We start from the raw sequence: 115,343 nt of genomic DNA on the forward strand, positions 1-115,343 counted from the left end.
CAGTAATAAATTTAAACATGATAATATTACAGGAAAAAAATGTCCTGTCTGTGGAAAGTATATGCTTGAAGTTAAAGGCAAACAGGGAAGAATGTTAGTATGTCAGGATAGGGAGTGTGGCCATAGAGAAAATTTAGCCAGATTGACCAATGCCAGGTGCCCCGAGTGTCATAAAAAGCTTGAACTTAAGGGAGAGGGAGAAAAACGAATTTATGTATGTTCACACTGCAGCTTTAGGGAAAAATTTTCTTCATTTAATAAAAGATTTAAAGAAAATGAGGGTAAGTTAAATAAAAAAGAAGTGTCAAAATATATGAAAAAAATGAATGGAGAAAATAAGGCCAATATAAATTCATCATTAGCCGAAGCATTAGCTAATATAAAGTTCAAGTAAACATTTAAATTTGAAAAATTATAAGCAAGAGGTGTTACTTATGAAAAATTTTGTTTTTAAAAATGCTACAGAAATAATTTTCGGTAAGAACTCTGAAAGATTTATAGGTAGTAAGGTAAAAAAATATGCGGATAAAATACTATTCTGTTACGGAGGAGGAAGTATAAAAAAATCTGGACTTTATGACAGGGTAGTTGACTCATTAAAAGAAAATGAAGTAGAGTTTATAGAACTTTCAGGCATTAAACCTAACCCAAGATTAGAGCCAGTTAGAGAAGGAATAAAATTGTGCAGGGAAAATAATATAAAATTTGTGTTATCTGTAGGGGGAGGAAGTGCAGCAGATACGGCGAAAGCCATTGCAGTAGGAGTACCTTATGAGGGAGACGTATGGGATTTTTTTATAGGAAAAGCAAAGGTTAAAGAAGCTCTTCCTATAGGAGTAATAATAACACTTCCTGCCACAGGGACAGAATCCAGTAATAATTCTGTTATTATGAATGAAGAAGGATGGCTTAAAAAGGGTATTGCTACAGGATATATTAGACCGACTTTCTCAATTATGAATCCAGAACTTACCTTTACATTACCTGCCTACCAAACTGCTTGTGGTGCTGCTGATATTATGGCACATATAATGGAGAGATATTTTACTAATATAAAAAATGTAGATCTTACAGATAGACTTTGTGAAGCTGCAATGAAAACTATTATAAACAATGTTGAAATAGTACTTAAAGACCCTGAAAATTATGATGCCAGAGCAGAAATCATGTGGACTGGTACCATAGCTCATAATGACCTATTAAGTACCGGTAGAATAGGTGACTGGGCTTCTCACCAAATTGAACATGAATTAAGTGGACAGAATGATATTGCCCATGGAGCAGGTCTTGCTATTATATTTCCAGCATGGATGAAATATGTGTATACACATGATATTAATAGATTTGTTCAGTTTGCTGTGAGAGTATGGAATGTAGAGTTAGCTTACACCTCTTATGAAGATATAGCATTGGAAGGTATAAAGAAAACAAAAGAGTTCTTCCAGAAAATTGGATTACCTGTAACATTAAAAGAAGGAAATATAGATGAGAGTAAAATTGAAGAAATGGCAGATAAGTGTACAAATAATGGAACACAAAGAGTTGGACAGTTTGTAAAGTTAAATAAAGAGGATGTTATAAATATACTAAATTTAGCCAAATAGCATATAGTAAAAATATAAAAGCACAAAAACTAAATATAAATTTCTTAGTTTTTGTGCTTCATAGTGATTATACTTTACTATAACTACTTACTTTAAATTTATAAGGTGACAAATGTTCATTTTTAAAAAATACTTTGCTAAAATAAGCAGCATCTACATAGCCTACTTCTAAAGCTATTTGTGTTATGGATTTATCTGTATTTATCAATAACTTTTTTGCTTTTTCAAGTCTCAATTTTGTAATATATTGGGTGAATGTAATACCCATTTTTTGCTTGAAATATCTGCTTAAATATTGAGGGTTCAAATGAACATAATTAGCTACTGAATTAAGATTTATCTTGCGGTTAAAATTATTGTCTATATATTTTAAAATAATTTTTATAGTATCTTCATATATATTTTTGGCATTTATATCAGTCATTTTTAAGTTATCATGTTTTTCTGTAGTCTCGATAGATTGTATAACTTTGTTTAGAGCAATTTTTAAGTCATTGGTTCTTACAGGTTTTATCATATAGTTAACCACACCGTATTTTATAGCTTCCTGGGCATAATCAAATTTTTCATAAGCTGTTAAAATAATGGTTTTTACGTTGGGTAGAAATTGTATTATTTCCTTTTGAGCTTCCAAACCATTTTTCTCTGGCATCTTTATATCCATGAGAATTATATCTGGCTTGTAGATTTTAGCATTGAGTACCACCTCATGTCCATTTTTGCAATCTTTCTTTATATCAATATTATAAAAATCTCTCTGTAAGATTATTCTTAAAGCTTTTCTCTCTAAAGGTTCATCATCTGCTATAAGAAGTTTATACATAGTTAATTTTCCTCCTTAACTACTTAAAGTATGGTACGAATATTTGGAATTTACTATATTCTACAATTATCTAAGGTGCCATAATTCTAGGAAGATGTATGTCCACTTTTGTGCCCCAGTTAGGTTTACTTTTTATTTTTAGACCATAGTTATTTCCAAAATAATTACACAGTCTATCATTAGTATTCCTTATACCTATTCCAAATTGTTCTGGTATATTATCTGAATTATTAAGTAAATTCAGTATGCTGGAATTAATTCCCCTGCCATTATCAAATACTTCAATTATAATATCTTTTGAAGGTGTTAAACTGCCTTTAATAGAAACTTCACCCCCCTCTGACTTCTCTTCTAAACCGTGTATCAATGCATTCTCCACTATAGGTTGAATAGTCATAGAGGGAATTCTACATTCAAGAATTTTTTCATCTACTTCAATATGGTATTTAATTCTATCACTGTATCTTAAAGCCTGAATATATAAATATCTTTCTATATACTCCATTTCGGTTTTTAATTTAGGAAATTCTTCGGAATTTCGCAGACTATATCTTAAAATATCAGAAAGAGTATATATCAAATCTTCTGTTTTAGGAGCATTTTCTATTAAAGCTATTCTAGCTATGGTATTTAAAGTATTAAATAAAAAGTGAGGGTTAGTTTGGGCTTGTATAGTTTGTAATTTCATCTTTTTAGCTTGCTGCTCCAATTTTATTTTTTCTTCACTTTCTTTTAACAGCTTTTTCTGAGTTATTTTATGCATTCCAATTTCTGCTATATAATTTGCGAGAAAATTATAAAACTCCACACAGTTATGAAGGTAATCGCTTTCAACTAGCTGAATAGAGTTAGTTACTTCTTCTAGTCTTTTTATAGGTATTTTATAATCTTTAGATAGTTTTTTTAAATTAATGGAATCTTTTGTCTGTTGATCCTTTATTAACACTTGTCCACCTAAAACTGCACCTAAATAATAATCATCTACAATAATAGGGGTTGCTGAATCCATAAGACCAGTATGACATGTATATACTTTAGGATTCTTATCTTTCATAGCTAAGAACCCAGCTTGAGAATGACACAATTTACAATTTTTATTTCCTTCTGGAAAAGAACCCATAAGGGAACAAAAAGGAGTAAAATTGGTTTCTTTACAGACAGGAATACCATTAGTATCTACTATAATTGTAGGAAATTTAACTAACTTTGTCAATCTATTCTGTATTTCCTGTATATTTTCTACATCAATGATATCTTTTAAATCAATGCTTTGTAATGAACTCATCTTATGCTTTTTCCCTCCTACATTTTTAGTGTTGTATATATTCCAAAATTTTGGTATAATTAATTTGTCATAAAATAATTATTTGGTTTGATATTTACTTTTTTATATCAAAAAAATACAATAATTATATATATATATAATACAAAAGTCAGTCGAATTTGTCAAAAATTTTTTATGGATTTAGTAATAAAATTTAGACAAAATAAAAAATAAAACTAAATAATAAAAAAATAAAAATTATGGAGGTACTATTTTATGGGACAGGAAGCATTAGGAATGATCGAAACAAAAGGACTAGTGGGAGCTATTGAAGCTGCTGACTCAATGGTAAAGGCAGCAAATGTTGCACTTATCGGATATGAGAAAATAGGTTCAGGACTTGTAACCGTTATGGTAAGAGGAGACGTAGGAGCAGTAAAGGCAGCAACAGATGCAGGAGCTGCTTCAGCTAAGAGAGTAGGAGAAGTTATATCAGTACACGTTATTCCAAGACCTCATACGGATGTAGAAAAAATATTGCCTAACATTGGCTAATTAAAGCTTTAATGAGGGGAGTTATGTATGAATAATGAGTTAATCGAAAAGGTTTTAGGTGAAGTTAGAAAGAGTTTAGATTTGAAAAATTTTGACCAGGAAAAGTTAAATAAAGTTGTAGAATCAACTACTGAAAAGTTGTCGGATTCAAAAAAAGAAGAAGCTATAAAAGAAGCCAAACCAGATGTAAAAGTGGCAGAAGAAAGTAAACAAGCAGTAGTAGAACAAAAAGCAAATGATGTAAAGACAGCTCCAACAATGACTGAATTTGTAGGAACAGCAGGAGGGGATACAGTAGGCCTGGTTATAGCTAATGTAGACAGCCTGTTGCATAAGCATTTAGGCTTAGATAATACATGCCGTTCAATAGGCATAATAAGTGCCAGAGTAGGGGCACCTGCTCAAATGATGGCTGCAGATGAGGCAGTTAAAGGTACAAATACAGAAGTGGCAACTATTGAACTACCAAGAGATACAAAAGGCGGAGCAGGACATGGTATATTTATTGTTTTGAAAGCGGCAGATGTATCTGATGCTAGAAGGGCAGTGGAAATTGCACTTAAACAAACAGATAAATATTTAGGAAATGTTTATCTTTGTGATGCTGGCCATCTGGAAGTTCAATATACTGCAAGGGCAAGTTTAATATTTGAAAAGGCTTTTGGAGCTCCATCAGGGCAGGCCTTTGGTATCATGCATGCAGCTCCAGCAGGGGTTGGAATGATAGTAGCAGATACAGCATTAAAAACAGCAGATGTAAAACTAATTACTTATGGCAGTCCTACTAATGGCGTACTGTCATATACAAATGAAATTCTTATCACTATAAGTGGGGATTCAGGTGCTGTTTTGCAATCTTTAACTGCTGCTAGAAAAGCTGGATTGTCCATTTTAAGATCAATGGGACAAGATCCTGTTTCTATGTCTAAACCTACTTTTTAAAAAGACATAAAATTATAGATGAAATATCTTTAGCATAGTGAATTACCAATGCATGTAAAAGATGTTTTGTGTATTCTTTTTGAAGAGGGTTTATTTTAAAGGTACTTGGAATTATTAGTTATTTCAAGACCACTCATAGATATGGAATCAACAATTGGCCCTAGAAAAGTTGCAAATAAAGAGATATAAAACAGGAGAAGACAGTAGATAAGGTAAAAGTAACTATAGCTGAAGAAATAGATGATTATGAAGGAATTGAAGTTAACAACTTAGAAAAAATACTTTGTTAATTTTGAAAAACTCCCCAGATTTTTTAAAATAGTAATTTGACTAAAATTATTAAAATCAAACAGAAAAATACAGTTGCAACTTAAACTTAATTGATTTAATATTAATTGTATTGTATTTAACAGTGAAGTCCATATAAAGGATTACACCAGAATATTTTTAATATGAACTAAATTTAAAATAGATATTCGAAAGGGAGAATGAAAATGGAGATAATGGATAAGGACTTACAGTCAATACAGGAAGTAAGAACTCTTATAGCAAAAGCAAAGAAAGCTCAAGCAGAATTTAAAAATTTTTCTCAAGAAGCTGTAAACAAGGTAATAGAAAAAATAGCTAAGGCTACAGAAGTTGAAGCTGTAAAACTTGCAAAATTGGCATATGAAGATACAGGATATGGAAAATGGGAAGATAAAGTAATAAAGAATAAGTTTTCAAGTATAGTAGTTTATAACTATATTAAAGATTTGAAAACGGTTGGAATTTTAAAAGAAGACAAGGAAAAGAAATTAATAGATATAGCTGTTCCACTTGGAGTTATAGCAGGACTTATACCTTCAACTAACCCAACTTCAACAGCAATATTCAAGGTATTAATAGCATTAAAGGCAGGAAATGCAATAGTATTCTCACCACATCCAACAGCAGTAAGAAGTATTACAGAAACTGTAAAGATAATGCAGAAAGCTGCAGTAGAAGCAGGAGCACCAGATGGATTAATCCAATGTATGTCAATATTGACAGTAGAAGGTACTGCTGAATTGATGAAGAATAAGGATACAGCACTTATCCTTGCAACAGGTGGAGAAGGAATGGTAAGAGCAGCTTACAGTTCAGGAACACCAGCTATAGGAGTTGGACCTGGAAACGGCCCATGCTTTATTGAAAGAACAGCAGATATTCCTACAGCAGTAAGAAAAGTAATAGGCAGTGATACTTTTGATAATGGAGTAATATGTGCTTCAGAACAATCAATAATAGCAGAGACAGTAAAGAAAGCAGAGATAATTGAAGAATTCAAGAGACAAAAAGGATATTTCTTAAATGCAGAAGAATCAGAAAAAGTAGGCAAGATTTTATTAAGAGCTAATGGAACACCAAACCCAGCAATAGTAGGAAAAGATGTTCAAGCATTAGCAAAATTAGCAGGAATAAGCATACCAAGCGATGCGGTAATATTACTTTCAGAGCAGACAGATGTGAGTCCAAAGAACCCTTATGCAAAGGAAAAATTAGCTCCAGTACTTGCATTCTATACAGTAGAAGACTGGCATGAAGCATGTGAAAAATCCTTAGCACTTCTTCATAACCAAGGAAGTGGACATACATTAATAATTCACTCACAGAATGAAGAAATCATAAGAGAATTCGCATTGAAGAAACCAGTATCAAGAATACTTGTAAATTCACCTGGATCACTTGGAGGAATAGGTGGAGCTACAAATCTTGTACCATCACTTACATTAGGCTGTGGAGCAGTAGGTGGAAGTGCAACTTCAGATAACGTAGGACCAGAAAACTTATTCAACATAAGAAAAGTAGCTTATGGAACTACGACAGTAGAAGAAATAAGAGAAGCTTTTGGTGTAGGAGCAGCTTCATCAAGTGCACCAGCAGAACCAGAAGATAATGAAGATGTACAGGCTATAGTAAAAGCTATAATGGCTAAATTAAATCTTTAATATATAAGAATATTTATTATGGGGTTATAGATTAAAAAAGTACTAGCGCGGCACGGTTGAATAGAAAAATAAATAAAATATAACTGAATAGTTAGGAAAGAGGGGTTTTTATGAGTACATTTAGCATTAAGCCTACTGTATTCTTTGATGAAGGTTCAGTAGAATACCTTAATAATTTAAAAGAACAAAATGAGGGGCTTATCATATGTTGTGATGAAGGTTCCATAGATTACTTAAATAACTTGGCTGGAAAAAGAGCTCTTATAGTAACAGACCCATTTATGGTTAAATCAGGAGCTGTAAATAAGATAACAGATATATTCAAGAGAATTAATGTAGATTATGAAATATTTGCAGAAATAGTGCCAGATCCACCAGTTAGTATAGTTGCAGACGGAGTAGGACGTATGATAGCTTTCAAACCTGATGCATTGATTGCACTAGGCGGAGGTTCTTCAATTGATGCAACAAAGAGTATAATGGCATTTTGTTTAAAGATATTAAAGAACAAAGGCGATGCATCAGGATATAAAAAACCATTGTTTATAGCAGTACCAACTACAAGTGGTACAGGTTCAGAAGTTACAGCTTTCTCAATAATCACAACAGGAAAGAAAAAAGTAGCTTTAATTGACCAAGGATTAATACCAGATGTAGCAATATTGGATGCAGACTTTGTTAAGACAGTACCAAGCAGAATAACAGCAGATACTGCAATAGACGTTATAACTCACGGAGTAGAAGCTTATGTTTCAACTATTGCTTCAGACTTCACTGATGCATTTGCAGAAAAAGCTATAAAGACAGTATTCCAGTATTTATTAAAAGCATATGCAAATGGCGGAGACCTAGAAGCAAGAGAAAAATTGCACAATGCATCCTGTATGGCAGGTATGGCATTTACAAATGCAGGACTTGGAATCAACCACAGTTTGGCACATATATTAGGAGCAACTTTCCATGTACCACATGGTAGAGCAAACGCAATAGTTATGCCTTATGTTATAAAATATAATGCAAACTTAGAAAGTGGAGTAGAAACAAGAGCAGCAAAGAGATACAGAGAAATAGCAGAATTCTTAGGATTACCTGCTTCAACTGTAAAAGAAGGAGTAACAAGTCTTATATGTGCAATAAACGTGCTTAAGAAAGAGACTAATACTCCTATGAACATAAAAGAAGCTGGAGTAAGCAGAGAAGAATTCATGAGTAAAGTAGACTTTATGGGAGAAATTGCACTTGCAGACAGGTGTACACCTAACAATCCAAGAGTTCCTACTAAGGAAGATTTAATTGCAGTATTTAAAGAAGCTTATGGTGACTAGAATATAATTTGGTAAGTTATGGGTATAAGGTGTATAGAACAGGAGAGGCTTATATGGCTATATAGAGCGGAGAAATCTAAAAGGCATAAAAGTTTGAAGTTTTGAGTATTTGAATATGAGTTATTAATTATCTGACTATATGCTTATAAGGTGTTTGACAAAAGAATAATATAAATACACTTAAAAATATAAAGTTTTAAATTTGTTGAAGATAATTATGTGGTATATTAGCCATCCTCCTGTTTCTATCACTAAACCTTATGTTTATTATACATACATTATAAAATGATTAGTGTATAATGAAACATCCTTTTATAGATAACTATGGTTATCGGATTTTTAAAAGGATGTTTTATGTGGGTAAGGTTTAGTGTGTAATTTTATGGGAATGACATAGTCAAAAGATGGCTAAATTTATATACATTAAATTTTCAGTTGTTATTTTACACTAAATATTATTCGAAAGGGAGAATGAAAATGGAGATAATGGATAAGGACTTACAGTCAATACAGGAAGTAAGAACTCTTATAGCAAAAGCAAAGAAAGCTCAAGCAGAATTTAAAAATTTTTCTCAAGAAGCTGTAAACAAGGTAATAGAAAAAATAGCTAAGGCTACAGAAGTTGAAGCTGTAAAACTTGCAAAATTGGCATATGAAGATACAGGATATGGAAAATGGGAAGATAAAGTAATAAAGAATAAGTTTTCAAGTATAGTAGTTTATAACTATATTAAAGATTTGAAAACGGTTGGAATTTTAAAAGAAGACAAGGAAAAGAAATTAATAGATATAGCTGTTCCACTTGGAGTTATAGCAGGACTTATACCTTCAACTAACCCAACTTCAACAGCAATATTCAAGGTATTAATAGCATTAAAGGCAGGAAATGCAATAGTATTCTCACCACATCCAACAGCAGTAAGAAGTATTACAGAAACTGTAAAGATAATGCAGAAAGCTGCAGTAGAAGCAGGAGCACCAGATGGATTAATCCAATGTATGTCAATATTGACAGTAGAAGGTACTGCTGAATTGATGAAGAATAAGGATACAGCACTTATCCTTGCAACAGGTGGAGAAGGAATGGTAAGAGCAGCTTACAGTTCAGGAACACCAGCTATAGGAGTTGGACCTGGAAACGGCCCATGCTTTATTGAAAGAACAGCAGATATTCCTACAGCAGTAAGAAAAGTAATAGGCAGTGATACTTTTGATAATGGAGTAATATGTGCTTCAGAACAATCAATAATAGCAGAGACAGTAAAGAAAGCAGAGATAATTGAAGAATTCAAGAGACAAAAAGGATATTTCTTAAATGCAGAAGAATCAGAAAAAGTAGGCAAGATTTTATTAAGAGCTAATGGAACACCAAACCCAGCAATAGTAGGAAAAGATGTTCAAGCATTAGCAAAATTAGCAGGAATAAGCATACCAAGCGATGCGGTAATATTACTTTCAGAGCAGACAGATGTGAGTCCAAAGAACCCTTATGCAAAGGAAAAATTAGCTCCAGTACTTGCATTCTATACAGTAGAAGACTGGCATGAAGCATGTGAAAAATCCTTAGCACTTCTTCATAACCAAGGAAGTGGACATACATTAATAATTCACTCACAGAATGAAGAAATCATAAGAGAATTCGCATTGAAGAAACCAGTATCAAGAATACTTGTAAATTCACCTGGATCACTTGGAGGAATAGGTGGAGCTACAAATCTTGTACCATCACTTACATTAGGCTGTGGAGCAGTAGGTGGAAGTGCAACTTCAGATAACGTAGGACCAGAAAATTTATTCAACATAAGAAAAGTAGCTTATGGAACTACGACAGTAGAAGAAATAAGAGAAGCTTTTGGTGTAGGAGCAGCTTCATCAAGTGCACCAGCAGAACCAGAAGATAATGAAGATGTACAGGCTATAGTAAAAGCTATAATGGCTAAATTAAATCTTTAATATATAAGAATATTTATTATGGGGTTATAGATTAAAAAAGTACTAGCGCGGCACGGCTGAATAGAAAAATAAATAAAATATAACTGAATAGTTATGAAAGAGGGGTTTTTAATGAGTACATTTAGCATTAAGCCTACTGTATGCTTTGAGGAAGGTTCAGTAGAATATCTTAATAATTTAAAGGAACAAAATGAGGGGCTTATCATATGCTGTGATTCAGGTTCCATAGATTACTTAAATAACTTGGCTGGAAAAAAAGCTCTTATAGTAACAGATCCATTTATGGTTAAATCAGGAGCTGTAAATAAGATAACAGATATATTCAAGAGAATTAATGTAGATTATGAAATATTTGCAGAAATAGTACCAGATCCACCAGTTGACATAGTTGCAAACGGGGTAGGCAGAATGATGGCTTTAAGGCCAGATGCTTTAATCGCATTAGGTGGAGGTTCATCCATAGATGCAACAAAGGCTATAATGGCATTTTGTTTAAAGATATTAAAGAACAAGGGTGATGCATCAGGATATACAAAACCGTTGTTTATAGCAGTACCAACTACAAGTGGTACAGGTTCAGAAGTTACATCTTTCTCAATAATCACAACAGGAGTGAAAAAAGTAGCTTTAATTGACCAGGCATTAATACCAGATGTAGCAATATTGGATGCAGACTTTGTTAAGACAGTACCAAGCAGAATAACAGCAGATACTGCAATAGACGTTATAACTCATGGAGTGGAAGCTTATGTTTCAACTATTGCTTCAGACTTCACTGATGCATTTGCAGAAAAAGCTATAAAGGCAGTATTCCAGTATCTACCAAAAGCATATGCAAATGGCGGAGACATGGAAGCAAGAGAAAAATTGCACAATGCATCCTGTATGGCAGGTATGGCATTTACAAATGCAGGACTTGGAATCAACCACAGTTTGGCACACATATTAGGAGCAACTTTCCATGTGCCACATGGTAGAGCAAACGCAATAGTTATGCCTTATGTTATAAAATATAATGCAAATTTAGAAGGTGGAGTAGAAACAAGAGCAGCGGAGAGATACAGAGAAATAGCAGAATTCTTAGGATTACCTGCATCTACAGCAAAAGAAGGAGTAACAAGTCTTATAGCTGCAATAAATAAACTTAAGAAAGAGACTAATACTCCTATGAACATAAGTGAAACTGGAATAAGCAAAGAAGATTTCCTAGCTAAGGTAGATTCTATGGGAGCAATTGCTCTTCAAGACAGATGTACACCTAACAATCCAAGAGTTCCTACTAAGGAAGACTTAGTTGCAGTATTTAAAGAAGCTTTTGGTGGAATAGAAGCAGCTTCATCAAGTGCACCAGCAGAACCAGAAGATAATGAAGATGTACAGGCTATAATAAAGGCTATAATGTCTAAATTAAATCTTTAATATGTAAGAATATTAATGTTATAGATAAAAAAGTACTGGCACGGCACGGTTGAATGGAAAGATAAATAAAGATACAATTAAATAGTTAGGAAAGAAGGGTTTTTATGAGTACATTTAGCATCAAACCTACTGTATGTTTTGATGAAGGTTCAGTAGAATATCTTAATAATTTAAAAGAACAAAATGAGGGACTTATCATATGTTGTGATTCAGGTTCCATAGATTACTTAAATAACTTGGCTGGAAAAAAAGCTCTTATAGTAACAGACCCATTTATGGTTAAATCAGGAGCTGTAAATAAGATAACAGATATATTCAAGAGAATAAATGTAGACTATGAAATATTTGCGGAAATAGTACCAGATCCACCAGTTGACATAGTTGCAAACGGAGTAGGCAGAATGATGGCTTTTAAACCAGATGCTTTAATCGCATTAGGCGGAGGTTCTTCAATTGATGCAACAAAGGCTATAATGGCATTCTGCTTAAAGATATTAAAGAACCAAGGTGATGCATCAGGATATGCAAAACCATTGTTTATAGCAGTACCAACTACAAGTGGTACAGGTTCAGAAGTTACATCTTTCTCAATAATCACAACAGGAGTGAAAAAAGTAGCTTTAATTGACCAGGCATTAATACCAGATGTAGCGATATTGGATGCAGACTTTGTTAAGACAGTACCAAGCAGAATAACAGCAGATACTGCAATAGACGTTATAACTCACGGAGTAGAAGCTTATGTTTCAACTATTGCTTCAGACTTCACTGATGCATTTGCAGAAAAAGCTATAAAGACAGTATTCCAGTATTTATTAAAGGCATATGCAAATGGCGGAGATATGGAAGCAAGAGAAAAATTGCACAATGCATCCTGTATGGCAGGTATGGCATTTACAAATGCAGGACTTGGAATCAACCACAGTTTGGCACACATATTAGGAGCAACTTTCCATGTGCCACATGGTAGAGCAAACGCAATAGTTATGCCTTATGTTATAAAATATAATGCAAACTTAGAAAGTGGAGTGGAAACAAGAGCAGCAAAGAGATACAGAGAAATAGCAGAATTCTTAGGATTACCTGCTTCAACTGTAAAAGAAGGAGTAACAAGTCTTATAGCTGCAATAAATGTACTTAAGAAAGAGACTAATACTCCTATGAACATAAGTGAAGCTGGAATAAGCAGAGAAGACTTCATGGCCAAGGTAGATTCTATGGGAGCAATTGCTCTTCAAGACAGATGTACACCTAACAATCCAAGAGTTCCTACTAAGGAAGACTTAGTTGCAGTATTTAAAGAAGCTTTTGGTGGCTAGAATATAAAGTATTAAATACATTTAAATATAATGCCGTGATAGATTTGCTTTCAAATTTATCACGGCATTTAGTGATTGGATTAAGAATAATTTTTTTTATTCATATTTTATCATGTGTGACGAAAGCAAAATAAAAAGACAGTAAAAGGAATGAATCGTATTATGAAGATATTATAAGATATGAAATATTACATATATTTTAATATACTGAATAGTCTGATAAAAGGTAATTTCATATCCATCTTTCTAGTATAAGCATATATAGGGATATTATTTTATAAATTTTATAATTTTTATATATTTAAATAAGTGTTTTATATTAAAATTTCAGTAAATAATTTGAATTAATTAATTTCATAATAATTTAATGAATTAAACTATTGAATTGATATTATGTCAAAAATATTAAAAAGATGACAAAAGTTCTTTAAATCATATTGAATTGTATGAAAAATGGTGGTATTATAATTAGGGTATTCATTATATAAAAGTAATATTACTTTATATTTATTTTTTAAGGAGGCAGTGATGTATGAAAAATATTTTTAGGACAAAACCCATTGAGAGCCTTTTAGAAGAGGCCAGTGGGAAGGAGTCCTTACAAAAAGTATTAGGTTCTTTTGAACTTACTATGTTAGGTATAGGTGCAATTATAGGTACAGGCATATTTGTATTAACTGGACTTGCAGCAGCTAATTATTTCGGGCCGGCACTTGTAATTTCATTTATACTAGCAGGACTTGCTTGTGGTTTTGCAGCACTATGTTATGCAGAAATTGCAGCTATGGTTCCTGTAGCAGGAAGTGCATATACCTATGGTTATGCTGCATTAGGAGAGTTTTGGGCATGGATTATAGGATGGGATTTAATCCTTGAATATGCATTTGCCGTCGGTACAGTAGCAATTGGATGGAGCGGTTATTTTAATAATATTCTTATGGACTTAGGAATAAACCTTCCAAAGGCTATTACAAAAGCGCCTTTTGAGGGTGGAGTAGTAAATTTACCTGCAGTGTTAATACTTTTAGTCATAACAGCTATACTTATAGTTGGGGTAAAGGAAAGTGCTACAGCCAATAATGTAATAGTTGGAATTAAACTGGCAGTAATAATTCTATTTATAATATTAGGCGTAGGACATGTAAATCCCGCAAACTGGCATCCATTTATGCCTTATGGCTGGAAAGGTGTTTTTTCCGGGGCATCTATAATATTCTTTGCTTATATAGGATTTGATGCAGTTTCTACAGCAGCAGAGGAAGTAAAAAATCCTCAAAAGGATTTACCAAGAGGTATTATAGCATCTCTAATTATTTGTACGGTATTATATATTGTAGTATCAGCAATTTTAACAGGTATGGTTCCATATCTGAAGTTTAAAGAAACAGCAGCTCCTGTAGCTTTTGCACTTCAGCAGGTAGGAATAACTTGGGGTTCTGCTTTGGTAGCAGTGGGTGCAATTTGCGGTTTGACTTCAGTTTTACTTGTTATGATGTTTGGACAAACTCGTGTACTCTTTGCAATGTCAAGAGATGGACTTCTTCCAAAAGTATTTGGTCATGTTGATTCAAAATTCCATACACCTTTAAGAAGCACATTACTTGTTGGAATCGTAACTATGATTATAGCTGGATTTACTCCAATTGCAGTGGTTTCAGAGCTTACTAATATAGGTACATTGGCAGCTTTTGTTATAGTATCTGCATCAGTTATAGTTTTGAGGAAAAGAGAGCCAGATAGACCAAGAACTTTTAAGGTGCCATTTTCACCGGTTACTCCTATTCTTTCCATGGCAGCTTGTATCTTTTTAATAATAAACCTTCAAGGTGTAACTCTGATTAGATTTGCAGTATGGCTTGTTTTTGGTTTAGTACTTTATTTTGTATACGGATATAAAAATAGTGCTATTAATGAAGAATAATAAACATAAAATCAATTTAATATCTAAACGGCAGATTACTTAATATAATAATAAAAAATGGCCCTATAAAAAATTTTTAATTGTAAAATTCAAAAAAGTATTGACATTTGAAACATAAGGTATTATTATCGTCACATATACTAAATATTAATTGACTTTAAATAAATGGAAATTTCCATAATTAGTGTATTCAAATATAAAGACTATGATAGGGAAGAGTAAATGGTAAAATATTTTAAAGAGAATGGGGATAGGTGAAAGCCCATAAATTGGATACTATTGAAAATCACCCTGGAGTTGTTAAACTGAACTTATAGTAAGTTTTGCCGGCAGAGCCGTTAATTAGATTAAGTAAAAAAATTGGGTGGTACCGCGGACCAAACTTCTCGCCCCATAGGGCAGAAAGTTTGGTCTTTTTATATGCATATTTTTAAATTAAGAGAGTAAATAAGTTTAACGAAAAATGTTGAATATAAGATAAATAACAATGTAGGAGGAAATATAATGGAAAACTTAAAAATTTATTATGATGAAGATGGAAATCTGGATTTATTGAGGGATAAAACAGTGGCAGTTTTAGGCTATGGAAGTCAGGGCCATGCCCATGCACAGAATTTAAAAGACAGTGGAATTAATGTGGTAATCGGTCTGTATAAAGGCAGTAAGTCCTGGAAAAGGGCAGAGGAGAATGGCTTTGAAGTAATGGAAGCTGCAGATGCTGTAAAAAAAGCAGATATGGTTATGACACTTATACCAGATGAAAAACAAAAGGGCCTATATATTGACAGTATTAAAGATAACCTGACAGAGGGAAAAGTGCTTATGTTTGCCCATGGATTTAATATACACTTCAATCAGATAACTCCTCCGGAAAATGTGGATGTAATTATGGTTGCACCTAAAGGACCAGGACACATTGTAAGAAGAGAATATACAGAAGGAAAAGGAGTACCGTGCCTTTATGCAGTATACCAGGATTACAGTGGAAAAGCCAAGGATTATGCACTGGCATATGCAAAAGGAATAGGAGGCACAAGAGGAGGAGTTCTTGAAACTACCTTTAAAGATGAAACAGAGACAGATTTGTTTGGAGAACAGGTAGTACTTTGCGGAGGAATATCAGAACTTATAAAAGCAGGATTTGAAACTCTGGTTGAAGCAGGATATGCGCCAGAAAATGCATACTTTGAGTGCATGCATGAGATGAAATTGATTGTGGATTTGATGAATGAAGGCGGATTAAGCTACATGAGATATTCCATAAGTGATACAGCTGAATATGGAGATTACAGTATAGGCAAGAGAATAGTAACAGAGGATACAAGAAAAGAGATGAAAAAAGTACTTGGAGAAATTCAAGACGGTACTTTTGCAAAGAACTGGATACTGGAAAATCAGACAGGAAGACCTTCATTTATTGCAAGGAGGAAAAAAGAACAGAACCATCCTATTGAAGTAGTTGGAAAAAAACTTAGGGCTATGATGTCTTGGATAAACAGCAAATAATTGTAGATTAGCAAAAGTATATGAAGAGATATATAAATTAAAGGGGGATATTATTATGAAGATGAAAGGAGCCGAAGTACTATTAAAATGTATGATAGAACAAGGTGTGGATACTATATTTGGCTATCCGGGAGGAACTGTAATACCTATTTATGATGCATTATATAGTACAAAAGAAATAAAGCATATATTGACTGCTCATGAGCAAGGGGCTACTCATGCAGCAGATGGATATGCAAGATCAACGGGAAAAGTTGGGGTTGCCATTGTAACTTCAGGACCGGGAACGACTAACACAATAACGGGAATTGCCACAGCTTATGCGGATTCCATTCCTATAGTGGTGTTTACAGGGCAGGTACCTTTAAATCTCTTGGGAAAGAATTCCTTTCAAGAAGTAAATACTAGAAGCATCACAGATTCCATAACTAAGAAAAATTATATTGTAGATAAACCAGAGGATTTACCAAGTATAGTAAGAGAAGCTTTTAAGGTGGCAGCTAGTGGAAGACCAGGGCCTGTAGTGGTAGATATACCTAAAGATATGCAGACAGCAGAAATTGATTATGAAGTACAGGAGAAGTTATCTTTAGAAGTGAATTTGCAACAAAAATCCTATGAAAATGATTTAGATAAAGTGGCAGATATGATAACCAGTAGTGAGAGACCTGTAGTATATTCTGGGGGAGGGACAATAATAGCTGGAGCACAAGAAGAGCTTATGGAGTTTATCCAAAAAATAGATTCACCTATTACCTGTTCTCTTATGGGAATAGGAGCTTTTCCAGGAGATAATGAGTACTATATGGGTATGGTGGGTATGCACGGTACCCCGTGTTCCAATCGCGCTGTAAGTAATTGTGATTTACTCATAGCTGTAGGAGCTCGTTTTAGTGACAGGGTTACAAGTAAGGTATCATCTTTTGCACCAAAGGCAAAGATTATTCACATAGATATAGACCCGAAGGAATTTGGAAAAATTGTGGATGTGGATATGCCTGTGACGGGAGACATTAAAAATGTACTCCAAAGACTTAATAAAAAGTTAAATAAATTAAATCATGCAACATGGATGAATCAAATAAAGCAGTGGAAACAAAGTGAGAGAGATCCTTTTAAAGATAGATGTGAATTAAGTCCTAAGTTTATAATGGAAACACTTTATAATATTACTAAGGGAGATTGTATAGTTACCACAGAAGTAGGACAGCATCAGATGTGGGCTGCACAATACTTTAAATACCTAAAACCTAGAACTTTTATATCATCCGGTGGACTTGGAACCATGGGATACGGACTTGGAGCTTCTATAGGAGCATTTATGGGCAATTCCAATAAGAAGGTAATAAATGTGGCTGGAGATGGAAGTTTTAAAATGAATTCCACTGAGCTGGTTACTATATCTAGGTATAGATTACCAATAGTTCAATTGCTTTTCAATAACCATGCTCTTGGTATGGTTCACCAGTGGCAGGACATGTTTTATGATAGAAGGTTTTCACAGACAGAATTTGGTCCTGAGGTAGATTTTATGAAGCTGGGAGAGGCTTATGGAATAAAGACATTTAAAATAGAATCCAACAGTGAAGTAGAGGGATGTTTGAAAGAAGCTTTGAGTTTAAATGAACCTGTTATTATAGAATGTGTTATTGATACTAAGACAAAGGTACATCCTATGGTTCCACCGGGTGCGGCTATATCGGAATTTATAGAATAGAAAGAGGTAAAGCAAAGGCAGTCTTGAATTAATAAGTATAAGTATTTTTAAGGGAATTGGCACAGCATTATGCTGCACCAATTTCCTATTTATTTTTGGCTGCTTTTAGCGGGATTTTTTAATACAGATATTCTGAATATTTTAGTATATAAGATTTGATTCTTTTTAAACAGATTGGAATATTTCGAAGAATTGGTTATAATTAATTAAAAGAGATTGAGTGCTAGGAAGTGTGATTGAATGAAAGTTCACGAATCAGCAGAAAATTATTTGGAAACTATATTGGTGTTAAGCAAACGGAATGGTACTGTGAGGTCAATTGATATCGTAAGAGAATTAGGTTTTTCAAAGCCCAGCATAAGTGTTGCTATGAAAAATTTGAGGCAGAATAATTACATAGTTATGGATGATGAAGGATATATTGAACTCACTTCAAAAGGATTTGAAATAGCTGCTAAAATGTATGAACGTCATACTATTATTTCGAAGTTGTTAATTAAACTAGGAGTGGATGAAAAAAAAGCGGTAGAGGATGCATGTAGGATTGAACATGTAATCAGTGAGGAAAGCTTTGAAGCGATAAAAAAAGCAGCAGGTAAGATGATCAGGTGATTTTTAACGGGGACTGGCAGGAGACCAGCTCAGTACCTGCCTTAACCCATTTTCTAAGGATGGTAATTTCCCTTATACAATTTTATATAAATTTCAACATTTATCGTCAATAAAAAAATTTAAAGACTATTTGGATTAAAAAAAGTCTAAACAGAGTAGTAATAAAAAATAATTTTTTATATAATGGCATTAGTTAGTTTTATCTAACTAATGCCATTATTGTATTTGATGTGCCCAAATATCAAGTTCCTTTCAGGCTGACTCTAACATATGTTTTTCTCAATATTTTAAGAAAACATTTAACCATTAAATCAAGAACTGGTAAGTTATGAAGGTAAATGATAATGAGTAACATTAGATATGCATTTTCATTCAAAAAAAAGTATGGTTTTGAATGAAAATTTCATATTAACAAATTGTATTCAAATAAAATATTAAGGGGGAATCTATTTGAGATTAAGGAAAATCTTAGGATTAATAGTAGGTGCGGTAATGTTATTTTCAACCACTGTTTTTGCAGAGTCTTCATATTCTTTGGACCAAAAAAGGATCTTTGGAAAAGACAGATATGAAACTTCATCACTTATAAGCAAAAATGGTTGGGAAAGTGCTTCTAGTGTAGTAATATGTAATGGAGAAAATTTTCCAGATGCACTTTGCGCTGCACCTCTTGCAAAAAAGTATAATGCACCAATTTTACTTGTCAGCAAATCGGGCTTGAGTGAAAGTACAAAGGAAGAATTATCCAGGCTAAATCCTGATAAACTGATAATTATAGGTGGAAATGGAGTCATACCTGACAAGGTAATATCTGAAATAAAAACTGCAGCACCTAAGGCTAGCGATGTAACAAGGCTAGGAGGAACTACAAGATACGACACTTCAAAAATGATTGCGGATAAAGTTGGAAAAAGTTCTTCAATAGTATTGGTTTCAGGAAAGGCTTCATCAGATGCACTTTCCATAAGTTATATAGCTGCCAATAAGGGCATGCCTATTTTATTAGCGGACAGAAAAGAAGATGTGTTGGAGTATTCAAAAGATAACAGTGTAGAAAAGGCCTACATAATAGGGGGAGAATCCCTGGTATCAAAGGACATAGAAAGCATATTTAAAAATACTGAAAGAATATACGGAAAGGACAGATATGAAAGCAACCAAAAAATACTTGATAAATTTAAAGATGATATAAATTTTGGCAGTATATATCTGGCATCTGCCCAGTATAACGGAGTAGATCAATTTGCAGATGCATTATCTGTTTCAGCTCTGGCATCTAAAGATTGCAACCCTATAATATTAGTAAGCGGCACTATGAATAAGGATACAGTTAGTATAATAAAATCCAAAGTTGATAAAAACAGCAAAGTAATAGCAATAGGAGGGACTTCACTAGTATCTGAAAATATAGTAACCAGTGTAGCTAATGTAAATTCTTCTGAAAATGACAAGCCTACGCCAAGCAAACCTAGTGGCGGCGGTGGAGGTGGAGGAGGCTCTTCCAGCAGTAATCCATTTGCAGGAGGAAATGGTACTGTATCTTCTCCATATAAAATTGCTACTGCTGCACAGCTTAATAAAGTACGAAGTTATTTAAACAAAAACTTCATTCTTACAGCAGACATTGATTTATCAAGCTATGCAAATTGGGAACCTATTGGTGCTTTTAAACCTTTATCCGATAAACCAGAAGATGCGGAGACACCAGATCCCAAGGTAACCTTTAGGGGCAGCTTTAATGGCAATGGACACACAATTTCAAATTTAAAAATTGATCGTAAAGATATGGCAATAGGATTATTTGGCTGCATTACTCAAAATGAAAATAAATCTAATGTAATTTACGATTTAACTGTAAAAAATATCAATGTAATTGGATACAATGATTTAGTCGGTGGTGTAATAGGACATCAGGCAGCGGGATCTCCAATAGAAAAAATTGAACTTATTGGTGACAATAAAATCATTGGAAATGATAACAGTGCCAATGTAGGTGGAATTGTTGGCGGTACAATGTATTCTAATATTACTGATTGTAAGGCACAGGCAGATATAGTTATTAATGGAGATGGAAACAATTTAGTAGGAATATTAGCTGGAGGTCTTGGAAATTGTTCCTTAAGCGGTTGTAGTGCTAAAGGCACCATTACTGTTAATGGAAAGGAAGCTTATTCCATAGGTGGATTAGCAGGATGCATTCACGAAGGTGAATATGTGAAGGACTGTAGTTCAGATGTTACTATTTCTGTAGCTGAAAAGAACTTTATGATTGGAGGTCTGATAGGACACGCTGGAACTTTTGATGAAAATAATCCTACTGTGATTTCAAACTGCACTGTAAAAGCAGATATCACTGCATCGGAAAGTGCTTCACGTATAGGTGGTGTGGTAGGCAGTGGTTTTTATATGGAGGAATACTATGCGGCTCCTTCTGTATATATAGTAGAAAATTGCAGTGTTGAAGGTAGTATTACTGGAGGTACAGAAGTAGGTACTGTTGCGGGTCATGCTTATAATTCTATAGTGAAAAATTGTACAAGCACTATGACTATTGATGGTAATGCAGATGGAACTCAGATTGGAAAGACAGAGACTGAAGCTTCACTATTTGCAGGGGGCAGTGGGACAGAAGCTGATCCATATCAGATTGCTACTGCTAGTCAGCTCAATAGAGTGAGAAGATATTTAAACAAGAATTATATACTGACAGCAGATATTGACTTATCAAGTTATGAAAATTGGGAACCTATTGGTGTTTTTAAAGCTGCATCTGAAGATGATGAAGAAGCACCTGTTATGGAACTTACTTTTTCTGGAGTTTTTAATGGGAATGGCCACAAGATTTCCAATATCCATATTTCTAGAGATAATGATGTAGGAGTTGGATTGTTCGGTTGTGTTGCAGGGGACAATGCCTCTGTTAAAAATCTTGTAGTTGAAAATACTACAGTTTCAGGCAAGCAATTGGTTGGAGGAGTTATTGGATACGCTTCATTTAAAAATGCTGCAGAATCAATTTCACTTGTTGGAGAAAACAATATTACAGGAGGTTTTCTTGTAGGTGGTATTGTAGGAGGAGGATTTTGTGATATCAAAAATTGCAGTGCAAATGCAAATGTGATTTTGGCTGGAGATAATGCTCAGGGTGTGGGTATATTGTCCGGAGGTATGGAAGCATGTTCCTTGATTGGTTCCAGTGCAACTGGTACTGTAACAGCAGTGGGAAATGGAAGCTTTAGTATTGGTGGATTGTCTGGTACAGCACATGAAAGTGCATCTGTGGAAGATTGTAATGCAGATGTTGTGATAACTGTTGGAGAAAACAGCAGTATGGTAGGTGGACTTCTAGGTAATGCAGGTACCTATAATGTAGAAAATCCAACTATTATCAAGAATTGTTCTGCTAATGCTTCTATTAAAGCAGCAGATAGTGCTGAACGTATAGGTGGTATTGTAGGAGCGGGTTTCTACCTTGATGCATATAAGGAATATAGACCAGTTCCATCTGTTTACAAGGTAATAGATAGTGAAACTTCCGGTAGTATTGAAGGTGGCAAGATTATAGGTACTATTGCAGGACATGCCTATAATTCTACAGTGGAAAATTGCACAAGTACTATGACTGTTAATGGTAATGCAGATGCACCACAGATTGGAAAATCAGAAACAGCAGAACCTTCATCCTTTGCAGGTGGAAGCGGTACTGAAGCTGACCCATATCAAATTGCTACTGCTGATCAGTTGAACAATGTAAGAAAATATTTAGATAAGCATTTTAAACTAACAGCTGATATAGATTTAGCAAGCTATGAAAATTGGGAGCCTATTGGAGCATTTAATCTACAGGCTGAGGATGAATCAGGATATTTGGCAAATGCATTTAAGGGAAGTTTTGATGGAGACAACCACACTATTTCTAATCTGACTACAAATAAAGAAAATTCTGTAGGAGTGGGTTTAATAGGGGCTGCTTCAAGTTCTTCTGTGGTAAAAAACCTTAAAATGAAAAATGTAACAGCTGAAGGTACAACGGCAGTTGGTGCTGTATTAGGTTATAATCAGGGTACAGCTGAAAATATTACATTATTTGGAGACAATAACATAAGCGGTTATAACTGTATTGGTGGTATTTTAGGCGGCAATGAAGGTGGAGCAATTAAAAACTGCACTGCTGCTGCAACAATAAATGTGCTGGGTGACAATGTATTTGAGGATGGGAGATATATTTTGCCTGATAATGCAGAGGCTGGCGGCATTATTGTAGGAGGATCCTTTACAGGAACAATTGATGGTTGCTCTGCTGAAGGGACAGTAATCTCCAAAGGAAGCAATGCCATGGGACTTGGTGGTGTAGGTGGCTGCCTTGAATATATGGAAAGTATCACTAACTGCACGGCAAATGTTATTATTGATGCTGGAGAATCAGCTCATGGGGTAGGTGGACTTTGCGGCTTTGCAGGTATGTTTGATAGGGAAGCTCCTGCTGTGATTTCTAACTGCACTGTTACTGTTACCATTACTGCCAATGGTGCTACACATATTGGCGGTTTAGTTGGCACTGGATTGTATATGAATATGTACGATATGGAGAGTGTATTTGTAATTTCAAATTGTGAAGTTACAGCAGAGATCAAGGGCGCCATTACTCCAGGAACAGTGGTTGGACGAGCTGAGGGAAGTACTATTGAAAGTTGTACAGCAAATGTAACTATAGATGGTGCTTCTGATGGCCCAGAGATTGGAACAACAGACAGACCTTTTGAAAGTGCAGAATAGAGTTGATATTTTAGGTGAAATATCATAAAGGTATTTCTTGAACGGAACAAAAAAATGTTATTTAAGTGGTGAATAGTCATCTAGAAAGTGTTAGAAAGGCCGATGTCATGGGGCGGCTTTGAAATAAAAATCAAAGTCGCCTTAATTTATCTAAGCAATTAAATTTCTCCTTCCATGTAAACATTATATTTCAACTTTTCCTTAGATATAGCTTCTAAAGTGTATTCTACTAATGAATTATCATTTTTATCTGTGAGCATATATCCTAAATTGGTTAAATTATATTTATTTTTTCTTTCTGATATGAATCCATATATTATTAAAGGACGTATAATTCTTAGTGCCAATTCCTTGCTTAGACCAATTTTTCTGCTTAGTTCCAATAAGTCCAGTTCTTCTTTATGAATTTAAAACAGATATAGTTAGATAAAACTAACTTTTTTATGCACTACAGGCTGCTTATGTTTTGATTTTCGATATTCGGAAGGACACATACCAGTTATTTTTTTGAATGCTGCTGCAAATTTGCTTTGATTTTCATATCCTACTTTGGCTGCTATAACGGCAATGCTGTCATATGAGTTCTGAAGCATAAATGCGGCAGTTTTGATTCTGTGATAGTGCATATAATTTCCGATTGTTGTTCCATAAATGCCTTTGAAGCAACTTTTCAATGTGGTTGCGCCAATTCCATATTTTTTTGACATTTCTTCAATTGTAATGCGTTTATTCATATGTGTAATTAAATGATCTCTTATCTGTTTTGTAATGGTTACTTGTTTTCTTGAATAATAGGGTCTTTCTTGATTTTGTTCTGAAATATTGTTACTGCTCAAAAAAAGTAATAGTTCAATCACTTTTATTTGATGATATGTGCGGTAAAGTTCTTCTTTTACTGGATAAGGCTGTGAAAAAATATGTTTTATTTCATTTCTGGCCCTCAGGATAAAGCAGTGACCTTTTACACATAGTTTTTTCATAAGTTTATATAAATCAATGGAATCTGGCAATTTCATTTTTTTGATAGATATCACTGCCTCATCTAAATAAATGATAATGGATATACCCTTAAAATATCCTAATGGGAAATTGGATGAAATTTTTTTACAAGAAAAATTACTAATAGATAAATCACCTTCATTTAAATATATATAATCATTTTTTTTAAACTCGCATTCATATCTGCCTTCCATGCAATGATTTATTTCTATGATATTTATATTTGTTATATTATTATTTGGTCTTATATCTAGTTTAAACAAATTATATGTCAATTGAATTCCGGGAAGTACTTCATACTGTATAAGTTTTCCGGTACCACTGTGATTTTCGATATGGTATTCCGTACAATAGCGGTGCTGTTTTATAGCTTTTAGATCTGAACCAAATACATTTTGCCACTGTATTGTTTGCATTAGTTTGTCTCCTTTCTATTGATATAGTACCTCATTTTAAACCCATATTTTAACCATTGTAATTTATTATACTTTAATTGATATTGATTATCAATATCTTCGCTGGTGATTATAGGAAAATTTGTAGCAGCAAAATGGCAATTTTAAAATTTACTTGATTATTCAAGCAGTTCTTTTACATCCTTATAAATCAGTATATTTGATATACCTGCATAGTATCTTATTATTCCATCAATTACGGTTATTGGAGGGGTGAATCCCTTATGGATAATATTATTTACTTCAATTCCCTCCTTATCCGATAAATTTATTTTATCAAGTTCTATGAAATTTAATATTATATTTTGTGAAACATCACTATTACTAAAAAATTTTTTTAAATTGTTATAAAGTTCTTCTGTTTTTATAAGTGTTACATTTGATTCAGATGAAATAGAATTTTTACAGTTGTTCCTGCAGTTTGTACAGCTGCTGCACCTTGTTTTATTCTGGGAGCTATCAGAGGAATCATGGCTGCTATTGCAGCATCTCTTTAAGGATAGTACGGTGTTCTTATTCCCATATATATTAATTTTAATTTTTAAGTTCATATAATTTAAATTCCTTTCTCTAATAATAACAATTATAATATCATAAAGAGATATTTTTATGCAATTAAAAATGTGTTATATTGACAAAAAGTACATTTAAAAATAAAATTAGTATAATAATTATCAGATGCTTAAACATAATTTGTATAGGGGATGTAATCAGTGAATAGAGAAATTTATATGGACTATGCAGCTACAACTTTTGTAAAACCAGAAGTTATAGAGGAAATGAAGTTATATTTTAATGAATATTTTGGTAATCCTTCTTCCGTCTATGGTATATCTAGAAGCACAAAGATGGCTATAATAAAGGCTAGGGAAAAAATAGCATCAGCCATAAATGCAAACAGGGATGAAATATTTTTTACAAGTGGAGGATCAGAATCGGATAATTGGGCCATAAAAGGAGTGGCTCTTGCAAATAAAGAAAGAGGAAAGCACATAATAACTACAGGAATAGAACATCCTGCTGTAATAAATACCTGCAGATATATGGAAAAACAAGGCTTTAAGGTTACATATCTTCCTGTGGATAGATTTGGAACAGTAGATATAAAGAAGCTGGAGGAATCCATAGGAAAAGATACTTTAATTGTATCTATAATGTTTGCTAATAATGAAATAGGTACCATAGAGCCTATAGAGGAAATAGGGAATATATGCAAGAAGAGACAAATCTTACTTCATACAGATGCAGTTCAAGCAGTAGGTAATGTTCCCATTGACGTTAAAGATATGAATATAGATCTTTTGTCCATGTCATCTCACAAATTTTATGGACCTAAAGGTATAGGTGCCCTCTACATAAAAAAAGGAGTAAAAATAGATAGTTTTATTCACGGAGGTTCTCAAGAGAGAGGAAGAAGAGCTGGAACAGAGAATATTGCAGGTATAGTTGGTATGGGAAAAGCACTTGAGATTGCAACTTTAAATATGAATAGGGAAAATAAAAGGCTAAGTTATCTTAGAGATAAGATGATAGAAAAACTTCTAAAAATACCAGGTACCAAACTAAATGGACATAAAACAAACAGACTTCCTAGTAATGTAAATATTTCTTTTGATTCTGTAGATGGAGAAATTTTGGTTATGGCTTTAGATAATGAGGGCATATGTGTATCTGCAGGAAGTGCATGTTCTGCAGGAGCTATAGAACCTTCACGTGTACTAAAAGCTATAGGACTTTCTGATGTTCGGGCAAAATCTTCTATTCGTCTAAGTTTAGGAGCAGGTACTACCGAGGAAGATATTAACTATGCTGCAGATATTATAAAAGATACAGTATTTAAGTTAAGAGAAAATAATGCAAAATGGAGTTCTGGAAAATTTTAAATTAGAATAGGTGATAAAATGGCAAAAAAAGTAGTAGTGGGTATGAGCGGTGGAGTAGACAGTTCTGTTGCAGCACATCTTTTAAAAGAACAAGGGTATGAAGTTATTGGAGTAACCATGCAGGTCTGGCAGGAAGATGATTATTATGAAGATATGGAAAGTGGGTGTTGTTCTTTAAGTGCTGTGGAAGATGCCAAAATGGTAGCATATCATCTTAATATACCTCATTATGTTATGAATTTTAAAGAGGCATTTAAAAAAAATGTAATAGACTATTTCATACAGGAATATATGGAAGGAAAGACACCAAATCCGTGTATAGCCTGTAATAAATATATAAAATTTGATGAGCTTTTAAAAAGAGCCATGGATTTAGGGGCGGATTATGTGGCTACAGGACATTATGCTACTGTAGAAAAAATTAATGATAGATATACTCTTAGAAAATCAAAGGATCACAATAAAGATCAAACTTATGCTCTTTATAATTTAACTCAATTTCAGCTGGCACATACATTAATGCCCTGTGGAATATACAAAAAAGAAGAAATAAGAGAAATAGCAAGGGAAATAGGACTTATGGTTCATTCTAAAAGAGATAGTGAAGAAATATGTTTCATCCCAGATAATGATCATGGAGCTTATATAAAGAGAATTACGAAGGATAAAGTAAAAGAAGGAAATTTTATAGATAAAGAGGGAAATGTTCTTGGAAAACATAAGGGAATAGTATACTATACATTGGGCCAGAGAAAAGGATTGGGTTTATCCTTTGGGGTACCTACGTATGTAATAGACATAAAACCTTATACCAATGAAGTTGTGCTTGGCAGTGAAGAAGATATATTTAAAACAGATTTAGTGGCAAAGGATGTGAATTTTCTTCCTTTTGAGAATTTGACCTCACCGATGAAGGTAGAAGCTAAAATAAGATATTCCTCAAAACCTGCAGAGGCAACCATAAGCTGTCTGGATGAGGAAAGAATAAAAGTAAAATTTACAGACAGACAAAGGGCAATTACAAAAGGGCAATCTGTGGTGTTTTACAAAGATAATATTTTAATTGGAGGAGGAATTATTGACAGCTAATATTATAAATGATACAATTAAAAGAAACAAATTTTTTGACAGCCTATTGGGATATTGACGTAAAATGAGATATGTAATAGATTATAAAAATAACATTAAAAACTGAGACAGGGATCAAGTAGATATGATTAACATTTTAAAGAGAGTGGTGGAAGCTGGGAATCCATAAATGTTACATGTTGAAACTCCCCCTGGAGTTGTAAGCTGAACTTATAGTAAGCTGTGCCGGTAGAAGCCGTTATAAAATATGAGTAACAAATTTGGGTGGTACCGCGGTAGACTTTCGCCCCAGGCAGAAGGTCTATTTTTTATGTTATTTTTAAGAAATAACAATATAGGAGGAAATATAATGGAAAACTTAAAAATTTATTATGATGAAGATGGAAATCTGGATTTATTGAGGGATAAAACAGTGGCAGTTTTAGGCTATGGAAGTCAGGGCCATGCCCATGCACAGAATTTAAAAGATAGTGGAATTAATGTGGTAATCGGTCTGTATAAAGGCAGTAAGTCCTGGAAAAGGGCAGAGGAGAATGGTTTTGAAGTAATGGAAGCTGCAGATGCTGTAAAAAAAGCAGATATGGTTATGACACTTATACCAGATGAAAAACAAAAGGGCCTATATATTGACAGTATTAAAGATAACTTGACAGAGGGAAAAGTGCTTATGTTTGCCCATGGATTTAATATACACTTCAATCAGATAACTCCTCCGGAAAATGTGGATGTAATTATGGTTGCACCTAAAGGACCAGGACACATTGTAAGAAGAGAATATACAGAAGGAAAAGGAGTACCGTGCCTTTATGCAGTATACCAGGATTACAGTGGAAAAGCCAAGGATTATGCACTGGCATATGCAAAAGGAATAGGAGGCACAAGAGGAGGAGTTCTTGAAACTACCTTTAAAGATGAAACAGAGACAGATTTGTTTGGAGAACAGGTAGTACTTTGCGGAGGAATATCAGAACTTATAAAAGCAGGATTTGAAACTCTGGTTGAAGCAGGATATGCGCCAGAAAATGCATACTTTGAGTGCATGCATGAGATGAAATTGATTGTGGATTTGATGAATGAAGGCGGATTGAGCTACATGAGATATTCCATAAGTGATACAGCTGAATATGGAGATTACAGTATAGGCAAGAGAATAGTAACAGAGGATACAAGAAAAGAGATGAAAAAAGTACTTGGAGAAATTCAAGACGGTACTTTTGCAAAGAACTGGATACTGGAAAATCAGACAGGAAGACCTTCATTTATTGCAAAGAGGAAAAAAGAACAGAACCATCCTATTGAAGTAGTTGGAAAAAAACTTAGGGCTATGATGTCCTGGATAAACAGCAAATAATTATAATTATAGAGTTAACATATTAAATTTGGAAGCTTAAAGCTTCCAAATTTTTATTTTAAACTTCTGATTTGTGTAAAAATAAATGAGGATAAATATGGTATAATAATATACATATTATAATTAAATATTAGTATCAGTTTAAAATTAATGGTATTAAATAATTGACAACGTTAACACTTCTAACGTATTATTTTTACATATTCTATATAGATTGAGAAGGAGGCGAGTTTATGTTACCTTATGACAAAACAAATAAGGGGATTGATGATGGGATATTATTGAAAAAAGTGAGTATTACAGGTAACCTTTGTGCAGGGTATGGAGAAGTATTTATAAATCAAATTTATGAAAATTGCAGTGATGAAGATATAGAAGGAGTATATATTTTTCCTATTCCAGTTACAGCAGTAATATCTGGATTTGAAGCAGAAATAGGTGGAAGAACCTTAAAAGCAATAGTGGAAGAGAAAGATAAGGCTCTGCAGGTGTATGAGAATGCAAGAATTCGAGGAGGTAGTATTTTTTCACTGGAAGAATTCAGTCCTCATTTCTTCAAAATAAGTATAGGTAAGATAATTTCCGGAGAAATCGTAAAAATAAAACTTTCATATATAGATGAATTAGAGTATAAAGACAGTACTTTTAAACTTACTATACCTGCAATTTCAGAACCTAAAATAATAAGAAGTAAATCTAGAATTGAAGAATTAAGAAGTAATTTGGTCAATAGACTTGGAATAAAAAAGGGCAGGGATGAAGATTTTGAATTTAAGGTAAATATAATAGTGGAATCCTTAAGCAAAGTTAACTTTAGATGTCCCTACCATAAAATAAAAGTGGAGAGGGAAGGAGACACAGTAGCCAAGATAACTTTAGAGGAAGACTATTATTTAATGGATAAAGAATTTATATTGTTTATCAAAGAGAGAGAAACCCTTGAAGCAGATGGAATGATTTATGAATATAAAGAAAATGACAGGCAAAAAGGAATAGTATATATAAGAATGATTCCAAAGCTTGATCCTTATGAGGAAGAGATTAAGGAAAATTATATATTTTTAATTGATATTTCAGATACCATGAAAGGTGAAAAGTTGGAACAGGCAAAAAATGCACTTCAGCTTTGTATAAGGAACTTATCTAAAGGTGATACTTTCGATATAATAGCCATGGGAGTAAATTTAATAGATTTTTCAAAAGACGGAATGATAGAATTTGACCAGGATTCTTTAAGAAAAGCTTCTAAATGGATAGATAATTTGGATACAGAAGAAGATGCAGATATATTTGGGGCAATAAGGTATAGTCTGGAGAAAGAAGGGAATAAAAATACAATACTTTTATTTACTGATGATTTGGTAGATGATGAGGAAAATATACTTGCCTATGTGAAAGAAAATATAGGTGACAATAGAATATTCACTTTTGGAATAGATTCATCTGCCAATAACTATTTTCTAAATAAGCTGGCCCATGAAAGCTGCGGAAAAGCAGAGTTCATAGATATAGACGAGAGAATAGAAGATATAGTACTAAGGCAATTTAATAGAATACAAAATCCTCAAGTTCATAACATAGAAATCGACTGGGGTGAACTTAAGGTTAAAAATTCTTATCCTAGAACCATAGAATACATGTATGATAGAGAACCTTTTTCAATATTTGCAAATGTACTGGGAGAAGTAGGAGGGCAGATAGTATTAAAGGGAAACGTAGATGGAAAAGAATATATACAAAAGGTGGATATAGATAATTTTAATACAGAAGAAAATGCTAACCTGTTAAAAAAAATATGGGCTAAGAAAAGAATAAAATCCCTGGAAATAAATATGAGAGCCGAAAGAGGAACAATAAGGGAAAGCATGAGAAAAAAAATAATAGAACTTTCAAAAGACAACAAACTTATAAGCTCTGAAACAACATTTATACTAATGGAACTTAGGGAAGAACCGGTACTTGGAATCCAGCTTAGAGATATAATTCCTATAAAAGTAAAAGAAAATACTCTAAATCATGAAATGAGCGGAGATACAGGAACGGGATTTTTATACAGAAGCTTTATATATGAGGATGATGTGGAAATAAGTCTTAGTGATAACAGATATTTGGATGAAAAGTATCCGAGGAAAAAACTTTTAAGGATAATTGCAAAAAATCAATTTGCAGATGGGGCTTTTGTGGATTACGAAGACAGTAGTGTAGAGGATAAGATAGAAACCACAGCTATGGTTATGCTTGCTTTTATTATAGGAAAAGAGAATATAGATATATATACAAACCAATTGAACAAAGCAGTAAGTTTTATATGTGAAAACTATGATGAAGTAGAATTTGATGTAAGATGTGATATTTTAAAACTATCAATTTTAGTGTTGAACAAGATAAAGAAAAAGAAATTATTAAAGGATAAATATATACCAAAGGTTGATAATACAATAGAAAAGCTATGCGAGAAGCTTCACAGTAGAGAAGAAACTAGACCTGTACTTAAAAATCTGATGAGCAATTCTTTTAATAAAAATGTGGCGTCCTTATTTACATTAAGTGAAGATAAAAAATATATAAAAGAGAATATAACTATAATTGAAGAGAGAAATTCTATATTTGACATGTCAAAATTAGCTGTGTTGAAGGGATTGAAAAGTTAAAGCTCTGCTGGCATAAAGTCTAGTATGCCAGCCTAAATTTTAAATATTGCCGTGGATAAAGCCGGTTATTTTGTCAATGGGGATGTCCACAAAGGTGCTTATGTCATCATTTTTGCAATTTTGTTCTGAATTACAGTTGTCAAAAGGTAAAATATCATTATAAGGATTTAAATTATCGTTGTAGTTATTTTCTGGCTCATAAACTGGAGCTTCCGCTATATTAAGTGCAAGCCTTATAAAACAATGATTTACGCCTATTAACACTCCTGTAAAGTTATACATACGAGAATCTCCGCCAGATGTGTATATGGTTGCTTTTTTTCCTGTATGTTTTTTTAAATTATCTATAAAACTTATGGAACCAATGTTATTACAATCATCACACTCTAATTTATTTTCATCCAGTTCATTTGTACAGACTGTATTTTCCCATAGTGTATTATCTGCCTTACAATCTTCTTTTATTTCTATATAATTAGAATCTATAGGTGATTTTTCATTAGGAATAAAATAGGCTTCATCTTCGTTATTTGAATGGTGCCCTCTGGAATGTCTTCTATGATGATGTCTGCTCAATGTATTCAACTCCTTTCTATAAAAAATAATGGAAAGCTGATCTGAAGAAGATAGGAGTATTAACTAATTGCCGGCCTAGATAAAATTTAAAAGTAAGTTACAGTACTTTACCCCTAATCTATAATATGAATTTAAATTAATTTGTGACATTAATTTAAATTTTTAAATAAAAGGCAAAAGCCATAGATTTTTAGCATCTATGGCTTTTGTCTAAGTTAAAATTTATTTTAGTATTTTAACCTTATCACCGTCATTTAAAAAGGTTTGACCTTCTGGTACTATATTATCTCCTGCATGTATTTTTGAAGATATTATCTGGGTAATCTCATCATTTGAAAGTCCTGTATTTACAGATATTTTCTTTATTTTATTGTTTTCTACTTTATATAGGTAGGAAACTCCATTTTCCATTTTTACAGCCTGGTTGGCTACAGTAAGTATATTATCTTCGGTCTCATCAGGTAAGGATATTTTAACAAACATGCCTGGTTTTAAATCTCCCCCTGAGTTAGGCACCTTTATTTTAATTAAATATTCTTTAGTTGTACTGTCCGCATCAGGGTTTATAGTTTCTATAGAACCTGTTATTTCCTTATTGGATAGAGAAGGAATAGTTACAGGTATGGATTGATTTACTTTAATCTTTGAAAGCATATTTCCTGGTACATTTGCCTCTATTATAAGTGAACTCAAGTCTATTATAGTTATAGAAGCCGTTGCAGTAGGAGAAATTTCTCCTTCATGTATGTTTACAGCAGATATAATACCAGAAATAGGAGCTTTAATTATGGTATCGTTAATTTGGGACTGTATTGAATCCACAGCGGCTTGAGCCTGGGTTACCTGAGCTTGGGCTACAGCTACAGATTCAGGGCCAATTTTCTGCTGAATTAAGCTTAGATTTTGTTGTGCAGAAGATAAGGTTACAGATGCACTGTCAAGTTTAGTTTTAGCCGTATCCAATTCCTGCTTTGATGCAGCACCAGAGGAGTATAATGACTCTGTTCTATTATAACTGCTTTGAGCATCATCATAGGATATTTTAGCACTATCTACTGCCTGCTGGGCTTGTACAACCTGTTGTTCTACTCCTGAACTCTTTGTTTTGTTTAAATTAGCTTTGGCAGAGTCTATACTTGCCTGCTGTTGTTTCAACTGAGCTTGCAGAGAGTCTGAATCAAGAGTAAATAGTGTTTCTCCACTTTTTACTGTACTGCCCACTTTTACATTTAAAGTCTTAACTTTTCCTGGTGATTTAGGAGATACTGAAACTTCCTCCTTAGCAGTTAATTTTCCCGAATAATTTACATCTGTAGATAAAGAAGAAAGTTCTACCTTGATTACTTTTACATTTTTGATAGAATTTGTGGTTTCTGTACTTTTATTTTTTATTATATTATGTACTATACTAAAGATGATTAAGACTGCCAGTACAATTAATACTATTTTGCCCATATTATTCTTTAGTTTTAAAATAATATTTTTCATAACATTACTCATGATTACACCTCCTGGATTTTTGGATGTTTCTTTATTTTTCTAAGCATATAGTTTTTAAAGTCATCCAATAATGTATAAACTACAGGTAATATTATAGGAGTAAGAATAGTAGAAGCTATCATTCCACCTATAACTACAAGAGCCATGCTGGATTTTATTTCACTGCCTTCTCCAAGAGATAGGGCAGAAGGAAGCATACCCACAATCATAGTTGCAGAGGTCATTATAATAGGTCTCAGTCTTCTTTCTCCAGATTCAATAAGAGCTTCTCTTAAATTCTTTCCCCGCTTCATGAGGGTATTTGTATAGTCAATTAAAAGCGTACCATTTTTAGAAGCTAATCCATCCAGCATTATAAATCCTATAAGAGACATCATATTTAAAGTTTTACCAGTAATTGCAAGTATTCCTATGGCTCCTATTAGAGCACAAGGAAGAGATATCATTCTGATAAATGGTGTCAAGAAGGATTCGTAGAGTACAACTAATATCATGTAAATAAGTACTAAGGAAATAATCAATACTTCTATAAGAGAAGTAAAGTTAGTTGACATACTTTCCTGGTTTCCACCAAATTTAATTTGGTAGCCTTCTGGAACAGATAATGGCTCTAATTTTTTAGTTAAATCCTTACTTACAGCACCGAGGGGTCTTCCCTGGATATTTGCAGAAACAGTAGCGACATCCTGTCTATCCTGTCTTGATATAGATTTTGGACTGTCAGCTTTCACTATTTTTGCAACTTCACTTATAGGCACAGATTGACCTGAACTGCTGATTATTTTTATAGAGCCTATATCTGAAGCGGTTTTTACATATTTATCGTTAAATTTTACTGTTATATCATAGTCGTCTCCTTTTGTTGTATATATTCCTGCAGATGAACCTTGAATTGCGGTTCTCAGTACTGAAGATAAATCTGATATGGATACACCATACTGGGATGCGGCCAATCTGTCCATCTGTACTTTTAATTCACTGTCACTTGCTTTGGTAGAATTATCCACATCTGTAATACCTGAAACTGTTTTTATTGTTTCTTCTACCTTATTAGATATTTCATTTATGGTATCTGAATCATCACCTAATATTTGAATTGATATAGGTTTACTGCTGCCGCTGCTTATATCAGATTCAACCACAGAAAAATCTGTTCCTGAAAGTGAAGCATTTCCCCAGCTTCGAACTTTTTTAGCCACTTCAGATTGAGATATGGTTCTCTCATCCTTAGGGTAAAGTTCTACATATATGCTTGCAGTATTTGAGGTGCTGGAATTTACACTGTCACCGCTGGAGCCTACCATAGCATAATAAGTTTTTATTTCTTTAACTCCATGTAAATAGTTTTCTACTTGTTTAACACTTTTGTCCATCTGATTTAAGGTTGCTCCTGAATCAAAGGTCATATTTATATTAAAGGAGCTTTGATCCGTGGAAGGAATAAGTTCTGTTCCTATGGCACCTGCTGGTATTAAGAGTATAGTACCTATTAATGCAGCTATACTAATAATCAGCACTCTTTTCCTGTGATCTAATGACCATATGAGAGCTTTTTTATAGGTTACAGTTATGTTATCTAGAGAATTTGAAAGAGAACTAAACATTTTATAAATTTTAGTATCTTTAATTCTAGTAAATCTACCAGAAGCTTTTTTATGGTTGTCGTCATTTCCTTTAAACACTCTGGATGCCAGCATAGGAGTAATGGTAAAGGAAACAAATAGGGAAAATAATGCTGCAAAAGCTATGGTCAATCCAAATTCTTTAAAGAACTGTCCTGCCATGCCTGATATAAATGCAACTGGAGCAAATACAACTACGTCGCAGAGTGTTATGGCAATAGCTGCAAGACCTATTTCATTACGTCCATCTATAGCCGCTTGATGGGGATGTTTTTTCATGGATAGATGCTGTTTTATGTTATCAAGTACAACAATTGAATCATCTACCAAAATACCTATGCAAAGGGATAAGCCCATAAGAGACATCATATTTAGTGTAAATTTCATAACATACATCATAAAAAAGGTGGCAATAAGGGAGGTAGGTATGGCTACAAGTACTATTAATGAAGATTTCCAGCTCTTTAAGAATATAAATAAAACTAAAGCAGTGGTTATTATACCTTCTATTAAAGTACGTTTTATCTCAGTAAGAGATGAAGTTATAAATTTAGTACTATCGTAGGCAGCCACTAAATTTATTCCTTTTGGCAGCCGTTTTTTAACTTTTTCAAGTTCTGCATTTATATTATTTACAGTTTCAATTACATTTGCATCACTTTGTTTTTGTATGCTTATTCCTATGGTATCTTTACCGTTTATTCTTATGTATTGATTTTCATCAGGATATTCTAAATTTATGTCAGCTATATCAGACAAACGAACAGTACCTCCAATTGAAGTGGGTATTAATAAATTTTTTATTTCATCTATATCTTCAAGTTGACTCATGATTCTTACAGTTTCATTTAGGTTATCTTGTTTTATTTGACCTGCAGGAAAGCTTACATTATCTGATTGCAATTTAGAAATTAGTAGGCTTGTATTTACTCCATAGAATTCTACAGCGGCTTTATCCAGTTTTATAATAAGCTGTTTTTGCTGGGTTCCAAGGAGAGAGACATTTCCTACACCCTCAACTTTTTTGAGAGAGTCTGTTATATTGTTGGATTCATTATACAATTCTTCGTGGGATACATTTCCAGACACGGATAACATCAAAACAGGCATGGCATTTGTGTCCATTTTAAATAAAAGAGGTTTGTCTGCATTTTTAGGAAGTTTAGCTTGAGCAGTATCTACAGCTTTTTGTACATCTAAAAAGGCAGTATTCATATTTGCATCACTTTTAAACATTATAGTGGTTTGTCCATATCCTTCGCTTGCAGTAGATTGCAGGGTGTCAATACCACTTATACCAGCTACAGAATCTTCAATAGGTTTTACTACATCTTTTTTTATGTCTTCAGCACTGGCACCGGAATATGTAGTGGATATAGAAATTACAGGTATATTTATAGATGGCATAAGATCTGCCCCTAAATTACTATAACCAAATACCCCAAGCCCTAACAAGAACAATAGTAACATGGTTATTGCCGCTGGCTTTCGTACAGATAGTTCAGTTAAGTTCATTTTTTACCCTCCTTAGTCATAGATATAATAGTTTTATTTTTATAATTTCTAAGAGCATAATTTAATTTTGAAAAACCATAAACTATGTTTCTCAGATCTTCTTTACTCAAAATAGAAACTGTTTCTTCTAAGAAGTCATATTTTATTGAATTCAATTTTTCTAGATAGTTAATTCCATCAAGGGTAAGAGACAGCATAACAATCCTCCTGTTATAATCCGGTCTATATCTGTGTACAAATCCTTTGTTTACAAATTTATTACTTAAATTTGTAACAGCGGCAGGAGTTATTCCAAGATCTTTTGCAAGTTCGCTTACTTTATATTCACCCTGTTCTTTAAGCTGCTGCAGGAAAAATAGTTGAGCAATAGGAAGCTTTTCTTCATATCTAAAACTATTACTCATTATATATTTAATAAGTAAAAAAAAATCATCAAAATTCTTTTTTATATCTTCAATAATGAGTAAGTCATCTTTTTGACAGTTCATTTCAATACCTCCTTTGCTAATTAGTACATAAATAAAATATTTAGCCATTAAATATTTTATAAATATATAATACACAGATTAAATTATATATTTATAGAGATAAGATTTCAAGAATTAGTAACAAATTTTATATAATATTTACATATCTTAAATTTATCTTAAATTATGGACTAAAAGCTCAGCTTGAATTTAAGCTAAGCTTTTACTACTAATATTTTTGTATATAGGAAGTCCAAAGATTCCTATAATATTTAAAATCATTCTCACCTGTTATAATATTGAGTGCATCTAGCAAAGTTAAATGAATTCCATAGTAATCAAAATTAACTGTAGGAGGTGTACCTGGCCTGGTTAAGTATCCCAAGTCATAACATACAAAACCTCCTATATCGTAATAGGGAAGTATGTACTTTAATGTAAGCAGACCTTTTTTAAAGTATGCAGATGCTTTATCACTATAATCTTTATTATTGGAAATATTTGACCAATCATATAGTCCTATTAAAGTAAACATATGTCCATTTAAAGTATATGAAGGCGGATCTGTTATATACAATTGAAAAAATATATAGTCAGCCATTTGATTTCCCAGAAAACTCAAATTGTCCATAGGGCCCCCCTGAGAGGTTTTGGTGGTTAAAAAATTAAGAGCTAAATTTCCCGCAGAAATATATTTTTTGTTTCCTGTAAGATGATAGGCTCTAGAAAATACGCTAAGGGCTTGTCCTTGAGCCATTGCAGATATCCAGCCAGGCTGGAATTCATTATCATCTAAATAATGTTTATAATTAAAATCATATCTAATGGCGCCGATGCTGTCCATATTATCTATAAGCCAGTCTGCAGCATTTAAAAATTCCTGCTTTATATATAGATTTTCTTTATTTGTTTTTTTAGAATTTAGATATATATTATAATAAGATAGTGCATATTGATCTATGGTGACAGGATTATAATAATAACTTCCGCTGTAATTTACCATAGGTATTCCTTTTACGTCAAATTTTATTATGGTGTCATCTGTGTAACTTACTGCATTTTCTATGGATAAGTAGTTGTCAAAGGTATCATAGTATCCTATGCTTTGATATTGATATCCAGAATCCATATAATATTTCTGATATTGTTCTATTAAGTTGAAGTTTTCTGGTTGATTTAACACATCTTTAATAGAAATATCTTTTTGCTTTGCAATTAAATATAGTATATTTGCCTTGTCCTTTATATATTCAGATACTCCCTGGGTGTTTATTATGGTAGTATAGCCCTGACAGGCATCTGTGTAGTTTCCTTTCAGATTAGTTCCCCTGCTCCAATTTAGTATAAGTTCCGCTTTTTCATTTAAGCCGTTTATAAATCTTTCATCATTTGGATAAATACTGTGGGCTTTTGAAAGCAAATCTAGTGCAGTATAGGGATCTGAATAGGATATATTGTTTATTGCGTCGTAGTAATTATCTGCAGTTTGGTAATTATCTGTAGTTTGAAAAGCCTGTACCATACAGGTGTTAGTGCATATAAAAAGAATTAGAAATAAAGAACTTATATAAGATATCTTTTTAAACAATTTATTTAACCTCCTTATATGAATATGATGTACTAAAACTGTCAGGCATTAGTATATTACTCATATAGTGCTAAGTATAATACAATAATTTAAGTTTAACAATCCATTATTTTACTTTGAATAGGATAGTATATTTGAGTATTGTATAAAATTTCTTAAAATATAGCATTACAGCAGCATTAAAAAATAACCTCCATTTTTAGGAGGTTATTTTTTAATCTAATATATATACATTTACAGATCTTCTTCCCCAGCTTTGTGCTTCAGCTTCTGAGGTTACAAAAATATCTATTCTGTTACCTTTAATGGCTCCACCTATATCTTCTGCAATAGCATAACCGTATCCTTCCACATAAACTTTAGAACCTAAGGGAATAACTCTAGGATCTACAGCTATAGTACTATAACCATTTGGATTTCTTTTAGTTGGGGCACCAGATGCTGTAATACCATCACCGCTATATGCCGTTGCAACTACATTTAATACCTGGGAAAATGAAGAAGGCATTCCTCCCCGAGATAGGGTTTGTCTATCTAAATCACTGCCGCTGTAGGCCAGAGAAGTCTGGATATATAGATTTTTGGATTCTTCCAATTGTTGTTCCTTTAACTGTTGTTCTTTTTCAGCAGTTTTAGCCAGCAATTCTTTTTGCTCTTTTATATCATCATTTAATTTAGATAGAGTAACTTCATTATTTGCTTTTAAAGCCTGTAATTTACTATTTTCATAATATAAGGCTTGTTTCTCATCTTCTATAGCTTGTTCACTTTGTTTCAGTTTAGCAATAATTTTATTATCAAATTGTATTACTCTAGTTATGGTATCCATTCTAGAGATAAAATCACTTAAACTTTCTGATGATAAAAGTACTTCAAGATATGCATCATTACCATTTATGTACATGGCTTTTACCCTATTTTTAAATAAGTGGTTCTGAATTTCAGAATTGTTTTTTGCGTCCTCTAATTTAGCCTGGGTATTTTTTATATTTTCAGCAATTTTATTCATAGCATCTTTATTATTTGAAATGTCATTAATAACTTTGTCAATTTGTGTATTTAAATTATCTATTTTCAATTGTAATTGACTTTTGTCATTTTGAGTTTGAGTTAGTTCCTCAGATGTGGAATTTGATGCGGCATTGATGTTACCACAGGGTATTATAATTAGTGCCAGCGTCATAATAACACATAAGGTTTTTTTATTCAATGTTATTCCTCCTTAAAATGATTATTAAGTCTTAAAAACTTGCTAATGTTTTCTATTATAACATCAATATGTATAAAAACTCAAGTTTTCAAGAAGCAGAAGGTCTATAGCATATATTATTTGTGTGCTGTAATCATACATCTATTTTTAAATCGATACCTATAACACCTGTTATAATATTGTTTGAATCTACAATAGGTATAGATACAGTAACGCAAGGGTTTGCGGTAATAGCAGATATATATACATCTGAAATATATTCCTTTCCCTTTATGCTTTCTTCAAACCATTTACGTACATTGGCATTTGCTATTCCATTTGGTGGATTTGAATAAATAAATTTACCCATATTATCATTTGTCCAAATTGCTTCTATATAAGAGTGTTTGTCCAAAAAATCACATAATAATTTTTTATGAATGTTTTCATCCAGGGAAGAAAGCTTATAATTGGATAATAAATCTTTTTTCATTAGAGTAATTATTTCGCTGCACATTATCTTTACTTTATCTGTGTTTAATTTAGCTATGTCTTTTTCAATTTTTTCACAAAAAGAATCTAAAGACGAAGAGGTATCAATTAAAAATTTTTGCATTTCTTTTAATTCCTTTATACTTTCATTTTGAGTTTTAACAGAACTATACATGTTTTTTACATTTGAACTTATTACTTCAAAGCTTTCCTGTACTTCATTACATTTAGAATTCATATTTTTTATAGATTCATATTCTTTGTCTGTAATATTGATTATTTCATTTACAGAATTTACAATAGCTGTCACTGACACTTTTATTTCATTTAAAATATTTTCTATATTTTGTGAGTAGGCAACACTTTTTTCCACATTTTTTTCATTGGGAATAGAGGTTTCTATAACCATTTCAATTTGTTTTTCAATTTTTTCAATGAGCTTTGATATTTCCAAAACAGAATTTTTGCTGTTTTCTGCAAGATTTGATATTTCCTTTGCAACTACACTGAATCCTTTGCCGTATTCACCTGCACGTGCAGCTTCAATAGAAGCATTTAAAGATAACATATGGGTCTGGGATGCTATATCATTAACTGTATTTAATATAGAAGATATTTCAATTGAAATTTGTTTTAATTCTTTAATATTTTTCATTGTTTTGTCTGTAGAGGACTTTATTTCCTGAATTGAACTGACTATGCCCAGGATATCTTTTAAGCCCTTCATAATAATTTGTTGGGATTCATCAGAAGTTATAGAAATATTTTTAGAAGTATCTTTTATGTTTTCAAATAAAGAGGATATTTCTCTTATAATATTAAGGGTATCATTTACCTTATAAGAGCTTGTATTATTTGTTTCTGACAGAGTATTAGCTTCCTCATAGAGTAATTCTGTAGATGAGGAGGTATACTCAATTGTGGAAGACAGATTATGTGATACAGAATAAATTTTAGTAAATAATACCTGAAATTTAAAGTTGGTCTTAAGTAATTTTTTTCTGAGAGAATCAATTAAAGTTAAATAGGAGGATTTGTTTTTTCTATCTATTGTAAAGTAATAATTGTCATTTAATAAGTTATTTAAAAATTTCTGAATTAATACTTTATCTTTATTATGTCTATGTAAAAATACTACAAAGGACAAGAAGATACCTAATATCAATCCAATAAAAAAATAAATCAATAAGCTCTCCCCTTTTTATTAAAGTTTTTAAATATTATGATATTGCTAAATTTTAGAATAATTATATCACAATTTCGTGGCGGAAACAATATATGGTAAATTAATCAGCTTATTGAGATAAAAATATTGTTACTAAAATCTAAATGTATTTGGTATAATTAAGTTAAAAAATATAGTTAAAAGATAATTAGGAGGATGTATGATATATAATCTGGAAAGAATGTTTGATGATATGATAAGCGAAGATGAGGAAGAAATGGAGATAACCTGCATAAAAGAAGCAGAAAATCTTATAAAAATGGGAATGGATTTATTGACGGTCATAAGGATAACAGGACTTGAATGGGAAGAAATAGGTAGTATAAAAAAATATATGAATTAATAAACTGAAATTTTAATGAATATTTCCGAGGTAAAATATATGTTAACTTTATGTATGATAGTAAAAAATGAAGAAAACACCCTGAAGAATTGTCTTATTGGGGCAGCTTCTTTTGTAGATGAAATAATTATAGTAGATACTGGCTCTACAGATAATACAAAAGATATAGCTCTAGAATTTACAGATAAAATCTATGATTTTAAATGGTGTAATGATTTTTCAAAGGCCAGAAATTATTCTATAGAAAAGGCATCTAATGACTGGGTGCTTATCCTTGATGCAGATGAATTTATTATGGATTTTTCAAGCAGTAGTGTACAGGAATTCATAGAAGAGCCTTCAAATAGAAATAAGGTGGGCAGGATCAAGAGAATAAACCTCATGGAAGATTCTTATGGAAATAATAAATATACAGAAAGAATAAATAGACTTTTCAATAAAAACTATTTTAATTATGAAGGTATAATTCATGAACAGATTGTAGCTTTGGATGGAAAACCTTATAAAACTGAGATGGTAGATATAACAGCAGAACATGTAGGCTATACCCGGGAAGTATTAAATAAGACAGGAAAAATTAAAAGAAACATAGATTTATTAAAAATGGCGGTGAAAGATAACTTAGAAGATCCATATCTTTATTTTCAACTGGGTAAATCTTATTATATGTTAAAAAATTATAAAAATGCAGTGATGTATTTTGAAAAGGCGTTGTCTTTTTCCCTGGATTTTAGTTTGGAGTATGTGGAAGATTTAGTTGAGACTTACGGATATGCTTTGATTAACAACGGAAAGTACCAAGAGGCACTTATACTTAAAAATTGTGCTGAAGTTTACTCAAATTTTGCTGATTTTCATTTTCTTATGGGATTAATATATATGAATAATGCCAGGTTTACCCAGGCTGTAGAGAGCTTTTTAAAGTGTACTGAATTTTCTTGTGCCAGGGTAGAAGGGGTAAACACTTATATTTCCTATTATAATATAGGCGTTATATATGATGTACTGGGATTTAGAGAAAATGCTCTGGAGTATTATAGAAAATGCGGCAATTATAAGCCGGCAGCAAAAAGGCTTAAGGCACAACTGAATTAGAACATAGATGTAAAGTATGCCAGTATGTTCTACGATAATTAAATAATGTAAGTATTTGAGTATTTAATTTATGTCTTAATTTTAATAAGGTATTAAATTTTCGGATTCCTTAAATTGACAATCCTATGTGGCTGAATCCCCATAGGATTTAAGTCTTAATACATGGATTAAATATTAATAAAAAATTTTGGAGGAAAACATTGATTAGGAAAAGAAAACAAATACTGACTTTAATATTAGCCTCTGTAATCAGTTCTACTTTGTGTTATAAAGTAAATGCTGCCTATCCTACCCGAAAGAGGCTGGCAGGGGAAGATAGATATATAACTTCCCTAAAAGTCGCACAGGATGGATGGGATTCGTCCTATTATGCTGTTTTAGCCTGTGGTGAAGATTATCCAGATGCCTTAAGTTCTGTACCACTGGCAAAAAAATATGATGCACCAATACTTTTAACCCACAGAACCTATATAGATTCTTCTATAGTTGAGGAGCTTAAAAGTCTTAAAGTGGGAAAAGTATTTATAATAGGGGGAACGGCTTCTATAAGTGATACTATTTTAAATCAGTTGAATTCTCTTGATATACAAACAGAGAGAATAGGAGGGGTGGACAGATATGATACTTCTGTAAAAATTGCAGAGAAATTTGGAAAGGTAAATACACTTACAGTGGCTACAGGAGAGGATTATGCAGATGCCATATCCATAGGTTCTGCAGCTGGGGCAATGGGAGTTCCGGTGCTCCTGGTACCTAAAAATATTATGCCAGAGGGTACTAGAAATTACATAGAAGAATTAAATACTGTAATAAATTCAGATTATAACAATAAACAAAAAGGGCAGACCACAAACAGCAGCAATGAAGGGGAATTCAGGAATATAAAAGTTTTTGTGGTAGGTGACAACAGTGTAGTAAGTGATAATGTAGCAAGAGAATTTGAAAACACCTTTAAAGATGATGTCACTAATGAACAATTTGGATATGTGGAGAGAATAACAGGTAGTGATAAATATGAGAGAAATATAAATGTAATAGCCAGATTTCTTGAAAAATCTACTGGAACAGATGTGGATTACGACGACGTTGATGACGATGACTATACAAAAACTGACTATTCAACCAAATATGATTTGTTCAGCTTAAATAATATATTTGTGGCCTCGGGAGATGGGTTTGCAGATGCACTGTCAGGAGCAGCAGAAGCAGCTAAAAATAGAGCACCTGTCATACTTTCAGGTACATCAAATTCAAATCTTATAAAAGATCTTATTCTAACTAAAATACCTAATTATAATAACGATAGTACTAACCCTGAATATATTACAGTTTTAGGGGGAGAGGGAGTACTGCCAAACTCCAGGGTAAGGGAGATCTTTGGATATATAATTGGGGATAAAAATACAAGTACGGGAGATTCATCTATCACTACTTTTCAGGATTCCAAACTGGAAAAACTTATAAGGGATAAGGTTGGAAAACCTATTGGAACTCTTGCTTATTCGGATTTAAAGAATATTACATCTTTAAATTTAAGCAATGAAGGTATAACAGATATAAGTGGACTTGAGAGTTGTGTGAATTTAAAGAGTCTGGATTTAAGTTATAACCAGATAAAAGATGTAAAACCTCTTTTGAAGCTGTATGATATTAAAGATCTCAATTTAAGCCATAATAAAATATCAGACGTTTCATATTTGTCCAACCTTACAAGTTTAGAACAATTGAATTTAAGCGATAATAATATAAGTGATCTCAGTCATTCAAGAGAAAATACCAAAGATGATGATGATTCGGATTATGACAAGACAAGTGACAGTGTGTTTAAAAATATGACCCATCTAGCTTTTCTGGATTTAAGCAATTCTAGTGTAAGCGGAAGTTACAGTTATAAAAATTCCATAGATAGTTCCGACTTGGATGAACTGGAATATTTAATAAGGCTTACTTCATTGAATTTAAAAGGTACAAATGTGGCAAGTCTCACTAATTTAAAAGAGCTTGAAACCCTGACCACCTTGAATTTAAGTGATACAAGTGTAAGTAATCTGGAGCCTCTAGAAGAATTAACGGATTTAACTTATCTGGATTTAAGCAATAATAGCAGGATAGACGGGGATGATTTAAAGCCGCTGCAATACCTGACCAAGTTAAAATACTTAAATTTAAGCAATAATAGAATTGACGATTTAACCTATTTAAAGGGGCTAAAGAATTTAAATACATTATATTTGGAGGACAATCCAATACTCGACTATACCCCAATACTTTCTTATAAAAATTCACTTTATTACAGGGATTTTGATATAAGTTCCATAAGTGGAGATGTTACATATTCCAAAGATTCCACTATAGATGGGTCAATAAAAGGTCAAATAAATGATTTTGAAGATGTTTATGAATATGGTGACTACGACAAGCTGAGGTTCAGAGTACTCTATCGTCCTTATGATACAGGAGCCTATAGTGATACACTTAAAGGTCTTAAACAGGAGATGGACTGGCTCCAGCAAGAAATAGCTTCAGGAGGAATGTCTTCTTTGGAACTTAAAAATGTAAATGATGATTTAACCAGTGTTAAAAATGAACTATCGGACATTACCAAAAAGGATGCCATGAATTCAGAAGCGGCAAACTTGGAAAATCAGCTTTCTTCATCTTATGATGCAAAAGACATGGAAAAAATAATCAATAAAATTAACTATGAATATTCAGACTATAGATATGATTATTATAGAACTTTGGTAGATAGATGCACAAGTGACATACAAAATATAAAGGCTCAAATTCAATTGATTGGACTTCAGGGTTCCGGTTACAGCAGCACTAACACCATTGACAGTCTCCAAAATATGCTGGAGGAAAAACAAAAAAATAAAGATTTTGCAGAAGAGAAGATAAATATGTATGATAGATACAGAAATTTTTTCAATGCTGTAAATTCAGTGTTGGAACAAAATTAAAGGGAGGAGGAACTTACATATTTATGGATAATTTAAAACCTAAGCATGTACTTAAAAGTAAAAAGATAGCTTTGCTTGTCACATCTCTGGCAATTTTAGGTGCTTTAGGAACTGTAAAAGTATATGCAGCACCAGAAGTTGAGAGGTACAGCGGCATAAATAGATATGAAACAGCAGCCAAGGTCTGTGATGCGGGGTGGGATACTGCGGCTTATGCTGTAATAGTAAATGGAGAAAATTATCCTGATGCCCTTGCAGCGGCTCCACTTGCAGCAAAATATGATGCACCTATACTTTTGACCGGGCCAGATACATTGAATGCCTATACATCCTCTGAAATAAGCAGATTGAATGTAAAAAATGTTTTTATAGTGGGAGGAAAAGGCGTAGTATCTCAAAGTGTGGAGGATTCACTAAAGTCAAAAGATATAAAAGTTACAAGACTTTCAGGAGATGACAGATATGAAACAGCCCTGGCAGTAGCTAAAAAAGTAGGTAAGTCTAAGGAAGTAGTTCTTGTAAATGGAAATGATTTTAGAGATGGGATGACCATAGCTGCCATAGCTGCCTTAAAAGAAATACCTATAATATTGACAGATGGAGCGTATATGCCAGCGGATGTTAAAAAATATTTAAATAATACTTCCAAAATGGATCAGGTGTATGTAGTAGGAGATGCAAATACCATAAGTGATGAGGCTATAAGCGGTCTTTCCAATGTGAAAAGAATAGGTACAGGCAATGCCTACAACAAAAATGTAAGTGTCATAGAAGCCTTTGCAGGGGAAATAGATACAAGTACCCTTTACATAGCCTCTGCTAAGGATTTTCCTGATTCTCTTGGGGCATCAGCTCTGGCACCTAAAACTTCATCACCAGTATTATTTGTGGACAGTCCCCTGGATGAGTCTACTTCAACTTTCCTTAAAACACATATAGTAAACAATTTAAAAGTGTTGGGAGGTTCAGGGTCTATAAGTTATGATTTGGAAACCACTGCTAAAAATTTACCTTTGGATATAGGAAGCACAAATAATTTTACAGATACCATATGGCAGGATGAAAAATACACTCCAAGGTCCACTGTTGTGGTAACTGCCACAGACGGCACTAAAAAGGAAGTTCCTGTGGAATGGAATTTAACCAATATAAACACCACAAAACCTGGTATTTATACTTTTACGGGAACTTTAAGCGGTAGTGACAAGACTGTATATACTACTCTTACGGTAAAACCACTTCCCTATAAAATTGATAACTTAACTGAAACTGCAAGTAGTAAAGCAAGTTATAAACTGCCAACTACTGTTACTGCCCAGATGACAGATGGTACTACGGATGAAGTGGCTGTAAACTGGGATTATGGAACACAATCTGGAAACAAGCCGGGAGTTTATATATTTAATGGTACAGTGGATAAGTACAGTAAAAAGGTTAAACTTACTTTGACAATTACTGCAGGTTCTACAAAAACCATAAAGAGTATTGCAAATATAAAGGCAACTGTAGCTAAAAAGTCTGATTATACTCGCCCAACTATGGTAGAAGCTCTAATGAGCGATGGTTCTACTGAGGATGTAGCTGTAACCTGGGGAAATGAAACCAAGTATGGCACTGGAGTATATACCTATGAAGGAACTGTAAGTGGATACAGCAAAAAAGTAGGCCTTATGCTTATAGTTACAGGAGAAGGAGGAACTGATCCAAATGATCCAGATTATCCAGATAATCCTGATAACCCAGATGATTCAAAAGATTTAGGAGAATTAGATGCTATAATGCAAGGGGAAAATTATCCAACTACAGTAGCTGATCCTTCCACAGGAAAACAAGTGGCAGTTACTTGGACAGAAGCTGTTAGTATAAGTTCTCAATTTAAAGATGACGATTATGTAGATGGATGCAGAGTTGCAGAGTTTACTTTATACGGTGTTATCAAGGGCAATGTTAAAGTAAAAGCAACTATAGGAATAATGCCAAAGATTATTTCTCTTAATTCAGAAATAACTATCAGCAGAGCAGATTATCCAAATGGTGTAAATATGTCTGATTTATCAGATTTGATAAGTGCAGCTATAATTGGAGAAGATGGCAACAGGACATCAAAGAAAGTGCATGTTCTTTTGTGGAATCCACCTACTATAGATCCAACTAAAGCCAATATTTATTATGTAAATGCAACTATAAGTCATTACAGTAATAATCCTGTCAGGATTACAATAACAGTAACTGATTAGATAATTAGGAAAGGGCAGAGATTTGTCCTTTCCTGTAAGTTATATAAAGGGAGGTTATTTAATGAAGAAAACTAAAATGCTGGTCATAACTGCATCCATAGTACTAGGACTTAGTGCAGCAGTAGAAGCAAAGCTGCCCGCCAATGCCATAGTAGTTGGAAGTAATGTTTATGATATAAGCTACTTGACTAGCAATATCTCAAAAATAAATGATGAGGTAATGAATAATTTAGGTTCTATTTTTTATGTTGATAGTAATAATGTAACTAAAGATATATTTACAGGTTCTACTCTTGATGATTCACAAATAGTAAACAGAGTTGGAAATACATTAAATTATTACACCTCAAGTGGAACTGTTCAAAAATTAGTAGCTGATTCCAACAATGAGTTTGATCCAAATGGAATAAATGTAGGAGATTTATCCGCTGTAATAAATATAACTTATAAAAAGATTACAGTTGGAAGTCAAACCTTATATGCCTATACTGTAAAAGTAACTCAAGTTTTAGGATTGCAGGATGCTGCTTACTTTAGTATAGATACTAGTTCTACGGTTCCTTTGACTCAAGTTAATACTTATATAGGAACAGCTTTAACTAGTACACCCAAATTAACTATATATGATACAAAGCAAAAAGATATAGCCAGTGGGTCAGTAATGGGGGTATCTCTTGGGGGTGACAGTGGTACTATTGATGTACCTGTATCTTTACATTATGATGGCAGTCAACAAATTGAAACAGGAAATGGAAATTCTTCTGTTAATTTGGTGAATACAGGTTTTTCTGTTGTAGATTCAGATAATGAATGGATGTATTATGTTAATACTGCTGATAAAAATAAACTCTATAAAAAAAGTGTATCAGGGGTGGATAATTCACCTATAAGTGATGATAAGGTAGGGTATATAAATTTATTAGGAGATTGGGTATATTATATAAACTATACTGATGATTCAAAAATTTATAAAGTAAGGACAGATGGTACCCAAAAACAAAAAGTAGCTGATGATATGGCTTCCTGTTTAAATATATTATCAGGGAAAATTTACTATATCAATCACAGCGACAGAGCCAGAATATATGTAATAGATTCCCAGGGCAGAAGACAGCTTTGTAGCGATTCAGCTAGTATGTTAAGTGCAGGAAGTAATAATTTTTTATACTATGTAAATACTTTAGATGATAATAAATTATATAAATATCTTCTTACCAACAGCACAAAATCTACAGTTAGTGATGTTTCTGTTCAATTTTTAAATGTTTTAGGGGATAGTTCTGTATTCTATACTGGAAAAAATGGATTATTATATGCATCCAGTGGTTCCTACTATTCAAATCCAAATGGTGTGGTAGCAGTTACAAATGTTCCTACAGGTAAAGGAAACAGCACTACATTAAAACCTGTAAATGACATACTAACTGTTATATGTGCCGAAGATGACAATAATATTTACTATAAAAGTTATGTAGATAGTGGAAAATTATATAAATTAGACAAAAGGTCAGGAAATGGTTATAAAATTGTGGATGATTCAGTTGAGTATGTGAATATTATTGGAGATTATATTTATTACACTAAGAGTGGAAAATTGTATTATGTTCCTAAGGACTCTGATGGTACGGTAAAGGGAACAGCGGTAACAAAACCTAAGTTAACTTTAAAGATAAGTAAACTGGGAACCATAGATACTATTAGAACAGATGATATAAATAAAGTTAATTTTCCAGACAGGGTAGCTGCTACAATGAGTGATAATTCAACAGCACAACTTGTGGTGAACTGGGACAAGACAATACCAAAGCCATCAAAGGGAGTGTATACTTTTAAGGGAACAATTTTAGGCTATGGAAATAAAGTTTCTCTTAATGTAATTTTAGACTCTGGAGTTATAGATATAAACAATGTTACGGTTGTAAATGGAGTTGGAAGTAAGGATACAGTTACAGTAACAAAACTGAGTCAAGGGGATATTATAAGCATATATACAAATTACACAGATACCAAACCAATTAAGACAGCTACTGCTGCGGCTAATGGTACAGCTGTTGCCAGTGGGCTAAATCTGAATTCAAATGGAGACTATTTGTATATTACTGTAACCAGGACAAATAAATCAGAAGGGGAAAAATCAGCTTATATGTATGGGCCGGAAGCTCCAGTGAATTTTTCTGTAGATGCTGTAAATGGAAAAATTACAGGATTGAAATCGGGAATGAGTTACAAGGTATTCTTAGAGACAATTGATCCTAATACTGGCAGTTTACCGGATGTTCCAGATTCCAGTGTAGAAGTAACTGTAGGTAATAATGGACAAGCAGCTTCTGATGGAAGTATATCAGTGGAAGCATTAAAGAGTATGACTGACTTAAAACAGTTAAGGATAGTTGCAACCAATGGAAATGACAGTGCTCCATCTGCGGCAGTGGAAGTAGGAAAGCCTAAATTAGATGGTGTATCGGTAGATTTAACTAACAGCAGAATTTTGGGAACTACTGTAGATATGGAATACAGCTATGCATATGATAGTGTTACTAGTCCAAACCCATCTGATTGGACTGCTTGTTCAACTATAAGTACTCCTGTATCAATGACAAGATCTCTTCAGGTTTCTGTAAGGAAAAAGGCAAATGGACCTTATCTCCAAAGTGATATTGCCACCTATGGATTATTTCCGGCACCAGTGGTTACAGGAATTACAGATGGAGGAACTTATTCAATTGGAAGTGATTTAACTGTAGTTTGGCCAGCTAATGTAGATGATAGTAATGGGAAGGTCACTTATACAGCAGTACTTTATAATTTAACGGATAATACTACTAATACCAGTATCACAAATGTTACAGGTAATAATTATAGTAGTGATTTAATAAAGCTAAATGCTGATAAAACAGCAACAACCGCTGATAGTATTATTAAAACAACAGATATAACAGGAACTGGAAAGAACTACAAGCTTGTAGTAACCGCTGTTAAAGAAACTCCATCAGGTCTAAAAGGACAATCTCAAACCACTATAAACTTTGCCGTTACTGCAGGAAAACCGCAGACTGTGGATATAAGTATGGTTGAAAATCCAGGAACGATGAAAAAGAATGCATCAGATAATTGGGTATCGGTAGATCCAACTACAGATGCATTAACTTACTATAATGCCACACCTAGATGGACTGATTATCCAAGTACTTCAAGTACAGCGGTAATTCAGAGACTTGAATTGGAGTCTGTTAGGAATTTGTCACAAGTAGACTTAAATACTATAAAGGTCAAAGATTGGAATAGCGCAGCCAAAGTTTCTTTTGCACCTAATACCCCTGTTACCCAGGATGGATATTATAAATTAACAGTAACATCCCAGGCAGATGATAACAAAGCAACTACAGATACAATTAAATATTTTATAGTAGATACTACTAGAATTCCAGTTTTACCTAAGATTGATGGAATAACTGATAATGGCACATATAGTGCTGGCATAACAGCTGGAATTACAATAACTGAGGATACAACCAAAGGGGAGAGTTTAACCATACCAACACTTATACGTGATGGATATGTAACACAGCTTTTAGATACGAATGGCGATATTATAAATCCCACAGAACCTGGCAGTGCTGCAGTTACAAGCGGAGCTATAACTTTAAAAGGTACTTATCAATTGGATTTAAATACCGTAAATGTTGTAAATGGTAAAAAGGACCATAAAACTTATAATTTCTATGTGGATAATACAGCAACTGTTTCAGATCCTGTAGCTTCAGCTGATATTTCAGTTCCAGATAACAATACTGTAGAAGTAAATAATATACCATATGGTTCCACAATTAAGGTGTATAGTTCTTCAGGAAGTCTGTTAGGTTCAGCAACTAATTATAGCGTATCAGGTTCTGTATCAGTGACTATATCAGGAGGAATACCAGCTAATGAAACTAGCATTTACGTAACAAGGACTGACAGCGGAAAGCAAGAAAGTAATAGGACCCAATATGCACTGACCTTGTCACCAAGTATAAAATCAATTTCTCCAACAGTATTCAATGAAGTGGATAATACTGGTGCTGTAAAGGGAACCGTGTCAGGAACCCCAACAGATACTATAGCAGTGGAAATACAGAATGGAACGGTAAATGGAGCTGTAAATGATATTATAACAGCTAAGGTAACAGTAACTACTGGAGCTTTGCCAACAGGGTTAACTTATAAGGCAGTAAAATTGGATGATACCCATATTGGAATAGTTATTGAAGGTACTGCAAGTTCAAGTGAAAAGACAGACAGTATAAGTAATTTAGTATTTACTATAGATGAATCAGCAATATCACCAACAACAGGAGGAACTAGTGCAGATATTCAAACAACACCAGTTACTATAAACTTTAATAGTGCTCCAGCAGCTGTAACTAATGTGGAAGCTGCTGACATTGGAAATGATAATAAAGGTAGTGATTTACAAGTTAAGTTTAATGCAGCATCAGATGAATCAACAAAGGTGGGATCTTATAGGATATTTGTAGTAAAACATGGAAAAACATTTAATTTGGCAGCTGCAAATGCTGTATCATCAGCAAACTATACTACTGTTGGAAAGACAGGAGGAAATATAACAACAACATTAAGTGCAACAGCTAAGGATACTGATGGAGCGGTTATTGCAAATGGAACAGCTTATGATATTTATGTTTTAAGTGTAGCAAATGGAACAAATGCTAATTTAAATGCATTATCAACAGCCAAATCTAATTTCACTCTTACTAATGCACCATTACCAGTAATATTTTCAGTAGCAGGCAAAACAACATCACCAGCAACTTTAAATGATGAAACTCCAGATGTAGTGGTCAAAGGTGTATCAGCAGGGAATACGGTAACTGTTTATGATGGCAGTAATGATATAGGAAGTGGAACAGTAGCAGTAGGAAGTACCACAATAACAATTACTACTAGTGCTCTATCAGTAAGTTCACATACACTGACAGTTAAAGCTACAGATGACGGAAGTATAATTAATACTTCAACACCATTTGTATATATTGTTGATAAAACAATCACTCTGCCAACAACTGACGGTTCATCAACATCAAGTTCATTGGTGTTAAAGGCAGGAGGTACTGAAACTGACTGGGCTTCAGTTGCAGTAACTAGTGGTGGTACGGCATCAGGAACAAAAGTGGCTTCTTCTGTATCAGGAGGAAATACTTGTACCATAAATGGAATTGTAGCAAGCGATGGTCAAACAGTAATATTTACTATAACAGATAATGCAGGAAACACTAAGTCATTTACAGCTACTTGGAATGAATCTGGATCATCTTGGGATGTTTTAACTGTTTAAATTTAATATTTTACAGTAATAATCTATAAGGATTATTACAATAAAAAATAGGAGGAAGTAAACATCTTCCTCCTTTAAACAAAATAACATATCCACTTCTCAGGTGTTGAAAGGAGGAGCTAAATTGATAAAAAGGATTAAAAAATACAGTTTAATAGCATTAACCCTATTTATGTTTTTATGTCTCAGCAATGGGGCTGTTTTAGCAGAGGACAGTGACACTGTAAATCTTGGAACCAGAACAATAACTGATGTAAATAAAACGTGGACAATAACTTTTAATAATCCTATAGAGTTTGACTCTGTAGCTGGCAACGTAGAAATTAGGGATGTCACCACAGGGAATAATGTTCCAATAAGTCCTGTACAGGGAGACAATAGATCTGTTGTTATAGTAAAAGCACCTTCTGAAGGGTATACAGTAGGCCATAATTATCTAATCACTGTAAATAAGAATATAAAACTGGAAAGTGGAACTCCATTATCTAAAACTACCACACTTAATTTCATAGTTGCCTCAAAGGAGGATAATGAGTATACTCTATCTGCAGATATTACTGTGTCACCGATTATCAGTGTATTTAAACAGATAACTGTAACTTCTACAAATTTGCCTGGTGCATCAAAGTATAAGATTGATGAGAACAATAAGTTATTTGATATAGGGGAGACCATGGCTTCATTGATATCAGAAGATACTGTGAAAGTCTATATATGTGATTCTAGTGGAAATGTACTTGGAACAGCTGATATGGATGTTTCCACCACCAAGAACAATATAAGTTTAAAATTACAGTAGTAAGTACTGTTCAAGGGAGAGGAAAATTTTGAAAAGAATTATGAAGAAAGTTGCTTTGATTTTAACCCTGGTAGTAATCTTATGTGTTTCTTATAATACTTTTAGTATTTCAGCAGAAGAAGATTTTAAAAATATGGGAACCAAGGTTATAAGTAATGTGAATAAAATCTGGACGGTAGAATTTACATCTCCGGCAGATATTGATTCTTTGAATAATAATATTAGAATTGAAGATCTTACAGATGGAAGTATTTCTAATTTAAGTGCTTCTCAGGGAGAGGATGAAAATTCAGTAGAAATTAATCCGCCTTCTGGAGGATATAAATTGTCCCATAATTATAAATTAGTCATAGATAAAAGTTCTAAATCTAAAAAACAAGAAAATCTGCCAAAGTCTGTTGTATTGTATTTTAATGTAGCTTCTAAAGAGAATAATGGCTATACTATTTCGGCAAATGTGGAGGTTTCTCCAATTATTGATATAGCAAAGACAATAACTATATCTGCTGCAAATTTACCTGGTGTATCAAAATATAAGATAGAAGGCAGTAATAACTTATGTGATATAGGTAAATCGGTATTTTTATTTGTTGCCCAAGACACAGTAAAAGTCTATCTATATGATAATAAACAGAATTTGCTGGGTACTTCCACGCTGGATGTAAGTACTACTAAAAATAATATCAGCACGGATATAACTTTGGCAGATTAAATGTTATAATAAGCGAGAAAAGAAAAACTATTGTAAATAGAGCAAAAAAGGCATATAAGTGACAAGGTTAATCTTAACTTGTCATTTATATGTTTTTATATGGCTAATAAGTTGGAAATATGCTATAATAATCCTGACTTATTTGGTATACTGCTAATTAATGAAGCAAATGGAAATACTTCAATCAAGTGATTTTTAAAAGGAGTATAAAATGTTTTGTAAATATAGATATTAAATACAGGAAGGAGAATGCAATTATGAAAAAGGTGAAAATAGCGTTAATGGGGCTTGGAAATGTGGGAACCGGAGTTTGGATGATATTAGATTCCAATAAAAAAGAGATAATGAAAAGATCCGGCTATGACGTGGAAGTGGCAAAAATCCTTGTGAGAAATAAAGATAAAAAAAGAGATGTGGAAGTTCCAGAGGAGATTATAACTACAGATTTTAATGATATATTAGAAGATGATTCAATTAAAATTGTAATTGAAGTTATGGGTGGAATAGAACCTGCCAAAGAATATATGCTAAAATGTATGGACAGAAATAAACATATAGTAACTGCAAATAAAATGCTTATTGCAACTGAGGGAGATGAGCTTTTTGAAAAAGCTCATGACAAAGGTGTGGTATTTAATTATGAGGCCAGTGTGGCAGGAGGTATTCCTATAATAAAGGGAATAGAAGAGAGTTTGACTGCCAATAAAATAGAAGAATTTTATGGAATAGTAAATGGTACTACAAATTATATCTTAAGCAAAATGCAGCTGGAAAGGCTGAATTTTGACGTGGCTCTAAAGCAGGCCCAGGATATGGGATATGCAGAAGCTGACCCTACCTCCGATATTGAGGGATTTGATGCCCAGTATAAGCTTGCCATACTTTCATCTTTAGCTTTTGGAACAAAGGTGGATGTAAATAATGTATATAGAGAAGGCATTACAAAAATTGAATCCATAGACATGAAATATGCCAAAAAATTTGATATGGTAATCAAGCTGCTTGCTATTGCAAAGGAGAGTAATGGAAAACTTGAGCTTAAGGTACAGCCTACAATGATCCCGAAAGAGCATCCTCTTGCAAATGTATATGATTCCTTTAACGCCATATTTATAAAGGGAAATGCAGTAGGAGATCTGATGTTTTACGGAAGGGGAGCTGGAAGTCTTCCAACGGGTAGTGCTGTGGTAGGTGATATTGTTGCCATATTGAGGAGTAATGTAGATGTGGCAAATTACAGTCATATAGCACAAAATGACTTATGGCACAGGGAAATACAAAATATCAGTGAAAGCCATAGTAAATTTTATATCAGAATTACTGTAATAGATCAGCCGGGAGTGCTTGGAGAGATAACAACAATTTTAGGAAAATACAATGTAAGTCTCCGTTCTGTAATACAAAAAGGTGAAGAAAACTCCAAAGGTCAAGTGACAATAGTGTTATTTACCCACAAGACCAGTGAAGCAGATGTAAGTAGTGCAATTGAGGAGCTTATGAATTTGAAACCAGTAATTACAATAGATAATGTTATAAGAATAGAAGACTTTAAAAATTAATAGTTAAGGGTTAATAGTGAAGAGTTAAGGATGATTTTTTTCAGTGAAACTTCATAAAATCCAACAAATCCCATTAAAGTTATGATTTAATGGGATTTGTTTTTAAAGTTTTTCGAAACAAAGTGGAGAAAAAACTTTCATTTACTCTTCACTTTTAATTTTTAATCCTTAACTCTTTAATAATATAATTTTCAAATATTTTTGCCTGTTTTATATCCATGGTACTGACATCATTTAATTTATAAGGTATTTTTAACTTATCATATTTATTTATCCCCAGTGTATGGTATGGAAGAATTTCAAAATTGTCTATTTTATCTAAGGGTATATGACTGCGGATTATATTCAATAATTTGTCCATAGCTTCATAATTATCTGTAATTCCAGGCACCATTACATGTCTTAACCATAATCGGCAATTTGAACGGTTCACAGCCTCTAAAAAGTGATAAAATTCATCCATGGAACTTCCAGTCAAATTTTTATAACCTTCTTTATCTACATGTTTTATATCCAGAATTACAAGATCTGTATATTTCAAAATTTCTTCATAGTTTCCCTTTCCAAAACCTGAAGTATCCAAGGCTGTGTTTATATTGTTTTCTTTGCACAGCTTGAAAAATTCAAGCAGGAATTCAGGCTGCATAAGTGGGTCCCCTCCAGAGCAGGTAACTCCTCCTCCTGATTTTTCAAAATACACCTTGAATTTTAATACTTTTTTTATCAGTTCATTAGCTTCTATCTCCATACCCTCATCCATAATCCAGGTATCTGGATTATGGCAGAAGGCACATCTTAATCTGCACCCTTGAAAAAATACCACTACTCTTATTCCAGGACCGTCCACAAGCCCCATAGTTTCTATGGAATGAATTTTCCCCATAAAGTCACCTTTAAACTCTTTGGTGGAAAGTTCTTTTGATTACTTCTTCCTGCTGCTGTCTTGTAAGTTTTATAAAATGAACTGCATATCCTGAAACACGTATAGTCAAAGTTGGATATTTTTCGGGATTTTCCACAGCATCTAACAGGGTTTCACGGTGCATTACATTTACATTTAAATGGTGTGCTCCCTTTGAGAAATATCCGTCCAAAATGGAGGCCAGATTATTTGTTCTTGTGTTTAAATCTTTTCCCAGGGCATCTGGTACAATGGAAAATGTATTTGAAACACCATCCTGGCACACAGAGCGATAAGGTATTTTAGCCACTGAATTTAAAGATGCCAGAGCGCCTTCCTTATCTCTTCCATGCATTGGGTTGGCACCTGGGGCAAAAGGTTCTCCTGATTTTCTTCCATCTGGTGTGGCTCCTGTCTTTTTACCGTACATTACATTTGAAGTTATGGTAAGTACAGAGAGGGTATGCTCTGCATTTCTATAGGTTTCAGTTTTTCTGAGTTCACTTATGAATTTATTTACAATTTCCACAGCTATATCATCTACTCTGTCATCATCATTACCGTACTTTGGAAAATCACCTTCTGTTTTAAAAGCCACTGCTGTGCCTTTCTGGTTTCTAATTGGGGTAACTTTTCCATATTTTATGGCACTCAATGAGTCCGCTGCCACTGAAAGACCAGCTATACCGCAGGCAAGAAATCTGTGGACCTTGGTATCATGAAGGGCCATAAGTCCTGCCTCATAGGCATATTTATCGTGCATATAGTGAATGGTGTTGAGGGCATTTACATATAATTTTGCCACATATTCAAGTACCTTAAAATAATTTTTCTTTACTTTTTCATAATTTAGAATCTCATCTTCCATTTTTTCTATATGGGGTACTATTTTTTCAAAGGTTTTTTCATCTGAGCCCTGGTTTATGGCATATAAGAGGGATTTTGCAATATTGCATCTGGCACCGAAAAATTGCATTTCTTTTCCCAGAGCCATGGCAGATACACAGCAGGCTATGCCATAGTCATCTCCATATACAGGTCTCATAAGGTCATCATTTTCATACTGCAGAGCATCTGTTTCAATAGACATTCTGCTGCAGTATTTTTTAAAAGGCTCAGGCAAGTTTTGTGACCATAGTATTGTTATATTTGGTTCAGGGGCAGGTCCTAAGTTTGTAAGGGTATTTAAAAATCTATAGGAGTTTTTAGTAACCAGTGTTCTTCCATCTATGGACATACCACCTATGCATTCAGTTACCCAGTTAGGGTCTCCAGCAAATAGTTCATTATAGTCTGGAGTTCTCAAATGTCTTTCAAGTCTTAATTTTATTACAAATTGATCTATAAGTTCCTGGGCTTCTTGTTCAGTTAAAGCCCCTTCTTTTAAATCCCTTTCAATATATATATCCAAAAATGTAGAAACCCTTCCAAGAGACATTGCAGCTCCGTTATTTTCTTTTATGCCTGCCAGGTAGCCAAGATAGGTAAATTGTACGGCTTCCTTTGCATTTCCGGCTGGATTTGATATGTCTATTCCATAACTTGCAGCCATATTTTTAATCTTATAAAGAGCTTTTATCTGCTCTGATACTTCTTCTCTCTGTCTTAGTATGTCTTCCAGCATATCAGGACTTTTAAGGGTCTTTAAATCTTTCTTCTTTTCTTCAATTAAATAATCTATTCCATAGAGTGCAACTCTTCTAAAATCTCCTATTATTCTTCCTCTTCCATAGGCATCTGGAAGTCCTGTTATAAGACCTACATGTCTTGCAGCTCTTATTTCCTCTGTGTATGAATCAAATACACCTTCGTTGTGGGTTTTTCTGTATTTTGTAAATATATTGTTCATATTCTCATCAATTCTGTATCCATAATCTGTAAGGGCATCTTTAGCCATCTTTATTCCACCAAAAGGATTTACTATTCTTTTAAGTGGTGCATCTGTCTGCAGTCCCACAATAACTTCATTCTCCTTGTCTATATAACCAGGCTTAAAATTATCTATTCCAGATACAGTATTTGTATCTACATCCAACACTCCACCTTTTTTAATTTCTTCTAAAATAAGTTCTTCAGATTTTTTCCATACTTTTTTGGTTTTTTCTGTAGGGGAGGTTAAAAAACTTTCATCTCCAGTGTAAGGAGTGTAATTTTTTTGTATGAAATTTCTTACGTCAATATTTTCTGTCCAATTTCCTGTGTTAAAATTCTTCCATTTTTTTTTCATAAAAGCCCCTCTTTTCAATAATATTTTGTAATTTGTAATGAATTCAATTGCAAATTATCTTAATTCTTGATATTAATCAAAAAGACCACCTGGACTTTTTGATTGCCCAGGCGGTCGGCTTTTAAAAATCGTACTCCTTGTGGTTAATTCCACTGCCGCCGGTTATACGATTCCTTCAAATCAATTTTGTGCAACACTAAAATATCATATTTATATTATTGTGTCAATATAAATAGGGAAGATTTTTAAATTCTTTAATCATAAAAATCGCTGTAGAATATTTTTTAATATATATATATCGAAAGGTTTTGAAATATAATCATCCATTCCTCCTTCAATACAAAGTTCTCTATCACCGGGCATGGCGTATGCAGTCATTGCAATTATAGGCATGTGACATTTTTCGTGAAGTTCATTTTTCCTAATTATCTTTGTGGTTTCAAGGCCATTTAATTCTGGCATTTGTATATCCATAAGTATTAAATCTACAGACATGGTTTCCAGAATTTTTAATGCCTGGTTTCCATTATAGGCACTTAAAAAATTATAACCTAGTTTTTTTAACATACCGCAGGCTATTTGCATATTTATTTCATTATCTTCTACTATCAAAATATTTTTGTTTAAAGTGTGGGGAACAGTATCCTCGGGCATTAATTTGCTATCTACAGCTTTATTGAAATACAGTAAAAATTCTGCTGTAAAACTAAAAGTACTTCCTATATTTTCAGCACTTTCAAACCATATGTCTCCATTCATGATTTTTACTAGTTCTTTAGATATTAAAAGTCCAAGACCTGTAGTAGAATAATATTCATTTTGAGGTACTTGTTGATAAACAAATCTTTTAAAGATCTGTTTTTTGAATTTTTCTTTAATACCTGTACCTGTGTCTTCTATGGAGAACTCCAAAATTACCTTTTCATTTACTTGAGATATTTTTTTGACTTTAAATAATATATGCCCTTTCTTTGTAAATTTAAGTGAATTATTAAACAGATTTATAAGGATCTGTTTTAATTTTAATTCATCTCCTATTAATTCAGAGGGAATCAAAGGATCTATGAAATATGTGAATTTTATATTTTTGTTTGAGCATGCATATGAAATTTCCCTTATGAAAGTATCCAGCATATTTTTCAAATCAAATACTTTCATATGTAATTCAATTTTACCTGATTCTATTTTGGATATATCTAAAATGTTATTAGTTATATCCAATAGGTGAGTTGAGGAGTTTCTTAATATTTCCAGATATGGTCTTGTACATTCTCTTATCTCCATTAATGAAATTAAGTCAATGGTTCCTATAATGCCATTTAGTGGAGTTCTAATTTCATGACTCATATTTGCAAGAAAGTTAGCTTTTGCTATATTTGCATTTTCAGCTTCTATTTTTGCTTTTTCCAGTTCTATATAATTACTTCTTAATTCTTCTTCTGTAGAAGCAAGTTCTTCATATATAGCTGAAAGTTCTTCATATTTTTCTTTTAATTGCTTTTCCTTTGATTTTTTATCTGATATATCTCTGGCAATTGCTGATGCCCCTATAATTTTTTTTTCTCTATTGTAAATTGGGGAAATGCATATTGATACCAATATCTTTTTTCCGCTTTTGGTTAATCGAGTAGTTTCATGGTGGTATATTTCTATACCTTTTTTTGTTTTATCTAGAATTATCTCCACATCTCCAATGGTTTCATCAGGTATAAGTTTAGATATATGCGTCCCTATAATTTCATCTTTCTTATAACCATAGAGCTTTTCAGCGCCTTTGTTCCAACTTGTAATAATATCATTTAAATCTTTACTTAAAATGGCATCCTCTGAATATTCCACAATAGAAGCAAGAGTTTCTATTTCTTCTTCTCTTTGTAATTCTAATGTAATATCTCTTATGAGATTTAAAATTATTTTATTTGAATTTAATTCCATGGGAATAAAAGATACCTCTACAGGAAATTTTAAACTATCTTTTGTGCAATAGAAGGTATTAAAATGAAACTCCTCACTGTTAAAATTTTTTAACTGGTTGATTACAGCTCTTTTTTCATCTGATGAGATTAGATTAAATACAGTCATTGACAGGAGTTCTTCCTTTGTATACTTTAAAACTGATAAAGCCTTTTTATTGCCACATATTATTTTCCACTGCATATCTAATATTAATGTAATATATTTAGAGTCTTTTGATATTTTTTTGTTTAAATTATTCAAATTGAAATCCTCCAAATTTATTTTTTTCTTTTAAGATATTTTCAATTTTATTTACAGGCAGAGGTTTACTAAAATAATATCCCTGAATTATGTTGCAACCAATATGGAGAAGGCAGTCTAGCTGTCTTTTAGTTTCGACACCTTCTGCAATAATGTTATAATTTAACGATTTACATAGATTAATTATAGATTTTATTACAGCTTTATTCTTTTTACTTTCGATATTATCAATAAAAGATTTGTCAATTTTTAATGTATTTACTGGCAATATGGTTAAATAGTTTAAAGATGAATATCCTGTACCAAAATCATCTATTGCAACTCTGACCCCTTTTTTTAGCAGTTCATCTAAGGTTTTTATTTTGCATGCGTATAAATCTATCAATGTACCCTCTGTTATTTCAATTTCCAGTAGAGAAGGGGAAATTTGATTTTTTTCACATATATTAATAAGCCTGGTAATAAAATCACTATTTCTCAATTGAATAGGAGAAACATTTACTGATATGGTTTCTATCTTAAAACCCTTTAGTTGTAATTCATAGATCATTTTACATACGGAATTTAGAACCCATTCACCTATGTCTATAATAATTCCTGTGCTTTCACATATTGGTATGAATTCTTGTGGTGAAATAAAGCCAAGTTTTCTATTTTTCCATCTTAGTAGAGATTCAAAGCCTATTACTTTATTTTCTACAGCATCTATTTGAGGTTGATATAGTATATAAAGTTCATTATTTTCAATTGCTGTTTTGAGTTCCTGCTCAATAATAAGTTTTCTTCGATAAAAATAAAATAATTCTTTTTTAAAAAAAGTAGTAGTGTTTTTGCCCTTTTGTTTTGATTCAAATACTGCTAAATCCGCATATTTTTACAGTTCTGCTACATCGCTGCTATCTTCCGGAAATAGAGCAATACCTATACTTATGGTTATATATATTTGTTTTTCTTTAACCTCAAAAGGATTTTTTAGATAATGGGATATTTCCATACAGAGTTTTTTTAATTCATTATAGGAATTAAGTTTGTCAATAAGGAGCATAAATTCATCTCCTCCAAGTCGATATAAAGTTCCATAAGGTTCTATACACATGGCTATCAGCTGGGAGAAAATTACAAGAAGTAGATCTCCATAATCATGGCCGAAGGTATCGTTAACTGATTTAAAGTCATCAATGTCTATAAATATCAGGGCACCGTTTTTATAGTTGTCTAAGATTGTTTTTAAGTCGTTTCTAAATAAGATTCTGTTTGGCAATCCTGTGAGAGAATCGTAGTAAGCAGAGTAATTAATATATTCTTCTAATCTCTTTTTTTGTGTTACATCATTTATTGAACCGGAAAGTAAAATTATTTCACCTGCTGAATTTCTGGTGGCGGCACCTTTAACAAGTAATGATCTAATATGCTTTTCCTTGGTTGATATTTTGAATTCACTTCTGTAAGTTTCCGTATTGCCTTTTATAAAAAAAGTTAAATCGTTTTTGGCACTTAGTTTATCCGGGGGGATAACAATTTCTTCAATAAAATCAAATAGATTCTTAAAATTTTCAGTGTTATATCCTAGGATATTTTTAAAGTTATCTGAAAAAAATATACAACATTTTTCCAAATCCCATTCCCAAAGTGAAATATTGGCTCCAGTTAAGGCTCTTTTGTATATTTGTTCATTGCTTCCATTATAAATTTCCATATTAACCTCCTATTTTATAAGGATATTTAAAGGCTAGTATATTCATTTTTAAATTGATATTTATATGTAGATTAATTATAGTATAAATAATAAAATTTGAATATACTGTATAATAAAATGTCATATTATGCAAGTATAATTTTTACGGTTATTAGAGTGATTTGAGTGAAAGTTTTAATATTTGGCAGTTAAATTATTTTCCAAAGTTTATTGAAACTGGAGTGTTTTTATGCTAAAATTAAACAAATTGAGGGGAACGATGAGGTACACACTTTAATTTGGGCATCCTTGTGTGTATTGGAGTTAGTGATGCAACCGACCCTGTATTCATAAATATTTTATGGATACAGGGTTTTGCTTTTTAAAAATGGAGAATAACTATGGATATTTATTATGGTATTTTGGCTTTTATTTTTGGAACTATCATAGGAAGCTTTTTAAATGTTTGTATATATAGAATACCTAAAGGTGAGTCTATTTTACATCCACCTTCTCATTGTATGAATTGTAATAAAAAAATCAAGGCCTATGATATGATTCCTGTAATAAGTTATATCATTTTGAGAGGAAGATGCAGATATTGCGGCAAAAAGATACATTTAAGGTATCCTGTCTTAGAATTTATAACGGGTTTATTATATGTGCTTATTTACATTAACTTTGGAGTGGGTATAGAGCTTATAAAATATATGGTATTCATTAGTATTATGATTGTAATAGGAATGATAGATTTCCATACCACGGATGTTTACCTTAAAACTACAGGTACAGGCATCATTGCTGGCATAATATTTTTAGTCATATATTTTTATATAGGACTTCCTATAAAAACCTATGTTTATGGAGGGGTATCAGCAGGGGTATTTATAGCTTTAATTATCCTTATAACAAAAGGAGGCATGGGCTGGGGAGATGTGGAGATTGCACTTATATGCGGACTATTTTTAGGGTTTAAGTATACGATGTTAATGTTATTTCTAGCCTTTATTATAGGAGCTGTTATAGGGCTTGTACTTATTTTACTTGGGAAAAAATCCAGAAAGGATTATATTCCCTTTGGGCCATTTATTGTTATAGCTTCTTTTATTACAGTATTTTTAGGACAAAGTATTTTAAACTGGTACTTGTTTTAAATATCTAAAATTGACTGGTTAGGGGGGAGAAGGAGAGAAATAATAGAATGTAAGAATGAGTTAATAACTTTTATTGGTGAAATGTGTAAAAAATCAATTGATTAATCTCTAAATTTTTAATTAAGGGGGAGAAAAATATTATGGAAATGGTAAAAAAGAAAAAGGGTTTTACCCTGATTGAACTTATGATAGTTCTCGCTATTGTAGCTATATTGGCTGTGGTTTTAGTGCCTAAATCTCAGATATTTAAAAACAATTCTAAGAGTGCAGGGGTAACTACTAATGTAAATACTGTAAGGGCTTATTTGGAAACTAAAGTAACTAATAATGGAGGAGTAGCTACCTATTTAAATAGATGGGACTTATTAAATCAGCTTAATGGTGCTTTTAGTACAGGTAATACAGCAAGTCAGTTATTTAATCCTTTTACTAATAATAAAGGTGAAGGACAAACTAAAGCATATGAGGTTATTGATAAAAGTGCTTCAGCAGGTGCAAGTGCTAAAGATGTTCCAAGTAGTGAAGGAAGTGTAAAAAATGATACAGGGATTACTTTTCCTAACACTAATAAAAAAGGAGAAGTTATGATAGTTGTATATAAAAATGGATATGGAATATTTGGTATTGATGGTGGCGGAAGTGCTACTCAAGCTTTTATAGTTCAATAATATTATTTTAAGAGAGAACATGTCTTTACGTGTTCTTTCTTGTATAATTAAGATTATTAAATTTAAGAAAGGAGCAGATTCATGTCAAAAATAAAAAAACGGCTGGGAGAAATACTTATAGATGCAGGAGTTATAACAGAAAAAATGTTACAAAAAGCCCTTATTTTACAGAAGGACACAGGCGAAAAGCTTGGTGAAATACTTGTAGGAAAGGGTTTTATTACTAATCAGCAGATAGTGAATGCCATAAAGGAACAGCTTGGAATACCTGTAGTAAATTTAAATAACATCAATGTAAGACAGGATATTATAGATATTATACCTGTGGCTATTGCCAAAAAATATGAAGTTATTCCTGTGGATATTATGAATGGTTTTTTATTTGTAGCCATGAGTGATCCTTTGAATTATTTTGCCATTGAAGATATAAAAATAGCCACAGGCTATAATGTTAAAACTGCCATAGCGTTGAAGGACAGTATATTAGATAATATTGAAAAGTATTATGGAAAAAGCAAGGCCCAGGAAGCGGCACAAAATTACAAAAAAAACTTTGCCAGTAGAAGAATTAGAGAAGAAGAAATAGTAGATGAAGCCTCCGCGCCAATTATAAAATTTTTAAATACCATAATTGAAAATGCGGTTTTATACAATGCTTCAGATATCCACATAGAGCCTGAGGGAGAGGAAATGAGAGTTAGATTCAGGGTAGATGGCATTCTAAGGGAAATTATGAGGACGGATATAGATATGATTTCCCCTGTGACAAGCAGAATAAAGATAATGGCAGGTCTTAATATAGCGGAGAATAGAATACCCCAGGATGGTAAAATTAATTTTAAAGTTAAGGAAAGGGATATAGCCATTAGAATTTCCACAGTTCCAACAGTTTTAGGGGAAAAAATTGTAATGAGATTATTGGATAAAAGTAATTTTTCTATAGGACTTGAAAAAATTGGGGTGGAACAGAATGAACTGACAAAAATAATGAGGATGATTTCTAATCCTTATGGTATAATACTGGTATCGGGACCTACCGGAAGTGGCAAAACCACAACTCTGTATTCTATGCTGAATACATTAAATGATGTGTCTAAAAACATAATAACCATAGAAGATCCTATAGAGTACAACTTAAAAGGTATTAACCAGATGCAGGTAAATACTAAAATAGGTTTTGATTTTGCAAATGGGCTAAGAAGTATACTAAGACAGGACCCGGATATAATTCTTGTAGGGGAAATAAGGGACAATGAAACGGCGGAAATATCAATAAGGGCAGCACTGACAGGCCATATGGTGTTGTCAACTATTCATACCAATAATGCAGTGGGCACTATAGGAAGACTTTTGGATATGGATATAAAGCCTTTTTTAATATCTTCCACTCTGGCAGGAGTAATAGCCCAGAGGCTGGTTAGAAAGATATGTCCAAATTGTGGAGAAGAGTACACAAGTGATGAAAGGGAAATGAGACTTTTGGGGGTAAAGAATGCTGTGAAGCTTAAAAAGGGCATGGGATGCAGTTTATGTAATGATACGGGATATAAGGGAAGAATAGGTATCTTTGAAATACTTGAATTGGATAAAGATATTAAAAATCTCATAGACATAAATTCTACTGAAAGTGAAATTAGAAAGACAGCTTTTAAAAAAGGTATGAATACACTGAGAGAATCCTGTATAAATAAGGTTTTAAACGGAACAACCACCATTGATGAAATGCTAAAGGCTACTTATGGAGAACTTGTTTAATTTTCAAAGGCTTAAAGGGCTAGGTATAAAAAAGCATTTGTCAAAGTCAACTTCTCTGAATTTAAGAAGTATTTAAGTCTAAAATACATTGTGGAAATAGTTTTAGGGGAAAATAAATTATGAAAAAATTTATATGTAAATTTTGGAATGATGAATTTGAAATAATAAAAGAAGAAATGGAAGAAGAAAGTGCCAGTGCAGTAATTGATATTCTAAAAGCCAGAGGATTGAGAATAATATATGTAAAAGAAAAGTTTACTTTATCCCGGTTTGGATTTTTAAATAGAAAATTTAGTGAGGAAGTGCTGGCTAATTTTTGCGGTCAGACAGCCATGATTTTAAATTCAGGAGTAAATCTTTTATCAGGACTTGAAATAATACAGCAGCAGACTAAGAATCAAAATATGAAAAAAGTAATCTTGAGGATAATTGAAGGTATAAAAAAAGGAAAAAATTTAGCTGAATCTATGAGAGCCTGTGAAAAATTCCCCAAATTGTTGATTGATATGGTTATGACAGGAGAAGTCAGTGGAAATGTGGATACTGTACTTTATAATATGGAAAGTTTTTATAAAAGGGAAGCAAGTATGAATAATAAAATTAAAAATGCTTCTTTATATCCCACATTGATCTTGGTTGTTGCAGTAGGCATGATGCTCTTTTTTAATTTTTTTGTATATCCTGAAATAAGAGATTTATTTACAGGAGAGAATTTACCGGCTGTAACAATAATTGTGTTAGGTATTATGAATTTTTTAAACAACAATTATTTATATATAATTACAGGTATAATTATTTTAATAGGGATACTTAAATATATGAGTACCATTCCAAAAGTTGCATATTTTTGGGGCAAGACTGTTTTGAAAATTCCTGTTTTTGGTCCTGTAAAAGAGAATGTAATTACGTCAAGGTTTACTAGAAGTATGGGGATATTTTTAAAATCTGCAGTTCCTATTATAACTATAATGGAAAATATAAAGTTTATAGTGGATAATCAGTTTATAATGAAAAAAATAGAAAATGCTGAAAGAGAGCTTATGACCGGTATAAAATTTGCAGATTCCATTGAAAATGAAAAAATATTTGAACCCCTGGTAACTCAAATGATAAAAGTAGGTGAAGAAACAGGAAGGCTTGATGAAATGATGTTTAAATTGGCAGATATATATGATGAAAAAGTACAGATAGGAATTACAAGACTTATGTCTTTGGTAGAACCTGTCCTAACTTTAATTATAGGCATAGTTGTGGGAGTGGCAATACTTGGCATGGCACTTCCTGTAATGCAGATTACTCAGGGAATGCAATAAAAATAATGTGGAGGTAACTAGATGTCTTCCAAAATGGTATTTAGTTTTAAAGAAAATTATGCAGATGTGGCTGTTGTATCAAAACTAATAAATAAAATAAAGATAAAAAAAGCAGCAAGAATAGAAGAAAATAGTGAAGACATTTCTGGAGGAGAACCCTATGCTGATGAATATAATTTGAATAAAATTAAAAATATTAGAGAAAAATTTAGGATTATAAACAGGAATGTGGGAATAATTTTAAATTGGGATAATATTGTAACTAGAATTATAGATGTACCTTTAATGAATAAAAAAGATTTAAAAAATTTTATAGAAAACAATATTGAAGAATATTTTGCCGTTAGTATGAATGAATATTGCAGTGATTATGAAATTGTATCTTTGGATAAAAAGCAGCGTAAAAAAGGGAAAATGTCTATTATGTTAACTGTTGTACCCAGAATAAAATTAAAAAAAATATTGGATTTTATAAAATATTGCGGACTGAACCCGGTGTCTGTAGGAATATATCCGGATTACATATCAAATTTGTTCTTAGGTACAGACAGCAGTACAGCAGTTATAGATGTAAACAGTGGAAAAACTACCTTAACTATATTGGATAAGGAGAAGATATTTCTTTATTCACATATCTCCAGTGAAAATTACCAAAAATATGAAAAAGATTTCAGCGATGTATTGGAAAATATTGATTATTTTTTAAATTTTTATTCTACAAGACATTTTGGAAATAGGGTTGAAAAACTATATATTATGGGCGAATTTTACAATAATCCTAATTTATATAATCTTATTAATAATCAAACCTCTATGGAACCTGTAATGGGAATTCCCTTAAAACTTTCAAAACTAATTAAAAATAGTCCTGTAGATATTAATATTTATAGTGATATACTGGGATATTTTATACCAGTAAAAAATGTTTATAATAAAAAAATAGATTTTATTGATAAATTATATAGGAAAAAGAAAGCAAAAATATCTGCTAATAGAATAATTATAATAGAAGCAATAATATGTATATTGATAACGTTGATTACAGCGGTGGGAGTGTTTATATATAGTAAAATAAGTTTACCAAAGTATGATACAGCAGCTTTAAATTTACAAATAGCTGCCCTAAGCGATGTGCAAAAGAATATAGATAAGCTGGAGCAGGAGAAGAAAGAATATGAGGAAAAGGCCAACAACATGGAAAAAATCAATAATCATGAATTCGATTATATAGGTATATTGGATATTTTAAGACAGGGCCTTCCAAAAGAAGTATCGATAAAAAATATTGCTATGGATAAAAACAATGTAAATGTTACATTTAATATAAATAACAGTACCCTAGATGGTGCCAGAGTTATTGTGGCTTTGAACAAAATGAATGTATTTGAGCCGGTGGAACTTCCTCAAATAGAGCTTGATGATAATGTAAAAGAAATTACACTTAACCTTAAGATAATAAATTCATATAAAGGCGTGAGTATAAGTGGAAAAAAATAAAAGAGATTTGATGATTTTGATAGCACTGCTGTTTGTTGGAATTAATTATGCCAGTTATACTTATTTTATAAAGGCACAGTTAAATAGTGTAGAACAGGCTAAAAATAAATATATTACCCGAAAAAAAGAATTAAGCAGCATTAAATTAAAACAGCAGTCTATTCATACCAAAGAGAAGGAGATAGAAAAGCTTAAACAGGAAACGGCGGACTTTGACAGTATGGTTCCTGTTAAAGTGGATACTCCTAAGCTTATATATGATTTTTATAATGGATGTAAGTCGTCTGGAGTTACAGGACAAAGTATTTCTTTTGAATTATTAAATGAGGAAGACAATAGTGGTGATGAAAATTCTAATAACGCCAGTAATACCACTGATAATAAAGACAGTACAACTTCACAAAACAACCAGGACAGTGGAAAATTTTATACCCTTTCAATAAATTTAAAAGTAACGGGAAATAAGAGCAACATAGAAAATTTTATAAAAGGATTGAAAACTATCACTGAAAGAAAACTTAATGTAAAAAGCATTACTATTTCCACCCAAAACAGTATCACATCAGGAAGTTCTAATAATGGTACAGATACTCGAAATCTTTTTCCCGAAAGTAATAGCAGTGGTCTAGAGGAAAATGTAAATAATAATCAGACAGGTGAGGGCAGTACTCAGACATCTCAGGAGCTTTTATCAGAAATTGTTTTTTATGAATATATACAAGACAGCGGAAATGGCGGGGGGAATTTACAGGAGAACTATGGCTTTTATGATAGTGAGAGAGAAGGTTTTAATAGTATTTCTGATATGTTTAAATAAAAATGAAAGTTAATTTTAAATATGGTGGTAAGGAGGATCAGTCAGGTGTGCAGAAAAAGAGGATTCACGTTAATAGAAATTATGATAGTTATAGCAGTTATAGGCATACTTTCAATGGTTTTAGTGCCAAAAGTAGGGGCAATTAAACTGCAGTCAAAAAATAAAAGTGTATCTACCAATGCACTGCTTGTTAGGACTTATCTTGAAAATAGAGCTGGAAAGGACGGTATTTCCTATCATAAATCTATAAGTGAAAATAAAACTTCTGCAGAAGCTCTTGTTTCTCTTGTAAATAATGTGGCATCGGAGATGAGTTCAAAATTTTATGGAAGCAATGCACTGATAAACCCTTTTACTGATGCAAATTCCGTATATCCTCAAGGTAATGTGAGCAGCGGTACTTCTTCCACAAATTCCTCAGTTATTATATATTATTGTGAAGATACTTTACCTTCAAGTAATAATGATATAATCAACGGCAGTAGTTTACCCAAGGGGACAGGCTTTGCAGGAAATGTAGTGGCGGTTATTTATAGTACAGGTTACGTGCTGTATGGTTTAAATAACAGCGGTGAAATAATTAATCCTCCATATATTATTAAATTTCCTCCTGCATCTACCAGCAGTTCTGGCAGTGGAGGGTCTTCTGGAGATGATGGAGGTGATTCAGGTAATGGCGGAGGAAGTGGAAATACCATAGGAGATTTTTTTGAAGCTAACTGCCTTAATGTATTTGGAGATAGCAGCAGTGAAATCAATTTAGGAAATGGCAGTACCAACATGAATATTACGGGTTCTGCATACCTTCAGGGTAAGAAGATTACTTTCCAGCAGAATACTAATGTTAATGGAGATTTCAATATATTGGGTGTAGGTTCTGGAAGTAGTGTTGTCACTGGAAATGGTGGCAATAATACAGTAAAAGTTACAGGGCAAACTAATTTTCAAGCATATAATATGACATTTAAGAGTAATTTACAAACGAGCAGCAATATATCTATCTTAGGTATCAATAGTGTTACCTTCGATAATGTTGGTATCAATGCACAATTTAATAGTGGAAGTGTTCAAATACAAAGCAATAAAGATATAAATTTTTACAGCGGTGTTAATGTGGCAAACAGTAAATTTTATGTAGTAGCCGGTGGGAATAATTACTTTAATAATACCGGTGGCAATTTAACTTTGGATAATGGAAGCTCTGCATATATTCAATCTGGGCAAAATACACAATTTTACTATGCAGTAAATTCAGAAGCTCCTATAACGATGATTGCAGGGAATAATTTGGATTTTGGAAACAATGGTCAAAGTGTAAATATAAATGGCAAAACATATCTTAAAGCAGAAAATACTGTCAGCATTTTAAGGAGTGTAACATTAGGAGATACTTATATAGATGCCGATACTTTTAATTATGGGCATTCAAATATAAATACGTCTAGTCTAAAGACTCATGTAAATAGTTTTTCTCATGATCAATATGGAGGATCATTAAATCCAGGCTATACGCAAGTATCAGAGAAAGAGCCTACTGTACCAGAAGCAGTTGCACCTAGTACATCTATTAGTGAGATAACCACTACCAGGTTAATAAAGACACTTAAAAATACTAACTATACCAGTGGTTATGATACTACTACTTATCCAGGCATAGCTTTTTATATGGTTAAGGGGTCAGATACCAATGCGTTAAAACAGGCACTACAGGCTTCTAATATCAATTCAAGTATGTATAAGTTTTTAATAATAGATGGAGATTGTGCTATTAATAAAAATGCTAATATTAATAATGGCGAGGATATGATTTTGAGTAATTTTATAATTTATTGTGCTGGAAAAATGAGCTTTCCCAGTAATAGCAATCTTGCTAATGTAACATTTAATAATTCATCAATTATCGCTAAAAGCATGGATACGAAGCTTCAATCTACTTTTACAATAACACAGCCAAGCAGTACTCAATATACAGCAAGTATTAAAAATGAAATCAATGATATATGTGAGCAATATCTTAATTAAGGTATTGGTAAAAGCATAAGTAAGAATGGTAGATAATTTTAAAGGCAGGGAGTTTAAATGAAGAGTACAGGTTTTACCTATATAGAAGTTATGATGGCTATTACCATATTTTTAGTACTGTCTGCTTTGGCGGTGAGACTTAATATTACAGCAAATAAAAATATGAATATGCAGATTCAAAAGCAGAATGTAATGATGGAGGCACAAAAGTGTCTGGAAGAGTATAAAAATAATCCGGAAAATTATCAAAATACAAATTCACAGCTTACTTTTAAAAAAAGTCCTATTGAAAATAATCTTTTTGAAATTATAATAACTGACAATTCCAGCGGAGAAGAAATATTAAAATCATATTTTTTTGAAAAGTAAGGTGAGAGCATGAAAAAAAAAGGATTTACTTTAATTGAATTGATGATAACATTGACTATTTTTGCTATATTTTCGGCATATCTTTATCAAACTTTTTTTTCGCAGATAAGACAATCTTTTAGTTTGAACAATAATATAGATGTTCAGTATAATGTAAATAAATCTTTAAATATGCTTACAGATAATATAAGAAGCTATAGTTCAACTAATGGCACTAAAATTCTAAAATCTTCAGATGGGAGTAAATCAATTTCCATAAATCAAAATGGAGAAATTCAGGTAAATAGTATAAATGATAATGGCAATATAGTTAATGTGCTTTCAAATTTCCCAGAGTCGGGTTCACCTCCTCCTTCTGATATACAATATGATAGTATTAATAAAACCTTATATTTTAAAAATGACAATCAGAATAAGTGCTTTAATATAGATTCTGTTGATTTTTCAACTGAAAATAAAAATGGAATAATTGTAATTACAGTTTCCGTTTTAAAAGGAAATGTACACATTGAAAGCTCCACAGCTGTTAATGTAAAGAAATGAAATATTTTTTATTTTTGTACTATACAGAGGGAAGAAGGAAAATATTATGAAGAAAAAAGGTTCTGCCCTTTTAATAGTTGTTATTATTATGATGATAGTTTTTACGTTAGCTGCATATATGGTGGATACCAGTATTAAAAGCAATAGGGCAGCTTCAGATACACTAAATAGAACCAGAGAATATTATAGTGCCGAAGCAGGTGTTTATGATTGCATAAATGAGATCAACAAGAAAATTGATGGTAAAGAAGTTGACGAAAATATTGGAACCGATGGCAATACTTCAAATAAAATAACCTATAAGGATATTATAGAAGTTTATAAAGCCTCATTTCAATGTACAGAAAAACCTAATTCTGATGGGGATAATGATTCACCCAAAAAATACACCTTTAAAATCACCTCTTCAGGTAATTATGCTTCTCAAGGCTGCGGTATAGTTGCACAGGTATCCATTTATTATAATATTAATAGTGTATCAAATGTATATGAGTATTCACGTTATACTATAGATAGCTGGAAAGTTTATAGTGCCTTAGATATTCAGTAGCAAGTTTAAGTTTTTCTGGTTCATATTATGTAACAATAGTGTTATAATTAGCAGTATAATTTCAGGTATAGAGAATTATCAAATATTTAATTCAAATAATAATTTTGTAAAAAGGGAGGTAATTATATATGAGATATGAAGGCATTATCTATAGGCCGCCTAGTGAAGCCTATAGCTTGATAATTCAGATTAGCGTGGGATGTGCACATAACAAGTGTACTTTTTGTAACATGTATAAAGCTAAAAAATTCAGAATAAAAAGTTTGGAAGAGGTGTATGGGGATTTATATGAAGCAAGACAAATGTATGGACATGTAGAACGTATATTTTTGGCAGACGGAGATTCACTTGTGCTGCCCATGGAAAAATTAACGCAGATATTGCTTAAAATAAAAGAATTATTTCCAGAATGCAAAAGAGTATCTGCTTATGCCACACCTGGAGATATTTTAAGAAAATCTCCAGAGGAGCTCAAAGAATTAAAAGAATTGGGCATAGGTATATTTTACATGGGAATAGAAAGTGGAAGTGATTTAATATTAAAAGAAATACAAAAAGGAGTTACTTCAGAGGAAATAATAGAGGCAGGACAAAAGATTAAGAAAAGCGGTATCAAAATTTCTGTAACATTTATTTCAGGTATAGGTGGAAAGGATAAATGGCAGGAAAATGCCATGGAATCTGCAAGGGTTATAACTGCAATCAATCCTGATTATGTGGGACTTTTAACTCTCATGGTGGAACCTGGAACAAAAATGTATGATGATATTAATAGTGGAAAGTTCAAAATTCTAAGTCCAGAGGAAATTATGCTGGAAACTAGAGAATTAATTAAAAATATCCATACCACTAATTGTGTTTTTAGAAGCAACCATGCATCAAATTATGTGGCTTTAAGTGGAACTTTATCTGAAGACGGGGAAAGGCTTATTGCTCTCATTGATGATGTTTTAAGTGGGAAATATGGATATAAGCCTGAGAAGTTCAGAAGATTATAAGAAAAATATAATTTATAAAAATAATAAGAAGAGTCTAGAGTGCACTTTAAAGGGCAAGACTCTTATTTTTTTATCTAAAATTTTATAATATATGAGTAATTATTTAAAAAAGTGAATATTTTTGTAAATAACTCTATATTTCTATAAATATTTATAAAAATAAAGGAAAAACGTGAGAGATGTAGAACATATATTATATTTACTATAATTATATTTAATTTGTTTTATAATTTAATTTATTTTTATCATAAAAATAAATATTTATGATAAATTAAATTGGAAAATGTAACATAAGGAGGATTTTTATGAGAAAGATACTTATTGTTGATGATGCGTCTTTTATGAGGATTTCTTTAAGGACTATGCTGCAGAGAAATGGTTTTGAAGTTGTGGGAGAAGCTGAAAATGGAATATCTGCAATTTTGAAATATAAACAGTTTAATCCTGATATTGTTACTTTAGATATTACAATGCCCGACATGGATGGCATTGAAGTACTTAAAGAAATTAAAAAATATGATAGTGAAGCAAAAATTGTAATGATAACTGCCATGGGACAAAAAACTATGGTGAAGAAATCTATATTAAGTGGTGCTAAGTCATTCATTGTTAAACCATTTAAAGAAGAACAGTTAATTGAAACACTTAATAAAGTGATGTTCATTTAGATACTATTAAGAGGTAGAGAGTTATGACAAATAAATACTCAAATGATCCTATGCTTGAATCCTATATATTTGAAACTTCTGATTTAATAAATAAGCTTGAAACTTTAGTGCTGGATAATGAAAATTCAAATTGTTACTGCCAGGAATGCATTGATGAAATTTTTCGTATTGTACATACAATCAAAGGTTCTTCAGCCATGATGTCCTATGATTATATTTCAATGCTGGCTCATTCTATAGAAGATCTGTTATATTTTATCAGAGAGAATAATTCTGAAGATCTGGATTATAAAGAATTATCTGATTTAATATTGAAATCTGTAGATTTTATAAAGGGAGAAATTGATAAAATAAAGATCGGGAATGGAGTACAGGGTATATGTGATGACATGATAAATGAAAATATAAAGTTTCTTGAAAAGCTAAGTAAATGTGATTTACCTAAAAAAGATAATATAGATAGCCAGAAGGTAGATAAATCCGATATTGATAAGAAGGATACTCTATATAAAGCTGTAATATTTTTTGAAGACAACTGCCAGATGGAAAATTTAAGAGCCTATACGGTAGTGGAAACTTTTAAAGAATTTTGCCATGAATTATATTATGTGCCTGAAGATATAATTGATAATGACAATACCTGTAATTTAATACGGGAGGAAGGATTCAAACTATTTATAAAATGTGATAAATCTTACGAGGAAGTGGAGCAAATCTTAAAACATACAGTTTTGTTAAAAAGCGTTAAACTCATAAAAATGGAAGAAGATGAAGAAGTTCATCCTGTTTCTAGGCCAAAAGAAAATGTGGATTTAAATGGACATGTTCCCTATCAGCCTTTACCAGGGAAACAAGAAAGAATACCAGATAAATCAAATGTACAAAATTTTATAAATGTAAAGGTTGAGAAACTTGATAAGCTTATGGATTTAGTAGAAGAAATGGTTATTGCAGAATCCATGGTAACTGAAAATCCAGATTTAAAAGGGCTAAAGTTGGATAATTTTCGAAAATCCGCAAGACAACTTCGTAAAATTACTAAAGAAATTCAGGACACAGTAATGTCTGTAAGGATGGTGCCTGTATATGGAATTTTTCATAAGATGAATCGCATAGTGCATGATATGAATAAAAAATTAAATAAGAAGGTTAAGTTAAAATTTATTGGAGAAGATACGGAAGTAGATAAAAATATAATAGAGCACATATCAGATCCTATTATGCATCTGGTGCGTAATTCAATTGATCATGGAATAGAATCTGCAGAATGCAGAAGATCTCTAGGTAAAAGTGAAATAGGTAATATTATTTTAGAGGCAAAGAATCAGGATAATTATGTTGTGGTAATGATAAAAGATGATGGAGCAGGATTTAATAAAGAAATAATTTTAAAAAAGGCGCGTGAAAAAGGGCTTTTAAAAAAATCTGCAGATGAGATGAGTGATAAGGAAATTTATGATTTAATATTCATTCCAGGATTCTCTATAAAGGAAAATATAACAGAATTCAGCGGACGTGGAGTGGGAATGGATGTAGTAATGAAAAATATTAAAGAGATTGGAGGAATAGTGACAGTTCAAAGTAAAGATAATGAAGGAACCCTCATAACCATAAAAATACCAAGCACCCTTGCTATTATAGATGGAATAAATGTGAGGGTAGGAGATTATTATTATACCATTCCCGTTACCGTAATAACGAAATTTTTCAGACCAAAAGCTGATGATATCTTTCATATTGAAAAAAATGAAATGATAATGGTAAGAGAAAAGTGCTGTCCCGTAATTCGTATACATAAATTATACGGAATTGAAACTAATATTAAAGAATTAGCAGATGGAATAATTGTCATGGTAAAGAATGAAGATAAGTTTGTATGCATATTTGCAGATGAGTTATTGGGTCAACAACAGGTGGTAGTAAAACCTCTCCCGGATTATGTAAAAAGAATCAAAAATATAAAGGGTATATCCGGCTGTACAGTACTGGGAGATGGAAGTATGAGTTTAATACTTAACATAGGGGAATTGAATGGAAGTATTGGCTAATTTCCGCGTTCGGATAAAATAATTTGTAGTGAAGGGATCTGTAAATATGACTAAACCTGTATATGATATTTTTGTGGAGGATGGAGAAGATACCCAAAAAGATAAGTATCTTATATTTGCACTGGCAAATGGATTCTATGGTATAGATATTAAATATGTTATTGAAATAATAGGAATTCAATCTATAAGCAAGGTGCCAGAGTTACCTGAATATATAAAAGGTATAATAAATTTGAGAGGTAAGATTATACCGGTAATGGATGTAAGGTTGAGATTTAAAGAGGAGTATAGGGAATACAATGATAGGACATGCATTATAGTGATAGAAATGGAGGATATAGCCATAGGGCTAATTGTGGATAGTGTATTGGAAGTAGCAGATATATCTGATTCAGAAATTGTAGATCCGCCAGAAATAGGAAGCCATAAAAATAGGTTTGTAAGAGGTATAGGAAAATCACAAAACAGCATAAGGCTGATTTTGAATTGCAATAAGCTATTAAATGATGAAGAAATAGATGTTTTGTCAGATAATATTTAACATTAAAGGAGATAAGATATGAAGTGGTTCAATAATTTTAAAATAGGAGTTAGATTACTAACTGGTTTTGGTATGATGGTAATAATTATGCTTGTTATTGGTCTGGTGGGGATAAATGGTATAAGCAAGGTAAATGAGTTAGATACTGAATTATATGAAAAGATGACAGTACCTTTAGGAGAATTAGTTACAATGACCAGCTCTTATAATAATATAAGAACTGCTTTAAGAGATGTGGTTTTATCAAAGGATGAAACTAGCATTATAAAATATTCAGATAATGTAAGGGTAAATAGCGATAATTTTGATGATGAATTAGAAGAATTTTCAAAAACCCTTATAACTAATGAAGGAAAACAAAAAATCCGAACTCTTAAGGAAAACAAATCTAAATATATGGACATAGCCAATAAAGTTATTGAATTATCGAAAAATAGTAAAAATGATGAAGCTGCCAATTTGATTTATAGCGAACTTACAAAAGTTCAAGAAAATATGGAAAGTGATTTAAAAACTATTGCAAGTCTTAAGGAGAGTAATGCCAAAAGTTTTTCACAGAGCAATGGTCAAACTGCCCATACAGTAAAGATATTAGTTATAGTTTTAATGGCTATAGGGATAATTGCTGCATTAATGCTTGGAATATTTATATCATCATCTGTAAGTAAGCCTATAACAGAAATTATGTATTCTGCAAATAAAATTGCAGAAGGAGATTTAAATATTGAGATCAAGGTTGATTCCAAGGATGAAATAGGAATACTTGAGAATAGTTTTAAAAAAATGGCGGCTCATCTAAATGAAGTCATAAAAAGTATTAATTCTGCGGCAGATCAGGTAGCCATAGGATCCAAACAGATAGCTGATTCAGGTATAGTTCTTTCTCAAGGGGCCTCTGAGCAAGCTAGTTCCATAGAACAGCTTACAGCCTCCTTAGAAGAAATTTCTTCAAGCACGAAATTTAATGCAGATAATTCAAATGAAGCAAATAAACTTACAGAAGAAGTTAAAAGTAGTGCAAATGAAGGAAGTTCACACATGAAAGAAATGCTCCAAAGTATGGATGAGATAAATGCGGCATCGAAAAATATACATAAAATTATAAAAGTTATAGATGAAATTGCATTTCAGACAAATATCTTGGCATTGAATGCAGCTGTAGAAGCTGCAAGGGCAGGGCAGTACGGAAAAGGTTTTGCAGTAGTGGCAGAAGAGGTAAGAAATTTGGCTGCCAAATCAGCAGATGCAGCAAAAGAAACCACTTCTATGATAGAAAATTCAATTAAAAAATCGGAAAGAGGTACTAAAATTGTACATGAAACGGCGGAAGCTTTTGATAAAATTGTAAAAGGTGTTATAAAAGTGGATAATATAGTAAGAGAAATAGCTTCTGCTTCCAGTGAACAAGCTGCAGGCATTGAGCAGATTAAAGGAGGGATAATGCAAGTATCAGAAGTAGTACAGCAAAATTCAACTGCATCCGAAGAAAGTGCTTCTGCCAGTGAAGAACTTTCAAGTCAGGCAGAACTTATGAGGGAACAGGTTAAAAAGTTTAAAGTAAAATAGATTTAAAATGTATGTGGGTCATAATACTTTAAAGGCTTATGACCCTGAAAACAAACATATACTTTATTCTGGAACGACAATAACTAATGTATCGGCATTTTTCAAGACCTTGTTAGTTACAGAACCAATAATTCTAGCCAGTCCCTTTTTATTGGACTTAGTCATAATTATTACATCATAATTATCTAATTTTGATTTTAGTAATATTTTGTCAGGAGCGGAGCCAAAATCACTATATTTTTCTACTTCATAGCCTTCAAGCTTTTTCTCGGCTTTGTCCAATATTTCATCCATATCTTTTTGAGCTTGCTCTATAGTAGAATTTGTTATAGTCATATCATTTGCCATGACGATCTCTCTGATAGTCATAAGGGTTATTGTTACTTTATCTTCTTTGAATAATTTTTTTAGCCAGTCAAGAGAGTGCATACTTCGATCAGTTCCGTCTAAAGGCACTAAAATTTTTTTCTTTGTCATGTAAAACACATCCTTTTCAATAATATGTTATATAAGAGTTCTTATATATTTATATCTACTGTAATATAAATATATTTCCTTATCAAAATTTTATAATTAAGTTTATTCTGGAATGATAGCAACTAAGGTATTTGCATTTTTTATAATTTTGCTGGTTACAGAGCCAATCATTCTATCTAAAGCTGTCTTTGTGGATCTTGTCATAACTATCATATCAAATTTATCCTGTTCTGCTTTTTTTAATATTTTATCATCAGCATATCCAAAAGTGAGGTATTTTTCTACTTCATAACCATCAAGCTCTTTTTCAGCCTTATCTAAAACCCTATGGCTTATTTGCTGTGCTCTGTACATTTTATCCTTTATCATAGTATCTTTTGCCATAAACATTTCTACAACATTCATGAGAGTTACTTGTATTTCATCTTTTTCAAATAATTTTTTTATCCAATCAAGAGAGTGCATACTTCGGTCAGTACCGTCTACTGGTATTAAAATTTTTCTTTTTGTCATGTGAAACACATCCTTTTCAATTATTTATTTTAAGTTTATAGCAATTGCAGACGTATGTCCATTATAACGTTTTCTATATAAAAGTATAATCCTTTCAATTTTATAATACAAGTAATTATCTTTATATTTTTAACAAAATGCTCTAATATGAAATAATGATGTAGTTATATTTAAGAGCCTATTTTATTAAATAATTTTAAGCCTAAAGCAATCAATCCAGAGGTTATCATAGGGCCTACGGGAACACCACCTAAAAAAGCAGCGGCGATTACTGCTCCTAAAATTAAAGCAGGCATAATTTCACTGTGACCTTGAATAGTTAAGTAGTTCATACCAAGTCCACTTAAATAAGTTGTAAAAAGGGAAACTAAAAGGGCAAATATTCCAAGCCATGAGGTAAATACATTTCTAATGCTTATATAGCTTACCTTTCCATCGGCAATAGGTATTAAAATGGATGCTATAAGTATTACTAGGCCTAAAAATAATCCGTTTTCTTGTAAATAGGGAAATATAAATTTATCTGCATTTAAAAGCTTCAAGATCAAAAGGAAGCAGGTAGCTAATGCCACAGAATTAGCTCTCCCAAGTACAGAAGCAGTTAGTATTATTATTAATATAATGGTGGATTCCAATTTAACTCATCTCCTTAATGGTAGTGGGCGGATAAACAGTTACATTTGAGAAAATATATGATTTTAAATATTTAAATATGACAATAACCAATATAGTTGACTTTAATTTTTTTATAAAGAATAATAATATATCTTTTACGTATAATTAAAATAAAGAAACTGTTGAATAGAATGATTAAAATAAAGATTGTTATGAAAATATCAAGTATATTTTACTTATGGCGTCCAATTTACGATAAAGCAGGAATTTTGCTGTGATTTATAGTATTATAGTATTATAAGTATTGAAGGTATGAAGGTATTCATAATATGCCTTTATTATATTGTTAAGGAGGGAATTTTTATGGATGATGATAGGATTGTAGATTTTAATGTTCTTAAAAACAAAGCCAGAGAAAAAGATGTGGAGAAGTTTGAAGATTATGTATATGGACTCAGCTATGATATGTCTCAAGGTAAATTAACTATGGCCGATTTTTCTGAAAAGATTCAAAAGTATATGGAAAAAAATAATATATCTCATGAAAAGCTGTTTAACATTCAAAAAGAACTTATGAAAAGATATGGATTTAACATAGAAGATATAGAAAAACAAATGAAGAGTATGGGAATTGACATATCATCTTTAGAAAAGGGAAATGATTATGAAACCATTAGAAAAACTTTGAGTTTTCAGGAAAAATATAAAAAAGACATAGGAAATGTACTAATGACTACATATACTATAAATAATTCTGTAAATAACTTATCCATATTTATAAGTGAAGAAAAAGTGATTTTAGAAAGTACTGGAAAAATAAATCTACAGGATACTGAATTAAATGAATTTTTATGTTCTTATAAGAAAATACTGAAGGATAAAAAACTTATGATTTATTTATGTGAAAATATGGGGGTATTTGAATATTAAATTATTCTTGTGTACATATAATAAAAAGTAAAGGATTATATACGTAATAATTTTGAAAGAAGAGATGAGAAATATCAAAATGTTCTCTTGTTAAATACATAGATTAGATAACCAAGTGATTTTAAGGTTCAGCTCTAGACTTTTCATGAAAAATATTTCTTACATCTGAACCTTAGAAGACCTTAGTCAGTTAGATTTTATAGGTTACATTGAAGAATTTAATTTTGTATATTTATAGTAAGATTAATATATAAATTTATTTATTGAATTTTACTGTAGATATGCTAATTAAATTTTTTTAATTTGGAATATAACTTCATCACAGTAATCAGGACATTGAACTATAAGTTTTTCTCCAAAACCCATTTGTTCAGGGGTGACACCTTTTCTAGCAGCAAATACAAAGGGAAAAAAAGATTGTAGTGCCATTACACATATGTTATCTGTATTTTCCATATCTATAAGTGCATTTTTTATAGATATCTTGTCCCCTTTTCTATAACAATTACATTTAGACTCTATAACTTCTATTACAACATGTTCCATAAAATAGTTCTCCCTTAAATAAAATTTATAATGGTGAATTTTTTACATTTTAATATAAAAAAACAATAAAATCAAGTGTTTTTTTAATATATTATTAATTAAATGAGATTAATATAAATAATATATCAATAAAGATATTAGAAGCATTTAATATACGTAAAATTATTATGTGAATTTAAGATAAACCTTAAAAATACGATAAGATATATAGAATTATTTATGGCGTATTTTAACATATTGTATGCAATAATTCAAAAGCTAACAGGGAAGTGGCTTTAATATCTATCTTAAGGCTATCACTTTTTTTAATCTGCATAGTTTTTTGAAAGTGGAGAATATGCACTGATAAGCCCTTAGATAGGTTATTCTAAGATTCAGATAGGCAAGATTTTTGATAGTAAACTTTATCTGGATTTAAGAATGAATTAATAACAGGGAGGTAAAATCATGAAGATTCAAGATTCAAGTATTCAAATGTCTAGTCAACATAGTCTGGTAAAAGCTTATCAGAAAGTAGAGAATTTAAATGCATGGGAAGATTATGGGAGCAGTATGCCGCAGCGGCTTAAAGAGTTTACTGAAGACTTAGTAGATGGGGATAAACTGGAACTATCAGATGAAGCACAGGACTTTATGGAAAAGAAAAAAGAATCTCTAAAGGGAATGGAAGGGTATGCGGAAAAAACTTTAGAGTTTACCAGGATAACTAATAGTATAGATATAGGCTATGCAGTTACAACAGAAGGTGACTTGAAACTTAAAATTTTAGAAGATCTTTTAAGTGCAGTTTTTAAGAGGAAAATCAGGCTTAAATCTGCTGCAGAGTTGAACATTCAAATGCCAGAAAGCATTAAATTGAATTCACCTGTTAATTTTCAAAATTTAAGTATAAATTCTAATAGAGGTCCTCAATTAGGGTGGGGTGTTCAGTATAATCTTAATGAATCATATTTGGAAAGGGAGAAAACTTCTTTTAAATCTTCTGGTTTGATTCATACTGCAGATGGAAAAGAGATAAATTTTGACATAGAGCTTAATATGAGCAGATCTTTTTATACAGAGGCCAATTTATCCCTTCAAGCAGGGGATAGATCAATTGATCCTTTGGTAATTAATTTTGATGGGAAGGCTGCAGAACTTAATTCTACCAAATTTAGTTTTGATTTAGATTCAGATGGGAAGGAAGATCAAATTTCTTCTTTAAAAAATGGAAGTGGATTTCTTTCACTAGATTTAAATGGAGATGGAGTTATAAATGATGGAAGAGAATTATTTGGCCCTAATTCTGGAGATGGATTTGAGGATTTAGCCAAATATGATAGTGACCACAACAATTGGATCGATGAAAACGATGATATTTTCAATAAATTGAGAATATGGACTAAGGATGAAGAAGGGAATGATAAACTTTTTGCCCTAGGAGAAAAAGGCATAGGAGCTATTTATTTAGGAAATATAGGCACTGAATTTTCCATGAAAGATACGGAAAACAAGAGCTTGGCAGAGGTAAAGAGCTCTGGAATTTTTGTAAGGGAAAATGGTACTGTGGGTACTGTTCAACAAGTAGATTTTATAGTATAAGAATTTAAAATAAGGAAGTTATAAAAATTAACTTCCTTTATTAGTCTATTGGTCATCTATAACTTCTTTAGCAGCGTTACCAGTACTGCCTTGTAATTCATCGAATCTTCTCATAACCTCAGTACAGGTGTCTTTACAAATTTGTGGTAAATCGCTGTCATATGCATCTTCTACAGAGCCAAATATTTTAGTAAGTAAATCTGTAGTTTCTTCTGATATACTGGTAATTTTGCTTCCAGTTGATCTTTTAAAGAGATTATTTTGGGCGTTTATGGTATCACTTATAAATTTTTTTATAAGTTCTGTTTTAAAGCTATCCTGTTCTTCTTTTAAGGCTGTAATTTCTTCTGTGGAGAGTTTCTTTTTTGCAGGTTTGTAGGTTGATTTTTCTGCATCTTCTTCTGTAGGTTTGATAAATGTATCAGTTCCTAAGTTCTGTTTTTCTACTTCAGTCTTTGAAGTGTTATTGTTTAGTTCATCTCCGTCATATGATTTTTTTATATTGTTTTTAGTAATATAATTTAAATTATTAAGTCTTTTATTTGCAGTTCCAATAACATTAATATCTATAAGTATTACCTCCTCTTTTAGATTTAAAATACTATAATATTTATCGTTTAATTAATATGTGGACTTGATTATTATATTTTGATGCTTTGTTATTCAATTTCGGTATGGAAGTTTATGGGATTGATTAGTTGTCGTAATCTTCGTTGACATGAGAATTTATTTGAAAATTGAATAATATGGTGTATTATATAATTAAAAATTATCCATTTAGAAAAGTGGTGATAATATGAAAGATAAACGTTTTGAGACTGTATTTAATCAAGGGGTCATGGAAGGCTATAGGATAATAGTCGACAGAGAAACTGGGGTAAACTATTTATATGTCAGCAATGGAAGTTCTGGAGGATTGACTGTATTGCTCGATTCAGAAGGAAAACCGGTTATAACAAAGAAATAAATTTAAAGTATAAAACACTGTATTATTAAAAGAATTTTACGGTGTTTTTTATATTTGTAATATGAATTTTATGTGAATTAGTTAGAAAAATTTGGTCTTTTAAAATTAAATAATATGGTTTAAATAACAAGTCCTAAAATAAGTACAATTAACAAGAAATGATTATTTTTTGTCAAATAATAACGAAATATATAATAACTTATTCTATAGGAGGGTTATTTCAATGGAAAATCAAATTTTAGAAGCCTTTTTAAAAGTAGTACCTGACCTTAAAGATATATTACAGGAGGATATATCGGTAGCTGTTGCAGATACGGAAAGATTTTTATATTACAGGCCTGGTGATACACTTGATGTGAAAGTTAATGTAGGAGATAAAGTACCTATTGATGGGGGCTTATATAAGACGATCAAAAATGGTGAAATAAATAGTGCATTTTTATCTAAAGAATTGAACAATATCATAGAAAATGTAGTAAAAACTACAAATCAAACAGAAAACAATATAAAAGAAAGTAATGAGATTATTAGCATGATACAAAACATAGCTTCACAATCCAATTTGTTGGGACTTAATGCAGCCATAGAAGCAGCGAGATTAGGTGAACAAGGCAGAGGTTTTACAGTTGTTGCAAGTGAGATGAGGAAGTTAGCTCAATTAAGCGCCCAATCCTCACAAAAGGTTTCTAAGATATTATCCGAACTAAGTAAAAATGTGGAACAAATTTTAAAAATAATGAATGAAGCTCAAATTGTTTCAGAAGGACAAGCATCTGCCACTGAAGAGATAACTACCACATTAGAAGAAATCACTGCAAGTGCTCAAGTTATGTTAGATATTGCGAAGGTAGAATAGGTTAAGGTATTTATGAAGCACGATGGAGACTGAAGAAGAGCATATATTGGGATGTTTAACATCGGTATAAGGATTAGAAGATGCGGATTATAAATTTTCTATAAGGGGTTAATATAAGTTAAGGATTCTGTGCATCTTTTATTGTACATATAACACTACTTTAAGGATAGAATATATGTGAACATATTTTTAATTAGAGGAGGTGGTTTTATGAATTTAACAAGTGCACCCAATAGATTAATAAATGAAAAGTCTCCATATTTATTACAACACGCTAATAATCCTGTAGACTGGTATCCCTGGGGACAGGAAGCTTTTGAGAAAGCTAAACAAGAAGATAAACCTATATTTTTATCTATTGGGTATAGTTGAATTCGTATCTTATATGCACATGTCACTGGTGCCATGTTATGGCGAAAGAAAGTTTTCAAGATAATGAAGTTGCTGAAATATTAAATAAATATTTTATATCTGTAAAAGTGGATAGGGAGGAAAGACCTGATGTTGACAGTATTTATATGAAAGTTTGCCAATCTATTACTGGTAGTGGAGGGTGGCCACTTACAATTATTATGACTCCTGAACAAAAACCTTTTTTTGCAGGAACGTATTTTCCTAAGAATAATGTGGGAGAAGCTTTAGGACTAATAGCTATCTTAGAATATATACAAAAGGCGTGGAAAGATAACAAAGCTCAGCTTCTTAAAGAAGGAGATAGTTTGCTGGACATAATAAATACCTTAAATAAAAACTCATCAGGAGAATTATCACAGGATATTCTAAAAAAAGCTTTCTTGGAATTTAAACAGAATTTTGATACCTTATATGGAGGCTTTGGAGGCTATCCTAAATTTCCCTCAGCTCATAATTTACTTTTTCTTTTAAGATATTTTCATAAAACTAAAGATGCTTTTGCACTGGAAATGGTAGAAAAAACTTTGGAGTCTATGTATAGAGGAGGTATGTATGATCATATAGGATATGGGTTCAGCAGATATTCTGTAGATAGAAAATGGCTTATACCTCATTTTGAGAAAATGTTATATGATAATGCACTTATTGCTATGGCTTATTTGGAAACTTTTCAGGTTACGGGAAATAAAAAATATGCCAAGGTAGCGGAGGAAATATTTGAATATGTTTTAAGGGATATGACCTCTAAAGAGGGTGGATTTTATTCTGCAGAAGATGCTGATTCAGAAGGAGAAGAAGGGAAATTTTATATGTGGTCTCAGGAAGAAATAAAAGATATACTGGGACAGGAACAGGGAAGTAAATTTTGTTGTTATTTCAATGTAACATCACAGGGTAATTTTAGAGGAAAAAATATACCCAATTTAATAGGAAATTCCATATTAGAGGAAGATGTACAATTTATAAAAAATTGCAGAGAGAAATTATTTAAGTATAGAGAAAAAAGAGTGCATCCACATAAAGATGACAAGATTCTAACTTCATGGAATGGTTTGATGATTGCAGCTATGGCATTGGCAGGAAGAGTGTTAAATAATAGCAAATATACTTTGGCGGCAAAAAAGTCTGTAGATTTTATTTATAAGAATTTAATTAGAAAGGATGGCCGATTATTGGCCAGATATCGTGAAGGGGATTCATCTTTTTTGGGTTATGCAGATGATTATGCATTTTTGATATGGGGATTAATAGAACTATATGAGACAACTTATAATCCAGAATATCTAAAAAATGCATTAGAACTGAATCAGAACTTTTTAGAAATTTTCTGGGATAGTGAAAATGGAGGTTTTTTTCTTTATGGAAAAGATAGTGAGAAACTAATAATAAGACCTAAGGAAATATATGATGGACCCACTCCTTGTGGAAATTCTGCAGCTGCATTAAATTTACTTCGATTATCTTATTTGGCTACAAGTTATGAATTTGAAGATAAAGTAAAACAGTTGTTTGAAAATTTTGCAGATGAAATAGAATCATCACCAATATCATGTTCCTTTTCATTAGTTGCATTATTATTTTCTAAATATCCCGTCAGACAAATTATCATATCTGCAGGAGAAAATATCAATGAAGCAAGAAAAGTGTTGGATATGATAAATAAAAAATATAGTCCTTTTACCGTTTCAGTTTTGTATTCTCATTTAAATAAAGAATTGAAAAATATATGTCCATCCATAGAGCAATATATAGCTATTAGGGGTAAAGTTACTGTATATGTCTGTGAAAATTTTACTTGTAAAGAACCTATAACGAATATGGATTTATTAAAGGAGGTACTATCAAGTGATTCTTAGGTTCAGGTGAAGTTTGCTCATGTGTATTTTTGTGGAAATATAAGTTTGATTTTGGTAAATAATAAATATGAAAATGGTAAAAGATGAAAGTATTATAATTGACATTAGTATAAAATTTAGGTATAATAAACCTATATACAAAGGTATTGTGTTTGTGGAGGTATAGTTATTTGATATATAAAAAATGTATCCATAATAGAGTAGTGACGTTTATATATTAATAAATATGAATGTTGCTGTATTTTTGTTTTCATGTGAGAAGGCAGGTTGCTGACTGGATAAACCAGAGGCTTAAGAATAAAAAATAGAATTACATGTATAATTTTATAATGTCGATGCCTATGACACAAATGAATACAATGATGATTCCACGTGTAACTATGAAGATGGAAAAATGCGAAAATGGTATGAAAGTCATATGTATGACAAAGGATGAAACTGCAGCTGCTATGATGCAGAATCTTTGCTCTATGTTAAGTGGTGGAATGGCTAGTATGTCTATGATGATGAACGGAATGAAAATGATGGAATGGGGATGCACTGCTGTAATGTGTATGAATAATATTCCAGTCTATTGCTGCTAGTAGTAAAACATAAATTATTTTTTTAAATAATTAAAATTAATACTTAACCTAAAAATTAAAGAAATTGTGGTGGTTTCTTTATAAAATATTTATAATAGCAAAGTACTTGTGTATTCAGGTACTTTGTATTTTTGTAGAAGTATCAACAGCAAACTTTGCATTTAACCAATGTAATTTATGAAAAATAAAAAAATCTACTTCAAATAAGGAAAATAGCTTTTTAGTTAATATAATAATTTTGAGTATAAGCTGTATTTGATTTTAAAAAAGCATTTAGAAGGAATATTCATGGATATAGAAAGTAGATTTTTAAGTATTATTAATAATAATTTTAAAGAAGATGATAAAGATGCTTTTGCTATTTGCCCTAAAATATTTTATAGTGGTTTAAGTGAAAGCGAGATCTGCTCCATGCAGCAGATTTATAATTTAGCATATAATAAAGCAGTAGAGAAGATTGAGAATAAGTATAGAGGTTTTTATATATAGAATTGAATTTAAAAGATAAAAATAGAAATATAAATAAAAAGAAGTTTAAAAAACTTCTTTTTATTTATATAAATTTGGATTTTCAATGTGATTGAAAGAACTAAAAAATATTAGTGGTATAAGTATGTTGAAATATGTGATATAAACAAACATAGTTTGACATTATGGTGAATTTTGCATTATAATATAAAAAATAGATGATAATGATAATCGTTATTCATAATAAAATATAGTTTGATATTAAAATAAATATTATAATCAATAATAATTGTTTAATATTATGTACTTAGATAATTATTATTTTAAAAAGGGGTGTGATGGTATGATAATGAATAATACTTTTTTTAGGTATATTACCTATAGTTTAGCGTTTTTTGTGGTTGATGGAATTATAAATAAGAATGGAAACAAAAATTTAAATAATAAAAATACTCATATTAATGTACCTAGTTTTAAGGGGATTGTGGAGGTTAAGCATTATCTGCCAGGAAGAATCAGATTATATGTACCTGTATTAAAAGATAATCTAGAGGCGAAAGAGGTACTTATAAACCAACTGAGTAAAATTGAGTTTATTGAATTAAAGGATATAAACATTTTTATAGGTACTATGCTTTTAAGTTTTGATATACAAAAAATAAAGCCTATGCTTGTAGTAGGTATTATCGTAAAACTCCTTGGACTTGAGGAAAGTATAGATAATAGTGAGGAAAGTCTAGTTAAAAGAGAAATAAACAATTTAAAAAGCAGCCTTAATTTAGCTGTATATAATAAAACTAATGGAATATTAGATTTTAACTCTATTATTACATTAGGACTGCTTGCATCTGGTATAAATTCATGTGTAAAAAATCCGGGAGCACGTCCTAGCGGGATAAGTTATTTATGGTGGGCTTACTCTACTATTAAATAAAGGAGGAGTTTTATGGAGAATTTAAAAAAACATATTTTTAAACATTTTGCCAAAGTAAAGGTTGTTCACAGTATGCCGGGCAGATTAAGATTGAAATTGGTGAATACTTCAAATATACCCGAAGAATATAGTTATTATATAAAATATTTAAAAGATGCTCTATGCATTCTTCCGGGTATAGATAAGGTTAAATTTAACCATGTAATAGGAACTATACTTATAGAATATAATGTGGACAAGGTTTATGAGGAAAAAATATTAGGATGGATAGATACCATAATAAAAGTAGGAGCAGATAATTTTCAGCTTATTAAAGATTATGGTGAAAATAATTTGCAGTATGTGGTAGATACATTAGAACAACAGCTTAAAGATGTTGTTCATAAAATTTGATGTTGCTTTTGGTTGGGAGGAGTTTAAATGGCATTAAATAAAAATATACCTCTATTTAAATGCAGTGTAATACATACTATGCCTGGTAGGGTACGAGTTGGGTGTAGAGCTTTTCAATATTTAAGTAAGCTCAATAGTAAGATAGAAAAAAATTTTACAGGCATGAGAGCTATAAAAAGTGCAAAGATTAATAATATAACTAGAAATATACTTATATGCTATGACAAAAGGTTAACATCACAGGATGAGATATTGATTTTATTGCGGGAGATTGTTTCTAAATATTCAATCACTGTATATAAAAATGAAAGGGGGGATATAGGTAGAAGAATATCACAAGTAAAAGAAGTGAGGGAAGAATCTACTGAAGATATTCTAAAGAGAGTAGCTGTAAATGCTGGAACTTTGAGTTATTCTTTAATTACAAAACAAAATTGGAGTCTTATATCAGGTACATCTATGTTTAGTAAATTTACTACTATCCCTGCACTTATAAGTATAGGATTAATAGCTCCCCTTTTCAAGACTGGAATAGGGTCTTTTAGATATTCTTTAAAGCCTAATGCGGATACTTTAACTATAATTTCAATTATTTCAAGTTTACTTTTGGGAAAAGATGTTTCAGCTCTTACAATAATATTGCTGTCAGATGTAGCGGAGCTTTTGACTGCATATACAATGGAAAAGACCAGAGATTCTATAAAGAATATGATTGATTTAAATGAAGAATACGTGTGGAAACAATTAGAGGATAAAACAGTTAAGAGGGTTTCAATAAAGAGTATAAAGGAAAAGGATATTGTGGCAATACATACAGGGGAAAAGGTATGTGTAGATGGTAAAGTTCTGTCAGGAGTGGCAGTCGTGGATGAGGCATCTATAACTGGGGAATTTGAACCAAGTGTAAAAAGAACAGGCAGTTATGTATTTGCAGGAAGCATAGTAAAAAATGGTAATGTGACTGTTGCCACTGAAAAAGCCGGGGATAATACAGTGGTTTCTAGAATAATACATCTTGTAGAGGAAGCTGCGTCTAAAAAAGCTCCTATACAGGATTATGCAGATAAATTTGCAAGTTACTTGGTGCCGTTTAATTTTGCTTTTGCAGCTCTTACATATTTTGCAACCAAAAGTGCATTTAAAGCACTAAATATGCTTATTATAGATTATTCCTGTGGAATTAAGTTGTCTACGGCTACAGCCTTCTCAGCAGCTATTAATACAGCAGTAAGAAACGGGGTACTTATAAAAGGTGGAAATTATATTGAATCTCTTTCAAAGGCAGATACATTAATATTTGATAAAACTGGAACGTTAACAGAGGGAAGACCCCAGATAGTTAGTATAGTCTCAGCGGATAAAACTATAAAAGAAGAGGATATAATAAAAATAGCAGTGACAGCGGAGGAAACTTCCAGTCATCCTATGGCTAAGGCTGTAATGAGGAAGTCAGGACAACTAGATATCAGAATTCCAAAGCATGGAGATATTATTACTTATGTGGGGAGAGGAAATGAAACCACTTTAGAAGGAAAAATAGTAAAAGTGGGGAATAAGGCTTTTATGGAAGAAAGCAATATAGATACATCTCAGTTAGAAAGTGAAGAGGAAATGCTTATATCAAGGGGAGAAAGTATAATATATGTATCCTTTGACGGTAAGTTAATTGGGCTTATTGGAATACAGGATAAAATGAGAGATAATATGAGAAAAGCAATAAATAATTTAAGGCATAAGGGTATAGATGAGATAATACTTCTTACAGGAGATCTGAAGGAACAGGCTGAAATAGTAGTAGATAAAATGGGGATAGACAGTTATGAAGCTGAGCTTTTACCAGAAAACAAAGTGCAAGCTGTATTGAAGGTTCAATCTCAGGGTTCCAAAACTGTGATGGTGGGAGACGGTATAAATGATGCACCTGCTCTTGCCTATGCCAATGTAGGAGTGGCTCTTGGAGGAAGCAGTACAGATGCGGCTTTAGAAGCATCTGATATCAGCATTCAAGGAAATGATCCCATGATGCTGACTTCTGTAATAGAATTATCAAATAAAACTATGAATATAGTAAGGCAAAATTTTGGCCTTGTAATAGGTATAAATAGTTTGGGGCTTGTATTAAGTGCAGCAGGAGTGCTTCCTGTATTCTGGGGAGCTGTACTTCATAATTCAAGTACCATACTTGTAGTGTCTAATTCATTGAGATTGCTTTTTCATAATATGGAGAGGGGGATATAAATGGAACAACCTAAAATAATAATTTTATTCAGAACGAATAATAGATTAAGGCTCAAGTTATCTCATCCATTGAGAAATGTAAGACAAGCTATCTGCGCAATGGAGGAAAGAGAAGGGGTAAAAAAAGTAGAATATAACCCTGTCACCAAGTCTGTACTTGTACACTTTAACTTGCTTAAAATAGAATTGGAAGAAGTAATTTTAAGAATGCTGGTTATTTATTCTAAACAATATGATATGGTTCCAATTAAATTAGTAAGTAATACACCTACAAGAAATATACCTTCTCTTGCTATGTATTCTGTGGGATTTATTATAGCAGCATCAGCTATGAAATTTTTGGGGTTAAATTCAAATAAGAATGTAAGTGATTTATTAAATTGGGCTGCACTTGGGACTACTGCAGGAGCTATAGTAGAACATGGCTACAATGAAATAAATGAAAAGGGTGCTTTTGACCCTGAGGTAGTTTCTATTATGTACCTTTTGAATTCTATAAGCAAGAAAAACTTTATAGCTGCATCTGCTCTCACATGGATAACCACTTTTGGAAGGCATATTTTGGATTTTCGCTATGATGAATTATCTATAAAAGTTAAAGAAGTGAAAGATATATGTACAAATGAAAGTTATTTTGAGATATCTATTTATCATGGAGATGATCTTTATAAAAAGATGAATTTTGTAAGGGCTTTTCTAACAAATTTTATAGACAGACAGAATTTTTCCTATGGGGGAAATATACTTATAAATAGACATGGAATGGTCATGGGAAGAAATGGGTATGATAATTTTAATAAAAAGTGCAGTCAAATTATAATGAATAATTTTTAAATTAAAAATAACTTTAAGGAGGAATATAATTTATGTTACAATCAATTAACAGTGATCACATTAAAGGAGCATTGGTAGGGGTAGGAGTATGTGCAGTAGGATATTATGTGTATAGGAGAAATCAAAGACAGGTAGATTCTTTTTTAAAAGAAAAAGGAATAGATGTGTGCAGGAATACATCTAAAGATTATAGGACCATGTCTTTAGAAGAACTTATGGAAACTAAAGAACTGATAGAAGATATAATAGCAGAAAGAGGATCAAATGATGAAGTAGAAGATGCTAAAGATTCAAGCAGTGCTGTTGAAACAGAGCAATAATCAAGCTTTAGATAAGGTGGTTCCCCGTGAAATTTTATGGGGAGCTGCTTTTATTTTTTAAATTTTAACTTGAAAATTGGTGACGGAAATTAAGAGAGTAAGGGTGATTACTTTAGATATAATCTGTGGTATACTATAATTTAAATAAATTCTATTAATAAGTATAATACTCCTATTAAATTAATCAATATTTATTGGAAATTAGAATAATATATAATCTGAATATTAAAACTAAATGGGGGTGCATGAAAATGACTTTAATGGATTTTTTGCTTAGGGTGATCACAGCTCTTATTTTAGGTGGAATTATTGGAATTGAGAGACAATATAGGCATAGGATGGCGGGGATTCATACAAACGCATTGGTATGTGTAGGCTCTTGTCTATTTGTATTTTCTTCTTTTTTAATAGACACGGGAGATAAAACACGTATTGCAGCTCAAGTAGTTACTGGCGTAGGATTTTTAGGCGGCGGTGTGATAATGAGAGATGGATTTAATATAAAAGGATTGAATACCGCAGCTACACTATGGTGTACAGCTGCAATTGGAGTATTGGTAAGTGTAGGGGATTTTACTTATGCTTTTATAGGTGCATTGGTTGTAGCAATCTTCAATAGTTTGTCTGCACCTATTTCCAAAAGGATATATAAAGTAAAATCGCAAGGAGATGAAGGAGAGTATTTATATACCATAAGTATAAAGTGTGATGAAAATGAAGAATTTCATATAAGAACTTTTTTAATGCATATGTTGGCAGAAGAAAAAATAGTTCTCAGAAATTTGGAAAGTGATAATACGGAAACTCCAGGGATTGTATTTGTTACATCTAAAATTATGAGTATGGGAAAAAATGATATGAGTATAGAAAAGATAGTAAGCAAAATAAGTTTAAGTTCTGGAGTTTTAGCAATTGGATGGGAAGTAAGCCAATAATATTTATTGGATTTTGAGAGGAGATTTATTTATGGAACTATTAGTAAAGAGAATTAATAAGGAAGCTATTTTGCCATTTTATGCACATGAAGGAGATGCGGGGCTTGATTTGTTTTCTGTAGAAGAAGTTTTAATAAAACCTATGGAAAGAAAATTAATAGCTACAGGTATAAAAATCCAGCTGCCTCCAAATACAGAGGGACAGGTGAGACCAAGAAGTGGACTTGCATTGGCACATGGTATTACTCTATTAAATTCACCGGGAACCATAGATGAAGGATATAGAGGGGAAATAAAAGTTCTTATGATAAATTTAGGACAGGAAGGTTTTTTAATAAAAAAGGGTATGAAAATTGCCCAGATGGTTATAAAACCTATAGAACAAGTATTAATAAAAGAAGTAGTGGAATTAAAGGATACAGAAAGAGGAGAAGGAGGATTTGGCTCTACAGGAACCATGTAATAGACTATTTTTTAATTAAGAATTAAGAGTGAGGAATATGGTATTCTTCACTCTTAATTTAAATCTTTGCAATATTAGAATTGAAATAGCTGACCCCTGTGAGTTATTATTAAAGATTCAGAAGGAAGATTTTTGGTAAGAGCTGCAAAATCCTTTGTTATTCCATATTTATTCCAAAAATGCATTGGTATAAAAAATTTAGGTTTGACTTGGTCTATGAAATATTCTCCTCCTAAAGAATAATATTCTTCCAGTCTTGGATCTACGGGAAAAAATGCAAAATCTACAGTTTCATGTTTCAATTTATGTATTTCTCTTTCAAAATTTTCTTTGGCAGAGGTCTGTTCTTCTTTTGATTCATCCTTCCAGTACCATAAATTCAAGTCTCCGGCGTGAAATATATTAATTCCATCCACTGTAATAAAAAAGGATACTCCTATATCTGTGGAACCATATGTTTTTATATGTATATCATTTAAATTTAGTTCTTCATAAGGAGAGAGTCTGTAATAATTTTTTTTAAAATTCTCAATGTGTATATCATTGCTTAATATATATCTTATAGAAGAATTTAATTCCTGCCATTTTAATATTCTTGGATTAAAATGATCAGGATGACTGTGGGAACAGAATACTAGTATGTTTTTTTTATCTTTTAGAATATCTTCTGAAATAAATCCTTTTTCTAGGGTTTGATCCAAAGGGTTAAAAGAATCCTTATAATAGTCGAATATTAAAAAATGGTTTGAAGTTTCTACTGCAAAACCACTGTGATATAAATAATAAATTTTAATATTATAATTTTTCATGAATTTTCACCTTCCTGTGATTTGAATTGTTATCATTATATCATAATAATAACATGATATTGTGATATAATGGTAAATAAGAATATACAGGAGAGTGATAATTATGAGATTTGTATTTGATCATAATAACATAAATGTATTAAATTTAGAAAGAAGTATAAAATTTTATGAAGACGCACTTGGATTTAAAGAAATAAAAAGGAAAGAAGCAGAGGATGGCAGTTTCATATTGGCATTTATGGGAGATGGAACAGGAAAATACAAGATAGAACTTACATGGCTGAGAGATAGAGTGGAACCTTATAATCTTGGAGATAATGAAATTCATATGGCTGTAAGAACAGATGATTTAAAATCTGCGTATGATTACCACAGTAAAATGGGATGTATATGTTATGAAAATAAACAAATGGGACTTTATTTTATAGCAGATCCAGATGGATATTGGACAGAGATTTTAAGTCTGTAGAAGAATCACTTCATTAAAGTAGTCTACTGAATAAATTGATTTAAAAGGGATATAATTATAAAAAATTGATTTGGAGGTTAAAATATTGAATAATGTTAATCTTATAGGTAGGCTTACTAAAGATGCACAAATAGTTGAAATGAAGTCTGGCAATAGAAGTGTCATAAATTTTATTTTAGCAGTGAACAAGGATTTTATAAATGATAGAGGGGAAAGGGAAGCGGACTTTATCCCCATTTCTTACTGGAGCAATCATGGTGAAAAGTTATGTTTACATTTAAAAAAAGGTAAGCTTATAGGAGTAAATGGCAGAATATGTGTTAAGAGTTCTGTTAAAGAAGAAATAAAAAAATATTTTACTACTGTGGAGGCATATAAAATTGAATTTTTAGAACATAACAAAGAAGTTTTAGCATAATTTTAAAGAATATTATTTAAAGTAGAACAATTAAGGCAAACTTTTGGAGTTGGGTCTTAATTTTTAGTATTTCAATATGAATGCAGAGTGTGATTTATAATATAGTTATAAACACTATATTTATCCGATTTTATCTGAACCCAAGAATCACTTGATCCTTCATTGACAGAAGTGTAACTACATTGATAAAATGTAATTATATATGTAATTAGTGATTTTAATTTTTAAATTGAGCATAGGCCCTATTAAATTGCTAAAATTAAGCTGGGGAGGGTGAGGTTGATTTTATGGAGAAAAAAAGGATACTTATAAGTAAGGATTGTATAGATAAAATAATTTTGGGATTGAAAAGTATAAAGGTAAGTACGACAAATAAGATAATAATAGAAGATATAGAAAAATTATTGGATTTATTAAAAAAAGAGTTAAATGAAGAAAGCATTCCTTTAAAGGAGAGAATACTTGAGAAGATGAAAGAAACAAAAGGAATAGACCCGGATATGAATGCCAATTTGTATATATTGTATCGTAATTTAGATAATGAACATATTACTGAGCAGCAAGCTCAGGAGTTATTTGATACCTATGTAAAAATGGAATCCTATAATAAAAAAATTTATTAATGTAGATTTTTAATATATGTACGATATATTATATAAAAGGGGGGAACTTTGTGAGGTTAAATTACAATATGCCAGCTTTAACTATGAATTTCATTCAAAAGCAGGCCTTAAATAGACAGAGTGGAAATTTGCTTAGAATATCTAGTGGATATAAAGTAATTACTGCCAAGGACAATCCTGGTGCATTAGTAAAAAGTGAGAATATAAGAATGCAGATAGGAGGCCTTCAGTCTGCTACCAGAAATGTTCAAGATGGCGTAAGTATGCTTCAAAGTGCAGAAGGTGGGCTGCAAGAAATTACAAACATGATTCAAAGAGTAAGACAGCTTACTGTACAGGCTGGTGGAGTAACTAGTGAAAATGACAGGGAAATAATACAAAATGAAATAGATGAAACTTTGGATGGAATAAATTCTATGGCCAATAATACAGAATTTAATGGACTAAAATTATTAGGGAAGAACAAAAATCTAACCATGCCTGTAGGAGGAAATTCCGGAGAAAGCGTTATCATACCACAGATAGATCTAACTGATGGCAGTGAAAGTGTTATTTCGGAGTTATACAAAGTTAAAACAGCCAAGGGAAAAGATATATTAGGAGATGACAATAGTGATGCATTAGAGGCTATAGATAGTTCCTTAAATACTGTGCTCTCTCTAAGAAGTCAATATGGTGCACTGGAAAACAGGTTTCAATCTACTTATGATAATATGCAGGCTTTAACTGATAGTATGACTTCTGCTGACAGCAGTATACGAGATTCTGATATAGCAGAGGAAATGATGAATTATTCTAAGGAAAGTATAATTGTACAATCATCTACTGCTATGATTGTACAAGCAAATAAATTGCCTCAGGATGTTTTGGAGGTATTGAGAAATATTAAATAATACTTAAATTTAGCGTAAATATATAAAGGATACTTATTTAAAAAATAAGTATCCTTTATATATTTATATTAAATGATTAGAATATGGGCTTATTTTTAATTCATAATATGTCATTATATTTTAAAATAATTTATTATATGTTTTTAATTGTCACAAATTATTTTTTTTTTTGTATATTTAAGGTAGATTGTAGTATACAATTATGTTAAAATAAAGTATATTAGGTATAAAGTTTTAATTGAAAATAAAATAAGATTAAAATTTTGATGTTTATGCATAGGGTAATACCTTATATTTCCATGGAAAGGAGAAGTTTATAGTGTATATAGGAAATGTGTCAAATGATGAAGTGGCAAATGTCTTATTAAAAAAAGGATTAGATGCTGCGTCAGAAAGAAGCAAAGCTATATCCGATAATCTGGCAAATGTAAATACTGCGGGATATAAGAGAAAATATGTCACTTTTGAGGAATCTTTGAAAGATAGTGTATATAATTTAGAGCTTAAAACAGATGATGAAAAACATATTAAAATAGGAAGTAATTATGGACAAATAGAAACAAAGACGGACAGCAGCAATAGTATGAGAGAAGATGGAAATAATGTGGATATGGATACTGAAATAGTAAATCAGGCAGCTAATACGCTTATGTACAGTGCACTTGTAAATCAAATGAATAGCAGATTATCTATGGAACGTTATGTAATAAGTGGGAAATAGGGAGGAAAATTTATGATTCAGGCTTTTAACACTTTAAGAATAAGTGCCAGTGGTCTTTCAGCAGAAAGGCTTAGAATGGATACTATAGCTTCTAATATGGCTAATGTGGAAACTACTAAAGGAGCTGATGGAAATCCCTATAGGAGAAAAATAGCGGTATTTCAAGAAAATTTGCAGAAACAATTAAATAAAGCTGGAAGATATGAAAATGTATCGCAAGGAGTAAAGGCTGTGGGCATAGTTGAAGATAATTCTGAATTTAAAAGGGTATATGATCCAACTAATGCAGATGCAGATGCAGATGGATATGTGTCTATGCCAAATGTAAATATATTGAATGAAATGGCAGATATGATGGTAGCAGTTAGATCTTATGAAGCCAATTTAAGCGCCATTTCTGCAGAGAAGAGCATGTTTTCAAAAGCTCTAGATATAGGAAAGTAGGGAATATATAAATGAAAATAAATGAGTATGTACCTGATAGTAGTATATTTGATTTTGATAAAATAAGTGGAAGTAATAATGAGCAAGATAAAAATTACATATCTGATTTTGCTTCTGTGCTAAAAAATGAATTAGATGAAGTAAATAACAAACAAATAGAGGCCAATAACAGTACAGAAGAATTTATACAAGGAGATAGAGTGGATATACATAATGTTATGCTGGATACTGAGGAGGCAAAGATGTCATTAGAACTTGCAGTGCAAATTAGAAATAAATTTGTGGAGGCATATCAGGAGTTAAATAGAACACAGATTTAGAAGGAGTGCTAATTAATGGGTAAGCTATCACAAATTTTCAAAAATTTAATAGATAAATTCAAGAAACTGAGCAAGAATAAAAAGATAGCTTTTGGAGTGATAACAGCAGGAATTATAGCAGCCATTGTGTTTGCAGCAATATCACTTGGAAAAACAAAATATGCAGTTTTATTTTCTAATATGGATTCTAAGGATTTATCTTCTGTTTATAAACAGCTTCAGGAAGATAAAGTGGATGTGAAAGTGGAAGGAAACTCTATTTTAGTTCCTGAAGGTGAAGTAGATGCAACTAGGATGAAAGTACTTTCAGAAGTTGAAATTACTAATGGTAGTGAGGGATTTGAACTATTAGATCAGAGCAAGTTGGGTAGTACGGATACAGAAATTAAAATAAATTATCAAAGGGCTCTTCAGGGAGAATTGGAAAGAACAATAAAATCGCTTCCAGAAGTAGAAAATGCAAGAGTACATCTTGTGCTACCTGATGATACTGAATTTGTGAAGGATACAAGTCCAGGAAGCGCATCTGTAACTTTGAAATTAAAAGAAGGAGAGGAATTAAGCAAAGAACAAGTAAAGGCGTTGGTTTCTTTAGTGTCTGGTGCTGTTAAAAATGTACCTAAAGAAAATGTACAGGTTATAGATGATAATATGACTTTACTGTCTAAAGATTTATTTGAGGACGAAGCTAATAGTGAAGATAGTACCATTCCGGCTGAAAAACAACAACAGCTTAAGGAGCAATATGAGAAGAATCTGGAGAAGAACCTATTGAGCATGCTGGAAGCTGTGTATGGAAAGGATAAAGTTCAAGTTAAAGTTAATGCGGATTTGGATTTTGATGCCGTACAACAGAATTCCACAACTTATGATAATAATAGTGTTGTAGTAAGTGAGCATACAATAAATGAGACAAATCAGGGGGATACAACCAACCAAACTGGAAGTCCTGTAGATAACAACATGAGTAATACAATCACAAATAATACTACGGGAGGAAATTCAACCTATAATGAGACTACAAGAAATTATAATGTACCTAAGGTAGAACAAAAAACCGTAAAAGCTCCGGGAAGTGTAAAAAGACTTACAGCATCAGTAGCTCTGGATGGAGATGTGGATGATGCCACTACAACAGCTATAAGAAATTTAGCGGTTTCAGCCATAGGATATGATGGTAACAGAGGGGATACCATAAGTGTAGAAGGGCTACCTTTTGATACCACGGCTAAAGATAATGCCCAAAAAGATATGGAAGATATGGAACAGGCAGAACAGGCAGCAAAAAGAAATAGACTATTTGCAGTTATAGGAGGTATTGCAGCAGCAATAATTGCTACAATAATTGGAGTTATAATATGGAGAAGAAGGCATGCAGAGGATGAATTACTTGAAGATGAGCTTAGACCGGGAGGTATAGATGTAGTTATAGGTGATGAAGATACTAAAGCTAGTGAAAAGATTAAATTTAAGCCTTTGGAACTTGAACAGGACACAGAAGATGTTCATATTGAAAGAGAAATAAAGAAATATGCAAAGGATAAACCTGATCAAGTGGCAGATATAATAAAATCGTGGTTAGCTGAAGATGAGAGGTGATAAAAATGGCTAAGGACAATCAAAAGTTAACTGGTGTACAAAAAGCAGCCATATTGTTTATAACTCTTGGACCGGAAGCTGCTGCAGGAATATTGAAAAGATTGCCAGAGGCTGAAATACAAAAGATAACTTATGAGATAGCTAATATCAACTCAGTAAAGTCAGAGCAGAAGAAGGAAATACTTCAGGAATTTATGGAGATGAATAGAGCTCAGGATTATTTGTTGGAAGGTGGAGTAGATTACGCCAGGAATCTTTTATCTAAAGCCCTTGGAACACAAAGAGCTATGGAAATATTAGATAAAGTTATAGAGGCCACCCAGCAATTTAGGCCTTTTGCCATAGCACGAAAGGCAGATGCCCAGCAGCTTTTAAATATAATAGGTGATGAACATCCACAGACTATAGCACTTATACTTTGTTATCTTCAGGCAGATAAATCCGGTCAGATACTATCTGCACTTCCTGAAAGTATGCAGGCTGAAGTTGCATATAGAATAGCTACAATGAGCAATACATCACATATGGTAGTAAAAGAAATAGAAAAAGTGCTGGATAACAAACTCTCCTCTGTGGTTAAATCAGATATAAAAGTAATTGGTGGGGTAGAGACAATTGTAGATATACTAAATCAAGTGGATAGAACTACAGAAAAAAATATTACGGAAGGTCTTGAAAAACAAGATGCGGAACTGGCAGAAAAGATCAAAGAATCCATGTTTGTATTTGAGGATATTATCACTCTTGATGATGTATCTATTCAGAGAGTACTCAGGGAAGTGGATACAAAAGAACTTTCACTGGCTCTTAAAGGATGCTCAGAAGAGGTATCAGAAACTATATTTAGGAATCAATCCAAGAGAGCTGCTGCAGCATTGAAAGAGGACATAGAGTTCTTAGGACCTGTTAGGCTTATGGATGTAGAAAAGGCACAGCAGAGAATTGTAAATATTATAAGAAGATTGGATGAAGCAGGGGAAATAGTTCTTGCAAGAGGAGGAGAGGATGCAATCATCGTATAAAATTATAAAAGGTGACAGCATAAGTGGAAAAGGTGCTAAAAATATAGTTACAGTGTTTGAAAAGAATATTATTGAAGAAGAAAATAAAGATAACTCAATTATAAATAGTTATTCCAAAATAGTGAAATCCATGATAGAAGATGCACAGAGAAAAAGGGAAGAAATACTTTCTAAAGCCTACGAAGAAGCGGGAAAAATTGAAGAGGAAGCTTATAAGAAAGCAAATGAAAAAGGATATAAAGAGGGATATGAAAAAGGATATGAGGATGGTTCTAAAAAGGCTTATGAAGAAGGATATGCTAAAAATATAGAAAAGGCCAGGGTTGAGGGAGAAGAGATAATAAGTAAAGCAGATTCTATTTTAAAAGCTTCTGTGGAGGAAAAGAATAGATATTTAAAGGAAAAGGAAGAAGAAATTAAAAGATTTATAGTAGATTCAATAGAAAGCATTTTGAGACAGGAAATTAAAGATGAGGATAGCCTAAACACTATGGTATTTAATGAACTCTCACAGGTAAGAAATATTGAAACTTTTATAATAAAAAGTAGAAAAAAATATTGTGACCAGTTTAAAAATCAGGTGGATATATGGAGAGAAAGGCTGCCTTTTAAAGGAGATATTTTTATAATACCTGATGAAACTTTAGAAGAGGGTACTGTAGTTATAGAAAAAAATAATGGAAAAAGTATTTTTTCTGTAGATATAGCCCTAGAAAAAATAAAGGAAATATTTAAAAGTGTAGAATAACAGAAGTATTTAGTTTAAGGTGATGGTTACATGATAAATTTAAATTTTTCTGAATTAAATAGGAAAGTAAAAGTTGCCAATTTTACCTACCAGGAAGGTATCGTGAAAAAAGTAATAGGATTAACCATAGAAGTGGAAGGGATAAAAGCTTTTGTGGGAGAGGTATGCAATGTATATAGTGAAGAAAATGGAAATATAGCTTGTGAAGTAGTTGGGTTTAAAGAAAAAGATGTAATATTAATGCCACTTGGAGAACTTATTGGAATTTCACCAGGGTGTAGAGTTGTACCTGGCAGGAGACCCTTAAGTGTAAAATGCTCAGAAGAATTATTTGGCAAGGTTCTAGATGGCCTTGGCAATCCTCTGGGTGAAGATGAAATTTCATCCGGGGTTTTATATGAATTGGATGCAGAACCACCAGATCCATTAAAGAGAAAAAGAATTAAACAAGTGATTTCTACGGGAATACGGGCTATAGATGGGTTCTTGACCTGTGGAGAGGGACAGAGAATTGGTATATTTGCAGGAAGTGGAGTAGGAAAAAGTACAACCCTTGGCATGATAGCCAGGTATGCAGAGGCAGATGTAAATGTAATAGCACTTATAGGGGAAAGAGGAAGAGAAGTCAGGGATTTTATAGAAAAGGATCTGGGAGAGGAAGGATTAAAAAAATCCATTATAGTATGTGCTACTTCAGATAAACCGGCTTTAGTCAGATTGAAAGGAGCTTTTACCGCTACGGCTATTGCAGAGTACTTTAGGGACAAAGGCAAAAAAGTTATACTTATGATGGATTCAGTTACCAGGTTTGCTATGGCTCAGAGAGAAATTGGACTTGCAGTAGGAGAACCCCCTGCAACTAAAGGATATACTCCTTCTGTATTTGCAAAACTCCCCAGGCTTATGGAAAGATCTGGCATGTCTGATAAAGGTTCTATTACTGCCTTTTATACAGTTCTTGTGGATGGAGATGATTTAAATGAACCTATTGCAGATGCTGTTAGGGGTATATTGGATGGACATATAGTATTATCCCGTTCTCTGGCTAATAAAAACCACTATCCAGCTATAGACGTACTATCTAGCATTAGCAGACTTATGTCGGAAATAACTGAAAAATCCCATAAAAAAAGTGCTTCTTTTGCAAGGGATATGCTATCTGTATATAAGAATTCTGAAGATTTGATAAATATAGGAGCTTACATTAGAGGAAATAATCCTAATATTGATATGGCAATAAATTATTATGACGGTATAATAAATTATTTAAAACAGAATATGGATGAATATTCTTCCTTTGATAATAGCATAAACAGACTAATAGGTATGTTCAATTTAGGAAGTAATTAGAAAGCATTGTATTGTTGCCTATATAAGGAGGAGATAACTTGAAGGCATATAAGTTTAGGCTTCAAAAGCTTCTAGATATGAGAGTGGATAAAGAAGAGGAATGTAAAATTGAATTCCAAAGGGCTCAAAATGAAAGCTTTAGAACAAAAGAAAAACTCATGGAGATGAAAGAAAATTACAGAAAGTATAATAATTTTTCGGGGTCCAGTTCTGTTATAGAACAAAAGATAAGACATATTTATATAAATAACTTAAGTTACAATATAGGTGAAACTGTTGAAGAGTTAAATCAAAAAGAAAAAGTTGTAGAAAGTAAAAGGGAAGAGTTGAAGCAGCGCCAAATTGATAGAAAAACTGTAGAAGTATTAAAGGACAAGTACATAGATGATTTTAGAAGAGAACAAAATAGAATTGAACAAAATTTAAATGATGAATTTGCCCTTTATGGGTTTATTAGAAATGTTAAAGCTAGATAAATAATTATTGAGTTGAGATAAAATAGTCGTTGAAAGGAGGTGAAAGATAAATGATAGATTTAAATAGTATACAATTAAATAATACTGTTTCCAGTACTAAAGTTAATAATAGTAGTAAAACTTCTAAAGATACTTCCAATGATTTCAGTATCCTATTAAAAACTTCTTCAGATAATTCAGATAATAATACAGTAAAAAATAAAGACACGTCCGTAGATAGAGTAAAAAATGAAACTTTAAAAGATAATGATGGAGATAAAACCTCTGTTTATAAAAATTCAAGTGACAAAAAAGTTGAATTGAATGAAAAAGTGAAAAGTGAGTTAAAGAAAGCTGGTTTTAGTGAAGAAGATATAGAAAATTTGGAGGAGGATTTATCCCAGGGAAACATAAGCCAGAATGCTTTGATGTATTTAATAAATATATTGTTTAAAAGTGAGAGCAATTCAATAGATAATTTGAATCTTCAGGGGAATAATGATGAATTTATAGAACAGATAAGTAATAAAATAGTGGATGAAGTTTTACAGAATTTAAACTATATTTCATCAGCTGACAAAGAACAAAATGTAGCTGTTGTAAGCAGTGATGTGATATCCAAAGTTATCAAGGAAAATGTAACTGATCTATCTAATATTTTAGAGCAATTTGGAACATCACAGGAGTTTAATGATAAACTTATAGAAAAATTAAATAGCAGCATTTCAGCCAGATTATCTCAGGAAGGAAGCATATATGACAAGGTTAAAAGTGAAATTAACACTGCATTGAAAAAAGAGCTGAGTTTAAGTACACCTCAAGAAGAAAATATTAGTAATTTATCTGTATTAAAGCTGCAAAGTCAATATGACTCCAGTAAAATGGATGCAGATAACACTGTTTTGCCTACATCATCACAAGGAGTATCCAATAATAACTCTGGTGATTCCGAGGAGAAAAATGCACAGTCATCTATGGGAAATGGTACAGCTAAAAGTGAAGAGGGTATATTGCAGAAAATTATAGATGCTGGATCTTCAGAAGATAAAATTTCTAAAGTTACTAATTTCATGACTCATTTAAAAAATGTGGATACAAACAATTCTGTACAGAATTTAGGGGAAATGGTTATAAATAAAAACTCTTTTGATTCAGATATAATAAAAACTTTCAAGTACATGGACATAAATAATGTTAAAGAGTTAACTGTTAAGATAAATCCTAAGGAATTAGGGGAAATTACTATAAACCTTACTATGCAGGAAGGAAAATTAAAGGCAGTTTTAACGGCTTCAAATAAAGAAGCATATAATCTTTTAAATGCTAACTTACAGGATTTATCTAATAAAATTCAGACTAATGATATAAAGATTCAGGGATTATCTTTAAATATATATAATGAAGATGCTACTTTTTTTAGAGACGAAAGTGGAAAAGACCAGCAGCAGGGCAGCAGCCAACAAAATAAAAATTCAACTTTAAATAATATTGTGGAAGATGAGCAAGGTACTCAAAGTGACTATTATTACAACAATAATGTAAATATACTGGCATAGGTTAAAAGTGAGATGAAGGAGGCAAATTATGTCAATAACACTGGATAATATGTTAAATCAGAGTTATAATCAAGCCTTTAGGACATTAGCGGCCAATACAAGTATTCAAGAGACATCAGATGAAAATAATACATCTGATGATACCCCAAAATATTATCCCATTTCATCTGATAAAAGTTCAGACACTACGGAAAATGGAACTAAAATAGTGAAAAAGAATACCGGATATGACATGGATTTAAATATGTTTTTAAAAATACTCTGTGCAGAACTTGAAAATCAAGATCCTACAGATAGTAGTTCACAAGGTTCAACGGAGTATATAAGCCAGTTGGCACAGTTTTCTGCTCTTCAGCAAATGATGAACTTGAATAATACAAACAAAGTTACTACAGCAAATTCGCTTGTAAATAAATATGTAACTTTAAGCGATAGGGATTCTGAAGGAAACTACATTACAGGTAAGGTAGTTGGAGTGGTGAAAGATGGAGATGACGTTGAACTTAAGTTAATAACAGGTATAATCACAGATTCTGATGGTAATACCTCTTATAAAACTGAGAATTACAACATAGATGATCTGCTTCAAGTGGATGATTCGGAGGCATATAATACAACTACCACTGATATGATGCTTTTAAGTGCCACCTCTCTTATAGGTAAGAAAGTTGAAACAAGCCAAAAGGATAGTAGTGGAAACTATTATAGTGGGACTGTGCAGTCTGTGTCTCGGGGGACGGATGGTATAACTGTAAAAGTAAAAGTTTCTGAAAGTGAAACTAAAGATTTTTATTTTGATGAGATTTCAAAGGTGGAAGATTCATAGAAATCAGGTGTCAGATCTATGGCATATAATGTTATCAATGGTAAACTGCAACATGGAAAATATAAATTCTGTCATAAACAGGTCAAAGAATAAAGAGTGTATTTACCAATATATACAGTATGGTAATAGTGTATATAGGATTAAAAGGCTGGACCTCAGGGAGGACGGATTCTGTGGAGAGAGTGAAACAGAACAAATTTATTAAATTATTTGAAATTGGAGGAAAATAGATATGCTGCCATCGATGTATTCAGGGATTAGCGGTCTTAGGGCTAATCAGCAAAAATTAAATGTAATTGGAAATAACATAGCTAATTCATCAACCACTGCATATAAGACTCAAAGTATGAATTTTCAGGATATGATAAGTCAAAATCTTTCGGATCCAAGTGCACCAAGTACTAGCATAGGAGGAGTTAATGGAAAACAAAGTGGCCTTGGAGTGCAAGTAGCAGGTATAAGTACAGATTTTACCACAGGAAGTATGGGTACTACAAATAGAAATTTAGATTTTGCAATAGATGGAACAGGATATTTTGTAGTAGGCACAGGTAAGTTGGGAGAGACTTCGGATGATACAGGAATTTCAATTGATGAAGATAATAATATACTGGGTGGGGGAGACAATGAAGTAGAAAATACCATAGAGGCTCATTATAGCAGGGATGGATCCTTTTATTTAGATACCCAGGGCAATCTGATAAACCAGAATGGATATAGGGTTATGGGTTATCTGGTAACAGATGAAAATAACACTTCTACCATAACCTATCTGCAAAATGATACAGAGGATACATTTCAAAATGCCGTACAGTTTGTAGATGCCAACGGTACTGTAACTTCAGTTACGGATAAATTGGTACCACTATCTATTCCAAATTATATAACTAAGGATGATCAATTAGTAAAGGTTAAATCTTTTTCTGTAGGTAAAGATGGAATTATAACGGCACAACTTACAGATTCAACTACAGCTGTTTTAGGCCAGATAGCTATGGTATCCTTTCAAAATGAAGGAGGACTCGTAAAAGAAGGAGGAAATCTTTATACTACATCCTCAAATTCAGGACAGCCTATAGTAATGAGCGGAAAAGGCGCTGAAAATGATAATAGTGCAGGTTATGGTAAAATAACTCAGGGATTTCTTGAAATGTCAAATGTGGATCTGGCACAGCAGTTTACAGATATGATAGTAGCTACCAGGGCTTTTCAGGCAAATGGTAAAATGATAACTAATGGAGATACTATACTGGAGGATTTAATAAACTTAAAAAGATAGCAAATAGTTTTTAGTTTAAAATATGTTGACTTTAAGATAAATAATTATTTATCTTATATGTCAATATATTTTAAAAACTGAGTTTCTATAGCTTAGTAATTACTTTACTTGAAATATACATATATTTGAGTTTATAATAAATTACATATTTTCATGATTTTGTTTATAAATTTTACATTGAATACTAGGTAGGAGGATGTTAAAATTTATAAGGGCTTTGAAAAATATTGATATATTTTAAGGAGGCATTTTATGATAAAACTTACAGGATTAGATGAAAAAGAATTTGTTATAAATTCAGATCATATAGAGAAATTAATAGAAATTCCACAAAGTGTAATTACTCTTGTAAATGGAAATAAATATATAGTTAAAGAATCCAATGATGAGATAATTGAAAAAATTATAGAATACAAGAGAAAAATATATATTTAGTCAATATGAAAGATTAATTTACAATTTTGCATAATATTTTGAAAGGAGAAAACACAGTGGAAAATAAAGAGAAAAAAAAGGGTGGCGTGGGCTTAAAAGTAATTTTAATAGTGTTTTTTCTTGTGGCAGCAGTTGGAGCTGGGGTGTTTTTTGGATATAGTAAATTTTTAAGTGATAAAAATACGGATTCTAATGAAAATATGACTACTTCAAATGTAACCCAAGCCCAAACACAGACTCAAAGTGGAGAAAATTCAAGTTATCTGCAGCATGTAGTTTCGGCTAAAACCTTTGATTTGAGTGAATTTACCATAAATTTAGCAGATGAAGGTGGAAAAAATTATTTAAAGGTAAATGTATATCTTGGTTATGACAGTAAAAAATTAACTGATGAATTAACAGAAAAAACTCCAATTATAAGGGATGCTATTATAGAAGTTCTAAGGACTAAAAAGGTAGAAGACATAAATGACAAAAATATGGATAATATAAAAATAGAAATTATTCAAAGAATAAATCCAATGCTGGAAAAAGGAAAAATAAATAATGTATATTTCAGTGACATATTGACACAGTAGTATATATGGATAGTTTTTTATAATTTGACTTAATATGGAGAAATTTATATGGATCTTGAATTATGGTGGATGATTTTTAAAATAATTATATCTTTAGGTTTCATACTCTGTCTTATATATATATCAGTAAAATATGGTGGAGGTAAACTTCAAAGTATTCAAAATGGCAGATATATAAAAGTAGTTGAGAGAACTCAGATTTCAAAGGAGAACAGTTTGCTAATAGTGAAAATTGGAGATAAGGCGTATGTGATTTCATCCACTAATAGTAGGGTTGAAATAATATACGAATTAAATGAAACAGAAATATCAGACATGGAAAAAAAGAGAAATGTATATGAATATAAGAATTTAAAAGACTTATATAATAAAATGGAATTAAAAAATATTTTAAGGAAAACTAATGAGAATATTTTAGTTAAAAAACTTAAGGGTAAAAAGGAAGATAAAGATGAAAGGTAAATTCCACACAAATAGTATAATTATTTCAGTTTTAGTGGTATATTTTATTATTTTCACAGTTCATACAGTTCACGGCGCACCTACGGATTTTCCTATACCTAATATAGATATCTCTGTAGACAATGCTTCCACACCTCAGCAGTATGTCGGTAATATAAAGTTACTTATAATGCTTACAATACTTACACTGCTTCCATCTATTATAATGATGATGACAAGTTTTGTAAGAATTGTAGTGGTTTTTGGATTCTTGAGAACTGCCATGGGAACTCAACAGTCTCCTCCTAATCAGGTATTAGTTGGACTTGCTCTTTTCCTTACAGTATTCATTATGTTACCTGTTTATGGAAAAATAAATTCTGAGGCCATACAACCCTATCTGCAAAATGGTATAACTCAAGAACAGGCTGTAGAAAGGGGAGCCAAGCCCCTTAGAGAATTTATGTTAAAGCAGACAAGACAAAAGGATCTTAAATTGTTTGTGGATGAAGCTAAATTAAATTATGAGGTTACAAAAGACAATGCACCTCTTTATGTGGTGATTCCTGCGTACATAATAAGTGAATTAAAAACTGCCTTTCAAATCGGATTTTTGCTTTACATACCTTTTATGATAATAGATCTGGTGGTAGGAAGTGTGCTTATGTCTATGGGAATGTTTATGCTTCCGCCGGTTATGATATCACTTCCATTTAAGCTTCTTTTATTTGTAATGACAGATGGATGGTATTTATTGGTAAAATCTTTAATTATAAGTTTTTCATGAGGTGAATTTTATGAGCGAAAATATGGTGATGGGTATTATAAAAGATGCAATACAGACAGGACTTTTGATTTCTGCACCTATCTTAATAATTTCCATACTGGTAGGTCTTATAATAAGCATATTTCAGGCAACTACTCAGATACAAGAGCAGACTCTCACCTTTGTACCTAAGTTAATAGCCGTAGCGATAATAGGACTCCTTACTGGAAGTTGGATGCTTCACCAGATAGTAAGTTTTACTGAAAGAATTTTTACATATATAGCGAATATAACCCAATAAAGGATTAGAGGCAAAAAAACAAAAATATTTAAGCTTTAATTTTTTAAATTCAATACTATAAATTATATGGAGTGGGTAATTTGATAGATACTTTGTATTTTACAGCTTTAATACTTGTAACATTAAGAATATTTTGCTTTTTTACAATGATTCCTATATTTTTTCCAAATGGCACTCCTAATATAGTAAAAGTGGGATTGACTTTAGTTATAGCTTATATACTTTTACCAGGAATAGATTATTCTACTGTAAATACCATAAGTAGTACTATACCTTTTGTATATAATTGTATAAATGAGGCTGCGGCAGGATTGACATTAGGTTTTCTGGTAAGCTTGTGCTTTACTGCTTTTAGGATCGCAGGAAGTTATATGGATTTACAGGTAGGATTTTCTATGATGAGTATGTTCGATCCAAATTCTAGCAGTAATACTACTCTATTAGAACGGCTGATGTATTGGTTTTGCATGGTAGTTTTTCTTGCTGTAGATGGACATCATATGCTGATAAGATCTCTCATAGATAGTTTTGCTACTATAAAGCTGGGGAGTTTTTTTTTAGCACAGGGTTCTATTAATATTATAATAAAAGCGTTTATAATGTATTTTTCCATAGCTTTAAAAATAGCAATACCCATACTGCTTATAATTTTAATAGCGGATTTAACTATGTCTCTTATTGCAAGAACTGTTCCACAACTTAATATAATGATACTTGGACTTCCAATTAAAATATTAATAGGGCTTGGCTCCTTCTGTTTTGCACTTCCTATATTCTTAAAAATTATGGGAAATTCTTTTCAAGCCATACCAGACTCTATAAAGGGATTTTATAATGCACTGCCGCTGCTTATAATATTTGCCTCTGATGATAAGACAGAGGAAGCTACTCCTAGGAAAAAAAGTGATGCTAGAAAGAAAGGACAGATTCCAAAGAGTAAAGAAATAGCCCTGGCTCTCACTCTTCTGGCGTCTACACTGGTTATACTTGCCCTTGGGGGATATGTGGGCTCTCAAGTAAAAACTACTATGATAACATTTTTTAATAATTATCTGGTTATGTCTTTAGATTATGCCAGTGTCCAAAAAATAACTTTTATAACCCTTTGGAGATTAGCAATAATATTTTTACCTGTGGCTGTGCCTATACTTGTTATGGGGGTCCTAGCAAATTTTTTCCAAACCAGAGGACTTGTGACTTCTCATCCTTTAAAGCCGGATTTTTCAAAGTTAAATCCCATAAATGGATTTAAGAGAATGTTTTCCATGAGATCTGTAATGGAACTTTTGAAAAGTCTTTCTATAATAACCATAGTTGGAATTATAGGAGTGAAGTTTGTAAAGGATAATTATCTATATATAATGACTTTAAGCAGTTTGAATTTTGAAAGTATAGTAAAGGCCATTTCAAAGCTTACAGTAAACATATTTTTTAGAGTAGCTATGATAATGATAATTATAGCCATAATAGATTACATATTTCAAATTTTTCAATATAATAAAGATTTAAGAATGTCTAAGCAAGAGGTTAAAGAAGAATATAAACAGGATGAGGGAGATCCACAGATTAAAAGTAAAATAAAGCAAAAACAAAGGGAAATGGCTATGAGGAGAATGATGCAGGAAGTTCCAAAGGCTACAGTAGTAGTAACAAATCCTACTCATGTAGCTGTAGCGCTTAAATATGAAGAGAATCAAAATGCACCTGTAGTTTCGGCGAAAGGACAAGATTTAGTAGCTCTCAGAATAAAAAAAGTGGCCAAAGATTGTGATGTTCCTATAATTGAAAATCCACCTCTTGCAAGACTTATATACAAAGAGGTAGACCTGGATAAAGAGATTCCTATGGAGATGTATCAAGCAGTAGCAGAGGTATTGGCTTTGGTTTATAAGATGAGGTGATATTTTTGGAAGGAAGCAAAAGAAGATTTACTTTAAAGAACAATGTAGATATAATAATGGCTCTTGTAGTTATTATGATAGTGTTTATGATTATAATACCTATGCCGCCGGAACTTTTAGATATTCTTATGTCTTTTAATATAACATTATCTGTAATAATTATACTTTTAACCATGTTTACCACAGAAGTACTTCAATTTTCGGTATTTCCTACACTACTTTTAATTACAACTTTATTTAGATTAGCCCTCAATGTATCTTCTACAAGGCTTATATTAAAGGATGGTTATGCAGGAGAAGTTATAAATTCTTTTGGAAATTTTGTTGTAGGTGGAAATTATATTGTAGGAATAATTATATTTTTGATTATAGTAATTATACAGTTTATAGTAATAACCAACGGTGCCGGCAGAGTATCTGAAGTTTCAGCCAGATTTACACTGGATTCTATGCCTGGCAAGCAGATGAGTATTGATGCAGATTTGAATTCAGGATTGATTGATGAAAATGGTGCCAGAGCCAGAAGGTCCAAACTTCAGATGGAGGCAGATTTTTATGGAGCCATGGATGGTGCTTCTAAATTCG

At 32.0% G+C, this 115,343-nt stretch carries 99 protein-coding genes, 1 pseudogene, 2 riboswitches and 2 other annotated features (2 of these 104 only partly in view); of the genes and pseudogenes, 78 read left to right on the forward strand and 22 right to left on the reverse strand.

Going from position 1 to position 115,343, the window contains the following annotated elements; all coding sequences use genetic code 11:
• Both CKL_RS05255 and CKL_RS05260 read left to right on the forward strand, forming a co-directional pair.
• Positions 1-394, forward strand: the end of a protein-coding gene (locus CKL_RS05255) for a DNA topoisomerase III (RefSeq protein ID WP_012101445.1). It extends 1,790 nt beyond the left edge of the window; the window shows 394 of its 2,184 coding nt (coding positions 1,791-2,184); its start codon lies off the left edge, out of view; it ends in the stop codon at positions 392-394.
• A 40-nt stretch (positions 395-434) separates the two neighbouring features.
• Positions 435-1,604, forward strand: coding sequence for an iron-containing alcohol dehydrogenase (locus CKL_RS05260; protein WP_012101446.1), 1,170 nt, complete (start codon positions 435-437; stop codon positions 1,602-1,604).
• 67 nt (positions 1,605-1,671) lie between these two features.
• Here the strand turns inward: CKL_RS05260 and CKL_RS05265 are convergent, their stop codons facing one another.
• On the reverse strand, positions 1,672-2,427 hold the full coding sequence (locus CKL_RS05265; RefSeq protein ID WP_012101447.1) for a response regulator transcription factor: 756 nt from the start codon (positions 2,425-2,427) through the stop codon (positions 1,672-1,674).
• A gap of 70 nt (positions 2,428-2,497) precedes the next feature.
• Positions 2,498-3,712 carry a sensor histidine kinase gene (locus CKL_RS05270; protein WP_012101448.1) on the reverse strand — a complete coding sequence of 405 codons (1,215 nt, stop codon included), beginning with the start codon at positions 3,710-3,712 and terminating at the stop codon, positions 2,498-2,500.
• A 255-nt stretch (positions 3,713-3,967) separates the two neighbouring features.
• Here CKL_RS05270 and pduA point away from each other — a divergent pair, with 255 nt between their 5' ends.
• The 12 genes from pduA to CKL_RS05330 all read left to right on the forward strand — a co-directional run bounded on the left by pduA (position 3,968) and on the right by CKL_RS05330 (position 23,706).
• Positions 3,968-4,246 carry a propanediol utilization microcompartment protein PduA gene (gene pduA, locus CKL_RS05275; RefSeq protein WP_012101449.1) on the forward strand — a complete coding sequence of 93 codons (279 nt, stop codon included), beginning with the start codon at positions 3,968-3,970 and terminating at the stop codon, positions 4,244-4,246.
• 27 nt (positions 4,247-4,273) lie between these two features.
• On the forward strand, positions 4,274-5,188 hold the full coding sequence (pduB, locus tag CKL_RS05280; protein ID WP_012101450.1) for a propanediol utilization microcompartment protein PduB: 915 nt from the start codon (positions 4,274-4,276) through the stop codon (positions 5,186-5,188).
• A 494-nt stretch (positions 5,189-5,682) separates the two neighbouring features.
• Positions 5,683-7,158 (forward strand): acetaldehyde dehydrogenase (acetylating), encoded by a 1,476-nt coding sequence (locus tag CKL_RS05285; protein ID WP_012101452.1) that lies wholly within the window; start codon positions 5,683-5,685, stop codon positions 7,156-7,158.
• 110 nt (positions 7,159-7,268) lie between these two features.
• On the forward strand, positions 7,269-8,483 hold the full coding sequence (locus CKL_RS05290; RefSeq protein ID WP_012101454.1) for a 1-propanol dehydrogenase PduQ: 1,215 nt from the start codon (positions 7,269-7,271) through the stop codon (positions 8,481-8,483).
• A 477-nt stretch (positions 8,484-8,960) separates the two neighbouring features.
• Positions 8,961-10,436 (forward strand): acetaldehyde dehydrogenase (acetylating), encoded by a 1,476-nt coding sequence (locus tag CKL_RS05295; RefSeq protein WP_012101452.1) that lies wholly within the window; start codon positions 8,961-8,963, stop codon positions 10,434-10,436.
• A gap of 111 nt (positions 10,437-10,547) precedes the next feature.
• Complete coding sequence (locus CKL_RS05300) at positions 10,548-11,855, forward strand: 1-propanol dehydrogenase PduQ (protein WP_012101455.1); 1,308 nt, start codon at positions 10,548-10,550, stop codon at positions 11,853-11,855.
• 104 nt (positions 11,856-11,959) lie between these two features.
• Positions 11,960-13,174 (forward strand): 1-propanol dehydrogenase PduQ, encoded by a 1,215-nt coding sequence (locus CKL_RS05305; RefSeq protein WP_012101456.1) that lies wholly within the window; start codon positions 11,960-11,962, stop codon positions 13,172-13,174.
• A 532-nt stretch (positions 13,175-13,706) separates the two neighbouring features.
• Positions 13,707-15,095, forward strand: coding sequence for a branched-chain amino acid transporter BcaP (bcaP, locus tag CKL_RS05310; protein ID WP_012101457.1), 1,389 nt, complete (start codon positions 13,707-13,709; stop codon positions 15,093-15,095).
• Positions 15,096-15,291: 196 nt separating this feature from the next.
• Positions 15,292-15,492: a binding site (T-box leader), on the forward strand.
• A gap of 107 nt (positions 15,493-15,599) precedes the next feature.
• Entirely contained in the window at positions 15,600-16,601 is a 1,002-nt protein-coding gene (ilvC, locus tag CKL_RS05315) for a ketol-acid reductoisomerase (protein WP_012101459.1), read from the forward strand.
• A 55-nt stretch (positions 16,602-16,656) separates the two neighbouring features.
• On the forward strand, positions 16,657-18,318 hold the full coding sequence (gene ilvB / locus CKL_RS05320; RefSeq protein WP_012101460.1) for a biosynthetic-type acetolactate synthase large subunit: 1,662 nt from the start codon (positions 16,657-16,659) through the stop codon (positions 18,316-18,318).
• Positions 18,319-18,558: 240 nt separating this feature from the next.
• Positions 18,559-18,930, forward strand: a complete 372-nt coding sequence (locus CKL_RS05325) for a metal-dependent transcriptional regulator (RefSeq protein WP_012101461.1) — start codon at positions 18,559-18,561, stop codon at positions 18,928-18,930.
• 450 nt (positions 18,931-19,380) lie between these two features.
• Positions 19,381-23,706, forward strand: coding sequence for a cell wall-binding repeat-containing protein (locus tag CKL_RS05330; protein ID WP_012101462.1), 4,326 nt, complete (start codon positions 19,381-19,383; stop codon positions 23,704-23,706).
• Between the two features lie 158 nt (positions 23,707-23,864).
• Here CKL_RS05330 and CKL_RS05335 read toward each other — a convergent pair whose 3' ends face one another.
• The 3 genes from CKL_RS05335 to CKL_RS05345 form a co-directional block, all read right to left on the reverse strand.
• The gene (locus CKL_RS05335; protein ID WP_012101463.1) at positions 23,865-24,089 is read right to left on the reverse strand and encodes a hypothetical protein; all 225 of its coding nucleotides are present in this window, start codon (positions 24,087-24,089) and stop codon (positions 23,865-23,867) included.
• 39 nt (positions 24,090-24,128) lie between these two features.
• A complete protein-coding gene (locus tag CKL_RS05340; RefSeq protein WP_012101464.1) occupies positions 24,129-25,121 on the reverse strand; it encodes a helix-turn-helix domain-containing protein in 993 nt (330 codons plus the stop codon).
• Between the two features lie 158 nt (positions 25,122-25,279).
• On the reverse strand, positions 25,280-25,711 hold the full coding sequence (locus CKL_RS05345; RefSeq protein ID WP_012101465.1) for a hypothetical protein: 432 nt from the start codon (positions 25,709-25,711) through the stop codon (positions 25,280-25,282).
• A gap of 162 nt (positions 25,712-25,873) precedes the next feature.
• Between CKL_RS05345 and nifS the strand changes: the two genes are divergently transcribed.
• From nifS to CKL_RS05365, 4 genes are all read left to right on the forward strand, one after another.
• On the forward strand, positions 25,874-27,043 hold the full coding sequence (gene nifS, locus CKL_RS05350) for a cysteine desulfurase NifS (protein ID WP_012101466.1): 1,170 nt from the start codon (positions 25,874-25,876) through the stop codon (positions 27,041-27,043).
• A gap of 18 nt (positions 27,044-27,061) precedes the next feature.
• The gene (gene mnmA, locus CKL_RS05355) at positions 27,062-28,132 is read left to right on the forward strand and encodes a tRNA 2-thiouridine(34) synthase MnmA (RefSeq protein ID WP_012101467.1); all 1,071 of its coding nucleotides are present in this window, start codon (positions 27,062-27,064) and stop codon (positions 28,130-28,132) included.
• 95 nt (positions 28,133-28,227) lie between these two features.
• Positions 28,228-28,426, forward strand: a binding site (T-box leader).
• Between the two features lie 55 nt (positions 28,427-28,481).
• Entirely contained in the window at positions 28,482-29,483 is a 1,002-nt protein-coding gene (gene ilvC, locus CKL_RS05360) for a ketol-acid reductoisomerase (protein ID WP_012101468.1), read from the forward strand.
• 233 nt (positions 29,484-29,716) lie between these two features.
• Positions 29,717-32,134 carry a VIT and vWA domain-containing protein gene (locus CKL_RS05365; protein WP_012101469.1) on the forward strand — a complete coding sequence of 806 codons (2,418 nt, stop codon included), beginning with the start codon at positions 29,717-29,719 and terminating at the stop codon, positions 32,132-32,134.
• 39 nt (positions 32,135-32,173) lie between these two features.
• On the opposite strand, the gene CKL_RS05370 is transcribed toward CKL_RS05365, so the two are convergent.
• From CKL_RS05370 to CKL_RS05400, 7 genes are all read right to left on the reverse strand, one after another.
• Positions 32,174-32,710, reverse strand: a complete 537-nt coding sequence (locus tag CKL_RS05370; protein ID WP_012101470.1) for a hypothetical protein — start codon at positions 32,708-32,710, stop codon at positions 32,174-32,176.
• Between the two features lie 222 nt (positions 32,711-32,932).
• Complete coding sequence (locus tag CKL_RS05375; protein WP_012101471.1) at positions 32,933-34,210, reverse strand: efflux RND transporter periplasmic adaptor subunit; 1,278 nt, start codon at positions 34,208-34,210, stop codon at positions 32,933-32,935.
• Positions 34,211-34,212: 2 nt separating this feature from the next.
• Entirely contained in the window at positions 34,213-37,347 is a 3,135-nt protein-coding gene (locus CKL_RS05380; protein ID WP_012101472.1) for an efflux RND transporter permease subunit, read from the reverse strand.
• Positions 37,344-37,835, reverse strand: coding sequence for a MarR family winged helix-turn-helix transcriptional regulator (locus CKL_RS05385; protein WP_012101473.1), 492 nt, complete (start codon positions 37,833-37,835; stop codon positions 37,344-37,346). Before CKL_RS05385 ends, CKL_RS05380 begins: the two co-directional genes overlap by 4 nt.
• Positions 37,836-38,043: 208 nt before the next feature.
• On the reverse strand, positions 38,044-39,402 hold the full coding sequence (locus CKL_RS05390) for a D-glucuronyl C5-epimerase family protein (protein WP_012101474.1): 1,359 nt from the start codon (positions 39,400-39,402) through the stop codon (positions 38,044-38,046).
• Between the two features lie 214 nt (positions 39,403-39,616).
• A complete protein-coding gene (locus CKL_RS05395) occupies positions 39,617-40,612 on the reverse strand; it encodes a 3D domain-containing protein (protein ID WP_012101475.1) in 996 nt (331 codons plus the stop codon).
• A gap of 133 nt (positions 40,613-40,745) precedes the next feature.
• On the reverse strand, positions 40,746-42,269 hold the full coding sequence (locus CKL_RS05400; protein WP_012101476.1) for a methyl-accepting chemotaxis protein: 1,524 nt from the start codon (positions 42,267-42,269) through the stop codon (positions 40,746-40,748).
• A gap of 199 nt (positions 42,270-42,468) precedes the next feature.
• Here CKL_RS05400 and CKL_RS05405 point away from each other — a divergent pair, with 199 nt between their 5' ends.
• From CKL_RS05405 to CKL_RS05440, 8 genes are all read left to right on the forward strand, one after another.
• Positions 42,469-42,651: a hypothetical protein gene (locus CKL_RS05405; RefSeq protein ID WP_012101477.1), complete on the forward strand. Its 183-nt coding sequence runs from the start codon at positions 42,469-42,471 to the stop codon at positions 42,649-42,651.
• A gap of 39 nt (positions 42,652-42,690) precedes the next feature.
• Positions 42,691-43,746, forward strand: a complete 1,056-nt coding sequence (locus tag CKL_RS05410; protein ID WP_012101478.1) for a glycosyltransferase — start codon at positions 42,691-42,693, stop codon at positions 43,744-43,746.
• 200 nt (positions 43,747-43,946) lie between these two features.
• Complete coding sequence (locus CKL_RS05415; RefSeq protein ID WP_012101479.1) at positions 43,947-46,709, forward strand: cell wall-binding repeat-containing protein; 2,763 nt, start codon at positions 43,947-43,949, stop codon at positions 46,707-46,709.
• Between the two features lie 23 nt (positions 46,710-46,732).
• A complete protein-coding gene (locus tag CKL_RS05420) occupies positions 46,733-48,946 on the forward strand; it encodes a cell wall-binding repeat-containing protein (protein ID WP_012101480.1) in 2,214 nt (737 codons plus the stop codon).
• Positions 48,947-49,007: 61 nt separating this feature from the next.
• Positions 49,008-54,281, forward strand: coding sequence for a DUF5050 domain-containing protein (locus CKL_RS05425; RefSeq protein WP_242649452.1), 5,274 nt, complete (start codon positions 49,008-49,010; stop codon positions 54,279-54,281).
• Positions 54,282-54,405: 124 nt separating this feature from the next.
• Positions 54,406-55,080 carry an Ig-like domain-containing domain gene (locus tag CKL_RS05430; protein WP_012101482.1) on the forward strand — a complete coding sequence of 225 codons (675 nt, stop codon included), beginning with the start codon at positions 54,406-54,408 and terminating at the stop codon, positions 55,078-55,080.
• Between the two features lie 28 nt (positions 55,081-55,108).
• Complete coding sequence (locus CKL_RS05435) at positions 55,109-55,792, forward strand: hypothetical protein (protein WP_012101483.1); 684 nt, start codon at positions 55,109-55,111, stop codon at positions 55,790-55,792.
• A gap of 257 nt (positions 55,793-56,049) precedes the next feature.
• Positions 56,050-57,351, forward strand: a complete 1,302-nt coding sequence (locus tag CKL_RS05440) for a homoserine dehydrogenase (protein WP_012101484.1) — start codon at positions 56,050-56,052, stop codon at positions 57,349-57,351.
• Between the two features lie 154 nt (positions 57,352-57,505).
• On the opposite strand, the gene pflA is transcribed toward CKL_RS05440, so the two are convergent.
• From pflA to CKL_RS21210, 5 genes are all read right to left on the reverse strand, one after another.
• Positions 57,506-58,234: a pyruvate formate-lyase-activating protein gene (gene pflA, locus CKL_RS05445; RefSeq protein WP_012101485.1), complete on the reverse strand. Its 729-nt coding sequence runs from the start codon at positions 58,232-58,234 to the stop codon at positions 57,506-57,508.
• A gap of 10 nt (positions 58,235-58,244) precedes the next feature.
• A complete protein-coding gene (pflB, locus tag CKL_RS05450) occupies positions 58,245-60,479 on the reverse strand; it encodes a formate C-acetyltransferase (protein WP_012101486.1) in 2,235 nt (744 codons plus the stop codon).
• Positions 60,480-60,576: 97 nt separating this feature from the next.
• Positions 60,577-60,655, reverse strand: a riboswitch (ZMP/ZTP riboswitch).
• Between the two features lie 82 nt (positions 60,656-60,737).
• Entirely contained in the window at positions 60,738-62,696 is a 1,959-nt protein-coding gene (locus CKL_RS05455) for a PAS domain S-box protein (RefSeq protein ID WP_012101487.1), read from the reverse strand.
• Positions 62,689-63,471: a putative bifunctional diguanylate cyclase/phosphodiesterase gene (locus tag CKL_RS21205; RefSeq protein ID WP_341271434.1), complete on the reverse strand. Its 783-nt coding sequence runs from the start codon at positions 63,469-63,471 to the stop codon at positions 62,689-62,691. The genes CKL_RS05455 and CKL_RS21205 overlap by 8 nt, the downstream gene beginning before the upstream one ends.
• Positions 63,472-63,570: 99 nt before the next feature.
• Positions 63,571-64,392: a sensor domain-containing diguanylate cyclase gene (locus CKL_RS21210; RefSeq protein ID WP_012101489.1), complete on the reverse strand. Its 822-nt coding sequence runs from the start codon at positions 64,390-64,392 to the stop codon at positions 63,571-63,573.
• Positions 64,393-64,635: 243 nt separating this feature from the next.
• A riboswitch (cyclic di-GMP riboswitch) is annotated at positions 64,636-64,722 on the forward strand.
• A 50-nt stretch (positions 64,723-64,772) separates the two neighbouring features.
• On the opposite strand from CKL_RS21210, the gene CKL_RS05465 reads away from it, so the two are divergent.
• The 15 genes from CKL_RS05465 (at position 64,773) to CKL_RS05535 (ending at position 80,880) form a co-directional block, all read left to right on the forward strand.
• A complete protein-coding gene (locus CKL_RS05465; RefSeq protein ID WP_012101490.1) occupies positions 64,773-65,525 on the forward strand; it encodes a prepilin peptidase in 753 nt (250 codons plus the stop codon).
• A gap of 140 nt (positions 65,526-65,665) precedes the next feature.
• Positions 65,666-66,193, forward strand: coding sequence for a type II secretion system protein (locus tag CKL_RS05470; RefSeq protein ID WP_012101491.1), 528 nt, complete (start codon positions 65,666-65,668; stop codon positions 66,191-66,193).
• An 81-nt stretch (positions 66,194-66,274) separates the two neighbouring features.
• Positions 66,275-67,948: a GspE/PulE family protein gene (locus CKL_RS05475; protein WP_012101492.1), complete on the forward strand. Its 1,674-nt coding sequence runs from the start codon at positions 66,275-66,277 to the stop codon at positions 67,946-67,948.
• A 119-nt stretch (positions 67,949-68,067) separates the two neighbouring features.
• Positions 68,068-69,261 (forward strand): type II secretion system F family protein, encoded by a 1,194-nt coding sequence (locus tag CKL_RS05480; protein ID WP_012101493.1) that lies wholly within the window; start codon positions 68,068-68,070, stop codon positions 69,259-69,261.
• Positions 69,262-69,282: 21 nt separating this feature from the next.
• On the forward strand, positions 69,283-70,758 hold the full coding sequence (locus CKL_RS05485) for a type IV pilus biogenesis protein PilM (RefSeq protein ID WP_012101494.1): 1,476 nt from the start codon (positions 69,283-69,285) through the stop codon (positions 70,756-70,758).
• A complete protein-coding gene (locus tag CKL_RS05490) occupies positions 70,745-71,575 on the forward strand; it encodes a hypothetical protein (RefSeq protein ID WP_012101495.1) in 831 nt (276 codons plus the stop codon). Before CKL_RS05485 ends, CKL_RS05490 begins: the two co-directional genes overlap by 14 nt.
• Before the next feature lie 45 nt (positions 71,576-71,620).
• Positions 71,621-73,597 (forward strand): type II secretion system protein, encoded by a 1,977-nt coding sequence (locus CKL_RS05495; protein ID WP_012101496.1) that lies wholly within the window; start codon positions 71,621-71,623, stop codon positions 73,595-73,597.
• Positions 73,598-73,654: 57 nt separating this feature from the next.
• Positions 73,655-73,966 carry a type II secretion system protein gene (locus CKL_RS05500; protein ID WP_012101497.1) on the forward strand — a complete coding sequence of 104 codons (312 nt, stop codon included), beginning with the start codon at positions 73,655-73,657 and terminating at the stop codon, positions 73,964-73,966.
• Positions 73,967-73,975: 9 nt separating this feature from the next.
• On the forward strand, positions 73,976-74,509 hold the full coding sequence (locus CKL_RS05505; protein WP_012101498.1) for a PilW family protein: 534 nt from the start codon (positions 73,976-73,978) through the stop codon (positions 74,507-74,509).
• A 46-nt stretch (positions 74,510-74,555) separates the two neighbouring features.
• Positions 74,556-75,059 carry a pilus assembly PilX N-terminal domain-containing protein gene (locus CKL_RS05510; protein ID WP_012101499.1) on the forward strand — a complete coding sequence of 168 codons (504 nt, stop codon included), beginning with the start codon at positions 74,556-74,558 and terminating at the stop codon, positions 75,057-75,059.
• Between the two features lie 128 nt (positions 75,060-75,187).
• Positions 75,188-76,057, forward strand: coding sequence for a radical SAM protein (locus tag CKL_RS05515; protein WP_012101500.1), 870 nt, complete (start codon positions 75,188-75,190; stop codon positions 76,055-76,057).
• 305 nt (positions 76,058-76,362) lie between these two features.
• Entirely contained in the window at positions 76,363-76,725 is a 363-nt protein-coding gene (locus tag CKL_RS05520) for a response regulator (protein ID WP_012101501.1), read from the forward strand.
• Between the two features lie 23 nt (positions 76,726-76,748).
• Positions 76,749-78,773, forward strand: coding sequence for a chemotaxis protein CheA (locus CKL_RS05525; RefSeq protein ID WP_012101502.1), 2,025 nt, complete (start codon positions 76,749-76,751; stop codon positions 78,771-78,773).
• Positions 78,774-78,819: 46 nt separating this feature from the next.
• Positions 78,820-79,314 carry a chemotaxis protein CheW gene (locus tag CKL_RS05530; RefSeq protein ID WP_012101503.1) on the forward strand — a complete coding sequence of 165 codons (495 nt, stop codon included), beginning with the start codon at positions 78,820-78,822 and terminating at the stop codon, positions 79,312-79,314.
• 18 nt (positions 79,315-79,332) lie between these two features.
• On the forward strand, positions 79,333-80,880 hold the full coding sequence (locus tag CKL_RS05535) for a methyl-accepting chemotaxis protein (RefSeq protein ID WP_012101504.1): 1,548 nt from the start codon (positions 79,333-79,335) through the stop codon (positions 80,878-80,880).
• 63 nt (positions 80,881-80,943) lie between these two features.
• On the opposite strand, the gene CKL_RS05540 is transcribed toward CKL_RS05535, so the two are convergent.
• From CKL_RS05540 to CKL_RS05550, 3 genes are all read right to left on the reverse strand, one after another.
• Positions 80,944-81,357, reverse strand: coding sequence for a universal stress protein (locus CKL_RS05540; protein ID WP_012101505.1), 414 nt, complete (start codon positions 81,355-81,357; stop codon positions 80,944-80,946).
• A gap of 102 nt (positions 81,358-81,459) precedes the next feature.
• On the reverse strand, positions 81,460-81,870 hold the full coding sequence (locus CKL_RS05545) for a universal stress protein (RefSeq protein WP_012101506.1): 411 nt from the start codon (positions 81,868-81,870) through the stop codon (positions 81,460-81,462).
• Positions 81,871-82,040: 170 nt separating this feature from the next.
• Positions 82,041-82,505, reverse strand: coding sequence for a DUF441 domain-containing protein (locus CKL_RS05550; RefSeq protein ID WP_012101507.1), 465 nt, complete (start codon positions 82,503-82,505; stop codon positions 82,041-82,043).
• 343 nt (positions 82,506-82,848) lie between these two features.
• Between CKL_RS05550 and CKL_RS05555 the strand changes: the two genes are divergently transcribed.
• The gene (locus tag CKL_RS05555; protein ID WP_012101508.1) at positions 82,849-83,415 is read left to right on the forward strand and encodes a DUF3867 domain-containing protein; all 567 of its coding nucleotides are present in this window, start codon (positions 82,849-82,851) and stop codon (positions 83,413-83,415) included.
• Positions 83,416-83,703: 288 nt separating this feature from the next.
• Here CKL_RS05555 and CKL_RS05560 read toward each other — a convergent pair whose 3' ends face one another.
• Positions 83,704-83,961 (reverse strand): TIGR04076 family protein, encoded by a 258-nt coding sequence (locus CKL_RS05560; RefSeq protein ID WP_012101509.1) that lies wholly within the window; start codon positions 83,959-83,961, stop codon positions 83,704-83,706.
• Positions 83,962-84,408: 447 nt separating this feature from the next.
• On the opposite strand from CKL_RS05560, the gene CKL_RS05565 reads away from it, so the two are divergent.
• From CKL_RS05565 to dut, 14 genes and pseudogenes are all read left to right on the forward strand, one after another.
• Positions 84,409-85,542, forward strand: coding sequence for a hypothetical protein (locus tag CKL_RS05565; RefSeq protein ID WP_012101510.1), 1,134 nt, complete (start codon positions 84,409-84,411; stop codon positions 85,540-85,542).
• 127 nt (positions 85,543-85,669) lie between these two features.
• On the forward strand, positions 85,670-85,921 hold the full coding sequence (locus tag CKL_RS20620; protein ID WP_012620335.1) for a hypothetical protein: 252 nt from the start codon (positions 85,670-85,672) through the stop codon (positions 85,919-85,921).
• Between the two features lie 417 nt (positions 85,922-86,338).
• Positions 86,339-86,509: a DUF6440 family protein gene (locus CKL_RS05570; protein WP_012101511.1), complete on the forward strand. Its 171-nt coding sequence runs from the start codon at positions 86,339-86,341 to the stop codon at positions 86,507-86,509.
• A 223-nt stretch (positions 86,510-86,732) separates the two neighbouring features.
• Positions 86,733-87,365: a methyl-accepting chemotaxis protein gene (locus CKL_RS05575; protein WP_012101512.1), complete on the forward strand. Its 633-nt coding sequence runs from the start codon at positions 86,733-86,735 to the stop codon at positions 87,363-87,365.
• 210 nt (positions 87,366-87,575) lie between these two features.
• Positions 87,576-89,635, forward strand: a pseudogene (locus CKL_RS05580) (thioredoxin domain-containing protein).
• A 341-nt stretch (positions 89,636-89,976) separates the two neighbouring features.
• The gene (locus tag CKL_RS05585; RefSeq protein ID WP_242649453.1) at positions 89,977-90,219 is read left to right on the forward strand and encodes a hypothetical protein; all 243 of its coding nucleotides are present in this window, start codon (positions 89,977-89,979) and stop codon (positions 90,217-90,219) included.
• Positions 90,220-90,507: 288 nt separating this feature from the next.
• On the forward strand, positions 90,508-90,708 hold the full coding sequence (locus tag CKL_RS05590) for a hypothetical protein (RefSeq protein ID WP_012101516.1): 201 nt from the start codon (positions 90,508-90,510) through the stop codon (positions 90,706-90,708).
• 322 nt (positions 90,709-91,030) lie between these two features.
• Positions 91,031-91,621, forward strand: coding sequence for an HMA2 domain-containing protein (locus CKL_RS05595; RefSeq protein ID WP_012101517.1), 591 nt, complete (start codon positions 91,031-91,033; stop codon positions 91,619-91,621).
• A gap of 12 nt (positions 91,622-91,633) precedes the next feature.
• Positions 91,634-92,014, forward strand: coding sequence for an HMA2 domain-containing protein (locus CKL_RS05600; protein ID WP_012101518.1), 381 nt, complete (start codon positions 91,634-91,636; stop codon positions 92,012-92,014).
• Between the two features lie 27 nt (positions 92,015-92,041).
• Complete coding sequence (locus tag CKL_RS05605) at positions 92,042-94,252, forward strand: heavy metal translocating P-type ATPase (protein ID WP_012101519.1); 2,211 nt, start codon at positions 92,042-92,044, stop codon at positions 94,250-94,252.
• Positions 94,253-95,086 (forward strand): hypothetical protein, encoded by an 834-nt coding sequence (locus tag CKL_RS05610; protein ID WP_012101520.1) that lies wholly within the window; start codon positions 94,253-94,255, stop codon positions 95,084-95,086.
• A 32-nt stretch (positions 95,087-95,118) separates the two neighbouring features.
• Positions 95,119-95,406 carry a hypothetical protein gene (locus tag CKL_RS05615; protein WP_012101521.1) on the forward strand — a complete coding sequence of 96 codons (288 nt, stop codon included), beginning with the start codon at positions 95,119-95,121 and terminating at the stop codon, positions 95,404-95,406.
• Between the two features lie 251 nt (positions 95,407-95,657).
• Positions 95,658-96,341: an MgtC/SapB family protein gene (locus tag CKL_RS05620; protein WP_012101522.1), complete on the forward strand. Its 684-nt coding sequence runs from the start codon at positions 95,658-95,660 to the stop codon at positions 96,339-96,341.
• Positions 96,342-96,372: 31 nt separating this feature from the next.
• Positions 96,373-96,804: a dUTP diphosphatase gene (gene dut, locus CKL_RS05625; RefSeq protein WP_012101523.1), complete on the forward strand. Its 432-nt coding sequence runs from the start codon at positions 96,373-96,375 to the stop codon at positions 96,802-96,804.
• Between the two features lie 74 nt (positions 96,805-96,878).
• Here dut and CKL_RS05630 read toward each other — a convergent pair whose 3' ends face one another.
• Complete coding sequence (locus CKL_RS05630) at positions 96,879-97,613, reverse strand: MBL fold metallo-hydrolase (RefSeq protein WP_012101524.1); 735 nt, start codon at positions 97,611-97,613, stop codon at positions 96,879-96,881.
• A 103-nt stretch (positions 97,614-97,716) separates the two neighbouring features.
• Between CKL_RS05630 and CKL_RS05635 the strand changes: the two genes are divergently transcribed.
• From CKL_RS05635 to flhA, 22 genes are all read left to right on the forward strand, one after another.
• Entirely contained in the window at positions 97,717-98,082 is a 366-nt protein-coding gene (locus tag CKL_RS05635) for a VOC family protein (protein ID WP_012101525.1), read from the forward strand.
• Positions 98,083-98,167: 85 nt separating this feature from the next.
• Positions 98,168-98,500: a single-stranded DNA-binding protein gene (locus tag CKL_RS05640; RefSeq protein ID WP_012101526.1), complete on the forward strand. Its 333-nt coding sequence runs from the start codon at positions 98,168-98,170 to the stop codon at positions 98,498-98,500.
• 287 nt (positions 98,501-98,787) lie between these two features.
• Positions 98,788-99,123: a hypothetical protein gene (locus CKL_RS05645; protein ID WP_012101527.1), complete on the forward strand. Its 336-nt coding sequence runs from the start codon at positions 98,788-98,790 to the stop codon at positions 99,121-99,123.
• Positions 99,124-99,173: 50 nt separating this feature from the next.
• A complete protein-coding gene (locus CKL_RS05650) occupies positions 99,174-100,016 on the forward strand; it encodes a flagellin (protein ID WP_012101528.1) in 843 nt (280 codons plus the stop codon).
• Positions 100,017-100,335: 319 nt separating this feature from the next.
• Positions 100,336-100,737 (forward strand): flagellar basal body rod protein FlgB, encoded by a 402-nt coding sequence (gene flgB, locus CKL_RS05655; RefSeq protein ID WP_012101529.1) that lies wholly within the window; start codon positions 100,336-100,338, stop codon positions 100,735-100,737.
• Positions 100,738-100,749: 12 nt separating this feature from the next.
• Entirely contained in the window at positions 100,750-101,181 is a 432-nt protein-coding gene (gene flgC / locus CKL_RS05660) for a flagellar basal body rod protein FlgC (protein ID WP_012101530.1), read from the forward strand.
• An 11-nt stretch (positions 101,182-101,192) separates the two neighbouring features.
• Complete coding sequence (gene fliE, locus CKL_RS05665; protein ID WP_012101531.1) at positions 101,193-101,501, forward strand: flagellar hook-basal body complex protein FliE; 309 nt, start codon at positions 101,193-101,195, stop codon at positions 101,499-101,501.
• Between the two features lie 15 nt (positions 101,502-101,516).
• Positions 101,517-103,100, forward strand: coding sequence for a flagellar basal-body MS-ring/collar protein FliF (gene fliF, locus CKL_RS05670; protein ID WP_012101532.1), 1,584 nt, complete (start codon positions 101,517-101,519; stop codon positions 103,098-103,100).
• Positions 103,101-103,105: 5 nt separating this feature from the next.
• Complete coding sequence (gene fliG, locus CKL_RS05675) at positions 103,106-104,122, forward strand: flagellar motor switch protein FliG (RefSeq protein ID WP_012101533.1); 1,017 nt, start codon at positions 103,106-103,108, stop codon at positions 104,120-104,122.
• Entirely contained in the window at positions 104,106-104,870 is a 765-nt protein-coding gene (locus tag CKL_RS05680) for a FliH/SctL family protein (RefSeq protein WP_012101534.1), read from the forward strand. The genes fliG and CKL_RS05680 overlap by 17 nt, the downstream gene beginning before the upstream one ends.
• A gap of 30 nt (positions 104,871-104,900) precedes the next feature.
• On the forward strand, positions 104,901-106,220 hold the full coding sequence (fliI, locus tag CKL_RS05685) for a flagellar protein export ATPase FliI (protein ID WP_012101535.1): 1,320 nt from the start codon (positions 104,901-104,903) through the stop codon (positions 106,218-106,220).
• A gap of 38 nt (positions 106,221-106,258) precedes the next feature.
• The gene (gene fliJ, locus CKL_RS05690; protein WP_012101537.1) at positions 106,259-106,696 is read left to right on the forward strand and encodes a flagellar export protein FliJ; all 438 of its coding nucleotides are present in this window, start codon (positions 106,259-106,261) and stop codon (positions 106,694-106,696) included.
• A gap of 50 nt (positions 106,697-106,746) precedes the next feature.
• A complete protein-coding gene (locus CKL_RS05695; RefSeq protein ID WP_012101539.1) occupies positions 106,747-108,231 on the forward strand; it encodes a flagellar hook-length control protein FliK in 1,485 nt (494 codons plus the stop codon).
• Positions 108,232-108,259: 28 nt separating this feature from the next.
• Positions 108,260-109,057 (forward strand): flagellar hook capping FlgD N-terminal domain-containing protein, encoded by a 798-nt coding sequence (locus tag CKL_RS05700; RefSeq protein WP_012101540.1) that lies wholly within the window; start codon positions 108,260-108,262, stop codon positions 109,055-109,057.
• 232 nt (positions 109,058-109,289) lie between these two features.
• On the forward strand, positions 109,290-110,336 hold the full coding sequence (locus CKL_RS05705) for a flagellar hook-basal body complex protein (protein WP_012101541.1): 1,047 nt from the start codon (positions 109,290-109,292) through the stop codon (positions 110,334-110,336).
• Positions 110,337-110,588: 252 nt separating this feature from the next.
• Positions 110,589-110,771 carry a flagellar FlbD family protein gene (locus CKL_RS05710; RefSeq protein ID WP_012101542.1) on the forward strand — a complete coding sequence of 61 codons (183 nt, stop codon included), beginning with the start codon at positions 110,589-110,591 and terminating at the stop codon, positions 110,769-110,771.
• Between the two features lie 56 nt (positions 110,772-110,827).
• A complete protein-coding gene (locus tag CKL_RS05715) occupies positions 110,828-111,349 on the forward strand; it encodes a flagellar basal body-associated FliL family protein (protein ID WP_012101543.1) in 522 nt (173 codons plus the stop codon).
• A gap of 48 nt (positions 111,350-111,397) precedes the next feature.
• On the forward strand, positions 111,398-111,811 hold the full coding sequence (fliO, locus tag CKL_RS05720; RefSeq protein ID WP_012101544.1) for a flagellar biosynthetic protein FliO: 414 nt from the start codon (positions 111,398-111,400) through the stop codon (positions 111,809-111,811).
• Positions 111,801-112,577 carry a flagellar type III secretion system pore protein FliP gene (gene fliP / locus CKL_RS05725; protein WP_012101545.1) on the forward strand — a complete coding sequence of 259 codons (777 nt, stop codon included), beginning with the start codon at positions 111,801-111,803 and terminating at the stop codon, positions 112,575-112,577. The genes fliO and fliP overlap by 11 nt, the downstream gene beginning before the upstream one ends.
• 10 nt (positions 112,578-112,587) lie before the next feature.
• Entirely contained in the window at positions 112,588-112,857 is a 270-nt protein-coding gene (gene fliQ / locus CKL_RS05730; protein ID WP_012101546.1) for a flagellar biosynthesis protein FliQ, read from the forward strand.
• Positions 112,858-112,937: 80 nt separating this feature from the next.
• Positions 112,938-114,758 (forward strand): fused FliR family export protein/FlhB family type III secretion system protein, encoded by a 1,821-nt coding sequence (locus tag CKL_RS05735; protein ID WP_012101547.1) that lies wholly within the window; start codon positions 112,938-112,940, stop codon positions 114,756-114,758.
• Between the two features lie 56 nt (positions 114,759-114,814).
• Positions 114,815-115,343 carry the 5' end (the start) of a flagellar biosynthesis protein FlhA gene (gene flhA, locus CKL_RS05740; protein ID WP_423200915.1) on the forward strand. It continues 1,487 nt past the right edge of the window, so only the first 529 of its 2,016 coding nucleotides appear in the window; the start codon lies at positions 114,815-114,817; its stop codon lies off the right edge, out of view.

Origin of the sequence: Clostridium kluyveri DSM 555, assembly GCF_000016505.1 — a bacterium.
GTDB lineage: Bacteria > Bacillota > Clostridia > Clostridiales > Clostridiaceae > Clostridium_B > Clostridium_B kluyveri.

What these genes read in the sequence shown, in the direction of transcription:
- CKL_RS05260 (WP_012101446.1), top strand. Translation starts at nt 435, where the DNA reads ATGAAAAATTTTGTTTTTAAAAATGCTACAGAAATAATTTTCGGTAAG.
- CKL_RS05265 (WP_012101447.1), bottom strand. Translation starts at nt 2,427, where the DNA reads ATGTATAAACTTCTTATAGCAGATGATGAACCTTTAGAGAGAAAAGCT.
- CKL_RS05270 (WP_012101448.1), bottom strand. Translation starts at nt 3,712, where the DNA reads ATGAGTTCATTACAAAGCATTGATTTAAAAGATATCATTGATGTAGAA.
- pduA (WP_012101449.1), top strand. Translation starts at nt 3,968, where the DNA reads ATGGGACAGGAAGCATTAGGAATGATCGAAACAAAAGGACTAGTGGGA.
- pduB (WP_012101450.1), top strand. Translation starts at nt 4,274, where the DNA reads ATGAATAATGAGTTAATCGAAAAGGTTTTAGGTGAAGTTAGAAAGAGT.
- CKL_RS05285 (WP_012101452.1), top strand. Translation starts at nt 5,683, where the DNA reads ATGGAGATAATGGATAAGGACTTACAGTCAATACAGGAAGTAAGAACT.
- CKL_RS05290 (WP_012101454.1), top strand. Translation starts at nt 7,269, where the DNA reads ATGAGTACATTTAGCATTAAGCCTACTGTATTCTTTGATGAAGGTTCA.
- CKL_RS05295 (WP_012101452.1), top strand. Translation starts at nt 8,961, where the DNA reads ATGGAGATAATGGATAAGGACTTACAGTCAATACAGGAAGTAAGAACT.
- CKL_RS05300 (WP_012101455.1), top strand. Translation starts at nt 10,548, where the DNA reads ATGAGTACATTTAGCATTAAGCCTACTGTATGCTTTGAGGAAGGTTCA.
- CKL_RS05305 (WP_012101456.1), top strand. Translation starts at nt 11,960, where the DNA reads ATGAGTACATTTAGCATCAAACCTACTGTATGTTTTGATGAAGGTTCA.
- bcaP (WP_012101457.1), top strand. Translation starts at nt 13,707, where the DNA reads ATGAAAAATATTTTTAGGACAAAACCCATTGAGAGCCTTTTAGAAGAG.
- ilvC (WP_012101459.1), top strand. Translation starts at nt 15,600, where the DNA reads ATGGAAAACTTAAAAATTTATTATGATGAAGATGGAAATCTGGATTTA.
- ilvB (WP_012101460.1), top strand. Translation starts at nt 16,657, where the DNA reads ATGAAGATGAAAGGAGCCGAAGTACTATTAAAATGTATGATAGAACAA.
- CKL_RS05325 (WP_012101461.1), top strand. Translation starts at nt 18,559, where the DNA reads ATGAAAGTTCACGAATCAGCAGAAAATTATTTGGAAACTATATTGGTG.
- CKL_RS05340 (WP_012101464.1), bottom strand. Translation starts at nt 25,121, where the DNA reads ATGCAAACAATACAGTGGCAAAATGTATTTGGTTCAGATCTAAAAGCT.
- CKL_RS05345 (WP_012101465.1), bottom strand. Translation starts at nt 25,711, where the DNA reads ATGAACTTAAAAATTAAAATTAATATATATGGGAATAAGAACACCGTA.
- mnmA (WP_012101467.1), top strand. Translation starts at nt 27,062, where the DNA reads ATGGCAAAAAAAGTAGTAGTGGGTATGAGCGGTGGAGTAGACAGTTCT.
- ilvC (WP_012101468.1), top strand. Translation starts at nt 28,482, where the DNA reads ATGGAAAACTTAAAAATTTATTATGATGAAGATGGAAATCTGGATTTA.
- CKL_RS05365 (WP_012101469.1), top strand. Translation starts at nt 29,717, where the DNA reads ATGTTACCTTATGACAAAACAAATAAGGGGATTGATGATGGGATATTA.
- CKL_RS05375 (WP_012101471.1), bottom strand. Translation starts at nt 34,210, where the DNA reads ATGAGTAATGTTATGAAAAATATTATTTTAAAACTAAAGAATAATATG.
- CKL_RS05380 (WP_012101472.1), bottom strand. Translation starts at nt 37,347, where the DNA reads ATGAACTTAACTGAACTATCTGTACGAAAGCCAGCGGCAATAACCATG.
- CKL_RS05385 (WP_012101473.1), bottom strand. Translation starts at nt 37,835, where the DNA reads ATGAACTGTCAAAAAGATGACTTACTCATTATTGAAGATATAAAAAAG.
- CKL_RS05405 (WP_012101477.1), top strand. Translation starts at nt 42,469, where the DNA reads ATGATATATAATCTGGAAAGAATGTTTGATGATATGATAAGCGAAGAT.
- CKL_RS05410 (WP_012101478.1), top strand. Translation starts at nt 42,691, where the DNA reads ATGTTAACTTTATGTATGATAGTAAAAAATGAAGAAAACACCCTGAAG.
- CKL_RS05420 (WP_012101480.1), top strand. Translation starts at nt 46,733, where the DNA reads ATGGATAATTTAAAACCTAAGCATGTACTTAAAAGTAAAAAGATAGCT.
- CKL_RS05425 (WP_242649452.1), top strand. Translation starts at nt 49,008, where the DNA reads ATGAAGAAAACTAAAATGCTGGTCATAACTGCATCCATAGTACTAGGA.
- CKL_RS05440 (WP_012101484.1), top strand. Translation starts at nt 56,050, where the DNA reads ATGAAAAAGGTGAAAATAGCGTTAATGGGGCTTGGAAATGTGGGAACC.
- pflA (WP_012101485.1), bottom strand. Translation starts at nt 58,234, where the DNA reads ATGGGGAAAATTCATTCCATAGAAACTATGGGGCTTGTGGACGGTCCT.
- pflB (WP_012101486.1), bottom strand. Translation starts at nt 60,479, where the DNA reads ATGAAAAAAAAATGGAAGAATTTTAACACAGGAAATTGGACAGAAAAT.
- CKL_RS21210 (WP_012101489.1), bottom strand. Translation starts at nt 64,392, where the DNA reads ATGGAAATTTATAATGGAAGCAATGAACAAATATACAAAAGAGCCTTA.
- CKL_RS05465 (WP_012101490.1), top strand. Translation starts at nt 64,773, where the DNA reads ATGGATATTTATTATGGTATTTTGGCTTTTATTTTTGGAACTATCATA.
- CKL_RS05470 (WP_012101491.1), top strand. Translation starts at nt 65,666, where the DNA reads ATGGAAATGGTAAAAAAGAAAAAGGGTTTTACCCTGATTGAACTTATG.
- CKL_RS05475 (WP_012101492.1), top strand. Translation starts at nt 66,275, where the DNA reads ATGTCAAAAATAAAAAAACGGCTGGGAGAAATACTTATAGATGCAGGA.
- CKL_RS05480 (WP_012101493.1), top strand. Translation starts at nt 68,068, where the DNA reads ATGAAAAAATTTATATGTAAATTTTGGAATGATGAATTTGAAATAATA.
- CKL_RS05485 (WP_012101494.1), top strand. Translation starts at nt 69,283, where the DNA reads ATGTCTTCCAAAATGGTATTTAGTTTTAAAGAAAATTATGCAGATGTG.
- CKL_RS05500 (WP_012101497.1), top strand. Translation starts at nt 73,655, where the DNA reads ATGAAGAGTACAGGTTTTACCTATATAGAAGTTATGATGGCTATTACC.
- CKL_RS05505 (WP_012101498.1), top strand. Translation starts at nt 73,976, where the DNA reads ATGAAAAAAAAAGGATTTACTTTAATTGAATTGATGATAACATTGACT.
- CKL_RS05510 (WP_012101499.1), top strand. Translation starts at nt 74,556, where the DNA reads ATGAAGAAAAAAGGTTCTGCCCTTTTAATAGTTGTTATTATTATGATG.
- CKL_RS05515 (WP_012101500.1), top strand. Translation starts at nt 75,188, where the DNA reads ATGAGATATGAAGGCATTATCTATAGGCCGCCTAGTGAAGCCTATAGC.
- CKL_RS05520 (WP_012101501.1), top strand. Translation starts at nt 76,363, where the DNA reads ATGAGAAAGATACTTATTGTTGATGATGCGTCTTTTATGAGGATTTCT.
- CKL_RS05525 (WP_012101502.1), top strand. Translation starts at nt 76,749, where the DNA reads ATGACAAATAAATACTCAAATGATCCTATGCTTGAATCCTATATATTT.
- CKL_RS05530 (WP_012101503.1), top strand. Translation starts at nt 78,820, where the DNA reads ATGACTAAACCTGTATATGATATTTTTGTGGAGGATGGAGAAGATACC.
- CKL_RS05535 (WP_012101504.1), top strand. Translation starts at nt 79,333, where the DNA reads ATGAAGTGGTTCAATAATTTTAAAATAGGAGTTAGATTACTAACTGGT.
- CKL_RS05540 (WP_012101505.1), bottom strand. Translation starts at nt 81,357, where the DNA reads ATGACAAAGAAAAAAATTTTAGTGCCTTTAGACGGAACTGATCGAAGT.
- CKL_RS05545 (WP_012101506.1), bottom strand. Translation starts at nt 81,870, where the DNA reads ATGACAAAAAGAAAAATTTTAATACCAGTAGACGGTACTGACCGAAGT.
- CKL_RS05555 (WP_012101508.1), top strand. Translation starts at nt 82,849, where the DNA reads ATGGATGATGATAGGATTGTAGATTTTAATGTTCTTAAAAACAAAGCC.
- CKL_RS05560 (WP_012101509.1), bottom strand. Translation starts at nt 83,961, where the DNA reads ATGGAACATGTTGTAATAGAAGTTATAGAGTCTAAATGTAATTGTTAT.
- CKL_RS05565 (WP_012101510.1), top strand. Translation starts at nt 84,409, where the DNA reads ATGAAGATTCAAGATTCAAGTATTCAAATGTCTAGTCAACATAGTCTG.
- CKL_RS05570 (WP_012101511.1), top strand. Translation starts at nt 86,339, where the DNA reads ATGAAAGATAAACGTTTTGAGACTGTATTTAATCAAGGGGTCATGGAA.
- CKL_RS05575 (WP_012101512.1), top strand. Translation starts at nt 86,733, where the DNA reads ATGGAAAATCAAATTTTAGAAGCCTTTTTAAAAGTAGTACCTGACCTT.
- CKL_RS05585 (WP_242649453.1), top strand. Translation starts at nt 89,977, where the DNA reads ATGACACAAATGAATACAATGATGATTCCACGTGTAACTATGAAGATG.
- CKL_RS05590 (WP_012101516.1), top strand. Translation starts at nt 90,508, where the DNA reads ATGGATATAGAAAGTAGATTTTTAAGTATTATTAATAATAATTTTAAA.
- CKL_RS05595 (WP_012101517.1), top strand. Translation starts at nt 91,031, where the DNA reads ATGATAATGAATAATACTTTTTTTAGGTATATTACCTATAGTTTAGCG.
- CKL_RS05600 (WP_012101518.1), top strand. Translation starts at nt 91,634, where the DNA reads ATGGAGAATTTAAAAAAACATATTTTTAAACATTTTGCCAAAGTAAAG.
- CKL_RS05605 (WP_012101519.1), top strand. Translation starts at nt 92,042, where the DNA reads ATGGCATTAAATAAAAATATACCTCTATTTAAATGCAGTGTAATACAT.
- CKL_RS05610 (WP_012101520.1), top strand. Translation starts at nt 94,253, where the DNA reads ATGGAACAACCTAAAATAATAATTTTATTCAGAACGAATAATAGATTA.
- CKL_RS05615 (WP_012101521.1), top strand. Translation starts at nt 95,119, where the DNA reads ATGTTACAATCAATTAACAGTGATCACATTAAAGGAGCATTGGTAGGG.
- CKL_RS05620 (WP_012101522.1), top strand. Translation starts at nt 95,658, where the DNA reads ATGACTTTAATGGATTTTTTGCTTAGGGTGATCACAGCTCTTATTTTA.
- dut (WP_012101523.1), top strand. Translation starts at nt 96,373, where the DNA reads ATGGAACTATTAGTAAAGAGAATTAATAAGGAAGCTATTTTGCCATTT.
- CKL_RS05630 (WP_012101524.1), bottom strand. Translation starts at nt 97,613, where the DNA reads ATGAAAAATTATAATATTAAAATTTATTATTTATATCACAGTGGTTTT.
- CKL_RS05635 (WP_012101525.1), top strand. Translation starts at nt 97,717, where the DNA reads ATGAGATTTGTATTTGATCATAATAACATAAATGTATTAAATTTAGAA.
- CKL_RS05645 (WP_012101527.1), top strand. Translation starts at nt 98,788, where the DNA reads ATGGAGAAAAAAAGGATACTTATAAGTAAGGATTGTATAGATAAAATA.
- flgC (WP_012101530.1), top strand. Translation starts at nt 100,750, where the DNA reads ATGATTCAGGCTTTTAACACTTTAAGAATAAGTGCCAGTGGTCTTTCA.
- fliE (WP_012101531.1), top strand. Translation starts at nt 101,193, where the DNA reads ATGAAAATAAATGAGTATGTACCTGATAGTAGTATATTTGATTTTGAT.
- fliF (WP_012101532.1), top strand. Translation starts at nt 101,517, where the DNA reads ATGGGTAAGCTATCACAAATTTTCAAAAATTTAATAGATAAATTCAAG.
- fliG (WP_012101533.1), top strand. Translation starts at nt 103,106, where the DNA reads ATGGCTAAGGACAATCAAAAGTTAACTGGTGTACAAAAAGCAGCCATA.
- CKL_RS05680 (WP_012101534.1), top strand. Translation starts at nt 104,106, where the DNA reads ATGCAATCATCGTATAAAATTATAAAAGGTGACAGCATAAGTGGAAAA.
- fliI (WP_012101535.1), top strand. Translation starts at nt 104,901, where the DNA reads ATGATAAATTTAAATTTTTCTGAATTAAATAGGAAAGTAAAAGTTGCC.
- CKL_RS05695 (WP_012101539.1), top strand. Translation starts at nt 106,747, where the DNA reads ATGATAGATTTAAATAGTATACAATTAAATAATACTGTTTCCAGTACT.
- CKL_RS05700 (WP_012101540.1), top strand. Translation starts at nt 108,260, where the DNA reads ATGTCAATAACACTGGATAATATGTTAAATCAGAGTTATAATCAAGCC.
- CKL_RS05705 (WP_012101541.1), top strand. Translation starts at nt 109,290, where the DNA reads ATGCTGCCATCGATGTATTCAGGGATTAGCGGTCTTAGGGCTAATCAG.
- CKL_RS05710 (WP_012101542.1), top strand. Translation starts at nt 110,589, where the DNA reads ATGATAAAACTTACAGGATTAGATGAAAAAGAATTTGTTATAAATTCA.
- fliO (WP_012101544.1), top strand. Translation starts at nt 111,398, where the DNA reads ATGGATCTTGAATTATGGTGGATGATTTTTAAAATAATTATATCTTTA.
- fliP (WP_012101545.1), top strand. Translation starts at nt 111,801, where the DNA reads ATGAAAGGTAAATTCCACACAAATAGTATAATTATTTCAGTTTTAGTG.
- fliQ (WP_012101546.1), top strand. Translation starts at nt 112,588, where the DNA reads ATGAGCGAAAATATGGTGATGGGTATTATAAAAGATGCAATACAGACA.